Below are 102,738 nucleotides of genomic sequence, written 5' to 3'. Positions count from 1 at the left end.
TTCAGATAGTTGTGCCCTTTCCCGTGGGGACATCCGGTGCAAAAGTTCAGTCCTCGTCCCTGTTTCTTGTAGCCATGCCTCACCTTGCCGCTCGCGCTCACGAAAGCATGCTGGAGCTGTGCGCCTCGATCGCCAGTGCCCTCCCGGATGCCCACGTCGGCCGGTTGACGCCGGATCCGGCCATTCCAGCCAGCACCGTGCACGTCCGCCTGCCCAACCGCCTGGTGCTGTCGGTGAGCAACTCCCTGGACCAGCCGGAGACCCACTTCATCGTCATGCGCACCGGCGTGTCCATGGAGCTGAAGCTGCCCTTCGAGCAGGAGTACGAAGACGGTTACGGCGTGAGCGACATGCTCACGCGCGAACAGGCGCTGGAGCTGGTGCGCAGCTATGCGGCTTTCCGGCGCGACACGGCGCCCATGCTGCACTGAGTTCAGACGGGCTGGACCTGCTGCGCCAGGTGGAAGTCCCACCAGTCCCGCAGCATGCGGTAGTAGACGCGTGGCGTCAGCGCGTGGGCGTACAGGCCCAGGGCCCAGGCGTCATGGATCTCGACCAGTGCGGTCTCACCGCTGGCGAGCACTCCCATGTCCAGGCTGTATGGAGCGAGCGCGCCATAGGCTGCGATGGCGGCGTCGACTTGGGCCCGCTCCGGCGCCGGGGCATCGTCAGCGCCGTCGGGGTCGTAGCGGGCCTCTCCGATTACACGGCCGCCGCAGACGTAGTAGCGCCATTCGCTGGTGAAGCTCACGACGGGGCTCGTCCAGACCTCGGTTGCCGGGTCCAGCCTGCGCAGCAGCGCGAGTTGCTCCCGGTCGTGTTCGTCCAGTGCCGCGTCGTCGGCCGGGTCGAAAACGAACCCGTTAAAGACTTTGGTCGCAACGGGCTTCACGAAGGTGCGTGCGGTCAGGCTCGCCAGCTTGCCCACCGAGGTGCGCGCCACGGTGCGGTGCAACCACGACTGCAGGCTGGCTGGGAAGCCGGGCGGCTGCGGCGGCTCGATGCCGGCCACCGACATCGCCTCGCTCACGAATTCCACGCTGCCCACCGGCATCATCTCGCCGGATTCGAGCTGCGCGCGAAACGAGGGGATCTGCTCCATGTCCGCGCTGGCGATCGCCAGGTCGTCCAGCAGGCCCGCGGTGCGCACCGCACGGATCTCCGCGCTCTGGACCGACTGCAGAAGGACCGAGCGCTTCACGAGCGATCTCCCTTGCGCACGCACCCGGGCTGCGGGGCGAGCCACTCGGTGTGGCGCCACACCCACGGCGGCGTGGGGCTGCGGTCCTGCCAGAGCCCCACGTGCGCAGCGCGTGCGCGGTCCTCGAGCTCGTACACCGCGCGATCGCGCACGTAGCCGTTGCCGCCTCGATTGGCCCAGGCGAGGCCTTCCTGCACCAGGATCCGGTTGGCAGTGGTGCTGCCCATGACCACGTCGCAGACGGAGCGGCCGTACCGGTCGGTATCCATGCACCGCAGCTCGACCTGGCGCCCCTTGACCAGTTCCGCGAGGCGGCGGCCGGACTGGTCGGAGTGCGGCTGGCCAGGCCGGCAGTGGCCGTGGCCGGTCTCCGGGGCGTCGATGTTGGCCAGGCGGACCTTCAGCTGTTGGTGATCCGGCAGGAGCGCCACGAGGGTGTCGCCGTCGTCGACGTAGACGACCTTGGCCAGCACCGGCTGCGTCGGGGTTGCGGCCGCTCGCGTGCCGGCGGTTCGCGCTTGCGCCAGGCCGAACGCGGCCGCCGAAACGAAGACAGCGAGGGGGAGGACGGGGACGAGCTTCACGGCGATGGTTCCTGTTTGGTGTTGTTCTGCGTGGACTGTACTATTTTGCGAATGGACACCAGCGCAAACGATAAAGCCACGATGCCGACAATTCTCCCGCATTCCGCGCCGGCGGCCAAGCAGAGGGCTGCTGGCGCGCCCGACCAGACGGGCCTGGGCCCGGAGTTGGCGCAGGAGCGCATCGTCGAGGAAACGCCCCGTAGGCTTCGCCGGCTCTCTCGGCAGCAAGTCATGGAGGCTGCGCGCAACATGCCGCCCCCTCCGGCGGACCGCGTGCGAAGCGAGCCTCACACGATCGTGGGCAACGGCAGCGGCAAGGGCGAGGTGCAGCGTGGCTGATGTCTCGCCCCGCGTCGCCCATGCCAAGCTGCCAGCTGCAACCATCGGAAAGATGATCTCGCGCGCACTGCACGACGCGCTGGAGTCGGGCTGCATCGGCCGCATGAACAGTGTGCACGAGATCATGGAACGGGAAAGGACGCAGGGGTTCGAGGGCCTGTGCTCCATGGTGCTGCAGGACACCGCCGACTTCTTGCTTGTCGCCGCACCAGGATTCGACCGCCAGTTGAAGCTGGCCAGCGGCCGTGGCCGGGACGAATGGCTCAACCTGATGTCTTGAGGACGTGAAGAGAGAGCGACCATGGCTGACGCCATTCGAGGCCAGGCTGACGACCTGATGGACAAGCTGCTGGACGCCGCACGCAAGGATGGAATCCTGCGGCAGACCCGCCTGGTGCCATTGGCACGCGCCAGGCTGCTGCGGTTCATTCAGGGCGTGGCAGCCGGCTTCTCGATGTGCGAGAACTGCGACGGGGCCGGCACGACTGGCTGCGTGATTCCGGGCAGCGATTTCCAGCCCCCAGAGGGCGAGCGTTGCGGCTCCTGCGGCGGCTCAGGGCGTTGCGAGCTGCCGCCCGATGCGCCTGCGCTTGATGTCTGCCAGAGCTGCTCCGGGTCGGGCTCGAAAGGCCCTACCGGATGCACCGACCGTCTCGGAACCGGCCGGGTACGGGACGTGTACGGCCCGCCTGGCGGTGAAGCCCGTGAGCCGGATGGGTACCTGAACCTGCGTGCCGGTATGGCGATCTCGCCCATGCAGTACGCCACCGTAGCCAACAAGTCGGAGTGGCGCGCGTTCAACTTCGCCGATGGTGTGGCGCGCCAGGACCGTGAGACAAGATGATGAATTCTGCCCAACTCTCCCTCTTCGAGCCGGTGTTGAATGCCTACAAGGAAGCGGGCGAGCTGACCAACGAGCAGCTCTATGGAAGGCTGTCCGAGAAGCTGGGGCTGCCCAAGGAAGTCTGGGCCGCGCGGCAGCCTGTGGGACGCTCCGGCGAGCTGCACAACCTGCAGCGACGCAGCGTGCGTTGGGTGCAGCAGACGCTCAAGGCAATGGGCCTCCTGGAGCGCAGCGACGCGCGGGCGGTGTGGCGGACCACTCCGAAGGCCAAAGGCCTCACGCCAGCGCCGCCCCGTACCTTCCTGGTCGCGTTCAGCACCGACTTGGGCATCGCGCTTTGGGGGCGCTGCCAGGATGTGTTCCAGCGCATTGACGAGCCCCTGCATCTGGTGCTCACGAGCCCGCCCTATCCCTTGCAACGGCCGCGTGCCTACGGCAATCCGCCGGTGCAGGAGTACGTCGACTTCATCTGCAACGCGATGGAGCCGCTCGTTCGCCACCTCGTACCTGGGGGCAGCGTGTGCCTGAACCTCGGCAACGACGTGTTCGAGCCGGGCACGCCGGCCAGGTCGCTCTATTCGGAGATGGTCGTGGTGGCCATGCATACCAGGCTTGGACTGGCCCTGATGGACCGCCTGGTCTGGCAAAATTTTTCGAAGGCCCCGGGTCCCACGATGTGGGCGAGCCGCACTCGCCAGCAGCTCAATGTTGCCTGGGAGCCTGTGTTCTGGTTCACCAACGACCCAAAGGCATGCCGCTCGGACAACAGGCGCGTGCTGCAGCCGCACACCGAGCGGCACACAAAGCTGATGGCGCGCGGTGGGGAGAGGAGGAACGCGACCTTCGGTGATGGCGCAAACCGCATCCGGGAAGGCAGTTTCGGGGAGATGACCCCCGGGCGCATTCCGCGCAACGTGATCGCCGTCGGCCATCGCTGCCGCTCGCAGGACGAGATGCGCGCTCTTGCGCGCGCTGAAGGACTGCCGGTGCATTCCGCGAGCATGCCGCTGAAGCTTGCGCGCTTTCTCGTGGAATTCCTGTCCGAGCCGAACGACCTGGTCGTCGACAACTTTGCGGGATGGTTCACCACGGCTGCGGCTTGCGAAGAGACGGGCCGCCGCTGGATCGGCAGCGAGCTGATGGCGGAGCACGCGCGTGGCGGCAGCCTGCGATCGCAGTTCCGTCAGGCCTCTGGCTTCCAGTGCTCGATCTAAGGGTGAGGCGCGCGATGACCGATCCCAATGCCACTTGCACCTTGGCAACTACGCTGCCGGATCGCGCTCCGGGGCAGTCGTCAACGTCACAGGCGGGCGATGCGCGCCGCCTCGCGTACCTGGCTGGGCTCACGCCCGAGGCGATGCTTCACGAGCTGCTCGCCGTCATGCACGGCGACGGCGGCCACTATTGCGCCGCGCACGGCCTCGCCAAAGCCGTGGCCGATGCCGAGTCGAAGTGGCACGCGCTCGCGAGCGCGTCGACCCCGCTCGAGCCGGTGGTCGGCGATGTGCTGCCGCCGGTCAATTCGCGCGTGTGGGCCCACTACGCGCGGCCCAACGAGTGGCGCGAGCAGACCGTGGTCGGCTACTACGTGTGGCCGGACCTGTCCGGCAGCAGCCGTGTGCACCGCGTGTTTCTGCGCCTGCGCGACGACGAGGGATGGCCGAGCGCACGCATGCTCCTCGACGTGCAGCGCGTTCCCGGCAACAAGGAGGAACCCCATGCCTGAAACACAGAAGAGCCTGGCCTACTGGCCCTACTGCGCGAGCTGCCACCAGCCGTTCGAGTTCGACGCGCACGAGCCGTTTGCCCACTGCAGATGCGGCACCACGGAGTGGGGCGACCCCCGGCCGGCCGCCTGGATTCCAAAGCCCCGGGCACCGGCGGCCACGCCCATCCCGGCTGGGTGGGAGAAGATGCGGGCGGGCAAGAGCGCAGTCTTCTGGCGCGATGACGCCCTGGAGGCTGCCGCGAAGATCGCGGAGGCGTACCAGGCGAACGGCGGCGCGGCTGCCGACATCCGCGCCCTGAAGTCGGGCAAGCTCGCCGGCGGCGTGCAGCTGGAGTCCCTGTTGCCGGCCGACTTCCCGTGGGTGATCGCGTCCACCAGCCTGCACCACTACGTCAGGACGGCTCGCGGTCGGGAGGTCGCCGCGGTGATCCGACCTATCCACGACGCGGGCAAGAGCGGCGCCGAGCTGGAGGCCACCCAGGCCTACCAGGATGCCGCGCGCATCGTGCAGGCTGTGAACGCCGCCGCCGCGGCCCGGTTCCACACCGGGTTCGACCCGGAGATGGGCTTCGTCCTCGATGCGGCGAACGCGGGCGAGCTGGCCGCCTATGAAAGCGGATGCGCCGGGATGATGGAGGCGCTGCAGCGAATCCTCGACGGCGAGGACACCGGCGCAGGAGCTAGCACCGCGCCGTGGGAGGGCCTACGCAGGCGCGTGTTGAAGTTGGTCGGGGGCGATGCCGTGGCGCGTGGCGATCTCGCGCTCCTGAAGGAGGCCGTGCGCTTCGGGCAGTTCGCCGAGGACATGCTGCGGCAGTTTGGCCTGGCGCAGCCGCTGCGGGAGGCGATCTTCAGGCTGGTGGGCGAATCGACAGCGTCGGCGCCGACGGGCGATGCCGATCAGGAGGCGGAAGCACCGGCAGAGGATCCGCGGTCGCCGCTCGCCGAGGCGTTGGAGGAGTTCGAACGGCAGCTCGCACAGTGGGCCCGCGCCTACCCGGTCAGCGTCTTTCCGGAGGTGAAGGACTGGCAGGGCGTGGATCACGTGCTGGCCAGCGCCGGCATGAGCCTCACGCGGCTGTCGGCCGCGAACATGCGTCACGTCGTGACCACGCTGCACAGGGCGTTCCAGCAGGTGCGTGCGGCGCGCAGCTCCGAACTGCCAGAGCGCCCCACCGAGGCCATGCTCGAGGCGGTGCTCAAGGCGCATCCAGGCGCACTCAGCGGCTATGCCGTGCAGTTTCTCAACGACTGGGAGGTGGCTGCGTTGGCTCACCGCCGTGCCGGCGCACAAGGAGCTGCGTCGTGAGCGCGCCGAAGACGACGCCGGCGGCCCAGTGGCGCGCAGCCGGAGAACCGGATCCGCACGGCGACCGCTACGACTGCGAACGGGCGCAACTCACCATGGGCGAGCTCTCGGACGACGAGTTGGCCAACGAAGTGTTCCTGCACGGCAACGCAGGGCCCGACCCCATGGACTTGCTCACCGGCAAGGCGCTGCCCTCGATCGCGTACCTCACGGCGGGCAAGGACCGCATCCGCTGGTTGTCGCGGGCACTAGAACGCGAGCGGGCTCGGGCGCGGCAGGCGCCGGGAGCGAGGGCAGAGATGGGCAACAGGCACGACGACGTCACGCGCCACGCGGTAGACACCGTGATGAGGGTGGCACACAACCTGAGGCGCGACGGCTGCGGCCGCGCGCTCACGGCCCCGGAGTACGCACTCATCGCCGGCGACGATCGGCTGCGACGCGCCGGTTGGAACTGGGGTCCGGATGGACCTGTCCCGCCGGGCACCGCAGCCGCGCCTCAGAGCACGGACTTGCGCGAAGAGGCCCTGGACGCTGCCGACGAGGCCCTTGGAGTGCTGCTGCACGACGCCCCTGCCGGGGAGTTCTCGCTGCAGCGGGCCGCCTGGGGCCAGGTGCGGGCGGCGCTAGGGCTTCCCGTGTTGCGGGACCCGAACGCGGCAGGCGCCGCGGCGGCAGGCGACGTGCCGGACCCGGTGCGGGAGCTGGCCGGCCATATGCGCCAGCATGTGCCGGACCTGGACATCGAACAGTCGAAGCGCGCGGCCACGGTGGCGCTCACGCTCTTGGCCCAGGAGCCGCAGGACTCGCTGCCGCGTGCGCCGCATAGCGACGGGTACGCCACGAGCGGCCCGCTGCTGGAGCTCGATGCGCTCTTGAGCGCTCTGGTTTCCGCTGTGCTCCAGCACGCCCACTCCGGCGAAGCTGAGGATCTCGCGGGCGTGAAGCAGGTGAAGGCCATCCAGCGGCACGTGCGGGTCATGATCGCCGCCGGGCCGGCCGCCGGCCTGTGCTCCGCGTGCCAGGGCACAGGCCGCCAGGGGCAGGCGGATGGAATGTTCCATCCGCCGGAGGAAGGCACGTGCCCAGAATGCAATGGAACGGGGCGGGCATGATCAGGAACGAGATTGCACTGGCGGCCCACCGTCAGGTGTTCCCGCACAGCACGATCCCCGCCACGTTGGCAGAGGAGCGCGAGCGCCAGGCGCGTTACTACGTTGCGCTCAACACGGAGATGGAACGCTGCCGCGTCGAGCGGGTGACGATGCGGATCGGCGCCGGCATCGGCTACGGCGTGCCCGCCGCACCCCGCAGCCCCTTCGCCGGGGTTGCACGAAGCAGATGTCGACCGCGGCCCGAATCGACGGGCAAGGAACCCGGCAGCACCAGCAAGCAACGGCCCGAAGGTTGAAAACCCGCGAGGGTTCCAGGAGGGAGCACCGCGAAGCAGAGGCGCGCACCGGCAGGTTGGGAAGCCCGGTCGACATCCGATTCCGAGGGCGGGCGCCCGTTTGGCGTTCGCCAGAGCCACTGCTACCGTGTCCATGTACCGCGGCAGCGCGGAACACCAAAGTGCAGGAGAGGGCATGGACCTAGCTTCACCGAACGCGGCGAACGCGAGCGCCGGCCTCAAGGGCTGCACGCACATCTATGCGCCCGCCGGCCAAGCCGGGGAGTACGCGCCGCTTGCTACGAACCCGTACCGAGGTTGCGATCACCGGTGCGTGTACTGCTACGTCCCCGGGGTGCTGCGGATCTCGCGGGAGGAATTCCACGCCGCCGCGGTGCCGCGCGACGGCTTCCTGGCCGGCGTGACGAAGGACGCCCGGAAGTACCAGGCCGCGGCCTGCCGTGACCAAGTGCTCCTCTCGTTCACAACGGACCCGTACCACCTCGGCGACACGACACTCACGCGCCAGACGCTTCAGGTGCTGCGTGAGCACGGCCTGGGGTTCTGCACGCTTACAAAGGGCGGCACGCGCGCGCTGCGCGATCTGGATCTGTTCCGGCCCGATCGCGACGCGTTCGCGTCCACCCTGACCAGCCTGGACGACGAGTTCTCGCGCAAGTGGGAGCGAGGTGCGGCGTTGCCCGGCGATCGCATGGATGCGCTGCGCAGCTTCCACGACGCCGGCGTCTTCACCTGGGTGAGCCTGGAGCCCACCCTCAACGTGGAGAGCAGCCTGCGTATCGTGGAGACCACGTGCGGCTTCGTCGACCTGTTCAAGATCGGTCGGGTGAACTACCTGCCCATGACGAAGACGGAGGACTGGCAGGACTACACGCTGCGCATGATCGAGCTGTGCCAGCGCCTGGGCGTGCGTCACTACGTGAAGCGCGACCTCCAGCCTTATCTGCCTCCAGGCTATCCCAATCCGCTGCGAGTGCCGCAGCACAACGGCGACGGCAGCTCCGAACGCAGCAGCGTCTGCGTCGCGGGAACGCAGCGAGCCTGAAAGTCATGTCCGATACAGCCGCGGCGACTCCCTACTGGCTCTACCTTCTGGAATGCGAGGGCGGCCGCTACTACGCTGGCATCGCGATCGATGTGGAGCAGCGGTTCGTTCAACACGTGTTCGGTCTGGGGGCGAAGTTCACGCGGGCCTTTCCTCCGCTGCGTGTGCTGGCGGCCAGGCAGTTCCCTTCCAAGAGCGACGCGCTGCGCGCGGAGATCCAGCTCAAGGCGATGCCGCGATCGGCGAAGGTGCAGTTCTTCACGGACAACATGGATGCGATCGAAGTCCCGAGGAGCCCACTGAGGCGCGACGGAAGCCGCGTCGCCTAGAATTGCACAGCTACAGTGGCTGTCTGGCATTCGCATAGCGCGCCCCACATGGCGCTCGACGAAAAATGACATTGAGGGGATGTGAGGCTCCTGCTTTCTGGGAGCCTCGATTTGAAGCCGTGAGCGTTGTTCGCCTCCTAATTCTTTGCGCGGCGTTGTGGGCGGCATGCGCCTCTGCCGGGACCCTCACCTTGACGCAGAGGCAATCCGACACGCAGAGAACATCAGAGCGCGTCACTCGCGCAATTAGCCTCTCCGGCGACAAGTACGATTCGTACTACGACTTCTTCATCACCGATCGCAGCGGGCCTGTCCACATCAATATCCCTATCTCGGCAGATCAGCAGGCTCAGTTCATCACGGGCCCCGGAGGTCGCGCCGTGCCTGTTTCTTTCGATTGCGACTACTCCTCAGGCACGCAGAGTCGAGGATCCATCTCGATCAAGTACCGGCATCCTCGCAACCTGTACCGTCAAGTCTCCGTGCGAGTGGAGGCCGTGTGTGTGCCTCTGAGCTCCGACGAGACGGAGGCGCGAAACGACGAACGGGTCGGTAGCCTCCAGGCACCGGGAATCCGGGAACCGGAGCCCCCGAAGGCAGTTGATAGCCGCCCCGGTGCCGAGCGCGAGCGGGATCTTGCCGATCAAGCCAGGCTCGCCGACATGGACGCGCCGGCACCACCCGCTATTGCAGGCCCGACGAAGGCTGAAGTGAAGCAGCGATTGCAGCAGGAGTTCGAGGAGCTGCGGCGCAGCACGAAGCCCACCTGCACCGAGGTGCTTGTGACCGGCCTGATCGCCGCCAGTCCCAGCGATGTTGAGGCTCTCTATGCTCCCCACCTCGATGGGGGGCGCCTTGAGGATATCTTGGCAAGGAACCCCTATACCTGTCAGTTCAACTTCGTTGGCATCCCCTTTGGATGTCGAGGCGCAGCATTTGTCAAGCAGCACCGTGCACGAGTGAAGGATTGGACACCGACTCACTTCGTCCTCGAGATACCGCTTGATTTTCACGTGGGTCGAAGGGACGCGCCAGCGTGGGTGCGTCGGTCAGAGGCCAAGTGCCGGCGCCCCGGTTGACGTTCGGTCATTGCGATGAACACTCCCGCTTTCGAGCCGATCCTGGCTGCCGCTAGCGCATCTCTAGAGCTGCCCTGGGCCGCGACCGAACGCGCGGCCCAGAGGCAACGGAGCTACTGGGGGGCGGCCTCCAGGACGAAGTATTTGATCTTCACTTCGGCGTCGTCCACCGCGACAACGCATTCACCGGACTTGGGGAAGGTGAGCAGCGCGGACGCGCCCACCGCGGCGTCGCGTCCACCCGCGCCCGGCCTCTGTAACGCGAAGTCGATGACAGCGGTGAACGTGGGTTCACCGGCCGTCGTGTCGAAGTCCTGACCGCCAAAGTCAGTGTCCTGTGGGGACAGCTGGGTGCAGTTCCCTCCCGCCTCGATCTGCGCTCTTGCGAGTTGCGCGCTGTCGTCCTTGTCGACCAGCGGTAGCAGCTTCTCGTGCAAGTATTGCGCAAGGAAGTCGCCATCGGTTTGGTGCACGCGTTCGCGCCCGAAGGTGCGCTTGACCAGTTCCGCGCTGATTGCCCGCCGGACTTCAAAGTTTCGGTCGAAATCCTGTAGGTTCCGCGTCGCCTGGGGTGGCACTTCACTGAGGATCACGTGCCCGCCCGAGGCGTATTCAGCCTCCAGCGTCGGAGCGGCAGAACGGAATTCCGCGTAGTTCTTCGAGAGCAACTGAAGGCTGGCCAAGTCCCGCAGTTGTTCCTCGGGCACGTCCGGGAACCTCGGTGCCGCAGCGCGGGCTACTGCCGCGACGATGTCATCGCCGGAGGCCGTTGCCTCTTTCGCGGAAGCAATCGCCACATGGTGGTTTTTTGCTCCGAACACCTGCTGGGCGGCCAGCGTCAGGGAGCGGTTGGTCGACATGCGTTTGCCGGCCGCTGCTGCTTCGGCCTTGATCGCCTCAGCAGCCGCGAACAGCGCGTTGTGGGCGTTTTGGCCCTCGAAAAATGAAAACTTGGTCATGGGGTTCACTCCAATCCGATTAGGAAATGCGGGTTTGTTGAAGCGCCCGAAGCACGCTTCTGAGTGGCGACCGCAGGTCGCCTTCGAAGGAACCGAAGGTTCGTGGTCAGTTCCCTGCCCGGATGCACAAGAGCGTGTTCGCGTTGCGCCCGCCCCGGGGAGGTAACTCCACGAAAGAGGTCAGCAGATCAATGCAGAGGCGACCATACCCCCAAGGGGGGTGCGAACAGACTAGGGCTGAAGCCCCCGGGCTCTCGATCCCCTGGACCGCGCCCGCGCCTCAGGCAGTCGGTCAGGATGACCGAGCCTGACGCAACTATACCGAACGAGGGAGGCGTCCGGCAAGCCAATCCATCGGGCGTGGGAGTAGACCCAGGTCGGCCGCCTTGGAGAAGAAGCGCCGGTCGGAAAGTCGTGGTCGCGACCGACGCGGGCGATCAGGGCTGGTCGCTGTCGTTGTCGCCCTGCTGCTGCGCCTTCGACCGAGGCAGCGGCATATCGGGAAACGCGAAGCTCCACCAGTTCCAGCAGAACAGCATCATGATTGCGGACATGTGATCCTCCTAGAGTGGGCGCGCCTGTTTCGGCGCAGGTTGGAAACCGGTGGGGTCTTCCCGCGGCCTCAGCGCGGACGAGCCCTGGCCGGTGCAGACACGCTCGAACGCGTCGAGGTAGAGATTGAAATTCGCGGTGGCCGGGGCCTGCTGCGTCGACGCCAGCTCCAGGTGCGCCCTCACTGCACACGCCGGAGCCGTGGCCTCGATACCCTTGCCGGCTAGATCGGCGGCGTGCCGCAGCCCCGCGGCCGCGCCATACCCCGTCCAGTCTTTCTCGTCGGCGGCAGCGGCCAACGAGGCTGCGTTCACGGCGACGAGGGCCAGGGCGGCGGTCGCCAGTCGTTTCATCTTCGTCATGCTGTCGCTCTCGTGGTGGTTGGTATTCATGCTCATACGGGGATAGGCTCGGCCAGCCGGTAGCGCCCAGAGCCGGTGCGGCTGAAGCGCCGCGCGTTCTGCAGCACCTGGCGGACTTTCTCCTTCCAGGCCGGGTTGCCGGTGGGCCTGCGGCCCTCGATGGCGCGGTAGATCGCGGCGAGGTCCGCCTCGCCACCGAGTGCGGCCAGGCAACCGCGCACCAGCGGGTACCACACGCCTGTGCGGCTGCGCGTGGTGGCCAGCACGTGCCGCCAGGCCTTGTCGATGCGAGAGATCTCCGCCGCCTCGTGATACAGGAGGAAGCCGTGCAGCCGCCGGCGGCGGTCCTTCACGAACTTGACGAAGCACAGGGGCAGCTTCAGGCGGGGAAAGAGGTTGCGCGGCAACAGTTCCTGCTCCAGGCTGTAGTGCTGCGACAGGGCCTCCACCTTGGAGGAGGTCTGCAGGATGTAGGCCGGCAGGATGAAACCGGCCTCGCCGCCTTCCTTGAGCAGCTGCACCGAGCGATCCAGAAACGCGGCGACGAGCTCGCTGGAGAAGGGCGGATTGCCCACGATCGCATCCGCGGTCCCCAGCTCCGAGGCTGGGAGGGTGAGGAAGTCGCCGGCGATCACCCGCCGGCCGGCGGCTTCGCGCGCCATCGTCGCAAGCGCCGCGTCGATTTCGACGCCCAGCACTTCCACCTCCTGCGGCAGCGCGCACAGGAAGGCGCCATCGCCGCAGGAAGGCTCGATGACGCGGTGGCCAGCGCGCAGCCAGGAGAACTTCTGCTCCACGATGGCCTCCGCGGCCCAGGCCGGGGTGAACCACTGGTGCAACTCGTTCTGGCGAGGCAGTTGAGGCGAGGGCGCGGCCTGCTGGTGATCGACTTCGGGGAAGAGGTCCAGCACCATGTCAGCCCCCTCGCGGACGTTGGGAGCAGCCGCACCCGCCGTTGCACCCGCCGCCGCCGGCGCATCCGTGGGACGCACGCGCGGCTGCCGGGGTCGGTTCGACACCAACCAGTTCGCGCAGGCCGGCTTCCACCTTGTCGATCTGTTGCAAGGCGGCCTCCAGTTGCCGGAAGGCGGAGTTCGCGCGGCCGCGGTGAACCTCCACCCAGTCGCCGGCGTGATTGCGTTGGCACCCGGGGGAGATCGTCGCGTGGGTGTAGGCGATCGCGCTGCGGACGCTTTCCAGCAGATTCGCGATCTCCCTCAGGAGTTGGACGGGTTGTGGGCTGGTACTGGTCATGGCGGGGGAGGTTCAGAGGGAAAGGCGGGAGCGCAGGCGGGCTGGCACCGCGGCGAGAACGGCGGCCCGGGACGCGCCGGTGGCGCTGGCCAGCGCACGGCGGAAGGCGTCGGCGGCAAGACCGTCGTCCGAGCCGGTTTGGGCGTAGCCGGTGGCCAGCTGCACGAGGGCCTGGGACAGGCGGCCGGGGTTCTCCCGACCCAGCTTCGCCAGGGCCTGGGCGGCCGTGGGGGAGTCCCCGATGCAGCTGGCCAGCACGAAGGTGTTGATCAGCAGGTCCTCGTCGAGGATGCCCTGCCCCAGCGCCGTACGTGCCGCGGCAAGGGCGCGAACCTTGTCCCCGAGCTCCATCAGGAGGGCCACTTCCAGGGATCGGACACCAGGAGCATCCGGCGCCACGCGGCGGGCGCGCACCAGGTAGGCGGAGGCCTCCGCCGGTTCCTTGAGCGCCAGGTGGGCGCGCGCCACGTTCGTGTTGATGCCCACGATGAAAGGCCGCGAGGAGAGCGTTGCGGTCCAGATCTCGATGGCTTCGCGCATGTCGCCCCAGCGCGCCAGGTGATCCGCGATCGCGGGGGTAAGGCGGCGGTAGTGCGGATTGAGCGCGATGGCCTCGCGCGTGAGGCGAAGTACCTCCGCCTTCTGCGGCTGCAGCAGCTCGTCGCGCGGATCCGGATAGTCGGAGATGTACTGGGCCAGCTTGTACGCCCGCACCAGCTTCACTTCCACCTGCGCGGTGACGGAGGCGACGTACAGCGTGCCAGCCATGGCGCCGGCGCTGGCAAGTAGCGCGACGCCGCGCCATGCCGGGTCCCACTGGATGCTTCCCGGCGACAGTTCGCGGCCGCGGCCGTGCGGGTCGCTGCCAGCGAGGATCGACAGGCTCAGGGCAAACAGCAGCAGCGTGGCGGGCATGTGCCAGGGGAAGCCGAGCATGCTCACCGCCAGCATCGCCATCACGCTGGCGAGCGCCGTGGCGCGCCAGATGCCGTCGGAGGAAAGCGGCCCGGCGACCCACGCGTGACGCGTGGCCCTGAGCAGGTAGCGGGCAAGCAGCAGCAGGACCAGCACCCCCGCGAGCCCATATTCAGCCACCAGTTGCAGGATCTCGTTGTGGGCGTAGTAGTCCTTTTCGACCGACTCCCTCTGATCCTGGAAGCGGGGCAGTTGGTACTCCCAGGCGCCCGCACCTACCCCGGTGACCGGGTTGGCCACGATCATCTTGCGCGTGGCATCCCACATCACCTTGCGCATGCCGAGCGACGAATCGCTCATTGAAATGGAGCGCGAGCGGTTGAGGGTGCGCTCGATGGCCGTTGCGCCGCGATCCTCGTGGAGCACGCTGCGGTCGGCGCTCGGGATCGAGCCGAGCCCGCCTACGACGCCGGCAAACACCAGGATGGCCAGCACCCGCGTGCCGGGTCTCCATTGCGTCATTGGCAGGACGGAGCGCAGACGCCAAACGATCAGGGCGAAGGCGATCGCCTCCAGCCCGAGGGCGATGAGCGCCGATCGCGTGGCAGCCATCATCAGGGCCAGCACCACGAGGCCGATGGAGGCGGACAGGAGCGCCACGGCGTCGTCGCGGCGCGCGCGCGCCAGCAGCATGCCGCCGAAAGGCAGCGCGCACACGAGGTACTCCGCCATGAAATTGCGGTTAGCGAAGGTTGCGGCCGGATGGGCCTCCCCTTGGGCGAAGAACCCAAACGCGAAGAGAAACTGCAGCGCCGCGATGCCGGCGGCGCCGACCGCGCCCAGGTGTACTGACCAGGCGAGCCGGGCGGCGTTCTCGCCCGTGAAGGCGTTCACACCGACGGCCAGCACCGCTGCGAAGAGGGCCCACCGGATCGCCTCGCACGCGGCCAGGTAGCCGTGGGCCCACCCGATCGAGCCAAGAGCGTAGACCGCGAGCAGCAACGGGAGCACCACGATCGCGTGGGTGCGCAACGTCGCCGGCGACCGCAGCCTCCAGAACAGCGCCAGCAGGGCCAGCACCGCGGCTGCACTCGCCAGGAACGCCTTGAGCGTGTCCTGGTACACGATGGCCGAGGACATCCCTGTCACCGGGAGCATGATGACCGCGGCGGCCAGGACGACCGACGCCGCGCGCCAGGGCGCCGCGTCAGCGGTCGGGCCCACGGGTTGCGACGCGGCCGGCCGCGTCGCTGCCGCTTTCATCGGCGCGCTCTCGCGAAGACGCCGCGGTAGCGGGCCCACATCCCGTGAGGCGGGCCGGTAGGCCGCACGGGGCGAGTCAGGCGAGGGGCCTGCGGCACACCCAGCTCGAGAATGCTGCGCGGGCGGAACGCATAGATCAGACCGCCGAGGTTGCTGACGACCTGCATGGTGGTTGCCGCATCCAGGGCGAGCTGGATCTGCGGGAGCGTGCAGTCAGGCAGGTGCGCGCGCAGTTGGGTCGGCGTCTGCGGGCCGGCTTGACGCAACAGCGTCACAACTTCGCTCACCAGTGGAATCGCGTCTGTCATCAATCTGCGAGAATATATAGGCACGGAGCAGATACACGCATTGTCCGACATTCCCGCGCCGGGGCCAAACAAGAGTCCTCGGCCGCCGGGCACCGCCGGGCAGTCGTAGCCGATCGGCAACGACACGGAGGGAGCGATTCATGACAAGCCTGCTTGACGAAGAGAAATGGCCCTGGCCGGCGCAGCTGGGGATGACGCCCGCGCGGCTGCGGGTTGCCCACGAACATGGCTGGTACGACGCGGGAGTGGTGGCGTGGCTGCTGACCGACGCCGCGTTCGTGTCCGCGCAGCTGCACCGCAACCAGCGACGCAAGGATCGGCTGGCTTCACCCTACGTCAACCATCCGCTGGAGGTGGCCCACCTGCTCATGTCGGCCGGAGTGACCGATCCGACGGAGCTCGCCGCGGCGATGCTGCACGACACCGTGGAGGACACCGGGGCAACGGAGGGGCAGCTCGCCTGGCGGTACGGACCCGCGGTGACGGGCTTGGTGCTGGAAGTCTCGGACGACAAGTCGCTGCCCAAGGCGCGTCGCAAGGAACTGCAGATCGAGCACGCCGCCCACCTGTCGGCGGGGGGTAAGCGCCTAAAGCTCGCCGACAAGACCGTGAATGTGCGCGACGTCGTCTACAGCCCGCCTGTAGCGTGGAGTCTGCCGCAGCGGATCCAGTATCTCGAATGGTCCGCGGAAGTGGTGCACGGCCTGCGTGGTACACACGCGCGGAGGCACAGTTCGACGAGCTGGTGCGAAACGGGCGCGGATTGCTTCAACAGGATCCGAAGGAGCGGGAGACAGACCGCAGAGATCAAGGCAGGCAAATTGCCAGAGGAGACGACCCACCCCGCCCGCAAGAGCAATGACCAATCCTGCACTGGTGGTTGTAGAGATTCCGCTGCGACCCAAGTGGGCAAACGCACCACTCATTGCCAGCGTACGGGGGTATCGGAATGAGCGGCACGGCTTCCGCCGGCGGCGAGTCTGGCACCTGCGGCCGAGGAATGCAGGCGCACCTCTCCCAGGCAACAAATAGCGCGTAATCGCAATGGCAATCTGCAATTTCACGGCTCGCCGGGCACACGGCTGCGCACTGCGTTTGATTAAAGGTTCCACAGGTCTGCTCACACCGGTCCAGCGGCGTCGAGCAAACTGGTCCCTGACTGGCAGGCAGACCTCCGTTTGACTTTTCAGCGTACTCTGTGCTGTTGAGGAAGCCGTCTACTAGGTGCGCAAGTCCTCGTTGTTGATACGGACCGAGCCAACCCTTCACCTCGTCTTCGTTGCCATCTCGGCCAAGGAGTTGCAGATACAGCGTTCTAACAGTGTCGGAAGCTGCAACGCCGTGCACAAACTTGTTCGCCCATTCTTCCGAGAGCATGATTCCGCGCACGGTGACCTTTACAGCCTGGGGATTCAATTCGAGCCCGCGCACCCAATCGTCGACTTGCGGGCCGTGCGCTCGTAGCAGCAACCGCGAATAGAGGATCTCGACTGCCGCTGCAGGTGAACGGCACTCTTGCGCGGCGGCTGCGCCTGCGCATACAAACGCGACGAGCAGTGCGCACACCCGGACACCCCGCCCCATTAAGCTACCGGCTTCCATGTACACAAAGATGCTCGCTCGGTTCCTAGGCGAGTTTGCGCCCCATCAAGGTCTGAGCGAGTTCGGTGGGCTTGCATGCGAGAGCGGCCTTCCGCCTTGCCGCGAGGTAAAGGCGGACTATGCAGTCGAAGGAGTGCGAAACCTACGACTCTCGTCGATGAAGCTACCTCGCCCGCTCCATCCGCGGCCGATCGAGCCGCGACTCCGGCGGGAACGCAAGGGTCGGGATCGCAGAGGCGCTGAGATCGGCCTCGTCGCGTGCGGCGCGCGCACGAAGGACCAGCCTGATCACCAGTAGCGTGGCCGCGCCGGCCAATGCTGCCGCCAGGAGCCCGCGCGAGTGCGGTGCAAATCCGAACGCCATCGCACCAACCCCTGCCAGGCAGGCGAGGGCGGCGAACCCGGCCAAGGCGGCCAGCAACCGGGTAGCGGAAGCGCGGGGGGTACTGCTCATTTAGCGAGGATAGCGGCTTCCTGAAAGGCTGCAGAGCAGCGGAAGCGACGTGCTGGCACCGCCCGTCAGCTTCGGCATCCCGACGTTGCACCGATGGCACGAGTTCCTGTCCTCCAACGGTCAGCATGGCACCAATCGCGTAGATTCGACGTCGCCCGAGTGAACGAGGTTACTGGCCGCTCGGGCTGGCCAGTGGGAACATGACCTCCATGTTCAGCACCTCAAACGCCAGTGGCCTGCTCCACTGCGGACCGCCGGCGCCCAGCCTGCGGCAATCTCTTGCAGCGCAAGGGATCGTATTGCCTGGGGAAGCGAGGCGCCTGCGCGGCCTGGAGCGGGGCAGGGCGCGCCGCTCGCTGAGAACGGCGGAAGCAGTCACAGCGGCGCCGGCCGCGTCGACGATTCGAACCGGCTGACGCGACGTGCTTGGGGCCGCCTGCGCGGCTTGTGCGGTGGCCGCGGGCGGAAGAAGTCCACCAGCACCATGATCCCCAGCGCCATCGTGGCCACGTCCTTGGCGGCGAGCAGCGCCGGCACAATGTCGGCGTCGCCAGCGGCCGCGCCGATTGCCAGCCGCATCAGCTGGTCGATGCCGGCTACCGTGTAGCACATGCCAAGGAACTGCAGGGGCGAGGCTGTCTTGGCGGTGCAGTTCCAGGGAACCACCCAGCGACCCATTGCGCTGAACACGCAGACGAAGAACGCGATGTGCAGCGAGAAGCGCATGAACGAGTCGAGCGCTGCCAGGAGATCCACCCATGCGCCTTGCAGGTCTCCCTGCGGGGCCTGCGCAAGATAGCGCAGCGTCAGGCACGCAATCAGGATCGCGGCATACCAAGCAAGGGCACGCATGGTCGACGGGGCCGTGTCCCAGTCCGGCTGCATGGTGACGACCATCGCCTTTTGACGCAGGGGAGGCCAAGCGCCGCCGGCCAGGACAGACGGGTCGAACCCGAGCGGAAATTTCACGGTGACCCCTGCTCGGGCTTCCCTTGGGCCGAGGTCGACTCGGATGTTTCGTTGCGCACCCAACAGATCTTGCACTTCTCCCCGGGCCGCGGGTAGTCGGGACAATCCTCAAAGCGGCGTACACCCGGCTGGCGCACGTGGTGGCAGCTGACCACGGGCCGCTGAGATCGAGAAGCTGGGGCGGCGGACTTGGACCCGCCGCAGCTGCGGCAGATGAGAGTGTTCCCGTGGTACCGCCGATCCGGTCCTCCATCTACTCGCCCATAGCGCCAGCGAAAACCGGCGCGCTGCCCACAGTGGGGACAAGGTTCCAGCGGCGGCGCTTTGGCGCTGTGCATTAGCAGCCCGATGAGGGCGCCGCCACAGATCAAGAAAAGCAGCAAGGTCGCCATGTTCGGTTCCTCTGGGCGTCTGCGCGAGCGATCACCTCCAACGCCGAGAGTGGTAGGCGGGCTTCGGTCTGCGCACTCCCGCAGAAGGAGGGCGCGGTGTGCCCTTGCAATCGGCGCACACCCTCCCGTAGCCACCGCGCCCGTTCTTCAGTGCCGCATCGAAGAATCCCTGCAGCGGCTTGATGCTGCTGCAGCGGGTGCACTGGCGCATATCCTTGGACAAGATGCCCTCGGCCTGGTCGCGCAGGCGCTCCACGATCTTGGCGCGCTGCTCGCCTGTGGCCAGCTCCACCAGCTTGGCTAGGCGCTCGTCCAGCGTGCCAACCGGGTCGGCGCCCAGATTGAAGCGGTTGATCCGCAGGAAACGGTACCCATAGCTCTCGAGTGTGAGCTGTCGCTCGACGTCCTCGGGTCTAAGGTAGCGCTCATGGTTCCCCACGTGCACCTGGGCGCCGTTCTCGAAGTGGAATTCGAAGCCGTCGTACTCCACCACGATGTAGATCGGGCCCTTCTCGGAGCGGTAGGTAATGAGGAAATCGACGCGCCAGCTAGGGTGCGAATATGTGGGGTCCAACTGCTTCAGGTACTCCCCGATCGGAAACTGCGGCAGTATTTCCACGTCTTCAGGCTGCGCCTGCACGAACCTGGTGGATTGCAGCCAAGCAAGCACGCGCTGCTCCATGGGGCTGCTCGGATCCGTGTCCGCCGCGCTTCCGTGTTTTTGCTCGAGCACGCGTTCGTAGTGGTGCAGGGCCTGTCCGATGGAGCCGCGGAAGTCCTCCAGCGGCATCGAATGGACGACCCAGATCATTTCCTGGGCGCGACTGAAGCCCACGTTCAGGCGTTGGACCTTGAGCTTTTCTTCCACCGACTCCGTGGCAGCCCCGAGTGACACGGGGAACACGTAGTTCAGCGCGTCCTTGCCGGCTGTGGCCACCATCGAATAGAAGATGATCTGCCGCTCATCGCCCTGGCAGGAGTCGAAGGTCATCACCTTGAGGCGCAGGCGGTCCTCGAACTCGTTGCCGCGCGGGTGGTTGAACAGCACTTTCGTGATGAGGGTGTGCTGCTCGCGAAATGGTGTGATCACCCCCACTGTCGGCGGCGATTCTTCCTCCAGCAATTCCACAAGGCGCTCGGCGATGAAGTCGGCCTCCGCGACGTTTGATGTGCGGGTGGCCGCCTTGCCTTCGGTGGGTACCTGGTCGAAACGGACCACTTCGTCCATGGGCACGCCACGCACCTTGATCGCCTGCAACTGCCGGTCGTAGAAGGTGCTGGATGAGTAGCTGATCAGCTCTGGGTAGGAGCGAAAGTGCTTGCGCAGCATGATCGAAAATGACGCCGCGATCGAGCAGAACTCCAGCACGGAGCGCTTCACGTCGAACATCGCCAGGCGCTGCAGCGCCTCCGCATCGCGGCTCACGTTGCGCTCGAAGAATTGAACCAGATTCGATCTGTACTTTTCGTTGATCGCGATGCTCGCGTTGGACGACTTCACGTTGGAGAACTGCTTGCTGTCTCCCAGCACCACCACCTTTTTGGCGCGCAGCATCGCTGGGAGGGCCTGGGCCACGGAGACCTGCGATGCCTCGTCGATCACCACCACGTCGAACAGCTCTGGTGCGAGCGGCATGTATTCGCCGAACTCGCGGATGCTGGCAATGATGATCGGGAAGGACGTGCGCACCGCCTCAAACTTTTCTTCCGGAAACTTTTGCCGGTTGGAGATCAGCTGCGACAGCACCTTCGCATCGGTGCGGTGGTTGTCCATGAAGTTGACCAGGCGGTCGTCCACGTGAGCGTTCATCATGGACGTGTTCAGGCGCTCAAGCTTCGACTTGGTGCCCACGTAATCGAATTGCGGCGCTTTCGCAAACGCCTGCTGCACCTCCGCCCAGTCCTTCACGTACGAAAGGGTGAGCATCCAGGTGTCTGCGGTCGCCGCAAGCAGGGCTTGTGGAGCCCCGTCGATGCCACCGAGGACGTCCAGAGCATGCATTGCCGCCCCGGGGCCTGGGCCCACGAGACGGTCTCCCCGCGCCAGAAGGCGCCAAGCCCCGGCGAGCCGGTCCGTTAGACCGGCGGCCTCCAGCTTGCGTCGCAATGCCGATGCTGCCTCGACCGCCTTGTTGAGGGTGTCCCCCTCCTCCTTCAGGCGCAGGACCCTCGCCGCGGGCAGGCGATTGAGTTCCACTTCCAGGGCGCGTACGGCGCCCCCGCGGAACAAGTATCCAAAGAGCGGCATGCGCAGGTGCCGGTACCGCAGCAGCAAGTCGGATAGCTCTCGCGCATCTTCAGCCGAGAGCCGTTCAAACGCGGCCATCGCTTCGAGCACCCCGGCCGGCACGGAGTTGGAAAATTCGGCGAGTACCTGGTCGGTGAGGAATCGATCCTTCAGCACCGCAACACTGCCCGCGGGCTCCCTGAGCGCGCGCGCCAGGTAGGCGCCGAGCGCTTCAGCGTGCTCCAAGGGCTGCGCGAGGTCGGCAAGACGTCCGACGGCGGCGGCGCTTCGCGCCAGCAGTTCGACGAAGCCGGGCAGGTCCTTGCGCAGAGTCCCTTCGGCATCGTGCAGGCGCTTCACCTGCGCCAGCGGCAGCGAGCCGAGGGTGTCCACCGTGTTCTCGATCGCCGCCCTCAATTCGACCGTTGTGTCCTGCTTTTCCTCATGCAGGCGCTGCTGGTTGGCGCGCATGGATTTCACGTATGCGGTGACCTGTGCAACCGTCTGGTTGGCCACCAGCTTCTTGAAGTTGGCATCCTGCCGGCCCAGGCGCAGCAGCGGGTTGGGGAAGTCCTCGACGTGGCGCACCCGGCTCATGGCTTCCGATAGCTTGTCCTGGACGACCTGGAGTGCCTCGGCTTTGTCCGAAAGCACCAGGCAGGAGCGCTGATTGAAGGCGCAGTCGGCCGCGATCGCGGTGATCGTGTGCGACTTGCCCGTGCCAGGAGGCCCTTCCACGACCACGATGCGTCCCTCCGGATGTCGCACCGCGAGCAGGATCTTGCGCTGCTCCTCGTTCAGCGGAATGGGGCTGTCGAAGACCATGCGGTCGGCCAAGGACAAACCGTCCCAATGCTGGTCGACAGCGGCCGCGATGCTTTTCGGGTTCTCGGCCAGGATGCCTCGAACCATGTCCTCGAAGAGGCCCACGATGGCGCTTCCGCCCTGCTTGGCCAGCGAGATCAATTCTTCGTAGTCGTTGACCAGGGCTTCCTCGCCGCGGTCGAACACGCAAAGGTACAGGCTGGGACTGAGCGTGACGTCGGCGGTCGCGGCGTCTGGCGATCGCGAGCCGAGGTTCGCTTGGCCGGCCAGATCCATGGAGTTGGCCACGAGCCCAAAGAGTCCCCGTGCCACCTCGTAGATGCTCTGCTCGGGCTTGAGATAGTTGATGCGGTCCTGGATGGGGCTGACCCACTCGCGCATCTTGGCCTGGGCGAGCTCCTGGAGCACGAATTCGATTGCCGCGCGGTTCGCGAACAGCTGGTTCACGAGCGACAGCTGGTACCCCTCGCCCTCAGGCATCTTCTGCACGTCGATCGGGACAAAGAAGAGCGGGTACAGGGCATTGCGGAATTTGCAGGTGCCGATGTACAGGTACAGCTGCACCCCCTCGGAGATCGTTGCGTAGGTTTCTACGTCCCGGAACTCCAGGAATGCGTCAGCGGCTACGAAGCTCTCGAAGAAGGTGCTGAGCGCGGGGCGTGCAGAATCTAAAGTGATGGCGGTGGCAAGGACGTCGTCGACGCCGGCGTCGTCGCGCTTGGCCACATGCTTGGCCAGCACGTCCGACAGCTGCGCGCAAGCCACCGAGCTGACTGCCGCAATCATCTCCGTCTCGGCGGCGTAGAGCGAATCTATGACGCTGTAGGCTGTGCGCTGCAGGGGAGCGTCCAGCCTGGCAATCAAAGGCCGCACAACCTGCTCGCCCATCTGCTCGCGCAGGTGTGTGCAGGCGGCCTCTACCCACTGCTCGGGATCGGTGACCGTCTGGGCATAGGTCTTTGCGATCTGCTCCTTGCAAGAGATTCGCACCCGATCCAGGGCGGCGTCATCGATGGCGTCGATATGCTCGGAGATGATCTTGCGCAGCAGAGGGGAGAGCGAGCGGGTGTGCTTTCGCGGCTGCAGTTTCATGTGCATCGGATCCCCGCTCGGGCGGGAGATCAGCGCCCACAACTCCGATTCGAGCGTGGGGTAGGGCCTTACGCGCATGCCTGCGCGAAAGCCGCTCTCCGTTTGGAGTACAACCTTGCGCCGGGGCGCCTGTTGTCTCTTGAAATCGGATTCGAGGAAATCCCGGAAATAGTGGCAGACCTGCACCGCCACCTCTCTGATCGCGCCTGCCTCCACAACTGCTCCTTGACCTGTCTGCTCTACAGGATACAGGTCGCCTTCGCCCTGGCCACACTCACGCAACCGGAAACGCCGCCGCGCGACCGGCGGCCTCATCCATCTTGGTGAGGCGGCTTCGTTCAGCGGCTATGCACGAGCCACAAGTGACGGCCGCCTGCGAGAGCGGGGCCCACTGGTGGTGCCCCGGTGAGCACGCCGGGCGCGGAACCGACGTGGCGTTGCGGAAGGCGCTGCGACGCCTGCAGCAGGGCTTCCGCCGCGAAGGCGAACGTGAAGTAGACCAGCAGTCCTGCAGCAGTAGGGAGGGTCACCATTGCGATCGGCCCGCAGGGCGCCAGGCCAAGCGAGATCAGAGCAGTGGCGACCACGCAGAGTGCAGCTCCCGCCGCGCAGCAGATGGCGGCGAGCATGAAGCAGGACGATCGGGAATGGAGCACCATGGCGAGAATTGCACGTGTCCGCCATCGTGATGCCGATCGCTTCCCTTCGGAGTCGGTGAAATCACCGACCCCTGGGTTTCGGCTCAGCTAGAGCGCAGCAGCGGCACATCCGCGGTATTCACGCAGTTGGCGTTAAGTACGTGCACGGCCGCCGCAAGCTCCGGGTCCGCCGCGAGCCAGCCGAACAGCGCCGCCTCCGCATGCAACGCAAGGCCCGGCAGCTCCATGCTGCGATGGCGCGCCGTCGCATAGGTCCACAAGGCACGGCCCACCTCATCCTGCTGTTCGGTGCTCAGCGCCGCCCAGCGCTTCTTCTGCGACTGCAGAAAGCAGGCCCGCACGGCCGCCTCAAGCCACTCGGCCGGAATCTGTGGCGGCATCGGCGAGTCGACGGGGCTGGGGGGGAGCGGCGCGGCGTCGACCGCGGAGGAAGTCGGGGAGGCATCTTCGAACAGCGATTGCTGGGACATGATGCGAACCACGGTAGCACCAGGGCACCACTGCGCCAAGCAGACCGCCAGGGCCTGTCACTTCTGGTGAAGCAGATCCACACGTGCGTGCGGATGCTGGCTCGCTGTATCTGCCGGGTCCGTGGAGCCGTGCGGGCGAGATCGCTTTAGGGGAGGGCCACGCGATCCGCCTGCCCTGCCAGCTCCACCACGCGGGACGCGAATCGAACGCTGTCTTCGTCGGTGGGTTCCTTCACCGCGTCCATGTCACCCATCACGTCGGCCATCTGCTGGAGCACAGCCTCGCAGGAGGTCGGCGCCGCGCCGTCCGTGCGTTCGGCCCATGCCGCTGCGGTATCCGAGCGCTCGCAGCGCTCCATGATGGCGGCGTAGGCATCCTCAAGGCGGGAGCGCAGGCCGGCGAAGTCGAGGGCGGGTTCGGTGCCGTTCATCCCGATACGCTACCACCTTCCTCGCGGCCAGCGAGCGCGGGGCTCGGGCCTGCGAGACCTGATGGAGCCAGGCGCATGCGCATCGCGGGCCCGACTATCATTGCCTGATGCCTTGCGTCCCGCGCATCACAGTGACGGCTCCAGCGTCCCTGGCAAGAATCGAGCACGAAGGGATCTGTTGGTTGCTCGCGCGCAGGGCACGCGGTTCAGTCGCGTCCGTCCTTGTGCGTCGGCACTCCGAGGAACTTTTCGATTTCGACTTGGTGATCCCCAGCAGGGCACGACCACGCGCCGGCGAGCACTTTGCGATCGCAGCCAGCGTCGAACTCGCGAAAATGGGCTATCTTGCATGCAGCGAGGCGGTTGCGGATCGCGCGGTTCAGAGCATCCAGAGGAGGATCGCGCATGTCCAACGTCATCGCTGCTGAACTCGGGTTGCCGCAGCCGTTGGCAGGCTGCTTTCGACCGCTGGCCGGCGAAATCGCGCCCGTACACTGCTCCGATCCCGCTTCCCTGCAGGAAGCACTACGGAGCGTGCTGCTGCATAAGCCGGATGAAGATCCGGCAGGCGTCGTGTTCGTGTGGACTGTGCAGCATCCGTATCCTGTGAGTGCGTCTGCTAAATCCCGCATCTCCTACATCGAGAAGACCGACAAGACGATCTCGCAGCGCTGGCGACCCTACATTGCACTCCTCGCGAGCGACGGTGGGAGCGACCCGTTGCCGCCTGGCGAGCTCGACCTGGTGCGGTGGGCGCGCGAGAGCAGCAACTGGAGCTACTACTCGCAGCTGATCGTGCGGCACGGGCCCATGCAAGTGTGGTGGGCGTCTGCAGCAAAACTCAACGCAGCTGCGGGTGGCGTGCAATACAAGCCGGTCCAGTGGGAGGGGCATCTGCTGCGCTGCTTCCACAGGAGGCATGGGTGCTTGCCTGCGAAGAACCGCAGGCACAGCGGTCCCCTCCTTCAGTTTTGAGCGGCTGCTCGCTCAGGCCTGGCGCTTCCGGCTGGCAAGCCCCGCAGCCTTCGATTTCTTCATGTCGTCCGCGCGCTGGTAGTCCATGGCGGTCTGCGCGTTGCTGTGCCCGGAGTAGGCCATGGCTTCGTTGAGTGGCACGCCATCACGCGCTGCCTGCGTCATGAACCCCGAGCGCAGCGAGTGGGGCGAGAAGTCGCCTTCGTCGTCCAGGCCGGAAAGTGCGCACCGGGCCTTTACGATGTCCCACACCCCCGTGATCGCGAGCCCCTCGGGTGCGATGGTGCCGCCGCGGCGGATGCGCCGAAACAGCGGTCCCGTGTGGAAACCTGCCGCATCCAGCAGCCGCAGCCAGGCGCGCAGGGCCTCTGCGGCGTTGCCTACGATGGGCTTTGCATCGGTGGCCTTCTCCACCCCGGTCTGGTTCGTCTTGGAGTGCCGCATCGTGAAGATGTAGTCGCCTGCGTCGCGCTTCAGTTGTGACCGGTCGGCTGACACGATCTCTGAGCGCCGGCGGCCGCCCGAGTCGAAGGCGAACAGCAGCAGCGCTCGATCGCGAACGCCTCGGGGCGTGTCGTCGCAGGTGGCGAGCAGCCGCGCCAGACGATCCCAATGCAGTGCGTCCTTCTTCTTCGGTGCCCCGGCCGGGCTCTTGGCGTAGACCACCCGCACGGCGCGCATGAGCCGTCGCACTTTTGTCTCCTCGGTGGGCGGCTCCAGGCCGCGATCGCGGTGCAGGCGCGCCATGGCCGCCAGCCGGGCTTCCAGCGTGTTCAGCGCCATCGGCCCGAGCTTGGCTTTCACCCCGGAGCTCACCAGCTGCAGGTCGACCTGGTGGGGCAGTTCGTGCTGCAGCACCGTGTCGGTCTCGCTCAAACGCGGCGCGTGGTCTACGATGAACTGGATAACCACCTCGGCGGGCAGCGGGAAGTGCTCCGCCTCCACGAAGTCCACGTCGTAGCGCAGCTCGAACCAGGCGAGCCAGTAACGCGCGGCGGCCCGGTAGGCGGCGCGCGTGTTGGCGGACTCGCCCTGGTGCAGGATCTCGCGGACGGCCTTCTGCGTGGAGGCATCCAGGCGCTTCAGGTCCAGCGCGCCGGTGGCGGCCGCAGCAGGGGACAGAGCATGCGGTTCTCGGTCTTGCACGGTCATGCCTCCCTCGGCCGGGGACTGTTGGAGTCTGCAGCGTCGCCGGCGGGGCGCTCCCGCGCAACGGTGGCCAGCTGCTGCTGCAGCTCGTCTCGGTACCGCAGTAGTTCCTCACCGTCGATCGCATCGAGGACGCACAGTTTGTGCTCCTTCCACAGGCGCTGGCCCACGGAGCTTTTCCAGAGGCGAAAGACGCGCTGCACGCATGCGCCGGCGCGATCGGGCCGCCCCACGTCGCTGGCGATGCGGATGAGGGCTTCGCGGGCCACCGCGATCGCCCATCGGGCCTGTGTCACTACGTGCTCGCCCTTTTGGGCGGTGAGCCCAACGGCGTTGTGCGCCCTGGCTTCCAGCAAATCGAGGGGATGCATGATGCGAAGATCGATGCCGCCGGCCATCTTCACGGTGACTGCGTTGCGCTCCACTCGGCGCGTGAAGGCGTTGGATTTCTTCAGCCCGCTGGTGGTGTACAGCAGGTGCAGCACGTCGATGTTGCGGACCTTGCCCGTGCCGGCCACCGGGATGCGCAGCTGCGCCACCAGACTGGTGAGAGACGTCGGTTCCGGCAGCAGCAGCGCCGCACGCAGCTTCTCGGCCAGGTAGCGCGCCTGGCGTACGCTGCCCAGGGCGTCCCCGTCGTTGGAGATCGCGGCACCCTCGCTGTGGATCCCATAGCGCTGCATCCAGAACGCCAGCGCCTGGCCGCCCACAAGCACCATCTCGGTGGACATGTGGCGCAGGAAGGCGTCCAAGGTCGCCGCATCCAGCGGGGCCTCGTCGGCGGGGAGAACGGGCGCGGTGGTAGCCATGGGGGGGTTACAGCGGCTCGCCCACGATTTCTGCGCTGGCGGCCTGTTCCTCGGTGAACCAGCTCATGCCGGCGTTGCTGGCCCGACCTGCGCGGATCGCGTCGATGTCGCGCTTTTGGTTGTGGCGCTTGAATGCCCAGAGCTCGTCAGCGGCACGTAGCTCCGATGCGGCCGTGGCGCGCCCGCGGCGCCCGGGGAGCTGCTGGTCCTGCATCTGCCGGCCCAGCGGATCGGCCTGCGCCACGATGCCCAGATCCCCCGCCAGACCGAGCGCCTCCATCACGCGAGCGTATGCGCCCATGGCCACCGACGGCTTGCCCTGCTCGATGCGGAACACCGTCACGCGCGACAGGCCGGCGGCCGCAGCTAACTGGTCTACGCCCACCCTCCGCCGCATCCGAGCAAGCCGCAGACGCTCGCCCAGCTGGTGCAACTGGGCCTGCGTCTCGACATGCAGGGGTTCGATGGTGGCCTTCATGTTGCTTATTTTCGCTGTTAGCGCGCGTTATGTCCATTATTAGAAACATCGGCCCAAGCGCCAACCGGTGCTCATCAGTCACGCGGTTCCCTGCCCCCGGCCCCAACGTCCACTAAGGCCCCCACGGCCGGGGGGAGTCGCAGCGGCAGCGGATTGCGAGAACTATACGATGTGGATATTATGTGTGCTACGGTGTGATATGTAGTCCACACTACATATGCACCATAACGTAAGTTTATCGTGGGTAATGGCATGGCCGGGCTGAGGCGGTAGCCGCCCCGGAAATATGCCAGTTCTCCCGGCCACCCCCGGGGCGCCCCCACACAGGAACCAATGAAAGGACGGGGGGGAAAAAATGGCACCACCCGGAGGGATCACCAAGCAGGATGTGTTCGTCGCCGCCGATGAGTTGCTTCGCTCGGGCGAGGGCCCGACCGTGGACCGCGTGCGCCGGCAGATCGGCCGAGGTTCGCCCAACACGGTGGGGCCGCACCTGAAGGACTGGTGGAAGACTCTGGCCTCGCGCCTGAACAGCGAAGCGCCGGCGTTGCCGCCGCCGACGGCGGCCCTGGGCCTGCCCATGCCGGTGGTAAACGCCGCGAAGCTGATCTGGGAGACCGCCTCGCGCCAGGCGGCCGAGGACGCCCAAGCCGTCCTCGATGCGGAGCGCAACCTGATCGCCGAGGCCCGCGCGGCGATCACCGAGCGCGAAACGAAGCTGGAGGCGGCCCGCACCGCACTGGAGGAGAACGCCCGGCTGGCCAGCCAGCGCGCCGACGACCTGCACCGGCAGCTGGAAGACGCCCTGGTGCGCCTAGACCGCGCCGAGACGCGCAGTTCGGAGTTGCAGGCGCAGCTGCACACTGCGCAGACGGAAGTCGGCGAGGAACGCCGACGACTTCAGGAGCAGATCCAGCAGCATGCCCGTGAGCGCGACGCCGACGCCCAGCGCGCAGCCGGCAACGAACGCCGCTACCTGCAGGACATCGATCGCGCACGTGGTGAGACCACCCGTGTGCAGCAGCAACTGGGGGAGAGCCAGGCGGCGCTGCGCGCGGCACTCGAAAAGCTCGAGACGACCAGGGAGGCGGGGGAGCGCCGGCAGCGGGAGCTGACCGAGGCGGTGGCGGAGCGCGAGCGGCTGCTCGCGGCGAAGGATCAAGTCCTGGCGGAGCGCGATCGCCAGCTTGCCGAGCGAGAGCGCAATCTGGTGGAGCGTCGGGGCGAACTGGCGCAGGCGAGGGAATCCTCCGCGGCGTTGCAGCGCTTGTGCGCGACTCAGGAGACACAAGCTGCGGCGCTGCAGGAGGCCCTCGCCAGCGCAGGCCGAACCGAAACCGATCTGCGAGCACAGGTCGCGGCGCTCCAGCAGCAACTCGCGCCTAAAACCACATCACGTCGCCGCGTCAAGGCCTGAGAACGGTCAACCACCTTGGAAAACGAAGCCGGAGCTACCCAATGATCCGCATTGCCGATGGGAAGGAATTCAACCGCCTGGTGGAAGCGCTGGCTGACGACATCCAGCATGCGCACTTTCACTGGCGCCTATACCGGGATCTCCTGAACGCGCATGAGGAATTCCCAAATGTGCGCCATCAGTCGGTCGCCTTCTGGCATCTCACACACCGGGCACACGTGATGGAAGCGATGCAGTCCCTGGCCCGCGCATTCGACCAAGACGCCACGTCGCTCCACCTGCGCAGCTGGCTGAAAACGATCCAGGCGAACATGCACCTGTTCGCGACCCAGGAGTTCAAGAAGCGCCTCGCCGGCAATCCTTTCGTGGACAGCCTGTCGGAGATCGCACGCGAACCGGATCCTGTTCAGCTTGAGGCCGACATCGCGTTGTGCACACAATCCGATCCGACCGTGAAGGCGCTGCTGCTGCAACGGCACAACGTGACTGCCCATCGAAATGCGAGGATGGCGGCAAGAGGCCGCTCCGCGATCGAGGAGTTCGGCATTCCGGTGGCTGACTTCGAGGACTTGCTCCAACGGTCGAGGACCATCCATAGCCGATACTCGCAGCTGTTCGCTGCGGCGTCATACTCGCCGCAAATCTTGGGGCACGGCGATTACCGTTTCATCTTTCAGTGCGTCGAGGAAACAGTACGGCGTTCCCGCGAGGAGAGCACTGCGCGTGGGAGGGGCCCAATATGAAGCGAGCGACAGCACTGGTTATCGGGTTCGGTGTTTCGGTCCAGGTGGCCGCCGCCTCGACCACCGATGAGCAATTGAGCGCGTGCCTGCTCAAGGCCGCGGATAACTCAGCGTATACCTCACATGACGGGGGACGCTCTGCCCAGAAGATGCTCGAGGCCGACTGCCCATCGGTTTACCTAAAGTGGGTGAGTGAGTGTTCGGTCGCAGACGAACGAAAGTCCTGCGTCCTGAAAGCCGCGCTTAGCGCGCAGATGGCACTGAAGCTGAAGGGTAAGTAGCAGCACCCTGGGTGCGGCGGGATCGGTCGCCTTCACGTTCCGCCGGTGCGGGGCGCCGCGATGGAGGCCGAACCCTGGGCACAATTGCGGTTATGAATTTCCAATCAGCCTTACGACGAGCAACGCGGCATGCCTTCGGACTGCAAGCGCTGGCGTTGCTCACGCCCGGGGCGTTCGCGATGGGCCCGCAACCCTGTGGGGCAGGAAGCATGCCCTCCGGCCAGCACTTGAAAGTCACCGGGTCCGACATTCTGCTGCGCGCCTCTCCGGGACCCAAGGGCGAGCGCATGATCAATGAGAAGGCCACCGCAGCGCTGCACGAAAAGCAGTACCTCACCATCGACAATTCAGTGCGGGTTGTGCAGCAGTGCACGCAAGGTGCTTGGTCCCGCGTCCAGGTGGAGAGTCCCGAGTGGCTGCGCGACAGCCACATCGGTTGGGTGCCCACGAGCGTCCTCAGGAGTCAGAAAAACGACACCAGCGGCAAGGAGCTCTTCACGGAAGCGGACTTCGGGTGGGACCAGTTCACCCGCGACTACAAGGCGATCATCATCGCAGGCGTGAACAAGCTCGCAAGGGAGAACTCCGCGTGCAAAGCCATCGATCCGGCGACCGCATCGAGGTCGACGACCAAGGGATCCAAGGCCGACCCCGTCTTCTGGGTCACATGCGGCACAGGCAATGCCGCGCGCAACATCTTCTTCACCAAGTCGGACGTCGAGAACAACCGGGTTCTGTCGCACAGCCGCTACTGAACGTCTACGCTCGGCCGCGCTGTCGAGGGCGGCACGCCGAGGCGTCACACACTGGGGGCCCCCCACTGTCGCAGCAGGCGCATGGCCAGTAGAGTGTGCGACATGGCTACCCTCTACGTGCATGCTGATCCTGATGGACCAAGGCTGCCTGCGGCCTACTGCTTCCAGGCCGCGCGCGGCGCCGACGCGGGACACCTCGCAAGGCTGCTTCGGATCACCACAACGCACTCCATGCACCTCGCCGTGGTCCATGTCGCTGGCAGGGAATGTGTCCTGGTCGAATTGGCGTGTGCCGGGGGGCTGACCGAGGGGGCATTGCGCAACACCATGCGGATGCTGCCTGGCCACGAGGTAATGGAGAGCACCTTGCGCCCCGGCGCAATTCTCTCAAGGGACATGCGGGCAGCGCGTTGAGCTCGGGTTCGCCGCGCGCGACCGGCGCCGCGCCAGGCGGACGACGCCCCCAATCACCCAGCATGCTGCCTCGCCACAGGTCGGAGATGCCTTCTGAGGGAGGCACGACTTACGGTGGCTTCGCATGCCTGTTTGACGCAATACGATGCGTGCCTAAGACTGAATCCATGACGGAAGCACGTGGTGAGCGAATGGCGCGAGATGTCCAAGAATGGCTTGCCTGGGAAGATGCCCGCCTGTTGGATTGCGCGCTGGGGATGCAATTTCTCAGTGCGCACGATCTGGCCGACGAGTTCGGCCGCGACCCGCTCCTCATTCTTCGGCGCATCCTGGATTCCGAAATCCCCGACATGGTGGGATTCGAAGTGGCAAGAGGCTCCGAGGAGGAGTCTGAGTTCCTGGCCCTCGGCCTGGCAGGCGCCCCGCTGGAGATGGTTCTGCGCTGGTGTACCGCAACCGAGGTAGCGGTCGATCGCCCCGAGTGGGACGAACTGGCGATGTACATGACGGCCGATCTGCGACCGGCCACGGAACTGGCGCGCGAGGCCGGTCTGTGGCTCACCAGGTTCGACCAGGTCGAGGCGCTGCAGCAGTTGGTGGACGTTCCGACAAACGCACTCGCGCGAGCGGTTGCCGCGGTCCTTGGACGCCTCGACGCTCCCACGCCGTGCGAAGTTCTCGCGCAAATCCTGGGCTCACGTGCCCCGGAGGCGCCGATCGACTGGCATCACATCGATCGGGTGCCACTGGACGTGCAGCATTCGCGCACGTTCCGCTGGCGGGCCTCCAAGAAACGGCGCACAACCAGGAGGCGCCACCCGCGCGCCGTCGGCCGCCGGGCGTAGCCGGCGGTTCTTTGCTCCCGGGGCCAGCGAGGCAACCAGCGCCCCCTCCGCGCGTGAGGGGGCCCAGGCGCAAGGAGTGCGTTGTGGACGCCAGTTTCTCTGCACGCGCACCTGTTTGGCACTAAGCACCTGCTCCCGTATCTTGTTCTGCAGATATATCCTGAAGCAGACAGAAATGCGACTCCACAAGAACGGCGAGCACCTCGAGATCCAAGGCATCGTCCGGGCCAGCCGCATCGAGGTGCGCAATCCAATTCTGGCGTTGCCCGCGGCGGCCGCGCTGACCTCGCTGGGCACAAAGGACCGGAATGCCCTCGCCCAGTCCCTCGCAGACCTGAAGCGCGAATGCGCCGCGCGTGCACTACCCGCCTGGCACCAGCGCCGCACGCAGGCGGCCACGTTTTGGAAGGCCGCCTCGGTCTACTGCGGCCACATTGCGCGGGCTACGCGCGGTTGTACCTCAATGGCCTCCTGCAGCCTGCAGACCGCCCTGCCCTCGTACTCGCCCGGCGCCAGCGCGGCGCGCATCCATCGCCGCGGCTGCCTCAACCCACTGCTGGCCCTGCCCGCCGCTGCGGCCGTCGGTGCGCTCGACGAGGCGCCGCGCGGGGTGCTTGCCGCGGTACTTGCGGACTTGGCAACCATGTGCCGCGATCGCGCGGAGCGCGACTTTCGCCGCCATAAGGCGCCCATGGCAGCCTACTGGTGGGAGTGCTCGGTGTTCGCGCGGCACGTCCGCCGGGCAGTGCTTCAACCGGCGGGGTTCTTCGCATGAGCACGGTCGTCGACATCCTGGATCCTTCCGGCCTTCAGGTGCTGGCTGGCGATGAGCCCGAGTTCTTCGCACCCGCCACGGCCAACCTGGTGGACCGGCTGATCAGCGAATACCGGGCCGCACGCCGGGACGTGGAGGCGGTCGCTTCGATCATGTCCGCCCCCGATCATCGTGGCGCGCTCTCCTACTTCCTGGAAGGCAACGCCGACAAGACGGACCGCCGCTACGGCCTGCCCTCGGTGGAATCGCTGTTCAAGCTCGACGGCGCACTGGGAAAGCTCAATGCCACCTACTGGAGTCGCGCCCTGCAGCTCACTGACGTCTACGACTGCATGCCGCAAAAGAGACGCGACGAGTGGAACGAACAGATCCGCGAAATGAAGACGCCCGACTTCGAAGAGGAGACGGTTCGCTCCACGCTGGAGGCGCTGCTGGCTTTGAGGACGCAGTTCTTTGCCGAGCGCATCGACGGCGTCTTCCGCGGGCTCTCCGGTGAGCACGTGACCAACCGCCCCGAAGGCTTCTTCAAACGGATGATCCTCTCCTACGTGTTCGACCAGTTCGGCACGGTGAACTACAACATGGCGGGCCTGATCAACGACCTACGCGTTGTCGTGGCCAAGTTCATGGGCCGCGACGAGCCGCGGTATGCCACGGCCGGCACCCTGCTGACGCGAATCATGGCATCCGGAACCGGGGAGTGGAACTCGATCGATGGCGGCGCTTTGCGCGTGCGCGTCTACAAGAAGGGCACTGCCCACCTCGAGGTGCACCCGGACATGGCCTGGCGGCTCAACCAGGTGCTGGCCTATCTGTACCCGCTGGCCATCCCCGCGCAGCATCGCAAGCGGCCGGAGCGGCGTCAGAAGGACTTCCCGCTCATGCAGCGGCCCCTGCCCTTCCAGGTGCTGGACCTCTTCGCTTCCCAGCTCGATCGCCACGGGCGGGGCGGCAACAGCTTCACCTTCGGCTACGACGCCAAGGCCAACGCCCGCGCATACGACGAGGCCTCGCGGGTTCTGGAGCTTCTCGGGGGCACCCAGACGCGATCCGGCTCCTTCGTCTTCGACTACCCAGTGCACCCGGTGCTCTGGACCGTGGTCACTACCGGGTGCGTCCCGGACGAACGCGCCCACCAGTTCTATCCCACACCAGAGCGGCTCGGCGAGGAATGCCTGCGTCTGGCCGCGATCGGCCCGACGGACACCGTGCTGGAGCCGAGCGCGGGGCGCGCGGCCCTGGCGGAGCACCTGCCGGTGGAGCGCACGACGTGCGTGGAGATCTCGGCGCTGAACTGCGAGATCCTGAGGGCCCGTGGCTTCCACACCGTGCAGGCCGACTTCTTGGCCTGGAGCCGCGAGCAGCATGCCGCCGGCTGGCGGGCGCAGCGCGTGGTCATGAACCCGCCCTTCGCCAACGGGCGCGCGCAGCTGCACGTCGAAGCCGCGGCCAGCCTGCTGACCCCTGGCGGCAGGCTGGTGGCGATCCTGCCGGCCTCCATGCGAGACAAGGAGTTACTGGCCGGCTTCGAGCACACCTGGAGCGAGGTCTACGACAACGAGTTCGCGGGGACTTCGGTTTCGGTGGTGATCTTGGTGGCGCAGGCGGTGGCTGGCCCCGCCTGCGCCACCGCGGAAGGAAAGCAGCCGTGAGCCGCCGCGCAGAGCGCATCAACGTCCTGCCACTGGATGGCTGGATCCGCGAAACCTCCAGGAGCGCGCACATGCAGTGCGTGAGGGCCTTGCTGCGCTACGGCATCGTCGGCGCGTCGTTGCGTAAGCGCGAGGCAGCGTCGTGAGCCAGGACGAACGCGACTACTGGCGCGAGCGCGCGGCCCGCAACCCAGATCTGGACTACTGCTACAACCCGAAGCAGTTTCGTGGATCGCGGAACCGCTCGCCCCTGGCCAGTGCACCTCGGGGTCGGGTGTCTGTGGCGCGCCTTCTCGGCTGTGTCCTGCTGCTACTGCTGCCCTGGTGGTGGCTGACGCAACCGCACGCACAAATGTGGCTGCGCGAGCATCTCGCGCCGCACCCATCTTCCCGAAAAGCAGTGTCGGCCTCACCCGCGGTAGCATCACCGCGTGCTTTGCTCGTGGGGAGAGCGCCCCTCTGGTACCAGGAGCCTTATGGCCCCGTCGCCCCGTTCGAGATCGTGGCACCTGCGGGCCAGCGCTCCTTCGTTGTACTGGTGAGCCAGTGGGCCTCCAACGCGCGGGTCGTCCAGGTGCCGGTGGCGGCAGGCAGCCGCACTCTTGTGCAGCTTCCGCTCGGGGAATACCGACTCCTGATCGTCGAGGCCGCGCAGCCTGCGAATGCCGCAGCGCCGGTGGCCACCGGCACCAGGCGGAGCATCGCGCCCCTCAGGTTCTACGCGATGGGGGGCCAGGTCGTGGGCAACGTGCTGGACTTGGGCGCGAACCTGGATCCGCTGTTTCCGCTGGTACCTGACATTGGGAAGTCACCGTGAAAGCCGGCCTCGTCATCATCCACATCAACCAGCACGCGATTCGAAAAAATGCCAAGGAAGGCACGCGCGACCCCGTGATCACCGTAAAGTCTAAGGATTCGAACGTGTACGGCCACTCGGTGGAGATCGACGGGCCGAGCACCGTGGTCTATTCGCCGGACAAGCCGCTCTCGTGCGGGGCCCGCTGCTGGATAGAAACGACTGCGCCGGTGCGCGTCATCGGGGCGGCTGCACCACCACGTAGCGGGCGCAAATCGCTCCAGCGTTAAGCAACCCTGACGGGCTGGCCATGCGCAGTGTGTTCCGCATTGCTCCCCTCCAGACCCTTTGCTAGCCTCAACGAACAATGACCGACCACCCCATCGAATCGACGGTCGCGACGAGTCATCTGCGCGTGGAGCTTTCGCTCTTGGCCATCGCGATCGTGAGCTTCAGCGGCGGGATCAGCTGGTATCTCGTGTACCAGCTGCGATGGCGCGACACGGATGTCCTGGGACTGCTTCCTCCAACGGCGTCTGCGGTCCAGAACTTCGCCCTCTACGCGGTGCTGATCGGACTGGCCTTCGCGGCCGCAACGGCGCCGGTGCTGGTTCTCTCGCGGGTGTACAAGCGGCACGCAGGGCCCGCCGGGGACACTGGGCGCTCGCCTCTCTAGCTCAGTGCGGCCGGGTCGACTCGGGCCCAAACTTGTTATTCGGCCGCTTCGTCGCGCGCCTTCAGCTTCGCCGCCTCCTCCTGCAACGTCGAGAGCTGGTCCATCAGATCCTTCTCCATGGACTTCGCTTTGCGCTGGATGGCCTCCACGGCCTTCATCGCAGTGTTCGCCGAGGTGTTCATCTCGTCGAAACCGTTGAGCTGTTTACGGATGCGCTCGATGGCTCCATCGATCGTTGCAAAGCTCTTTGCGTCCTTCTTCCCATGGCTGGCGGCCCGCACAGAGATGGCGGTGGCCACCATGTGGGCGGCACGCAGCCACACGTCGCTGGAGGCGTCCTCTGCGTCCCAGCGCAACATGACATCGTTGCCGAAACGCTGGAACTGGGGGATGCTCGGCTGCGCGGTCCTCGCCGAATGCACGAACACGCACACCGCCGCATCGCGGTTGCGGCGTGCCGTGTCGGCCTCCTCCAGCGAGCGGGCCAGGTCGTAGCTGGCGTGCTGCTTGGCCTCGAAGACGATGCGGGCGCCTGCGGCGATCTTCTCGGGCCCGATGGTGACCACGTGGTCGCCGACCTTGCAGTGGGGGATGACGCCCGTGGTGGCGCCCGTCTGCTCCACCACGTCGCCACCGGCAGCCACGAGCTCACGCAAGGCCGCTGCCAGCGAGTCCTCGAATTCCAGTCCATGCTGCGTCCCGCGGGCAGCCTCCTGGCGGCGCACCTGCATGGCCTGCACCGCTGCGTTGAGTGTGTCGACCAGTTTGGTGGAGGTCTCCACGTTCACGCGCTGGTGCTCCTGCAGCATCACGGAGATGCGCTTGAGCGCCGAACCCTCGTTGTCCAGGGAGAGCTCGTTCGTCAGCTTGCTCTGCGTCTCCTCGACACGCCCCACCAGCCGGCTGAGAGCGGAGTCAGGCTTGTCCAGGCTGAATTCGGCCACGACCGCGGCCATGTCCTTGGAGAAGGCTTCGGTGAGGTCGCCATGCTTCGCTCGCAGCTCCGACAGGAAACGAACAAGGGCCCCTTCCTTGTTGTCCAGGGAGAACTGGGTGAGGATGGCTGCGTTCTGCGCCTGCACCACTCCATCGAGCGTCCTCTGGAGGGTGGCGACCAGTTGGTTGTCGCCGGAGGGGTCCAGCGCCTTGAGCAGATCGCTGTTCTCGCCGATGAACTGCTCGAACACCTTGCCCAGGGTTTGCTGCGCCTCTCGCACCTGCAGTTGCACCACCGTGGCCAGTTCACCATCGGCCTTCGTGAGGCGGTTCACACGATCGGTGAACAGCCCTTCCGAAGGATCGAAATACTTCGAGAGCGAGTTCGTGACCCGGTCCTCCAACTTGCCGCGCCATGTGTTCAGACGCTCACCCAGCTGCGTCATGAGGTGTTCCCCTTCGCGGCGCACCGTGTCGCTGTCCAAGGTGCCCTTTGCGGCCTTCAGGCTCAGGACGCCGATCTTCAGCGCGGTGACCAGAAAGTTGGTGCGCTGCTGGCCCTCTGGATATTCGCCCATGGCCAGCAAAACCTCGGGGTCGCTCACGGCGAACGTCACGATCGCCGGCTCGCTCGTGGTCGAGGGCTTCGTCAGGATGGGAGAGATTTCAGCGTTGCTCGTCATGTGGGGCATTATCGGCGGGCGGTGTACAAAAAAACAGCCCCGGCCGGAATGCCTGTGTGGGTGCGCCCAGGGGTTGGCCAGTGGAGACCGGTGCTTCGAGATTCGCGCAGCTAGGCCGGCTCACCGGCACGACAAGGCGTCGCCGGAACGTACGCAGAATGCTCCGTCCTGCCGCGTGAAGTTCCCTCCAGCGCTGTCGGTGTAGCGCGAGCCGTCCCATCCCCAGCAGCCCCCGCCGTCGCAGCTTGAGAAGACCGGACCCGCCGCCCCCTGCGTCGGCGCGGCCGGCGCAGGCGCCCGCGACGCGCGGCGTTGCGCGCGCAGTTCCTCTTTGCGCATCTGCATCTCAGCCGCCGTCATCAGCGGCCGGCAACTCCTTGCACGCCTGACCTGCTCGCCGTGCACTTCTCGGTCCAGCGCATCCAAAAGGATGCTGCTGGCGGCGGCTTCCACGTTGCGCACTTCACGATCGTCAAGGCAAGACGGACGCTGCTCCTGAACGGATCCTCGATCTGGCGTGGGCTCGTTCTCTGCCGCCTGGCCGCGGCGAGCCCGTTCCACCTCTCTGCGCTGGGTCAGCTCCCCGGGCGGTACCGCACTGGGCTTGCGCGCGTCGAGAAGCTGCCCTGCGCCGGCGCACGGCGCCTGGGAGTACGTGATTTTGCCGTCCGGACCAGCGCACTTGAAAACCTGCGCGTGTGCGGTGTGCGCAGCCACGAGGATCCCAAGGGCCAAGCTCGTTACTACAGAAGGCTTCATCGCGGGAAATTCTCCTGGTTGAGGCCACATTGGAGCACCTTCAAGCGGGCCCACGCCTCGCGTACGGGCCCTTCCGTGATCGTGTCCAGCACCGCCCTGCAGCCCGCCGCTTGGTCCAGGTACAGGTGCGTGCGTTGGTAGTGCCGCGTCGACGCCTCAAGCTGCTGCCAGGGCGGCAGGCAAAGCGCCTCCAGCCGCGGGCCCGCCGCCGCCATCGCGAGCCCAGCAGGGTCGAAGTCGTAGAAGCCGAGAACCGGCTTGGCGACGGCTGCGACGAACGACGCCGCAGCACCCGTCGGGAACGATCCCGGCATCCCGCGAAACACCGCCAGGGTGCGCCGGCGCCGGATGAAGTCGCGCTCCAGCCATCCGAAGGAGTGCAGCTCCGTGAGCGGCTCGAGGTTCTCGCACACGAGCATCACGTCGAAAGAGTTGGCGTCCAGCTCCCGCCAGTCGGCGGCGATGAACCGGCCGCCGGCAGGCAACTGCACGTCCATGTGCAACGGCACGACCGCCAACAGGCTCTCCATCACGGGGGCGGCGCCGGCCTTCTCGGACCCGCCCGGGCCCGCAGCGCCGCGGCGGCCGCCCGGGGCCGGCGCAGCGACCTCGAATCCACGGCTGCGCAGGGCGTTGGCCGCCGCCAGGTAGTCGCGCTCCTCATAGTCCACACGCGACCGATTCGGCCGCCCGATGTGGTGCGCTGCGGCCATCGCAAGCGCCATCTTCCCAACTCGCTGTGCTGGCCTCTCGGCGACGAGCCTGCGAAGGAACGCCGCTTCCGACGGGCTGAAGCTCACTGTTTGGCCACCTGCACCATGGCGTCGCGGAAGGTGGTGGCCAGCCGGCGCCCCGGCTGCGGCGGGTTCATCAGCAGGTCGACTTGGAAGCGTATCTCCGCGCCGCGCAGCCGGTGGGGCCGGTCTTCCAGTGCGCAGATGGCCAGCATCAACCACGAGGCGGGCCGCAGGCCGGTCGACGCCGGCGGCCGCAGGGCTGCAGCGGCCGCATCCTGCGCGTGCCACTGCACCAGAGAGATCGGAGTTGCGGCGTCGAGTACCTGCAGCTTCAGGCGGTGCAGCGCCTCTGCATAGGCGTCGAGCACTGGCTCGCCCTGCTCCTCACGCACCACCGCCATGCGTTTCGGTGGCTCGGGCTCGCGCGCCACTTTGCGAGGGGGCAGGCTCTGGACGATCAGCTCCACGTCCTTCCGCACCTCGGCGAAGTCGTCCTGGGGATCCACATGGGCCCGCAGACGGTGAGCAAGCGCGGTGGCCAGCAGGACGTCTGGGATCTGCTCCGGCAGGTCCGCCTCCGGGCCGCGCCACGAAGGCTGTTGCGCCATGAATGCATCGGCGCGCGCGAGGTTGCGCAGGTTGGCCTCTACCTGACGCAGCAGGAACACCTCGGCGCGCAGCCGGGTGAGCACCTCCGACAACTCGCCCGTCCAGCCGGCCATGCGCGTCAGGATCACGCGTCGGATGACCGTGCCAATGTCCCAGTGCTTGGCCTCCGCGTGCCGCGCCAGGTCCTCGGCACGCACGACCAGCCGGCCCAGGTCCGTCTCCAGGGCGCGCGCCTGGCGCTCGTACCACCTGTTTTCGGACAGCTTCGCTGCCAGCGTCTTGGCCGTTCCATAGCGCAAACTGACCATGCCGGTGAGAAAGGCCACGTTGCTCTCGGTGGCGTCCGCGATGTCGTAGACCGTGTTTCGGGTGCTTGCCTCCAGCGAATCGAAGGCCACCTGGTCGCGCTCGCGCGCCGCCGCGTCCATCTCGTCACGCAGCCACGCCAGCGACGCGATCGCCTGCCCGATCTCCTTCAACGACTGGAAGGGGGTGACCAGCTGCAGGTGGTCCTGTAGGTACTCCCGCAGGCGTGGATGGAGCCGCCAGCTGTCCTCGCCGGCGGGGCGCAGCGCGCTCGCGCCGCGCAACGCCGTCGTCACGCTCCTGGGGATGGCGTCCTGCAGGACGGTGCCGCCCTCCACCAGGCTCTCGATGTGGGACGCATGTGTGCGCAGTGCCCCCAGCGCGTCGCGGATCTCGCTCACGGGCTATCTCCCGCGCCTCCGTCGCCCGAGGTCGAGGCGCCGGGGACCGGCCCCCCATCGTCACCCTCCTGCGCCAGGTCCATCTGTTCCTCCTGGTGTGCCTCGTCCTCGGTGTCGGACATGGACGGTGTGTATTCCGCCATCAATGCGAGCGTCTGGTACAACCATCTGACCTTCCCAGTCACCAGGTAGACCATGTGCGACGGGTTGGCCAGGTGCAAGAAGCCTTCCTTCTCAAGCAGCTCCAGGATCCGCGCAAGCCGGTCGGCACTCGATTCCGTAGTGCGTGAGCCGTGCACATCGCGCATCTGCTGCAGCCGCCGGTCCAAAGATGTTGAGCCGCGCACCGCCTCCATGAGGGCGGACTGCACCACTTCCTGTCCAGGCTGGAGCTGTTCGCCGCGGCCCTGCGCTTGGCGCACCGTCTCCAGGAAGCGCACGGCCGGCTGCAGCAGGTCGCGGAGATTGCGGAACTGCTCGCGCACCTGCGCCTTCTGATCGTGGTCCAGGCTGTTGAAGGCCATGAAGAACGCGCCACCGTCTTCGAGCTGGCACAGGCGGTAGCCGATCTCGCCCAGCCAGCGCTCGGCGCGCTCCCGGCCTTCGGGTGCGTCGAGCGCCTCAAATTCGTCCGGGAAGCGGACCGGGCAGACGAATTCCCCCGCGGTGAGGAGCTTGAGGGCAGCGCTAAACCACATGAAGGGCCTCGCAGTCGGCGGTCACGATGTTGCCGTTTGGATAGAAGCGTGCGAGGCGATCGAACATCTCCGCGGCCCCTCCCGAAGCCTCGGGGGCTGCGCTGATCACGTCGATGTGGTTTTCGTCGAGAGTGTCGAGGAACGCCTTCAAGTTGAAGGAGTCAATTCTGCCGACCTCGTCGCAGATCCAGGTCACGCGCACGTTGCCCCCCGCGTCCTTGCGCACCATGCTCGCGAATCCCATGAGGAACAGGGCGACGATCAGCATGGTTTGACCATTGCTCGCATAGCGTTTGAACTCGTCTTCCCGGCCGATCGTGCGCTCGCGTCCGTTCACCTGCAAAGAGCACTCCAGGCGTACGAGCTCGTTCAGGCTGGTGCGGATGCCGCCCTCGCGCGAGAGCAGGTCGCGCAGCTTGCGCATCAAAAGCACCTCCTCGGCACCCGGCAGCTCCAGGTCCCGCGCCATCGGCGCGCTGCTGGCGCGCGAGAGCGACTGGCGGCTGTCCGCAAGGTCCTTCATGCGTTGCAGATCGCCGATGTACTCCAGCGACTTGACGGTGGAGCGCACACCGATCTTCAAATTGCCGAAGCTCGGGAAGCGCGTCACGCGCGACATCTGGTCCTGAAGCTCGCGGTTGAAGCGGCCGATCTCGCGATCGAAGTCATCCAGGTCCTTCACGAACTGGCGGGCCTGTCCCAGCACGCCGGTCAGCTCGTTGCGCAGCGACACCACAGCTGAGGTGTAATCCGTGTCGTACCACTCGCACAGCATGCGTCCGCGGCGCAGCGCGTCCAGATGACTCGCCAGGTCTTGAAGCTCGGGGAGCTCGGTCTCCTTGCGAGCAAGCCACTCCGTAGCCGGCCCTTCGATCACCTGCATGGCCTGGCGTATCGCGCGAATGTGCCCATTCGCCGCCCCTACATTCGTGGCCAGCTCCGAATTCCTCCTGCCCACTTCGCGCAGCAAATCCTCGGTGAGCCACGTGCTCACCGGAAAGCTTCCGGACGGCGGGATGATCACGAGCAGCTCGCGTGACAGCAGGCTTTGCAAGCTCGCGACCTCGTCGCCGGCGGACCGGTGCTCGTGGTCGACCCGATCCAGCTCGTCGCGCACTTGGCTGGCATGCTCACTGACGGCCTCCTGCGCCTGGCTCCAGCGTGCCTGGGCGGCGCCGCGGGCGTCCCTTGCCTGAGCCAGCCGCACCTGTTCACCCGGCAGGCGCACCATCTCCCGGTCACGGAAGACCCGCCAGGCCGTCACTTCGTGACGGTTCTGGGAAATGGCGAGCAGCCGCAACCCCAGCTCGCCGATCGTGCGGGAGACTGCCTGCACTCGGGTCGCGTCGACGCCGGCGGCGGTCAGTTCCTGCTGCGCCTGCAGGTCGATGCGCTGCACGCCCTGGGCGGCGCGCTCGTTCGCATCCGTCAGCTCCTTGTCGAGCCGCTGCCCGGCGGCCGTATTCTCCTGGCGCGCCGACGTACGCTGCGCATCGAATTCCGCGGATAGCTTGCGGCGCTGTTCGGCCAGCTCGCGCGTGAGGAGCCGTTGCTCCTCTGTAAGCGCACCGATGGCGGTCCGTACCGCTGCAAGCTCCTGCGTGAGCGCATCCTTGCGCTCCACCAGTTCAGCCTCAGCCTGGTCCTGTAGGTCGGAATCCTGCTGCTCCAGGCGCACCACGGCGTCATGTGCGGCGGCGGCGCGTGCCCGTGCCCGCGCCTCGCCCTCGGATGCTTCCGAGGCGGTCGCGCCAGCGCGCCGGGCCAGCTTGAGGGCTTCCTGTTCTTCCGCCGCTGCGCGCTGCAGGGCCTCCCGGGCCCGCTCGATCTGCCGGCGAAGCTCGGGCTCGTCCAGCCAGTCGGGAACCTCCACCCCCTGGACGGCCACCGTGATCGTCCCCACCGCCACCGTGCCGGCCTCACCACCGGCGGCATCGGGGTCGTGCCGCGGGGCGAGGTCAGTGCGATGCAGCAGCTTCGGGTCGATCACCCTGGCAAGCGAGCGCAGATCGTCCGGAGCGGTGGCGCGCAGGAACTCCAGCAGCGACCCCGCCTTGGGCTGCTGCCGGCCCTCCAGGTCCTCGACCTGCCCTCTGCGGGCCGTGAGTGTGGCCTGCGCGGCCTCGTGCTCGCGCAGCTTGCGATCGCGGTCCCGTTCGGCCTCTTGCAGTGCGCGCTGCGCCGAGGCGAGCCCGGTCCTAGCCTCCAGATCGGCGCCGCGGGCCACTCGCAGATCCCTGCGCACCGCGGCCAGCGCCTGCTGCATTTCCTGCGAAGCGGAAGGGTTCTTGATGGCCTGCTGCAGCTCGCCCTGCTGGCGGGCGAGGTCCTGGAGCAGCCCCGGGAGCTCGCCCAGCCGCGCCGGCGTCGAGGTAGTCTCCTGAGCCTGGATCTCGTCCAGGCGCAACTCCTCCAGCCGGCGGGTCAAGGCGGAGGCAAGCTCCGCCTGCCGCTGCGCGACGCGCTGCTGCACCGCGGAACGTGCCGCCTCGATCTCGCGCTTGCGTTCGTCGGCGCTCGCCAGGATCCCCTGCGCCTGGCTGTCCAGGCTGGCCTTCTCGGTTTCGGCCTCGGTCTTCTGTTCCAGCAGCGCCGCCTCGCGATCGTGTTCCGCCTCGAGGTCTGTGATGCCGATGACGCGGTAGTGCTCCTGCTGCTGCTCGATGGAGCGCACCGAGTGCTGGAGTGCGTCGACGGCGCTCACCTGTTCGTCATAGGCCGCCTTGGCCGCGGCGGCCGTGCTGGCCAGCCCGGTCGCCTCCTGCTCGCCCTGCTCCACCACCCGGCCGCGCCGCACCCGGTTCGCAGCCATCGCGGCTTGCTTTTGCTCGATGAGCGCCTCGGCGGCCGCGCGCATCTGCGACAGCTCCAGGTTCAGCCCCTGGATGGCCTGGCAAGCCTTTGCCAGCTCCACCGCCAGCGGCCGCTTCGCCTCCACCTTGGACAGGTGGTCCTGGGAAACGAGCCACGAGGACACGTCCTTGGCGGGCTTCTTCAACTCGCGCATGCTCTTGCCTTCGGCCCCCAAGCGCGCTGCGATGCGCCCCGTCACGATCTCCTGCAGTGTGTTGAACGACAGCGCCTCCGGACCCATGGCCGCGGCGATCTGATCCAGTCCTCGCAGCATGCCCGGGGCGAGCGAGTGCTCGGCTGCCAGGCGGCGAAAGCGCACCATGTCCCTCGTCTCGGCCTTGTCGCCCAGGATCACACAGCGGTACTGCGACAGTGAGAGGGCTGGCGACACTTCAAAGCCGAGACCCTCCGTCTGCGACTTGAATTCGTCTCGCTTCAGGAACACCCAGCCCGAGCCGTCTTCCCTGGTAAAGAATCGCTCGTCGAAGCCGGCTTTGATGATGTGGAACTGGGGAGCATCCTCGTCGGGGGCGCAGTGCACGACCGTGCACCGCAGATCGACCTCGGAGTCGCGCTCATATTCGAACACCACGCAGCTGCTCGGCTCCGGCAGCATGTGGCGCATCATGCTTTCGTGGCCACTACCTCGCAGGATGCGACTGGGCTGCGCGCCGTAGAAAAGCGGCAGCAGGCGAAGGAAGCTGGTCTTCCCGACGCCGTTGGCGCCCAGCGCCATCACCGCCCCGCGCGTGTCCAAGTCCACGATGCGGCACGACGTGCCTTGGTCCCGAGGCGTCCTCAGGTTGATGCCGATGATTCGGCGCAGTCGGTGCGGCATGCACCCCTCCTCTGATCTTCTTGGTGTCGCTCTCGCAACCCCGATTGTCCGTCACGTTCCCCTCGAAATCTCGGGCGCGGTCAACGCCTGAAGCCGGTCGTGACCTGGATATCGCAGTTGCCCCGTCGCTGGGGCGACACGCGATCGTGACACTGTGCGGCCTTCCCTCGAACTCGAAGTGGTCCAGCCGCAGATGCACGTCGCCCTGGTGCACATAGCTGTGGTTCTTCTTCGGAACACAGGCCGTAAGCCGGGCGTGAGCGCGTGCACGGCCTCGCGCCGCTGCACTCCCTACTCCGGGGGCGTCAACCACGCGCAGTGCGTCCAGCACGAAACTGGTCCCTCCGGTGCGGCTCGCTCACTTCGCCGTCGGAGGGAAGATCAGCGTGGCCGACTCCGGCCCGCGGCGCAGGTAGCCCTGGTCACGGCGCGCCAGGGTCAGCGCGATCCAGACGGACCCTCCCACGAAGCCGATGGCCACGATGCCGAACAGCATCTCCTTGTCGCGCGGCATGCCCGCCAGGAAGGCGGTGACCACGAGTGCGAACAGGGCGGCGGCCACCAGCAGCAGCGCTGCGGCAGCACGGACATTGATGGATCTGGATTCCACGGACCTCTCCTTGATGTTGGTCAGGCTGTCAGATCCAGGATACGGATGACCAGCGCAGCGTCAAACGGGCACGCGGGCACGCGGGAAGGCGCGTCACTTCACCGTCGGAAGGGGCTGCAGCGGCCCGCTCAGTACCCCCATGCGCGTGAGTTCGTTGGCCAGAAGTAGCTGGTACCGCACGTTGCGAGCTGGGGTGCGGCTGTGATAGGCCGCGTATCCAGCCCAGGTATTGCCATAGCGCAGTAGATTCTTGCGCACCAGCCAGGCGGCCACGTAGGTGTTGGTACACCCATCCATCAGCCGCGCGGGCGCCACGCCCCAGCGGCCGAGTTCGGCGAAGTGAATGGAGTTGATAGCCGCGCGACCCACGTCCTGCGTGCCGTTGGAGTTGACGGTCACCTGGCGCTCGCGCATCCCTTCGACTCGAAGGATGGCTGCCAGCATCGTCGGGTTCACCTCATGGAAGGCGGCCGCGCCTGCGATGCACGCCTCCGCGGAGCTCGACCCGTGAGCAGCGGAGCCGTGTGCCACTGAGGCCATCACGCCCAGCAAAGCAACGGCCGCGACCCGCTCGCACCAGACTCCCACGATGCTCACGCCGGCTCGGGTGCGGCCGCTGCCGGCGCCGCGGGCCTGGCCGCCCCGCGCACCTGCTCCACGAAAGGGCGCCACTGCTGCGGCAGGGAGCAGTTCGGCGGCGCGCTCGCAAACAGCGGCCCCATGACGTTGTCGCTGTAGCCAGCGAGCCCCGTTCCGACAGCGGTCACGAAGAAGTCCTTCTTCGGGTTGGCCCGCGCGTATTCGAGGAATTCGCGCACCCCGCTGCGCACCTGCTCAATCGACAGCACGTTGAGCGAGCCGTCCTTCGTGGGGATAGCGTAGGCCTGGCCCGTGGGCCCGGCACCCACGCCGTACTGGGCGCGGAAGTTCACGTGCGCAATCTTGGCGGCGCCTTTGCCGTGGCGGCCGCGGAGATTCGAGCCAAATACGAACACCCACTCTCCGGAGGGGATCACGTTATCAGGATGGAACTTGTACGTCGTTTCGATCATGGGCGGAGGGCGCGCGGCTGCGCGCGAGGTTGGGACGGTGTTCTGCGCTGAGCAGGAAATGAGGAGGACGGAACGGCCACGATCAGCAGCCTCGCTGCCTCTCGCGGGCAATCGTGTCACGTTGCACGTGCTCGAGCCCGGCGGCCAGCGCCACGCGGCCGCGCGGGCCGCGCTGGATGTAGCCTTGCTGCATCAGGTAGGGCTCCACCACGTCCTCGATGGTGTCGGCCTCCTCGCCGATGCTCATGGCGATGTTGTCCAGGCCCACCGGCCCGCCGTCGAACCGGACTACCAGCGCCTCGAGGTAGCGCCGGTCGCTGTCGTCCAGGCCCTGTTCGTCGACCGCCAGCATCGAGAGCGCGCGGTCCGCAACGACAGACGTGATCCGGCCGTCGGCAGTCATGTCGGCCACGTCCCGAACGCGGCGCAGCAGCCGGTTCGCGATGCGCGGCGTACCGCGCGAGCGCCGCGCGATCTGGCCGGCGCCGGCGGCGTCGATCTCCACGCCCAGAAGCTCTGCGCTGCGCCGCACGATGGCCGTGAGATCCAGGGCGTTGTAGAACTCCAGCCGCCCCAGCACGCCGAAGCGGTCCCGCAGCGGCTTGGTGAGCATGCCCATGCGGGTGGTCGCGCCCACCAGCGTGAAGGGGGCCAGGTCCAGCTTGATGCTTCGGGCCGCCGGTCCCTCGCCGATCATGATGTCGATCTGGAAGTCTTCGAGCGCCGGATAGAGGATTTCCTCGATCACCGGTGACATGCGATGGATTTCGTCGATAAAGAGCACGTCGCGAGGTTGCAGGTTGGTGAGCAGCGCCGCCAGGTCCTTGGGCTTTTCCAGTACGGGCCCCGACGTCTGGCGTAGCCCGACTCCCAGCTCCGCGGCGATCACATGCGCCATGGTGGTCTTGCCCAGCCCGGGCGGCCCGGACAGCAGCACATGGTCGAGAGCTTCACCGCGGCCGCGCGCCGCGCGGATGAACACTTCCAACTGTTCGCGGAGCGCGGGTTGCCCCACATAGTCGGCCATGCAGCGCGGGCGCAGAGCCCGGTCGATGCTGGGTGCCGGAGCGGCGGCGGCTTGTTCACCAACGCGGCCGGGATCAGGTTGTTGCGCGCCCAGGACCTGAGCGACCTGGCCTGCGAAATCTTCCGTGGTGATCATTCTTTTAAGGTTTGTACCATTATCCATCCGCGGCGTCCATTGTTCAGACGGCCAGCGGCCGTGCTTAGTAGTGGACGGTGGACCGATGCCAGTGCCTGCCGCGCTCACGCGCGCTTGCCTCCCTGGCGTTTGCGATCGCGGCCGCCCCGAGGTCGTCGAGGTTCGCTCGTTCCTGTCCGGCACTCAACGGGCTCACCCACCAGCCGCCCGGATTGGCATGGTGTTCGTCCAGGTGCTTCTCGGCTGCCGCCTGGTCGGGGAAGGGGCCGTGGGCCGTTGCATATTCGCGCCAGTCCCAGCTGCCGGCGAATCCCCGTCCTGCAGCAGATAGAACCACTCTTGCGGCGCCACCTGCAGGATCTGGCAGTTCAGACCCGTGCTCATTCGCTTCTCCTGTTTGTCTCCTGCCATCGTAGGCAGAACTCAACAGCAAATCCAACGTCCCCGGCCTGCAGCCCAGACCTGCGCTTGCGGCCTCACGGAAAGCTGCTAGGCGCTCCGTTTCCGCTGTGGTAGCCTCTGCATCGGTATACGCCTGCGGAGTGCGTTTTGTGATTTCGCTGCGGTGCCTTGTCGGAGCAGCAGCGCGGTGCGCCGCAGCTCCATCCACTCACGTTGAAGGAGCTCTCATGCGTCTGTCCTTGTTCGCCGCCGCCATCCTGGCGACCGCCGCCGCCGCGCCCGCTTTCGCTCAATCGTCGAAGCCCTGGCCGCTGAACAACCCCACCCATCGCGCCTACTTCTGCGCCAATCACGGGGACGAGAGCGACCAGACCATGCCGCCCGGCTACGGTGCGGCGATCAACAAGGTGCTCGGCGAGGCCCAGCGCGCCGGGGCGACCGCCTGGGACGCGCTGAGGTCCATCAAGTCGGTTGCCGGCTGCGAGGACGCGCTCGCCCAACGCACGGCCGCGCGGCCCGACAAAGTCGCGACCAAGTCGCTGGTGCCGGAGAAGAAGTGATGGTCACCCGTCGACAAGCTCTGGTGGCCGTGGGCGCGTCCGCGGGCATCGTGGCGTCCTACCGGCCAGCGCGCGCCGCGGCCTCCCGGCCCACGGTGGCGCTCACGCTGCCTTTGACCGGTGTCCAGGCGACCGTCGCCAAGGAACTGCAGCTGGGATACGCTGCGGCGTTGTCCGATTCGGCCGACCTGCTGGTGCTGGACGACGAATCGAAGGCGGAGAAGACCGCGGCGAACATGACGGCTTTCGGCGCCGATTCCCGCGTCATCGCCTCCACCGGCATCGTAGGGACGCCGCACGCCAAGGCAGCCCTTCCCATCGCGATCGCTGCGCAGCTGCCCCTGGTGGGCATCCGCTCCGGCGCCGGCGAACTGCGCGACGCCAATCCCTGGGTTTTCCATCTCCGCGCGAGCTACGAGCAGGAAATCGAGAAGGTGCTGGAGACGGCCGCCGTCTTCGGCAACCTGGGCGTGATGTACTCCGAGGACGACTTTGGTCGCGGCGCGCTCGCCCACGCCGAGAAGGTTGCAGCGGCCAAGGGCGTGAAGATCGCCGCCAAGTTCGGCGTCGAGCGCAACGGCTCCAACGTCAAGGCCCAGGCGGATGCTCTCGCAAGGGCCGCACTGGGTGGCTCCGTGGGGGCGACGCTGCTGTGCCTGATCCAGACGCCCGCGCTGGCCGCAACGAAGGAGTTGCGCGGCACCCACCGGCTGGTCATCCCCATCTTCGGCATGTCCTTCATCGCCACCTCCACCCTTGCCACTTCCCGCGATCCGGCCTTCGAAGGCCTTGCCCTGGTGTCGCCGTTTCTGCTGGCGCGGATCTCGGTTGCGGAAATGGCCCGGTCCTTCCGCGACCGAATGGTGGCCGCCAAGACGGAGCACCTGATCGCCAGCCCGACGGCGTTCGAGGGCTACTTCTACGGCAGCGTGCTGGCCGACGCCATCGAGCGTGGCGGCCCGAGCCGCAAGGCCGTGCAGTCCTACCTGCTGCAGCAGCGCGCAATCGAGGTGAAGCAGATCCCGATCCGCTTCGACGAGCGCCGCGTGGGCTACCACTACCTGGCCCTGCTGCGCAAGACGGGCAGCATGCTACGCGCCTGACTGCTGGGACGCGCGCCACCCGAGCGCAATTGGTCCCCAACGGCCGCGGCGCCGCGCGTCAAGCGGGCGCCGGTGGCCACAGTCCATGCCCCAAGAACAACGTAGTCCCCAGGGAGCCCCATGAACGACATCATCAACGGCCTGTATCTCGTCTCCGGAGCGGTTCTTCCGCTCTTCTACCTGCCGCAGATCCTGCGCTTTCGCCGCGACCAGACGCTCTTGGCCAGCTACAGCCTGTCCAAGGCGGCCTGCCAGCTCCTGCTGCGGATGCCGGCGCTGCTGTTCGCGCTGTTCATCGTCCACAACATGTTCATGAACGTGGTGCTGTCGCTGGACCTGGCAGGCCGCTGCCTGGAGCTGGTCGCCGCGGTGACCAGCCTGCGAGTGCAGGGGCTGCCATGGAACCGCGTCGTCCTGCGCCTGATTCCCAAATTCGCCGCACGCAAGCACCAGGAGGCCGGGGCGGCCGCTGACCACTCGGTGATTGCGCCGCTCGCGTAAGGCCGGCTACATCTGGCAGCCGCAAGCCGGCGCCGCTGCTCCGGCTGAGCCTTGACGTGCGTCTGCGCGGCGTGCTACCCTGCGCTTTCATTCGTAGCCGTTTGCTTATCGATTATCGATTACCGGCTAGCGCGGAGCCTGAACATGCCAAAATGGACCACCCTGCACGACTTCATCACGCTGTTCCTCGCACGACAGGAACTCACCGACTGCAGCATCGTGTTCGAACCGTACTACCGAAAGGGTCGTGCGAAGCGCTCGACCGCGGAACTGACGGAGTTCACGGATCCATCGTCCGTCAAGCGGCTCCCGAGGACGCGGACGGTCGGCGACTTGCTGGACTTGTTGGTCTCACTCTCCCCTCAAGTGCAGGCCTGGACCACGGAAGCGGGGAAGATGTACATGCCCCGCCTGTACGACGATCAGGGCGCCGAGGTGCGGCGGCACATCGTCTTGAAGGATCTGGTCACGCGACCGGCCCTGCGCAACGAGCAGGGTGAGGCACGGGTGCGACGGATCTTGGACCAGGCGCTGCGACGATGCGATCGTGCGCTTCTGGACAAGCGCAAGGTCCACGAAATCGTGACCCAGTTGCTCGCCGAGCGGATGGCAGCCTGACAATGCCGAGGAGCTTCAAACGCAAGGGGCTTATCACTCGCCAGCACGTGGAGTATCGGGGGTCTCTGCACCTCTCCGGGCATGTGCGCATCGGCGGCAACCTCACCGTACATGGCGACCTGCGCTCTGACCAGGCCCTGTTCTGCCTCGGACGGGTAACGGTGCACGGGAGGATGACCGCGAACGACGTCTTCGCCGGATGCGGCCTCGAGGTCAAAGGCGACCTGGAGGCAAAGCGCGTCGTGGTCCACGGCAACTCCGCAGCGGTTCAGAATTTTGACGAGATCGCCGAGGAGATGATCTCGCTACTGCCCGCGAGACCGCGAGAGCTCGACTCGCCGGACTTTTGCACCGACCTCGAGGTGCTGGTGGATGACGGCACTCTCTTGGACCTCGAATCGGACACGCAGGAGTACGCACTCCAGGTGGGTGGCGACTGCTCCTGCCACGGGCTGAAATCCTCGGGACCTATCGATGTGCGGGGCACTTGGCGTGCCAGCGACGTAGACGCGCTTGGCTTGCCTGCCCACGCCAATGAGATCCGCGTCACGGGCTCCCTCACGTGCGGCAGCTTGCAATCGCCAAACGACATCCAGGTGTACGACAACCTCTACTGCGTGGAGGTGGAGTGCCGGCGCCTCGAGGTGTACGGTTTGGCGGAGGCCGAGCACACCATCCTCACTTCGGGACCAGACGGACTGTCGACGGGCGCCGTTCAGGACACTTATGGGCAGATCTTCGACACGGAGAGCGGGCGGGATCCTCTTGCGAAGACGCGCGCGGAGCAGGTAACCCCCTCGCTGGCGTGCGGTTCCATCAAGGCTGGGAGTGTGTCCTCCTTCGGATCAATCCGAGCGGACACCACCATCGAGTGCAAGAACTACCTGAAGGCCCACCGCAGCATCACCGCTGGGGTTTCGATCATCACCGGGCGGGAGCACGGCATCCTGGCAGGCATAGGGGTGCCGCGCGGTCAGTGGCTCACCGCCGGCTTCGTGTGCGCCCCGGAGCGGCCTCCGAGGATTCTCACCGGCACCTACCGGAAGCTCGGGCGCCGGCGCGCAAGCGGAGTGCTGCAGCCGATGACGCTACCTCGCTCTCCCCGCGGGTAATTCTTCGGCTCCTCCCCGTTTGACGCTGCGGTCGCTTGTCCGTAACTTAGAACGAACTGGAGGACACGGTGAGAACACACAGGGATTTCCAACGCGAGAAGGTCTATGCCTGGGAAGGCAAAGCCTCCCAGGCTCAGCACAAGGGACAGAACTTCCGCACGATCGAGGAGTGCCAGGCCTACCTGAATCCGATCTGGCTGACGGAACGCGGCAGGTACGGGCGCGCACGCGTGCCCGCGCCTGCCATCGAGCGGCCGCACTGGGGCCAGCGGCGCGCCTTCGCGCACGCCGACCACCGCATCACCCTGCCAACCTGGTGCCGAAACGAATGGATGATCCTGCACGAAGCAGCCCACCGGCTCGCCGTGCGTTGGAAGGACGTCGCCCATGGGCCCCGGTTCGTCGGCATCCTGATCGGCCTCGTGTGTCGCCACCTGGACTACGACGCATCGGAGCAGATGCGCATCGCCGACGAAATGGGCGTGCGCTACGACGTGCGCAGCATCGGCTCTGTGCCGGTCCACGGCCCGACCTGGCACGTCGAGCGCGTGCTGCGCGCCCACGGCGCGATGACGCCAATGGAGATCGCCTGCGAGTTATCGATCGTGCACGGACACGACCTGGGCCAACCCCAGATCCGCGGGGCCGCCCTGCAGCTGATTCGGGGTAGCCGCGCACGTTGGTGGCGCGGCAAGCTGGTGCTGGTGTCCCAGGATGGCGACGCTGGGCAGGAACTGCTGGCCGCCTAAGTGCCGCCGGCCTCACTTGGCGCAGGTGTAGGGTCGAGCGCTTCCAGCGGACAGCATGGCTGCCGCGAGGCCGGGCAGCGCGCCGCGATGGCGCACCCCTCGGAGAGGACGACACGCTCGCAGTTGTCCGAGCCGATGCCGGAAGCCAGCTCATAGAACGTCAACACGGGCACGACACGACGCACCACGGGGCACGAAAGCATGAAAGTCGAGTGGGGCACGAGATCTTCTCCTGAAAGCCTCGATGCTCCTATCACGACCTGCTGCAGCGGAACTCCTGCCGCCGATCGCTGCGCCGTGGCGAGTCCCTTCTTCTTACACCCGCACTCGCATCGGCAGGTGTCCGCCGTCCTCACGAGCCGGCACGTAGCCGGCGTCCGCGAGAGCGTCGTAGGCGGCCATGTCCGCCATGTCGCTCGAGTCGGCCAGGCACTCGTGCCCGAAGTGGGCTAGCTTCAGCGTGATCAGCTCCGCCTGCTCCAGTGCCCGCCACGCGGCATCCCGGTAGCCGTGCTCCGGCAGCAGTTCATCGGCATACCAGTCCGCCACGGCCTGGTGGACCACGGCCTCTGCGGTCGCGGGCTCGTCCCCGCCGAAGGTGAGTTGCTCCTGCTGCGGCACCGGCGCGTAGAGGTCCGGGACGATCGTCGACTGGTCAGCCTGCCAGCCCAACATCGCGTCGACCCGCATCTGTTGGGTGCGGCCGGTGCGCTGCACGGCGCGAACGCCGTAGTCGTAAGCCTGGCTGTCGATCGAGGCGAATCGGGGGTGAGCGCCCAGCCGCTGGACGGCCCCTCCTTTCACGCCGAACAGGTGGTAGCGCACGCGCGCCGGCAGGATGGCATCGAGCGCCTCGATCACCGTGGCGAGCCCGTTGGGGCCGAACAGATTGCGCCGGCACACCGAGCCGATCCCCACGAGATCTGGCCACTCGTCGTCGCGCAGCGCGAACATCTCCACGCACTTCACATAGTCCTCCGGGGTCCACCCCTGGATGACAGGCATCGGGTTCTTCACGCCCCACTTCTGCGCCAAGCGCACGCCGCGGTGGTAGCCTTGCACGGTGGCATGCAGGCGCATCTCCTTCGTCACGGAGGCGCTGGCCACCGGCGGCTCGACGCAGTAGTCCTGCGCGGCCCACCAAGTCCAATCGCGCGAACTGACGAGCTGCATGTACTCCTCCGCGGTCCAGCGATAGTCACCGTAGCGGGCCATCGCTACAAACCCGGCGGAGTCCAGGGCGGCGTCCAGGTGCGCGGGCATCTTCTTCAGCGCCGACAGCCGAAAGCCCGAGAACTCCTTCGTCTCCTTGTCCGTGATGGCGAATGCGTTGGCGGAGAACAGAACCGGGATACGGGCGGCGGCGGCCGCCTCAACCAGCGCCCCGTAGATCTGCGGGACACCGGCGCGCACCACCAAGCCGTTGGTGCCGCGTACAGCCGCCGCAAGGGTTTCCGGCTCGAAGCCGGCGGTGATGCGCTGGAAATCTTCGTCGAACGACACGTCGGAGCCTCTCTGTGCCGTTTGCGCGCATATACCTGCGCAGACACAGCTCTGACCGTATCAGGACATCTCGACTGTTTCAAATGCCCACCCCGCCCCGCGGGGCTCAGCCAGCCTCGGGTGGCTCCGCCCAGGGCTTGAGCAACTGGCGGAGATCCCGCTTGCCCTTCGCGTTGGCCCGCCGCCACGCGCGCCGCGCAAGCCGAATGAATGCCTCCTCCGCCCCATCGGGCAACTCGAACTCCGGGTGCTCCTCGTCAAGCCAGCCAGCGGGCCTGCGCTGATGCTGCTCGATCTGCCGTGCGAGCTTGTCCCCGATCGCCCGAGCGCTCTTGATCATCGACCAGGTGCTGGGGGAAACCTCGATGGCCTTTGCAAATGCCTGCTCCAGACCCTGGCCACTCGGATCTGCAGCGAGACGAGCGCGCGCGAATTCCTGATACAGGGCCAGGAGGTTCCTCCTGCGCAGGAGGGTGATGTTCTTCTGCACCGGTGGTGGTGGTGGCGGCGGCGTCACGACGTGTTCAGATTTAGCAACGATGCAATGCTGAGTATTGTGAAGGGTCTTGACTTCCTTGTGAAGCCTCTTCACAATCCGCACATCGCCTCAAGTGGGGCACGCATTCAACTGACTCTAGGACGCACTGTGAAATCCGCACGCATCGCAACAAGGACCATGGCCCGCATCGCGGGACACGGGTCGTTTGCGCGCGTCGGTTTCGTCGGCGTGCAGCTGCTCGCCTGTGGTTCCTTCGCCTCGCAGCGACCCGGGAATGCGCCGTGGACGACGAGCTATGAGGATCGGAACACCAGTCCGGGAGTGGGGATCGTGTAAGCACACCCCACAGCACCTCTCAACCAGAGGCCCGGACTCCGCAAGGATCCGGGCCTCTTTCTTTTTCCGCCTACGGGTTGGCACCCGAGAAGGCACCTACCGCGCAGCCTGATGGCCGCGCACCACAGGCCGCATCGTCGGAAGTGGATCGCTCTTTAACAACTTGCCGCGGTGGCGCTTCCAGATCTGGCTGGAAGAGCACCGCACATGCGGATGTAGCTCAGCTGGTAGAGCGCGACCTTGCCAAGGTCGAGGCCGTGGATTCGACCTCCACCATCCGCTCCACTTCGGGTGTGCCGTGCGGCACCACCTGGCGCGCGGCCGCGGGAACGGCACGGGCGGGATGTGCACCGGGGTAGCGCCCTGATGTGCAGCGAGAGCACCTGGCCGGCTTGCTGGCCACTCGCGACACGACACAGCCGAAGTGGATCTTGCCCTCGTAGCTCAGATTGGTAGAGCGGCTCTTTCGTAAAGAGCGGGTCGTCCGTTCGATTCGGACCGTGGGCTCCACAACCAGAACACGTCCAGTTCGTCTAGAGGCCAAGGATCGCGGACCTTCACTCCGTGGACGCGGGTTCGATTCCCGCACTGGACGCCAATATGACGCGGGGAGGCTGCTGGTCTCGCCGGCTCGGTTTCATACGCCGACGCTACAGGGGTTCGATTCCCCTCCCCGCTACCACTTAGCCGAGCCTGGCGGCTCCACACGCCAGGCGGAAACCGGCTGCAAAGATAGGGCAGCGCCGGAACTCGTAACCGGACTTGATTCAAGAGGGATGCCGGGGGAGCGGTCTAACCCAGGTGCTAAGCGTCGGTCGCCAGGAAGGCGGCCCGCCGGTCCGAATCCGGCACATCCCGCCACACGTTGCTTCGTGCGCCGCGCCGCGCCGCGCAGATCCTAGATCATGGGGGATTAGCTCAGCCTGGTAGAGCACCTGCCCTGCACGCAGGCCGTCGTCGGTTCGATTCCGACATCCTCCACAACCATCCACGTTTCCAGTGGTCCGTTAACTCAGTGGCCAGAGTGCTGCCCTGTCGAGGCAGAAGCCGCGGGTTCGACTCCCGCACGGACCGCCACTCCTCCCACCACCAATCGAACTCGCCGCGGTAGCTCAGACGGTAGAGCGCCGGACCGAAAATTCGGGCGTCGTTGGTTCAATTCCAACCCGCGGCACCAGCATCATCCCCCAGGGCAGTTGGCAGAGAGGCCTATCGCACCCGCTTTGAACCCGGGAGGCCGCATCAGCGGTCCGAGCGTTCGAATCGCTCACTGCCCGCCATACCTGGCGCCATGGACTCCGCGCCTACAGGTCGTCATCACATCCGCATAGCTCAATCGGCAGAGTGTCAGTCTCCAAAACTGAAGGTTCGAGGTTCGAGACCTCGTGCGGATGCCACTTCGTTGGAACAGTGCCCGAGAGGCTTAAGGGCGCGCATTGGAAGTGCGATGGTCGCGTGCTCCACACGCGGCGCGAGGGTTCGACTCCCTCCTGTTCCGCCAGCTCACGGAGGGTTGCCGGAGTGTTCGAACGGCGCCGCCTCGAAAGTGGACGACTGCGCGATGAGCGCGGTACCAGGGTTCGAATCCCTGACCCTCCTCCATCGTTGGTCATCTCCACCAAATTGATTCTTTGCCCCGCTAGCTCAGTTGGATTAGAGCACTGGCCTACGAAGCCAGGGGCCGCACGTTCGAGTCGTGCGCGGGGTGCCAGTTCACGGATGGTTGGCAGAGCGGCTTAATGCGGCGGACTGTAAATCCGTTGCCCTCCGGGGCGTCCCTCGTTCGAATCGAGGACCATCCACCAGCATCAATGCGGGCCTGGCCGATCGGTTAGGCAGCGGCCTTCCAAGCCGTCCAGGCGGGTCCAACTCCCGCGGTCCGCTCCATCTCCAGCGGCGCAGTAGCCAAGAGGCCGAAGGCACCGGGTTGCAACCCCGGCGTGCGTCAGCACCGCCCCCGTTCGAATCGGGGCTGCGTCTCCACGATTCCCGCACTCGTCCGCGCGCACGTGCATCGCGCGCCGCGATCGCCCGCTGCATCCCAGGTGACGCCGTGCGCCACCAGCTCACATCACCAACCGAACCGGAGGCGCACATGCAAAGGAACACCAGCCCGCTGTGCGCCCCCGCGCCCCGGAAGGCCGTGATGCTCGGCATCATGTGGCGCATCGTCATCGCGGCTACCAGCGGCCTCCGCCCAAGGACCCGCAGCACGCGGCAGCAAGCCGAGAAGGATCTCGCCCAGCGCGTGCGCGAAGTCGGCGAGTGGTGATCGCCAGGCCGGCGCATGTCGCCGGCGGCACCAGTTCCGTTCCCCTTGGCCGCGTAGCTCAGTTGGTAGAGCACCGTCTCGATAAGGCGGATGTCGCTGGATCGTTCCCAGCCGCGGCTACCACTCAACCATCCAGATTTCGGCGTGTGGGAAAGCTTGGTAATCCGCATCGTTCGGGACGATGAGATCGCGAGTCCAAATCTCGCCACGCCGACCAGATTCTCGTATGCTTATGCCCCATGGAGTCCACGGCAGCAACGGCACCGACCAGCAAGGTCGTCACGGCAGAAGAGGCCTTCACGAACTTCCGCGCCAACGGGATCACGATCTCCGAGTGGGCCCGCGATAACGCGTTCAATCCGCGGCTGGTGTACCAGGTCCTCAAGGGCGGCCGTAAGTGCCTGCGCGGCGAGAGCCACCGCATCGCCGTGGCTCTCGGGATGAAGCGCGATTTCAACTGACCGAAGACATCCCCGCGCACGAACCTTCCGAGCTTCCAACTCTTCTTCTCGGCGTAGCGCAGCTGGTAGCGCGCGCGCATTGGGAGCGCGAGGCCGCCCGTTCGACTCGGGCCGCCGAGACCAGTTGTGAGCGCCGCTACTCCGACAGGAGCCCCAGCGCATCCATTCCCACGGCCTCCACTTCGCGAAACCAGTCGTTGTGCCTTCGCAGGTACACGGCCCGTTTTGACGTGGGGCGGATCTGGAGGCCCCGCGAGATTCCGAGCATCGCACGCTGCTCGTCCGAAACGAGACGAGAGACGTGCAGATCGCCCTGCTCGTCGAACGTGATCAGCGCTCGGTCGAACAGGGCATCGAGATTGGCGGACAGCAGCAGCCCGTTGCTTGGGTCGAGGCGCTCTTCATCGGTCGAGCGGCGCCAAGGCACAACATGCGAGGCGCGAAGCACGGGAAGCACCGTGAGGGCCGTGGCGGCGCAGCAGCGACCAAATTCGGCGATCAGGTCGCGGCGGAACTTTCCTTGGCCCACGCGAGCCTGGATCAGTGATTCACGGGTTGTCGGGTCCAGGGTTCCGTCGCCGCGTACGCGCTCGACGTCCTCCAGGACCTCGCTGGCACGGGCTTCCGCCTGGCGCTCCTGTGTCGCACTGACTGCCAAGCCACGCAGCCGCTGGAGGATCCACTCCCTGCCCTGCATCACCTCTTGGCAGGACTGCCGCGGCTGGACGCCGGCGAACTTGGGCAGTTCGCTGTACGGCAGCGGCGAACCACGCAAGTCGATCAACCAGCGGACCGGTCTGTGGAACTCGACCCGCTCCTTCGGGTTGACCATCGCAGCGGGGTCGCGGACCTCCACGACCGCGCCCGGCGTCGCTTCGCCGACTGCAAGCACGCCTTCGAGGTTGACGTACATCAGAACGCCGTCGCCAGAAGAGATTTTCGTCAGGAGGTCCCGGTTGCGCTCGGTGTCTGTCGTGACGGCAATGCCGAGGCGGATCCAGTCGTCAGGCGGCTGCCTGGCCTTATCGGTGTTGACGAAATAATGCTTCATCGCGGGGTTGCTGCTGATACGTCGGCTGCGATGGTAGCAACCCGGAATCCGGGATGTAGTGCAGCCAGGTAGCGCGTCGGTCTGGGGGACCGAAGGCCGCGGGGTCGTAGCCCGCCATCCCGACCAATCACCCCCCTTTTATGGTGCGTTTGGCGCAGTTGGTAGCGCTCTGGGTTGTGATCCCAGCGGTCGCCGGTTCGAGCCCGGCAACGCACCCCAACACGCGCTTAGCTCAGTCGGCAGAGCAGTCGCCTCTTAAGCGACAGTCCCAAGGTTCGATGCCTTGAGCGCGTACCAGTCAGTCGGGGTGTAGCCAAGAGGCCCAAGGCACGCGGCTTTGACCCGCGCATCTCGCTGGTTCGAATCCAGCCACCCCTACCCCCAGAACAGCCCGTTAGCTCAGTCGGTAGAGCGACGCCCCTACAAGGCGAGTGTCCGCGGTTCGATCCCGTGACGGGCCACCACATCTCGCTAGCCTCCGAGGAGAAATCAGTGCGCTCGATCGCGCATCTGGCGATGCAGATCGGCAAGCGCCTGCTCGCGCTCTTCCTCCGTGTCGCCGCCGAGCACAACGTCCTCGAATGTGCCGTCTGCGTTGTAGACGCGCAGCGCCGCAACCCGAATCTCACCGCGCTCGAAACGCGCCTTCAGGTCTTCGAGCGCCGCGATCATCTCGCCCTGCAACCCCACCGTCCTGAATTCCAGATCTTTCGGGGAATCACCCATTCAACACCTCATCGTTTCTCGCGCCCGCCTGGCGGAGTTGGTAGACGCGCAGCGTTGAGTGCGCTGTGCCGCAAGGCGTCCCGGTTCGAACCCGGGGGCGGGCACCACTTGGCAGCAGCTGCGACACCTCTCTCGCTCGATCAATCACACGCGCCCGTAACTCAGATGGATAGAGTGCTCGCCTCCGACGCGGGATGCCCCAGGTTCAACTCCTGGCGGGCGCGCCATCATTCCTTGCGGCCGTAGCTCAGTGAAGAGCGCGCCCCTCCTAAGGGCGAGGTCGATGCTTCGCCGCATCCGGCCGCACCTTTCGATTTTGCATCAACGAAGAAGGGAGATCTCCGATGCATTCCACCGTCCTGCAACTGGACATCCAGGGCACCCCGCAGGCGTGGATCAGCCTCGAGGAGGCCGCCCTGCACTACGCCACGTGCAGCGTTGCCTGGGAAGACGGCGCCGGCCCGCTGGCCACCCTGCGCGGTGGTTGGAACGTGGCCGCCGGCCGGCAGTCCCTGATCGAGGTCGCGCCGATCATCGGGGTACGCGGCCAGGCCAAGCTGAACCTCTTCGAGGTCGTCGCCGGCGTCACGAAGTCCAAGCTGCTGCGCCGCGACCGCTTCACGTGCGCCTACTGTGGCCTGGAACATCCGGAGCGCCTGCTGCAAGTCGAGCACATCGTGCCCGACTCTCGTGGCGGCACCTACACGTGGATGAACCTGGTCACTGCCTGCGCCGACTGCAACCTGCGCAAGGGCGCGCGCACGCCCGAGGAGGCCAACATGCCGCTCGTGTACCTGCCGTACGTGCCCACCCGCTTCGAGGCCTTCCTACTGGAGGGCCGGCGCATCCGGGAGGACGTGCACAGCTGGCTAGCTGCTCGGCTGCCGAAGCATTCCAGGCTGCATTGAACGGGGCGCTCCGAGAGGGGTGCCCCGTTTCCGTTTGAGCTGCTGTCCATTGAACTCGTTTTCATGCATGCGCAATCCGGTCTCCTCGCAGCTATGCGTCAACAGAGCGCGTCAAGACAGTTTTCTAGGGGGGATGGGCTTCTTGGAGGGATTGCCCCATAATCCGTTTTGCACCGCGTGGTGCACGAACCCCGGCAGCCCGAAAGGCCGCTGGATACCGAGGCCGAAAGCCTCGCATCTCGAAAGGATGCCCCATGGCGTATTCGCCATTCTTCCAAGTTCTCCATGACGAACGTGCCCCCGTCGGCAACCTCGGGCGCGGCACGCATTACTCCGTCGTTCGCACCGCCCTGCCAGTCCTCGAAAGCGCCGATCCTGAGTCGGTGGAGGAGCAGATCTTCGAGGACGCACGCCGTCGCCAGCTCCAGTTCTTCGACCTCGCCATCATCTGGGACGAGGATCATGACGAGCGAATCTGGGGCGTGATCGAGCGCCTGTATGTCGGCGGGCTTCTCGCACCGGTGCGCTTCATCGGCGAGCGCAAAGGGAGCGTCACCCTGATCTGCGACGACCGCTCGAACTATGGCACCGGCGGCTTCGATCGGTACAGCGTGCTGGCCGCTCAGGCCGCCCGAGATGATCGAGGAGACGAGTGGGACGTCCACGTCCACCTCGGCGTGTGCGGGGACTGCAGCCACATCATCAATGCCGACGACGATCGCGTGATCGCCTACCTGCGCGGCATTCAAGCCACTTGGAACCTCGGGCCGAGCCCCTGGCGATTCCAATGGGGGGCGCTGGAGCTCGTGTAGGGTCAGCAGGGGTTGGGGCCGGTCAGGCTCCCGGCGCCTGCCCAGTTGTCCCGGAAATGCGCGACGCATGGTGCAGGGTTTGGGGATTCTTCGGCCTTCACCGAAACGTCCCTGCCCTGCCCCCTGATCAGCGCTTCAGCGCACGGCGCTGGCCGCCACCGGCGCGATCGGCAGAAGAACCTGCTTGGCCGGGTCCGCAGCGCCGTGCGCGTAGAGATCGGCTGCGGGCAGCTGGATGCAAGCCGCGGCATCCGCCGGCGAACCTTCCAGCCACGCCTGCCAGGCGCTGCGCTCCAGCGGCACCACGGTTCGCTTGTCCTGCTGTTCGTCAGGCAACGGCACCCCCGCCGCATCCACATCGGGGCGGTGCATCAGCCGCAGCACCGGGTGGGCGTTGCAGTTGATCGTCAACATCGTGAAGCTAGGAAGCAGCTCGCCGGTCTCCGGGTCCGTCCACTCGTTCCAGAGGCCTGCCAGCATGAGCGGTTGGCCGTCGGCGCGGCGGAAGCGCCACCAGATGTTCTTCCTGGTACCCCAGTACGGCTCGTCGAAGTCCTCCACGGGCACCAGACAGCGCTGGCCGCGGCGCCAAGAGGGCTTGAAGCTCCAGGCCTCCGGTTCATCCTTGCCCCAGCGCGCATTGTTCGTGCTCATGGGCCGGCGGGTTCGCTTGTTCATCGGCTTCAGAGTGGCACTGCCGTCAGGCGTCAGGCCCCACTGGCCCACCATCAGCCCGCCGCCCTTGCGGATGAATGGCCCAGCCTGCAGCGGCCCGATGCCGCTGGTGCGGTACCGCTCCTCAAGCGGCGGGCCGGATTCAATGTAGGTGAAGCCGAAAACGTCGCGGACACGAGCGACGCTGGCGGGCCGATAGCGATTGCACATCCCGCAATTGTCAGACGGAAACCTCGGATGCGCCCCCGCGGGGACTATGCAGCCTTTCGAGCGCTGGGTTTCTTCGCAGCGCGCGGGGCCGCCTGCTTGCGCGGTGCCTTTCGTGCCTTGGGCTTGTCCGCGCCCACGGGATCCGCCTTCCGCATCTGCTGCAGCCGTGCCTGAACTTCCCGAGTGCCCAGGCCTCGCACGGCAGCGATCGCCTCGAGCTGCGCGCGGCGCGGCCGGGCTTCGCCGGCCTCCCACTTGTAGATGGACTGGCCCGACACGCCGATCAACTGCCCCATGTCGGCTGCGGACAACTGCAGGCGCTGCCGGTGCTTTGCGAATCGCTCGGCACTCCATCGGCGCGGCGGGTGATCCCCCGCCTCGTCGGCCGCCGGCTTGGCCGCCGGTGCCGCGGCCCCGTGTTGGACCCGCCGCAGAGCATGAAGGACCGCATCCAGTGTCTTGCGCATGGATGCGATCTGGCTGCGCTGTTGCGCCGATGATTTCTTGAGCGCGTCGATTTCGCTGCGGACTTCCTTGCGGGCGAGCCGCGAAATTTCCGCTTTGAGTGCAGACTGAATGTTCGGCATGACGGCGGATTATGAAGCAAGAACAACTTTGGAATTACTCAATGCCTGCTGAATTACCGTCCCGTCAGCAAGTCGTGACTCACCGTCCTGGCGCGGAATAACCAGATGTCACAATTGGCAAAGAGGAGAGAGTCTATGAAGGGAATTGCTTTGGCGCTGCTCGCCGCTGGTGCTGCCTTTTGCGCACCGGCTAACGCCATCAACAAGTGCACAGGTCCGGAGGGAAAGGTCACGTTCCAAGACGCGCCTTGCGCTGCAGGTAAGGCTGAAACCATCGACGTGCATCCTTCCTCGGGCGTCGCGCCGAGAACGCCCTCGGCACCCGCGGCGGCCGGCAGCGCCCCCCGGTCGGAGGCGGCACGGCTCGAAGGCATCATCGCTGCCAGTCAACGCAGCAGGCGATCACAGGACCTGCGAGAGCGAGTCCTCCCGGACGCAGAGCGCACCCTCCAGCAACACCGCCACTCCTGCGAGGCCAAGCAGAAGGACCTCCAGTCGCAGCAATACGCCTACACGCAGAACCTGTACGGCAAGACACACGCCGCGCAGATCGCCAGCGAAATGGCCGCTGCCGCTGCCCTGTGCGACACCAAGGATCGGGAATTGAAGGAGGCGGTCGACACGCTTACGAAGGAATGCGCAACGCTGCGCTGCCGCGGCTAAAGATGCGCCGCCGCCCCTGGGCAGTCACACCTATTGCCGCCGCGGCCGTCCGCCAAAGCGCTGCCGCACGCGTGACAAGAAGCTCTTGGTCTTGATCTTGCGCCACCAGTCGCTGCGTTCACCCGAGCGGTAGGTGGACGCCACGTGCTTGGCCATGAAGCCCTCGATCGCCAAGGGCTCGGCCACCTGGGAGAGTAGTTCAGCCCGGGCAGGCAGCTCGCCTTGGTACAGCACGGATGTCTTGCTCGCGCCCGCCAGCGCCTCGCGCAGCAGGGCCTTGCGCTCCAGCAACGGCAGTTCCATGACGCTGCGGCCCTCCGCGACCATCAGGTCGAACACCATGAAGGTCACCTGGGCACCAGGCACCCAGCGACGGCGCATCGCGCGGGCCTGCATGCGCTCGAAGTCAGCACGGCCGGCTTCATCTAGGACGCACAGCTCCCCGTCGACGGCCCAGTAACCGCCTGGCAGGGCCGACAGGATCTCTACTACCTCGGGGAACCAGGCTGCGCATGGCGTGCCGCTCTTGGTAAACATCTCCACCGGCACGCCACCGCCAAAGCCGGCCCTGCACCTCCACCCGTCCCATTTCACCTCGTAGACCCAGTCGTCTGCCGTGAAGGGCTTGAACAGGCGTTGCGGCGCCTGCATGGGCAGGATCCCGGAGACCCGAAGCGGCGGAAGTGGCGCTGACATCGCACCAATGTAGCGGCGAGATGGCCCCACCAGGTGGACCGAAGTAGCTGGGCTACTCAGGAGGCCGCAAACCGCTTCACCTGCAGAACCCGCAAGCGATCCTCCAGTTCGCGCTTGCGTCGCTCCTCCCTTTCGGTGAGGAATAACTCGCCGTCGAAATCGGCCAGCCTGGCACGCACCGCTTGCTCGTTCATCTTTCCCGCCGGGAACGTCCCGCCGCGGACCCGATCTGCTTCACCCATGCTGCTGCTCTCGGCCCCCGGCGGGTGGTGCCGCCGTTGACGTAGACCCGCCTGCCGCAGGCGGCGGCCACTGCATCCATGCGATCAACTCCTCCCTGGCCACCAACGCCATGGCTGCGTCGTTCATGCCCTCATCGTCCGGCTCGCCGAAGTAGCTGCGAACGATCTCGCGGGCCTTCATGCGCGGCGTCATCCGGATGGTGGCGAGCACGTCCTGCGCACCGTCGGGTCGCACGCCCACCAGGGTCGCTGCGTCCGGATGCTCCGGCGGGAATGGCCTCAGGTCGATCGGCACGGGACGCCTCCCATCGTGATGAGCTTCAGCTCGCTCGGGTGAACGTTCAGCACCAGGCCCTTATAGCGGCTGTCCCTGTCGAACAGAACGTCGAAGTTCGCGCTGTCGTTATGTCCGACGATCACGCCGGTATCGCGCCCAACCAGGACGCGGTCGCCGCAGCGCACATTCGGCAGGCCTCGGTAGCGCGCGGTGCGCAGGAACGCCTCGCTCGAGCGCGGGGGCCCGACCTTCCGCGCCCGCAGGTCGGTGAAGGGGTAGTCGCCATCCAGCGAGTGAAAGAATTCCCCGAGCGCCTTGCCGCGGCTGGTGCTGTTGATGATCGTGCCGCCATCGAACCCCACCACGCGGCACTCGAAGGCGAACAGTTCGTCTGGCACCGGCGCCGGCGGCGCTGCTGGTCTCAGCTCGTTCATGCTCTGGTCCTTGCTCAAGTCGGGCCTGCAGATTCGCCGAACGCGCCGGGCGGCAGCTCCCAGTTGTCCATGAATACCGGATGGTCGAAAGTCGTACTGTTGGCGATCGCCACCCACTTGGGATCCACGTCGTACGGGCGGCCGGCGTCGGCCTGCTGCACCACGCTCAGCTTGCGATGGATAGTTACCCCGAACTCTTGTTCGTAGGCGGAAATCTGCTCGAACTTCCCACGGGCAATCATCCGTACCGTGGCCCATTGGTTCTTGCTAGAAAACACGCAGCCGAGGCAGCTCGCCCGGCCGAAGCCTAGCCAATAGGCCACATGCGGCACCAGGCGCCACCGCTTGATGATGGCCCACACACGCTTCTCGCTCCATCCGTGCACCGCGCGCCAGACGTCCACATGGCGGCGAAGCTTCGCGCTGCTGCGACGGTCAGCCCGATGGGGCTCCAACACCTTGTACTTCGCACGCGCCGGGCTCTCTTCCGCGCGCTCGCCCGTGAGCACCAGGGTGCGTGCTCCGACGAATCGCGGGTCATTGCACACCCAGCGATCAAACAGGTCGATCTTGGCGCTCGCGCTGCACCACCTACAGCTCAGCGACGCCGACTGCTGCGGAAACTTGCGGCGCGTGCCGGCCGGCCCGTTGCCCCCGATCCTCACAACGGACCCGTTCGGCCCGGGAATGCACGACGGCGCCGTCGGTGTGCCATTCCGTAGCATCTCCCTCTCGATGCCGCCTTCCCGCCAGCTCACGGAAAGCTCGACACCCAGCGCGCGGCACACCTTCACGCAGTAGTCCTCGGTCACGGGATAGTCGAGGAGCGTGGAACCTTCCCGGCCGTCTACCAGGTGGTGGTGGCAGTGGATCCGATTCGGATCGACACCCAGCTCCAGCAGGTGCAGCAGCATGGCCAAGCTGTCCTTCCCACCGGAAAATAGGAGCACGATGAGGTCGTAGGAGTCCAATTGCGGACTGAATTCGGCGCTCGCCTTTTCGCAGTGCTCCTGCTCCCCCTGCAGCACCTGCAGCTCGAAATCCTCACGCGCCATGACCGCACCTCCTGACAAACAAGATACGGACCGGGGTCACAGCGTCAAACAGGGCTGTGCAGGGCGGCCCGTCGGCCGCCGGCAAGCCCCTGCTCTCCATCATGCCGCCATGCGCCCGTAGATCAGCCGTTCGTGGGCGAAGTTGGAGCGCACCAAGGCGGCGGACATGACCGGCGCCACGCTGTTGCCGCACATGCGCACCTGCGCGGTGGCGGTCAGGGGGATGCGGGGCACGGACAGCGGGTCCGCGGCCTGCACGCCGTCCTTGAACAGGATGGCGGGGTCCGGGATCTCTTCGATCACATAGTGCTCGGGGAATGACTGAGCCCGGAACAGCTCGCGCGGCTTGAGCATGCGCAGGGTGATGTCCAGCAGCACATACTCGCCGGCGATGATCAGATCCACGGGCACAGGAAACTGCTCGGGCAGATACTGGTGCAGCAGGTCGGCGCATTGCTTGGCGCGCGCGAGCTGCTCCGGCGCGAAGGCGGCGGCCGGCACGGTCACCATGGTGACGTCGGCCTCAAGTCGCTTGCCGCGCCGCTTGGTCTGCACAGTGGCGGTGGGAGCGACCCCGGGCACGCGCACGCAGTAGGCGGAGATCAGACGCTGGTTGGCGCCCTTGGAAAGCACAGTGGACAGCGGCACATCCACCGAACGACCGTCGCCCTCGTAGAAGCCGCCGTTCGCCTGTTCCAGGCACGCTGCCACCACCCCCATCGGTACGCTGCCGCCCGGGCGCTTCACGAAGCTGTTTGCGGTCACCGTGTGCATCGGCTCGCGCAGGCTGTGCCCGACGCTTCCCGCCCGGAATTTCGTCATGTACGCCGCCGACAGCCCTCTCGCCGCTTCCCTCGCCGTCACCGTGTTGAGCGGCTCCTCGAGGCAGCGCACCCCGTTGCTCCAGGGCCTCGCGCCAGTGGCACAGCTCTCACCGTGGCCCATGTCAGCCAGGTGAGCCGCCACCACCGCTTGCTTCACGCCGCCGGCCACGACCGTCCCCACCGGCTTGTCGATCTCCTGGGTGCGGGCCTCCTGCCCCTTGCGTTCACCATACCCGATGGTCGCCAGGTTTGCGCTGAGCAGCGCGTGGTGCGTCCCGCCGGCGGAGACCGTCGACAGTGGCGCGGCCAGGTCGTGGGTGCTAGTGTGCGACCGGCTGGTACCGCGCAGGGGCGCAAGCGCCGCCGCGGTGACGGCGTGGTGGCCGCCCGTGGTGATGGTGGGCAGTGGACTGTTCATTCCTGCGCCGGAATGGCCCGTGGTGTTCGTGGTGATCACGGGCGCCAGGCGCGGCGTGACCACCGAGAAATGGCCGCCCTTCACCTCGCTGCAGATCGTGCGCATCGGCTCGTCGGCCGGCATGTTGCGTTGGGTGCTGCCGTTTGCGTGTTCGCTCAGGAACGGGGTTAGAACGGCCTGCGAGTCGTTTGCGGCCTCGACGATGTAGGGCGAGGCGCTGGTGAGCACGTGCCGCCACAGGCCCTTGGCCACACGGCGCATGGTGTTCACCGCCAAGGGCTTCGGACGGTCGAACACGCTGCGCGCGGCGATACCGAAGTCGATGCATTCGGCGGCCGTGCGGTAAGGAAGCAGCTTGCCCGCCAGCACCGCGCGACTGGTCGGCTCTGCATGCGTGGCTTCCGGCCACACGATCGGCAACCCGTCGCGGCGTGCGACCAGGAACAGGCGCTTGCGGATCGTGGGTGCCCCTTGATCGCAAGCCCGCAGCTCCCTCCAGTCGACGTTGTAGCCGTGCGCGCGCAATTGCCGCACAAACGACTGGAACGTCACGCCCTTCCTCCGCGGGTCCGGATAGGACTTTCCGTCCGGACCCACGATCACAGGACCCCACGAGGTGAACGGTTCGACATTCTCGAGGGCAAGCACCCGCGGCTTCGTCAGGGCCACCCAACGCAGTCCAATCCAGGCAAGTCCTCGGATGTTCCTGTCCACTGGCGTTCCACCCTTGGCGCGCGAAAAGTGCTTGCAGTCCGGGCTGAGCCATACCAATGCCACAGGGCGATTGCGGGTGACTTCGAGCGGCTTGACGTCCCACACCGACTCGCACAGATGCAGCGTGTGCGGGTGGTTCAGTGCGTGCATCGCAAGAGCCTCGGGATCGTGGTTGATCGCGATGTCCACCGGTCGCCCAAACCCCTGTTCCAGGCCTTCGCTGGTGCCGCCACCGCCGGCAAAGTTGTCGATGATCAGTTCGTGGCCGAGGTCGAGTGGCAGCGTCCGGTGGAAGGCATCGAGAAAGGCGTCACGCTTCATTGCTGGTGTGCTGTCGGAGTTGTGAAACCAGTATGCGGAGCGGACCCTCAGCGTCAAACAACTATGTTTGCGCCAGTGTATAGACGCGGGTAGATTGAACGCAAACGAGTAAAGAGGTCTCCCCGATGCGTCGCGTGATCCCGCACCCGTCCCTGGCTTCGACAGCCCGCTGCAGTGGAGCGCTTTCCCTGCCGTTCGACGACAGCATCAGCGTGCTGGCCCGGCCGGCGATCTGGATCGCGGGAGCCTTCTCGCTGGCCATCAGGTCGCTGATTGCCTTGGCGTTCCTGTGACTCGCGCCGATCACGCCTCGGCTTTTGCAGACCGCGCGCCAGAGAACGAGCGCCCGCGCCTGCACTTCAAGCTGCTGGAGGTCCTGGGCTCGCAACCGGGGCTGCAGGTCGGCTCCGACGAGGCGCGGTGTCTCCTGCATTCGTTTCGCCCGTGGATCTACGACCGCACCACGGCCCTCATCCTGGAAGTGAGCCACGCCCACCCGGTCGTTGCCGGGATGCTGTATTGCTTGCACCGCGGCAAGGACTGGGACGCTGACGCCGGTGAGCGCTTCGTGGCCGAGCACATGGGCTTCTGGATGTCCAGCGTCTCGCTGGCGACGCGCAGCATCCACGTGGACGCAGCGTTCCGGCCCACCGCCCGGGAACGCATGGCGTTTCGCGCGTTCAACTTCATCCGCACGTAGCCGCGCGCCAGAGAGCCCGCGCGCCGCCCCCTGCCCTACACTGCACCCATGCCGGATACCCCCCGCAGGCCGCCCGAGTTCGAGATTCGCCCTGGAGAGGACGTTTGGACGGCCCTGGCGCGCGAGGTTGTCACGCGCCCGGACAGCCCCACGTCCCTGCGCCTGATGTCCAACGTCAACCGGGCGACGAGACCGCAAAGGGAGGCGACTGACCGGTTGATTGACGCCCTGGCAGGACAGATCGAATCGCCGCAGGATCCCGCAACCGCAGCCGAGCTCGCTGCCGCGTCGGAACACTGGACCACGGTGACGGGAGAGCGCCTGGACGCCGATATGCTGGGACAACTGCGCGATGACGCGCAGCAGCTCCTACAGCGGCGCCGGCGCGGCCCGCCCGCCATCGAGTCCATCGTGCTGGGCGCGGCAGAACGTAGCGACGTGGGCTACGACCTGGGCCTGCACCTTGAAGGACTACGCGGCACCTGGCACCGGCTATGGGCGCTGATCAGCCTGTCCAGCACCATGGGCGGCGACACCGACGATGCGGTCCAGGTAATTCGGGGACAGCTCGAGCAGCAGCTGGGCCGGCCCCTGACCGAATCGGAGTGGGCCCAGCTCACCGAGCACGCCTTGCGCCACGCGGCACAGGGCAAGCTGTAGCCGGCCGCCGAAGCCGGGCTAGTTCCCGGTCGAGCCGAACAGATTGAACAGCCCCGGCCCGTTCTGGGCCAGGATGCTCTTGACCGTCGCGGGGGCCAGCTGCCGCAGATCCTGCAACTGCTCGTAGGTGAAGCCGGTGAACCACACGAGCACCACGCGCCCGTTGACGCGAACCCACGCCCTCGCGTCAACACCGTCCCCGCCGTTGAGCGCCTCCCGAAAGAGCAAGAGCGCCGCCTCGTCGTTTCGCACGACGTCGACCTTCATCCTGCCGGTGGCGCGCGTCTTCTCCACGGCCTCCACCAGCGACTTGCGCATGTCCGCGAAGATGCCGGGGGTGACGTTGATGTCCTCCTCGATGTGGCGACCGACCTCCACTGAACGCAGGCTGCCGTTGAGGCCCAACTTGAAGCGGTCCATGTCCTCCCGGTTGGTGAGAACCAGCAGGTTGGGCCTGAGCTCCGGGTTGTTCGGCCCCGCACGCTGGAAGTTCTCGACGAACTCCCAGTTGTTGAAATAGCCCTGCGGCGCGGGGATGCTGATCGCCACGTTGTCGAGCGTGATCCGATCCCCGCGCGCCAGGTCCGGCAGCGGCGCCTCGCGCACTCGCAGCCCCGCCTCGGCGCGAAATCCCGCGGCACGCTTCGTCTGCCGCTCGATCTCCGGCTGGCTGATCTCCTGGGCAAGGCGCGCACGCCGCTCGCGTGCGATGCCGGAGGCCGACTCCTTGCCGCTGGCGGCCACGGTAAGCCAGGAGTACGCCTGGCCGGGCAAGCGCGGCATGCCCGTGCCCGAGCGGAACATCTCCGCCAGGCGCAGCTGCGCCCACGCGTCACCCTGACGCGCCGCACCGTCGCACCAGCGCGAGGCCGCGCGCACATCTCGCGCGACGCCGCGGCCGTCCAACAGCGCCATGCACGTCATGTACTGCGCGAAGGGGTCCCCCTGCCGCGCGACCCCCAGGTACAAGGCGTACGCCGCGGCCAGGTCCTTGGCCAGGCCGCCCGTGCCCTCGCTCAGGACACGCGCCAATTCCAGCTGCGCCTCCACGAACCCCTTGTCCGCCATCTTCTGTAGCAGCTGGTACCCGGCCGGCGGATCGGCTGGCACACCCACGCCCTGAATCAACGACGTCGCGTAGAGCGTCGAGCCGAGATCGCTCCCTTCGTCCGAGGCCTTCTTCAGTAGCACAGCCGAACGGGGCCAGTCCTGCGGCACCTTCCACCACGCGAACCGGTACACGCGCCCGAGGAGGACGGTGGCATCGATGTTGCCTTCCGCGTCGGCCTGTTCCAGCATCCCGACTGCCGCCTCCGGGTCAGCGGTGGTTCCCGCGCCCAGGGCGGTGAGCCACGCCACCTCGAATTTCGCGCGCGCGTGGCCCATCGCGGCGGCGCGCTGCAGCAGGCCGAAGCGCCGCACCGGATTTGCGGGTTCGCCGTATCCGTGCCAGGCCATCCGAGACAGGTGGTAGATCGCCTGCGCATCGTTCGGCAGGGCCTCGAACTCCGCGCGCGCGCGGGCGAAGTCCTTCACCGCCAGCGCATTGAGCCCTTCGTCAACGCCCGCCAATGCGGGTGCACAAGCCGCCACGGCCAACACAGCTGCAACGCCTACCAGCACGCGCCTAACGCTCCTCGTACCTCTGACCATCGTCATCACTGCCTCCGCTATTTTCCGTTGATCGTCTCATAAGGCCGCAGCAGTTCCGGTGCATCAGATCACCAGTTTGGTCGCCACAAAGCCCTTCGCAGCTATTGCAAGAGAGTGGGGATCCACTGGGGGACCTGGCTCTTGAGCTTCCGGTTCACCAGAATCAGCTGCCGCGGCTTGATCGCTTCGATGTACTTTTGGTCCAGACCGAGCTTGCTGGCAGCCAGGCGGTGGTACATCGGGTCTAAGCCTAAGATAACTTTGGTCCCCACGCCGGCGAGGATCTGCTCGGGGAACTGCGTGGGACTTTGCGAGATCAGGAAAAGCGCGATGCCGAACTTGCGGGCCTCCTGGACCAATCGGCAGATGATGTGGTCCGAATCGTCGACCACGTAACGCACGGCCTCGTCGATCACAACGATGTCGGTGACGCCCTTGACCTCGCCGCGTGCCATCGCGCGCTCTAGAAGTCGGTTCAAAAAGGTCTCGACGAAGATGGTTCTCTCAGCGTCACCGTACGCGCGGATCTCGTACCGCCACACAAGTTCGTCCGGATCGAAGGGCGGTGGCACCGAGCGGCACACGCCGGTGGCCTTGAGGTTCTCAAGCCGATCGAGGAGGCTCTTGAGGGTCTGTGCGCTTTCGTAGCGAATCAGGTCGTCAATTTCGTCACCGGTGACGCACCGCTCGAGGAACCCTTCGAATGCTTCCCGCGCACGGTCAGCCGCGCGCTCCCTTTCCTCTTTGAGAATGACCGGGTCGTCCTGCCCCGCGCGGCCAGTGGACTTCTGCAGCGCCCGTGTGAGCTGGCCTGTGGCCTTGCAGAAATTCTCCAGTGCGAACATCCCGCGCGTGTCGACGCCCACCCACAGCTGCTTGAGCTTCAACTGCGTGAGTGAGATGACGTCGTGTATCGTGGGCGCCGTCTTGCCCCAGCGCTTCTCGGGCCAGCGGCGCAGTCCTTCAGAGTGGCGCGTGGTCCACCAGCAACGGCGCTCGCGGTCGAAGGTCAGCGAGCCGCCCTCGCGGCGCGCAACGTCCTTGGCGAGTTCCTTCTCCTCGAACGGGACGTCCAGGTAAATGCGCCCCTCGGGCAAGTCCGCGGGAGAACATGCACCGTCGTCGTGGTATCCCCACGTCGCGGGGTTGTCTGCGTTGAATCCGCGGAGGGCGTAGACATCGAACAGGATGTTGCGCAGAACCGCTTCCTGCGTAGTGCCGAGCTTGCGCGCGCGCTGAATCATGGCGAGAAAATTGGCCACCGCGCGTCGAACTCCACCGAAATGCGGATCAGGGGAGACTTCCAGCGGGTTGAACGCATACGGCGTGGACTGGCTGAATTGCACCTTAGAGCCGCCCACATCGATGTCGCCATGGGTGTCGAAGATGTGCACCCGCTGCAACGAAGGTCCGGCCGTGGCCGCCACTTGGCGCAGGAACGACCTCAGGTTGTGGGTCTTCCCGCTGCCGGAGTCTCCCACCATGATCAGATGCCCGTTGATCAGGGCTTCGGGGTCCCAGGCAACCTCCGGAGATGCCCCGCCGTCGCCACGCGGCGCTGCGTACTGGCGGCCGATGCGGATCCGCATGCGACTGTCGTCACCATTTAACGTTTGCGCCTGTGTCACTCTGCAGATTGTATGTGAGCGTCCCGACTTTTCTCAAGTGGGGGCTGCTGATCGCCTCTGCGTGGTCCGTGTGAGATCTCAGCGGCCTATCGAGTGGTCTCATCGCAGACGGCTACCCCTCCGAGCCTACTTCCGTCGTCGCAGTTTTTGCCGCATTCGTAGTCGCCAATGACGGATGGTCCGGTCTGTTGGGAAAACTCGGCGAGCCGGGAGTGTGCCGCTCTCCGACATGCGTCCAGCGATTCAAACGGACCCAGATGGGCGCTGAAGGTAAGGCGCGTCTTGTCCGGATAGACGTATGCGTCCCACTTCTCCCCGCATCCGACCAGAACAGTACCTACCAAGCCAGCCACGACGCACCGGACTCCAACGCTGAGGCGCTTCATCCTGAGGCCTAACGAAGGAATTACCACATGGCGTGGCAAGCGTATAGCTGCGCGCGCCTCACAGCGCAAGCTGTCCGTTTTGAGCGCCCTGGCAGGCCGCATCAGCGACGTTTCCCCAAGGTTGGCAACCCTCCCGGCACGAGACTGACCCATTTCCCAGCCTCCCCCGCGTGTTGCTTGTTCCGCTCCCAGGCCCCGAGCGCCTTCGCAGGCTTGCCCTTCATGCCCCGTGACTCGGCCTCCAACTTCAGGTATGCGTCGCGCTCGGCCGCGAACTCTCGGAGAATTGGCTCGACCTGTGGATGCGCAACAGCGATGCGATGCAGTTCCGCTTGTGCCGCGGGATCGCGCCTGCGAGCGGTCTTCCAAAGCCGATGCAACTGAGCCCGGTTCATCCCCGGTGGAAGCGTGCCTCGGGGCGCCCGCGCCGCTTCCTCCGGCGGCTGTCCTTGAGGGCTCCTACCACTCGACCGGGACACCCTGGCTCCTTCGCTGTACCGTCGGAGGTCGCCCGGCGCGCAGCCGCATTGCGCCGCAAGGCGCATGGTCACGCACACAGCTTGCAGCCCAATACCAACGCGTGTCCGTGTCGAACGACCTGTCAGATCTCATCACGACCACCAAGATACTCCCTCGCAGGGTCAAGCACGTATGCCTCATAGTCGGCCCAAGCTTTCCCCGATGAGAAATACTGCGCCAATGCCGGCAAGGCTGCTTGGCAGTATGCACTCCACGCCGAGTTTCCTCTCGTGTCGTTGGCGACACCGAACATGAGGGACACGGACCGGCAATCGATGCATCGGTACGCGGCCTTCACGCCATCGTTGTAGCCTGCGATGGCCAAGGGTGCGTACGAAGCCAGGTCTTCCAATTGGCGCCCGCGCAGAAAGGGTAGGAGCACTGGAACTCTCGCCACGACTGGCCTCGGAGGCGCGGGTTCACCGTGATCGCGGTGGATGCCAGAGAGGAGCGCTGCCAGCCCATCGAGCCAATAGAACTCTTCCAGAGCGTACAGGGCCTCGCTTATCGCATTCATGTTCTGCATGGACATCAACTCGTGGAGCCTACGGGCGGTGGACACGCAAGGGCGTTGCGCCACGAGCCGTACCTCGCCTGCGAAACCAGGTGCGTGAGCGCTGCACTATAGCGAGCGAACGGGAAGGATCGGGTACCAAGCGCCCAGATCCTTCACCAGGCCAGCCCCAGTCCCTTCGAGCTCATGCGATGAATCGCTCGCGCGGCCGTTCGCGGGCAATCACCGGCTCGGCGGGGTGGTGTCCGCCTGCCGGGTGCACATTGCCGGTGACCGAGATCCCCGGCAGCCAGATCTTGCCCACCGGCCGGTCGGTGATCCTGTCGCGGAACTCCAGGTGCATGCCGCTCAGATCCCGGGCCACCTGGAACACGCAGTCGTGGTCCAGGCAGAGATCCTTGAACCGGCCCGCCGCCGGCGCATCGAAGCGCACGCGCATCGTCAGTTCCGCGGCCCCTTGCATCCACCGAAGCGGAAAGGTCACCGCGCGGCCGTCTCGAGGGCGCACGTACCCGATGTAGTGAACGGCCTGCGCTGCATGATCATGCGGCGGCAAGTCCCGTTCCTGGTAGTCCACGTGCCCCGCCGCGTTCGGTCGCAGCTGGTAGGCCACGCCAGGCGTGATCCACACACCCTCTACCCTCACCAGCCGTCTTCCTTCGGTCATCCGGTCATCCTTTCGCGCCGGCGCGCCACCTGGCTGCCGCCCATGTCCAGCTCCACTGCGCTGTCTGCGGCCTTCAGGAGCGCCTCGCCAAGCCGTTGCGCCGCGGCGCGGAAGGGCTCATAGACGATCGCCTGCCCGAGCAGCTCGATCGCCTGGGTGCGCGATAGCCCTTCGATGAGCAAGGCGTCTACCCCCTTCACGCGGGCCACCTCTTCGTGGGTGAGCAGCCGCGACAACTCCGGATCGCTCGGGTGGCGCAGGCGCGGGTCGGTGGAGCCGCCCTTCCAGTAGGACTTGCGGATCGTCGGAACTTCCGGATCGCTCGGCTCCACGAACTGCATGAGGAAACGCGAACCCTTTGCGGCGTCGCGCTCGCGTTTGGCCTTGAGGTACTCCACCGCGCGCCACATCGGATGGTCCGGGCCGATGCTGGGGTCGAGGATGTCCGAAAGTGTCTTCACCTCGCGCACCGCCGGCTCCAGCTGCTCGAAGTCGAACTCGACGCCCTGCGTCACGGCCACGCAGCACCAGCGAATTCGGTTCTCCAGCGAGCCGAAGTCACGCCCCTGCAGGATCCGCTCGTGCGAAACGTACCCCATGTCAAGCAACTGGGTGCGCAGTATGGCCGCACTCGCGCTTAACGCATATTCCGGAACGCACTCGATCAGCACCGCCGCCGGCTGCGTCTTGGCGATGATCACCAGGGTGCTGAACACCAGGTGACCCACCTCGGGGTGCGACTCGGTGAGGCCGGCGCCACGCTTGGCCTTGCCTGCCTTGCTGGCCCCGCTACAGGGCTGGCCGACTTCCAGCACCTCCAGCTTGCCAAGCTGCCCGAGCAGCCACTCGTCGCCGCCTGCAATCTCCTGCATCGGCACGTTGATGGCCGCGGTCTTTTCGCCCCAGGCGTCGTTGTGCTCGATCGCATGCAACAACAGGTCCTCGCGGATCTCGTTGGCAAAGGCGAGGTCGGCTTCGATGCCGGCGTCCTGCAGGCCCTGGTGAACGGCGTGCGTCAGGATGCCGCCGCCGTGCGCGAGGCTGCCGATCTTCAGCGGCTCGCCCGCCTGCAGCTTGCCCACGAGTCGCGTGATGCGCTCGCGCTTCTTGATCTCGGAGGCCAGGGGCAGCAGCACCACTTTGTCGTCGCCCACGACGACCCGGACCGCATCCATGCCGTCGAACAGGGCGAGCAACTCGCGCGAGTTGATGTCGATCACAGGGTAGGTCTTGCCGTGCCGCTCCTTGGCCGATACCGTGCGGCTGCCGTCGCGATTCTTTTGCAGCATGACCCGCTTGCCGGCATGGTCGACCACGACGTCGAACTTCTCCCCTGGCGCGAAGTTCGCGCGGAGTGCCTGGGTGCCATCGAGGTAGATCCGCGGGCGGCCCTTGTTCTCGCCCAGCTTCTTGATCCAGACGTCCTTCAAGCCCACGGCGTCACCCTCCCCTCGGCCGCTCGGGCTGCATCACTTCGGCGTCGCCGGCAGGCGCGTGGGCAGCGGCTTGCCGCAGCGCCGCGCGGAGATCCTGCTCGGAATGCAGCAGCGCGTGCAAGGCCATGCGAACCTCCGCGATGTCGGGGATCTCGCCGCGCGAAGCCACCTCCAGCGGAATGGCCAGGCGGTGCTTCTGCAGGGTCTGAGGCGGCTGCAGCATCCGTACCAGCACACGAGCGCGCTCCAGGTGCTCTTGCGTCACCCAGTCGGCGTCGTCCGCTGCGCCGCCGAGCGCATCCGCAAGCGCCGCGTCATCGCCAGCGCAGATCGCCATCAGGGCGAAGGCCGGCGCCGCGTCGAAACTGACTCTGAACGGGCCGTAATGGATGCCCGCAGCCGGCACGGTCTCGGCCAGCACGTCCCAGTGGCCCTGCGCGTGCTCGCGCGCGAGATCCTCGGCCGTCATGCTTCGCTCGCCGTCCGTGAGCTCCAGCATCGCCGCCAGGCCGTCGAAGGTCACCGCCCCGTCATCCAGGTCCTGCGCATGCTTGTCCACCCACGCCTGCGGGTGATAGGTGGCACGGAGCGTCGGGCGCATCAGCCAGGCCAGGACTTCGCCGCCCACCTTGCGCCGCAGCGCGAGCCAGGCGCCCACGGTGGTCTGCGTCTGCACGCTCTCCTGCACCCTTCCGTCCTGATTGATGGACAGACGCACCCACACGGGGCGATCCCAATCAGTACGAGCCCACTCCTCCGGGTCGACGGCCTCGCTCCGGATCACTGCGTCGCGCATGGAGCCGGATTCCAGCTTTTCGCGGCCACGCGGTCCGGTCGTCCAAACCTCGCCCTCCGCGGTGATGGGTGCTGTGGTCTTCGTGTCGTTCATGATTACTCCCTCACATGCGCCTGCCGCTCACCGCCAGCCGCCGCGTCGTCTTCGTGGTCCACTCCGAACAGGTCGCCCTGGGCGGCGGCGCCGGCTGCGTCCGGGGCGACCCCGGGATGCGGCATGTCCGGGACGTGCCCGGTCGCCGCTTGGCGCCGCTGGATGTCCTCGCGCCAGGTCGACTTCGTTGCTTCGCCCAACTGATCCCAGTCCGGTGCAATGGGGCAGTTGCGCTCGTACAGGGCGCGCGCCGCCGCCTCGAGCTCCATGGGTTGATCGCCTTGCATCTATCTCTCCCGCGGCCGCAGTGGCTCGGTGGCCCGCAGGCGTTCCATGTCCGCGCGCGTGTGAGCGACGCCGCCGAAATTCAGGCGCTCGTACAGCCTGCGCAACAAGTGCTCGTCGTCCGTGTAGGGCAGCTCGATGCAGGGGAACACCACGTTCATGAAGCGCCGCCGGCGGGTCGCCTCGTCCAGGTCGGCAAACCGCACCCCTTCGAAGATCGCGAGGTCCCCCACCACGAAGTCGCGCAATGCGGTTAGCCGCTGCTGCCCATCGATCAGCCAGCCGGCCATGGGCTTGGCGCCTGCACCTTCCCATTCCATGCCGTTGGCCACGTAGTAGCCCGTGCCCAAGCCGAGGAAGATGCCTTCGATGAAGGCCCGCTTTCGGTGCGGCTCCCATACCTCGTCGCGCTGCCATGGCGGGAGGACGTGGCGCAAAAGCTCCCGCTCACCCGGAGCGGTCGCCTCCACGCCGGAGGAGAACAGCACCGCGATCGGATAGTCGCGCGTGGCGCCGCGCAGAATCAGCTCGGGCAGGATGGGGACCGGCACGTCAGGACCTCTGCCGATCGGCGCGCGTGGGGGCCGTGTGCTCGTCCGCCGACCGGGGCGCGGCCTCGCCGTCGCGCTCGAACAGGGCCGGTGTTCCGACGTCGCTGGCCAGCGAGGCCTCGATGACGACTGGCTCGTCGACGGGCAAAGTGCCCGAGAGCCTCTCGCCGTCCGAGCATTCCAGCTGCGCGCGGGCCACTGCCTCGTTGGACGCCTCCACGCGGATCGCGCCGCGCACCACGATGTCGAATGCGAAATCCATGTGCGCCTGCGCTCAGGCCCGCATGCGCGGGCGCTCCTGCGTCTCTTCCTCAGCTTCCGGCTTGAAGCGCGTGACTTGGGAGAGCAGGCATTCGCTCGGATCCATGTCGCCGCGCTTGAAGCACCACACCGGCTGCTCGAAGGCGCCGCCGGGGTTGTAGTAGAGGTAGGCCACCTCCACGACGTCACCCGCCTGCGGCACCGGCACGTTCGGCGGCACCGTCACGTTGCCCACCGGCACCGTCGTCCCGGCCGAATCGACCAGCCCGATCGCCACCGAGCGCTTCTGGTTGACGGTCAGCACCTGGCAGGCGCTGGACTCGCAGAACTTGAACTTGAGGCTGGCGTCGCTGTAGCCGTCGCAGTGCGGCTGGTCAGCCAGCTTGAAGACCACTCCCTCGCGGTTGCCCGCACGCAGCTCCTCGAATCGACGAGCCTTGGCCGCAGGATCGAAATCCGTCTGCAGCAGCACCAGGTGCGGGACATTCCACGTCGCCAGCACCTGCACCATGAGGTGGTAGCGCTCCCTGAACGGCAGGTGGCGGATGTCCCTGCCGGCGAGCTGCAGGGCGTCGAACACGTAGAGCTTCTCTCCCACGTGCTCGCCGCACAGGATGAACGGGTCAGTGGCCGCCGCGTGCAGCCGCTGCACCCACTCCTGCGGTATGTCGACCCACAGGCCCTTCTTGTTCGCGCCGCGGATCTCGCCCTGCTCGTTGCGCTGCAGCATCCGGTTCTCGCCGTTGGCCTTCTCCGCCAGGCCCCACCTCGGGTCGGCCAGCAGCTGCGGCAGCAGTTCCTCGGTGGCCACCTTGGGCAGCTGCGGACGCAAGCCGCTGACTCGGCCGGTGAATTCGGAGTTGGTGTAGGCCTGCCCGCCTTCGTCCTCGGTGTAGCCGTCCTCCGTCTTGGCCTTCAGCACGCTGTCGAACGCCGCACGCGCCTCGCCCAGGCTCACCCCCAGCAGGCTCTTGCTGGTCGTCTTGAGCGGCTGGCCGCGGCGCGCGTTCTTGAAGAGGGCATCGTAGGTGCCCGCGTCCTTGCCTGCGCCGATTGACAGCTGGTACACCTTGTCGGCGCTGCCTTCGCGCTTGTAGAGCGTGACGAAGGGCAGGCCGGTGTCCGTGGTGGGGTTGGTGGCCATGGAAATCCTCTTTCCCGTGGAGTTCAGGACCGCTCGCGCTCGGCGCGCGGGCTGGCGAATTGGGAGAGCGTGTCGCGGGTGCGCTGCATCGCCCCGGCGGCCGCACCGCGGCACACGCGGAACTGGCTCGCGGCCTGCGCGTCCCCGTGGGGGAACAGTGCCGCCACCTCGCTCTTGAGCGCCTGCGTGCGCCGGGTCTGCCGGAACACGCCTGCGCAGTCATCCCAGCGTTCCAGGACGCACCGGACCAGGCTCTGGAACGGAACCCCGGAGGCCGGGCCTCCGTTGGCACGCACCTGCTCGAGCCCCTCGTCCAGGTAGGCCTGCGCGTTCACCCGCAGGGCCAATCGGTCGCGGTCGCCCGCATCGGGACAGCATTGCCAGAGCGCGTAGTCCACCGCGGCCTGCACCAGCACTTCGGAAAGCGCGCGGTCGACTCGGACGGTGCCCACCGCCTTCTGGTCGACCATGCCGGAGAGCGCCTTCCATACGGCGCCGGGCAGCGGCCCGTCCATCCAGGCTGCGCTCAGCACCCGGCGCTCGCAGTGCACCCCGAACTGCACTCCGGGGTAGCGCTCCTCCAGCAGGCCCTTGACCGCCTGGCGCACCGCGCGTGCGGAGGACACCGCAGAGGCGATCGGCTGGTCGGAGATACGGGCTGATGCGCCGGCAGTGCTGGGTTCCGATGGCAGGGTGCTGGGTGCGGCGGCGGTGCAGCGCTGCAAGGCCCCGCGCTCGCCGCGCTGCTTGCACAGCGCCATGAGGTAGTCGTACCAGCGGTTCTGGCACTCGACGCGGCTGCGAGTGGCCTCCGGAAGGAAGCGCCAGTTTTCCTCCAGGATCGCCTTGGCCACCCGGCGGCTGACAGAGCCGTCGTCCCACAGGATGTCATAGGTCTCGTCGGTACGCGGCCAGCGCCCCGACGAGGCGTTCTCGTTGATCACGGTGCCGCCCATGCCGGGCTTGAGGTCCCCCTCGACGCGACGCCCCAGGTGGCTCATGGCTGCTCCCCTGGTTGGCCCGCGGGATAGCCCGCCGCGCCGGCGCAGCGTGGTGGGAAGGAGGTAGCCGGCGCGTCCATTTGATTGTGGGTGTATACCGTCGCAGAATCGAGCTGCTGGACAGTTTGCCCGCCGCCTGGCGGGAATGCAAATCCGGAGATCAAGCATGGAAACCCTCACCGGCAGCCGCCGATCCGCAGACGAAATGGCCCGCGTCCTTGCCGACTACCTGGCGGGCCGCTGCATGCCGATGCTGCTGCAGGACGTCCTGGCGGAAATCGGCATCGATGCCCACCAGACGACCGTGTACCGCTGGATGCAGCGCGCTCGGGAGCACGGATGGGTGGAGATGAACGGGCAGGGCCGCACCGCGCGCTGGACGGCCTCCCTCGAGTTGCGCAACGAGGCTGCGCGCAGGCACTTCCTGAAGCCCGTGGAAAAGCGCCAGATGGTGGGCTACAACGAGGCATTCCTCGACGAATACGTACCGAACCAGTCGTTCTACCTCACGGCGGTCCAGCGCGAGCGCCTGCACCAGCAGTGCCGCCCCGGCACCGCGAACTTCGTGGAGCTGTCCGAGCACGACCAGTCGCTCTTCATGTGCGGGCTCTCGTATGCATCCTCCAGCCTGGAGGGCAACCAGTACGACTTCGCCTCCACCGAAAAGCTGCTGATCGAGGGCATGGCCAAGGAGGGCGCCAGCGAGCAGGAGACGATCATGGTGCTCAACCACCGCGAGGCAGTGCGCTACCTGATCGAGAACATCCACTATCCGCAGCGTCGCATGGACCTGCACACGCGTGCTACCGACCTGAAGAACGTGCACGCGCTGCTGTCCCAACACCTCCTGCGCGACCCGGCCATGTGCGGCACCCTGCGCAAGGGCCCTGTGCGCATCAAGCACAGCGCGTACTCGCCGCCTTCGCTGCACGAGCTCATCGAGCGCGAATTCCTCACGATCGCGGATAAGGCCCAGGACATCCAGGACCCCTACGAGCAGGCGATGTTCCTGCTGGTGCACCTGCCCTACCTGCAGCCTTTCGAGGACTGCAACAAGCGCACGGCGCGTGTGGCCTGCAGCATTCCGCTGCTCAAGCGCGGCGTTGTTCCCATGTCATGGATGGACGTGACGCACAAGGACTACATCGACGGAATCCTGGGCGTCTACGAGCGAAACAACGTATCGCTGCTGTCCGAGGTGTTCGTGGAGGGCTTCATCCGTTCTAGCGAACGCTTCAACGTCATGCGCGCCGCGCTGGACCCCAACGTGGCGGTGGTCAAGTACCGCACCGCCTTGCGCCGCACGGTACGCGCCGTCGTCCTGGGCGGCGACGTCGACTTCGAGGAAGACGTCGACCCGGCTGACCACAAAGAGTTCTGCCTCTTCGTGGAAAAGGAACTGGACTTGCTGCGGCACCAGAACGCGGCCGCGCTGCTGCGTTATCGCCTCATGGAAGGCGACGTGGACGCCTGGCAGAACCGGGACGCGGACGTGGAGACGGTGCTAGCGCGCGAGCGCGAGCCGGCCTGATCTAGGAGCGGATCAACTCACGTAGCGATCGGTTGCGCGAGCTGGATCCTTACCGCCTGCGCGTCCTCTTCAGAACACAACAGGCGGAAACCCTTTGGTCCGTAGAACGGTGCGGCGATCCAGAGTCCCGAGCCGAATTCAGACCTGACCACCCTCGCCACTGAGTCTCGGGAGGGCCCGGACACCAGGTCGATCCACACCGTTGGTCCCATGTGCTCGACCGTCTGGACGCACACGCTGGAGATCGCTGATCGGGCAAACTCCACAGAAACCATGTCGGCGCGCGGGTAGGCGACGTTCACAACGGTCGGTCCAATGCGGACCACGGCAGTTTCCCAAGAGCGGGCTTGCCCAAGCCACCTCGAAAAAGCGACCCAGACAAGCAGCAGGACGAGAACAAACAGGGAGCCCTTCGAGCCGGCGAATAGTCGCAGCAGGTGAAGCCAATCGCTTCGCAGATACGCGAATGCGACGTTCCCGATCCCGCCGACCAGCAGAGCGCCAACGAGCATCCGCCTTGTGCGCGCGATCTTGGGCGTCTGCCCTGGACTTGCCCGGAGTTCCCGAGCCCAAATAGGACCAGTCGACTGGCCCTCTGCTGTCTCTTCCACCAACGCAGACATCCGTCGCGCCTAGACGATCACCTGCGTGCCGGCCATGAACCGCAGCACTGGGTTCACGATGCGGTCCTTGTCGTAGCGCATCGTGGCGACCCAGAGCGTCTCCTGCGGCGCTCGCGCAGGATGTACAGGATGCACGACCACCTGGTACCTGGGTGAGCGCTTCTTGGTGATCATGCGCGCGACGTAACGCGGATGCTCCAGCGCGATCTGCACGAGCCCCATCTCCGACAGCCGCTTGTGCTCGCGGGTGTTGGCGAAATCCGCCTCGATCCACTCGAGCCAATCCGCGCGGATCTCGTCGCGCATCTCCGCCATCACTCGGTCGAAGTGCAGGAAGCCCGTTGCCTCCACCGAGGTGCGGGTGGCCAGGCCCTTATTGAATTCCTGGAAGTTGTCGACGCGGTAGAAGGCGTCGATCAGGAGCGCTCGCTGGCGTCCAGTCTGCTTGTTCTCGTTGAGCCGGTTCCACTCGGATGCCATCTGGAGCACCACCTGCTTGGAGTGCGCGCCATAGGCGGCCGTGATCAGCGACTGTCCGAAGTGCTCGGCCTCCAGGAACTCCATGGAGTGGTCACCCAGCTTCAGCTGCGACGGGATGGACGCGCCATCGACGATCGCCAGGAAGGTGATCGAAATCTGGTCCGGCTGCTTTAACTGCTTGAGCTTGGGCGTAGGCTCCATTGAGTCCTCGTGGTTCTGGGCTTAGGCCGGTTCGGCCACGGCCTTTTTGCGCCTGGCACGGTCACCCCCCGCCTTGTGGGCAGCGGGCGCCGCGGAAACTTTGCGCGTCGCGGGGGCGGCCGCCTTCTTGGCCGCAGGCGACTTCCTGGGTGCGGCGGTGCGCCGTGCCTTGGGTGCCTTCTCCTCGGTGGACTTGCGCCGGCCGGTCTTCTTGCGCACCGGCGGGCTCGCCAATGTCGGGATAGGGAACAGTGAGTCGAGGTCGCGCCCGCGCAGTGCGAGTACCTTGCGCGCGGTCGATTCCAGCACCGCCTTGGGATCGGGCACCGTCTTGAGCTTGCACAGCAGCGCGTCGATGTAGGGGCCGGCCTTGGGCTGCTTGTCGGTGCGCGTGAACAGCCATTCGTACTGGCGGTTCTTGGTCTTGTCGAACAGCGCCGTGAAGCGCGCCCCGATGTCGTTGCGCGCGAGCAGGTAGTAGGTGGTCCCCTCGAACTGCTTCAGGTCCGCGCCGTACATCAACTCGAACAGCTCCGGCAGCCCGTACGGCTGCCACTCGGGAGGGTTCGGGTACATCATGTAGATGCGCAGCAGGATCTCCGTCTCCAGCCTCAGCGCACCCGACTTGCACTCGTCGTTGTAGTGGTTCGTGTTGCGAAAGCCAAGGGCGAATCGCGCCCGGTCCTTCGTGAGGCCCATGCTGCCTCGCCACTCCTCGATGTCCAGGCCGACCAGTGGCCGCCGGTCCCGCGGCAGGGTCAAATCGACTTCGATCTCGTCCTTCGGCTTGGCCTTGGGCATCTTCTCACCTCTGACTGACTATCGTTCTCGGGGGTGTCGCGGCTCGTCGTTCAGATCGTCCGCAGCGCCTGCAGGTTCGTTCGGGAACAGCTCCGATCCGCCGGCAGGAGCGTAAAACGCTCGCCGACCCACCTTCGCTGGCGCCGCAGGAGCCACACTCGGCATCTGCGAGATGACTTTAGAAATCTCCCCCGCATCCGTTTTAGGGGAGTTTAAGGTACTTTCGATCGCGTGCACAGTATTCGAATCGCTAGATTGATCATGTACGGACGCAGTTTCGACGGCTTCTTCGAGGGAGGAATCCCCTAGCGCAGTCAATTTAGCGTTTGCAATTGCACTCAATTCGCCGTCCGGATCCAGTTGCCGGGCCGCCACGCAGTGGTCCACGAAGCTCGAACGCAGCTTGAGGAGACGCTGCTTGATTTCCTCCAGGGCGCGGACCTGCGAGGCCAGCGCGTTCAACTCCGGGTCGGTGGAACTGGGCACCAGCGCCTTCGCCTGATCTGCGCCATCAGCCAGCATCTGCCGAAGCGACTCCGCCCGAACACCCAGGCGCGCAGACACTCCGGCCAGGCCCTCGGCCAAGTCGCCTTCCTTCTGATCGATCGAGGAGCGGGCGACCTTCATCTCGCTGGCGAGCCGATCCAGCCATAGCGCCAGAAAGGCGTCTGCACCACCGCCCTTGAGCACCTGTGCAACGCGCCGCCCGGCAGCCTTGTCGCCGTCGTTGAGGACCTGGTCCACGAAATCGGAGACTTCTTCGACCGCCTGGGCCGCGGCGGCGGCCGGTCGGTCAGGGAAATCGGGGTCACCCGTGAATCCGGCGTCCACCGGGCCCTGGTCAGTCTCCAGGCCCTGGTGCTCCAGCCGCACGTCGAACACGCGAGCCACACGCTGCAACACCAGCAGCACGATGCGCTTGATCAGCGCGAAGAGGCGCGAGCCGTAGCCGGTGAACTTCTGCAGTCGGCCCAGCAAAGGTTCCAGCGGAACCGGCGCGCGAGAACGGCGCAGCCGGCGCGTCGCATCCACGAGGCTGGGGTCCAGCGAAATGGCAGCACTGTTCATGGTCAGTTCCCTCCTAGATCTACTTGCGGACAGCATAGGGAGGGGCACACCACTATGCAAACGCCGGACCAGCTATGCCTGAGGGCGCGGAGGCCGGGACGTCAGCGGCCACCGCGCGCTGGCTCCAGGGTCTCTCGCATGGTTTCGAAGAACGCCGTCACGTCCGAGGCGTCGTGCAGCGTGTCCTGCGGCAGCGTGTTCGGCGTGACCTTCACGGCCACGACGCGCTCCACGGACTTCGCCGCCGCCTTGGGCTCGGGGCTATCCAGCAATTCCTCCACCTTCTCCAGCTTGGTCAGCGTGGGCTGCGTGAGGCCCACGACCGTGCGGTCGCTCGAGCGCGGCTCCGCCAGCACACCCTCGAACTCCTCGAAGGCGTCGGAGATCCAGTCTGCCTTGGGCACGAGCGACAAGCCCGTGCCGGGGTCATGCGCCTCCGGCGCGCCCACCAGCTTGCTGAGGAATTTCCCCCGCAGCCGGGGGTCATGCGTGGTGTACAGCCGGGCGGTGCGCATGACTTCGCCCAGGCGCTCGCGCATCGGTTGCGGCGGGCTCGGTAGCGGCAGCGCAGCCGCCTCGCCTTCGAGCCCGAGGATCTCTTCGGCGGGCTTGCGCACGAACGGGCTGAGGAAGGCGAGCGGGTTCGGTCCGGGCGCGAAGTCCGGATCCTCGCCAGACTGATCCTCCTGGGGCTCCGTCTGGCTGTTCGACAAGATGCGCGAGGCCTTGGGCGGCTCCGCCGGCTCCTGCGCCACCGGCTGGGTGCTGCCCTCGAAGCCGTCCTCCTCCCCCTGCCGCGGTGCTTGCTTGTGCGCCAGGTGCTGCCCGCGTCGACTCGCCCCTGCGGCCGCCGGGTCTTGTCCAACAGCGCGCAAGGCGTTGCGCGCCGCCACGTACAGAGCGATGGCGCGGCTCTCCGCACCCAGGTGCGGGTTCAGCCGCGCGGCGCAATCGGCCACGGCCTGCACCACCGGATCGTGGGGAACGCGCAGGCTCACCGTCACCTGCTGGCTGAGCATGCGCAGCAGCTCCTGGCCCTTGCGGAACGGGTCGTTCATCTCGTCGACGGCGATGGAGTTGGCCGCGACGTCCTCCTCCGACGGGGGTGCCACCTGCAGGAACCGGTTCACCCAGTAGCGGTCCACCTGATGCTTCTCGATGTCCTTGCCCATGTAGAACCATCGCATGTAGTGCGTGCGGCCCTGCACATCGATGATCCCCTCGCCCTGCTTGAAGCGTTTGAGACGCTGGGCGGAAATCCGGTCCTGCTCCACGACGTCGATGTCGGCAGTCTTGTGGTACCCGAAAGCCCCGTACTTGAAGTGCCGTCGCACCGCCACCGTGGCCTTGCCGACGACCTTCTGGATCATGTCGGCGGTCTTACCGGTGTCGTCGATGCGCATGAAGAACTTCGTGACCTGGTTGGCCAGCATCGCACCGGCCTCCGCGCTACGAGACCCTTCGGTGAGCTTCTCCAGGTCCTGTGCTGCGGCGATCATGCCGGTTCCCAGTGATCTTGCCTGGGCGAACATCACCGCGATGCCGTCGCTGAAATAGTAAGCAAGCTCATCGAGTGCGACGATGTACGGGTACGGCGAGTTCGTCGCCTTCGACCCGAGCAGTTCTTCGTGGTCACCTTCGACTTCTGCGCCCAGGTTCTTGGACATCATCACGCGCAGGCACGCGATCGCCAGCTTGCCGAGGTTCTCCGCCTCGGCGGCGCTCTTTTCCAGCGACGGGATGAGCATGACGAGGATGCGGTTGCGCAGCGTCACATCCGTCATGTCGATCTCCGGGTACTTGTCCCGGAAGATGAAGCCGTACGTCTTGTCCAGCAGGTTCAGCACCGGGATCAGCTGGTTGGTGCGGTACGCGTGCTGCTCGTAGGCCATGGAGTCCTGTTCGGTCTCCTTGCCCGACTTTCCCGGTCGCGCGCTGCCACGGAAACCGGGCGGGGTCTGTTCCACCTGCTCTTCGCCGTACCCATGCTTCTTCAGCAACTTGCTGACCTGGTAGGACGGGCAGCCGGATTCGAGGTACCCCTTCAAACCGGCAAAGCCGTAGCTCCACTCGCCGTGATTGGCCTGGGCCTCCTCGTACCCCTCGATGTACAGCTCCTCCGCCTTCGTGAGGGACATGTACTCCAGGAAGGTGGCCACCGACAGTTCGAAGCCCTGCGTGTCCCGCTTGTACGCGAGCGCCTGCACCACCGAGCGCCAGTAGTTCAGGGCCTTTTCCTGCCAGTTCTTGGCATCACCTTCCACCTTGGGCAGCAGGTTGGCGCCCATCTGGATGATGGTGTCCGCGTCGGCGGAGGAAAAGGGGTTGAGCTTGTTCGTGCGGCGCCGGCGCGACCTGCGCACCTGCTCCGGCGTGTTGCCCGCCAACAGGAAATTCAGCACCAGCATGTCCGGATCACGGCCCATGCTGCGCACCATCGTGTAGACGTCGGTGGGCAGCTTGTTGTCCGCCTTTCCATCGGCGATGAAGAAGCCGCTGGACCACAGAAGTGCGTTGTAGAAGATCGACTTGAGTGCCTCGCTCTTGCCCGAGCCCGTGGAGCCCAGGATCAGCGCGTGCATGCGAAGGTCGCTATCGCCCAGCCAGATTTCCTTGAAGTTCTCGAAGAGAGAGCTGGATGCGATTTCCCCGACCAGCATGATCCCCACTCCGGGCTTGCCCTTGTCGTCCTTCGTCCCAACGGGGTACCGCACCGGCAGCACCGGCTTGGTCACGATGTGGGCCAGCGTGATGCCGGCCAGGAACGGCACCGTCACAAGCCCCAGGGGCGGATAGATCGCTGTAGCCAACGCGGTGGGAAGCGCCGCCTGCACCAGGTTCAGCGGCTCGGACAACCACTCGGCGAAGCGCTCCGTCGCGGGCCGCGGATCGATGATGGTTTGGCCGATTGCGAGCTCGTGACGCAGCTCGATGTCCTGCGTTCGTGTCATTGCAGACCTCCCAGTTGCGCGCCAGCAAGCTGCGCCTTGACGACCACCAGGCACACGCCCAGCGCGCTCACGAGCGGCGCGATGAGCGCCAGACGTGCACCCGCCTGCCCGACGAGCGCCCCGCTCCGCCCGAGGTCGCCGCCTGGCGCGCCTTCTCCGGTGGTCACCCAATGCCTCAGCGCGGCCACCCCGCTCTCCAGCCGCTGCAGCGCCGCGGCTGGGGACCGCTCGGCCTGTACCTGCGGCAGCTCCGACCACGCCATCTGCAGGACCAGGGCGCCGACGCGAGAGGCCTTCTGGGCGTCCAGGCCGAGAGACACCGCCGGGCCGGCGAGCGCCGCGCCCGCCATGTCGGTAACGTACGCGGTCCACTGCGCAGGGGTGCCCGTATACAGCAGGTCCAACAGCTGCGCGCCCCGCTCCTGGCGGGCACGAGCAAACATGGCAGTGCCGTGCCAGGCGCGCTGCGCCGCGTTGAGCGCCGCGTCGAAGAGGACTGCGTGCTCGCTCATTGCTGCAGGACGGTTCGAAGCTCGTCGGGGCTGGCCGCACCCGACACCAAGACGCCCTTGGGCGTGATCATGGTGGGGGTGCTCGTCAAACGCAGCTGCTCGAACGCCTTCATGTTCGAGTCGACCTGTTGCAGACCCTTGTCGCAGGGTTTTGCCACGCTCGCGCCGGCGATGGCCTTGGCCCACTCCTTGGCCGGGTCTGCGGAGCACAGCACGCCGGCGGAGATCTCGCGCGAACCGGGCTTGTACCCCAGAGGCAGGATCACCGGCTGGAAGCCGGGCACCATGGTGATCGCCTTCTCCAGCTCGCGGCAGTAGGGGCAGTTCGGATCGGAGAAAACGTAGTAGATCGGACCCGTGCCGGCGAGCTTCACGCCGGGCAGCCCTCCCACTAGCTTCGCTTCATCGGCGGTGATCTGCACCGACGCCGGCATGGTGGTTGCCGCTGATGCGGCCGGCCCCGCGTTCCCCACGGGCGCCTGGGTGCTCACTGTGGGCGCCACGGGAACTGCCGGCGCGCGCGGCGCGGCGATCACCAGCATCGCCACGGCCGCCGCTACCCCCACCAGGATCGGCTTGAGACCGAAGGCGCGGCTGCCGCCATGCAACGCTTTCTGGATGTCCCGGTACAGGCGTTCGGCATGGCGTCGGTCCGGCGCCTCGTGGGTCCAGCTTGCAACCGCGGGGCCGGCGCCGCCAAGCTGCTGTGGACCGGCACTCGTCACGCCATCGGGCCAGATCGTCACGTTCTGGCCGTTGAGCCCCACGGACGCCTTGGTCGGATCGAAGTTGAAGATCATGCGCGGCCCGGAGCCAGGCTCCGAGACCTCGACGGCGAGCCCCATCGAGCGCACCACGCGAACTGTGCGCGTCAGCGGGGGGGAAAGGTAGTTGCGCAGCTTCTCGGTCAGGAACTCGCGAATGGTCATCATGTTGCGTGCGTTCAGGAAAGGTGGGTGGTGCCGCCAGCGCCGAAGGCCGCGGCCAGCTCGTCGTTGCCGCCGTGACGGGCAATCTCGTTGAGCAACTGCTGCTGCTCTGCCAGCGCCGCAGCCTCGGCCTGCGCAGAGGACGCCCGGTCGAAGTCCGTCGCCTGGTCCTCCGCGGTTCCCGGCATCGGCGCCGTGGGAACGGCAGCGGCGGCCTGGCGAGCGAGTTCCATCACGGCGGTATTGCTGCGACTCCAGACGTCGGACTTGAGCCACCAGTCGTCGTCGCCGTCGCTGCCTTCCGCCCAGCGCACGTATTCCAGCTCGAGTCCGTCGACGGCCTTTTCCACATAGATCACATGCATCAGGCCGCCCTCCGGGTGTCGCTGCAGCGGCAGGCGCCCATTGCGTGCACATGCCTCCTCGAAGCCGAACTGCGAGAAGGTCGCTGCGGCCTCCGTGTGCGGCGTGTAGCTGCCGCGGCTGTTGAGCGCGAAGAACATCACACGGTTGGTCGGGCGCAGCCACAACACTTCGGCCGTCGTGAAGCGGCCCTTCTTCTGCGCCTGCGCGAGCAGGAAGAACAGGGCCGTGTGCTCCCAGTGGTGGATGGCGAAGATCTTCCCAAGCTTCGGGTGCTTCCGATACTTGTCGTACAGGGGTTGGACGAGCGAGAGGTTCGCCATGCCATCGCGCGTTCCGAATGACGAGTGATTGAGCATGTCGCGGTACTTGCAGAATTCCTCGCGCCCTTCCTTGCCTCCGAACGCCACCGCGGTCCACAACGCCAGCAGCGCCTTGCCCTCGTTGGACAACCGGTCAGCGAACACCACCGAGGCTGCGAACTTGCTGTCCTCCACGAGATTCACGATCTGCCGCCCCAGCATCACCGAGCGCTGTCGGCCGTTCTGGGGGGCACTGCTGATGCCGGTGAAGTAGGTGCGTGCCACCTCGCGGTCGAATGTTCCGTCGCGGATCATCGGCGTGCCCGCCGGCGCCAAGCCGATGGCGTCCTTGGGCACGCGGTAGTTCAGGAACACCTCGTCCGGCGGCACCTGGCGGCGCCACTTCGGATGCTTGTTCTTCGCGATCTGCTCTCGAATGGCAACCACTGGCGCGATCCCAGTGAAGGTCTTCACGGTGAGGTGCATCAGCTGCACGGCGTCGAACCTTCGCTTGAAATGCTTGCGGCTTCCGGCCACGAACAGCAGCGCCACCAGGTAGCAAACCATCACCACGGCTGCCAGCGGGCGGAAAGCCAGCGCGACCAACCCCATCCAGGACACGAAGCTCACTTTCCAAGGCGCCTGGGCGAATTCCTGCACCAGGCGAACCACCTCGTTCCAGCAGGCCAGGGCAAAGGGCGCGTCGACGAGCTTGTACATCGCCGCCACGTACAGCGCGGGCCGCAACGTCCCGAAGACGATGCGGTTTCCGGCAGTGATCCAGATGAGAAATCCGAAGGTAAACAGGATCGCGAGCGCCGCGCCGAGCGGCGCAAGCATCGTTTCGCGTTCGTCATCGTGGTGTCGTGCCATGGGGGATCACTTCCACAAGGTGGCCAAGGTGGCCAGGAGATAGCGCCAGGGGCTTGAGAGCCAATGAAGGTCCAGGATGAAGGAAGCCGTCGCGAGGCCTCCGGCCGTGACTCCCATCAGCAGCACGCGCTCGCCGAGGCCATGCCGCTGCTCGTTCAACGCGGGCTCCTCAAGGACGTCAGGCGCGAGAGCAGATCAGGCCTGCTCACGAAGGCCCGCAAAGGCACCAAGGTGCGCGACTGGAGCTGGAACTCCCACCAGGCGAAGCGGACCGCCTGCAGCACTCCTCCGGTCGCAAGAACGATCGCCACCGCAGCGAGCACCAGGACCACCCAGCCCTGCAGCACCAGCATCAGTCCGAGCAGGCCCAAGAAGCCCAGCCCCCCCGTGAGCAGTGCGGCGATCCGGGTGCGGCGCGCCGCCACCTGCTGGCTCTCGAGCGCCTCCTCGGTCCACCCCCAGGCCTCGACGGTCTGCTCGAACTTCTCGGCCGGTGACATCTCCGCAAGCAGCTCCGTCACTTCCTTGGCCGCGGCCTCTCGCTGTTTGCGTCCTTGCCGATTGGCTTTCGCCTGCTCTCGCAGCGATTCGGCGCTGCGCCGTATGTCGCGGGTCGGACGCAGCACCGGGTAGGCGAGCACCTTCAGCCACGAAGTCAAGCCGCCCTTGACCTTGCCCATCTACGCCCCCTTGCGGTGCTTGGCGTCGGCCTGCAGCGCCGCGATCATCAGTTCCAGGGCCTGCGGCGAAAGGATCTTGGCGAACTCCGCGCTGCGGCGCAGGTGCTCGCGCTGCCGCCGCAGGTTCGGCATGTTCTCAATGGCCGCCGGAGAGCGCGTCTCGATCAGCTTGGCCACCGCGAGCCTGTTGCGCCCGGAGAGGTGCGGCACCAGCATCGCATCGACGTAGGGCGCGATCTTGAAGATCTGCAGCGAGGTGGCCGAGGCGACCTCGTCGACGAACCGCTGGACCAGCTCCACCTCCTGGCGTTCCCTCGTGGGGTCAGCCGCGGAGCCGAACAGCACATTGGCCAGCTCGGACTGGAACGAAACCTGAATCGGGCCCTCCGCGCTCATCGGCGGGAGCCCCGCTGGCGGGGGTTGATCGTTGGCATTTGCTTGCTGCAGTCGCAGTTTGTACTATTGTAATGTCGCGGAACGCAATATAGGAGGTTCTCCATGTCCTCGCCAGTCAACCTTTCCAGCCTGTGTCGCCTCGCCGACGAAGGGTTCAACGCCGGCGTGCTCGCTCTGATCGAGCACCGGGTGCTCTCCCAGGCGATCGCGCTGCGGGAGATGAAGGGGTTCACCGCCCACCCTGCCATCGAGGTCAGGCAGCTGGCCGAGTCCCTGCTCCCGGTGGGCGAGCAGCTGTACCTGCTGTACACGCAGACGAAGGCGGGCATGGCGCGCGGGCCGGTGCAGGACCTCGAGGCGGTGTCGCGCAACCTGGCGCTGTGTGCCGAGCGCCTGGAGGCGACGGCCGTGCGTTCCATCGTGGCCACGCAGGGCCGGCCGCTGGCGGATCGCGCGCGCGCCGAGCAGGCGCTGGGCGAGCGCTATGCCCGGCTGCTGGAAGCCGCTCGCGAGCTCGAAAGCTCCGGCGTGATCCCGGTCACCCTGGAATTCGACCTGGCCAACCTCGGCCGGCAGCCCACCGGGCCGCTGTCTCCCTTCTACGACAAGGCCGTGGCCATCCTCGCCGAGCGTCAGTCCAAGGCGCCCAGGATGCGGGCGGCCGCCTGATCTCTGCATCGCGCTGCGATACGCTCGAACAGGTACTCACCATGTCCAGTGTCGTCAGCATCGAGCGCGCCGCCTCGCGGCGCGGCGTCACCCTCAACTTCCTAGGCAACCTCATGGTCACCCCCCCTGTCGAACTGGTCCAGATGCAACTCCCGATCGGAGCTGCCTCGGCGCCCACCTCCGTCCTGGTGCTGGTGATGGATCGCCAGCCAACCGGATGCCGCCTGCTGCTATCCGACGCGGGCGGCGCCCCCGCCGCGGATTTCCACTTGGTCAGTCCGGAAGGCCAGATCCCGTCCGAGTTCTCCCCACTTTCCATGGGCCAGCTGGCGGCGTTCCTGGCACGGCACGTCGAGGTGACGGACGCGGTGATCCACGCCGGCGGCGTGCAGCACGGGGACCTCACCATCGCGCGCGCCGTGCAGAGGGTGCTGCAGTCCCGCGATCTGGACCCTGCAGAGGCGCTGCAGGAGGCGCTCGATGTGTCGCGTAGCTGCGAGGCCTGGCAGTCCCGGATCGCGCAGGCCGCCCGCGACGTCGCCGCGGCCAGCTAACCCGCTTCCATGCTGCATCGCCCATCCGAACGGCCTCAGCGGCCGTCGATGGAGCTTCTCCCCCAGAGCTTCATCGACGACGTCCTCTCGCGTGTCGACATCGCCGATGTAGTCGGCAAGGTCGTGCAGCTGAAAAAATCCGGCGGCAACTTCTTCGGGCTGTGCCCCTTCCACGGTGAAAAGAGTCCCTCGTTCTCGGTCACTCCGGCCAAGCAGTTCTTCCACTGCTTCGGGTGCGGCAAGAACGGCAACGCCATCATGTTCCTGCAGGAGCACGCCGGCCTGAGCTTTCGGGAGGCGGTAGAGGAACTCGCCCACTCTGTGGGGATGGTCCTTCCCACGCAATCGCCCCTTGCCGCACAGCAGGCCGCGGAGCGCGAAGCTGCCCTGCAGCGGCTGGTCACGGCCAACCAGACCGCCTGGGCGTTCTTCCGGCACTGCCTGATCCACACCGCCAAGCCCAAGGACTACCTCAAGAGCCGCAGCGTCCCGGCGGAAGCCACCAACCAGTTCATGATCGGCTACGCCCCTCCGGAATGGCAAGGCCTCGAAGAGGCATTTCCCGACTACCGCACCAACAAGGCGCTGGAGGACACAGGGCTCGTGGTGGTCACCAAGGAAGGCCGGCGTTACGACCGTTTCCGCGATCGCCTGATGTTCGGCATCCGGGACCCGCGCGGGCGCCTCATCGGATTTGGCGGCCGCGAGCTGGATGGCTCGGAGGCGAAGTACCTGAACTCGCCCGAATCCCTCGCCTTCGACAAGGGCTCGGTGCTGTTCGGGGTCTACGAGGCCCGCGACGCGATCCGCACCACCGGCCGCGTGATCGTGACCGAGGGCTACCTGGACACCGTGGCACACGCCATGAATGGCCTGGCCGAGACGGTTTGTTCCATGGGGACCGCCTGCACAGGCAAGCATGTCGAGCGCCTGATGGCGCTGGCCAAGGAGACCATCTACGCATTCGACGGCGACGCCGCAGGGCGCAAGGCGGCTTGGCGCGCCCTGGAAGCATCGCTGCCGCAGGCCGACGACGTGCACACGTTCCGCTTCCTCATGCTGCCGGATGGCTTCGATCCCGACGAGCTGATCCTCAAGGAGGGCGCGGAGGCCTACCGGGCCCGCGTGAACGCAGCCCTCCCCCTCTCCACCTTCCTCATGCTGGAGCTCGCGCAGCGCCACAACCAGCTAGCGACGCCCGAAAACCGCGCGGGGTTCGTGCGCGAGGGCATGGCAATGATCAGCCGCCTACCGTACGGCACCAGGCTGTATCGCTTCCTGAAGCAAGAGGTCGAGCGCGGCAGCCAGCTCACGCACGCGGAGTTCGAGCACCTCGCGCGCCGGCCAGTGCAGGCCGCCGCTGCGGCGGCGCCCGCAGGCGCATGGGAGGCGTTGGCCGCCGCAGCCAAGGCGCAGCCTGCGACCGCAATGCAGCACGCCGAGCCAGTGCTTGACCTGCTGGAGCCGCGGCAGCAGGACGCCTTCTTCGCCCTGCAGTTCGACGCCTTCGGCCCGGCAGAGCGACCGTTCTGGATGGCGCTGTCGCAGGCCGTATGCGATCCACAAGCCCAGGACACCGAGAGCGACGTAGCAGCCGCGCAGCGAAGCCTCTTGGCGCGGTGCACGGAGGTCATCCCCGCTGAACGCGCGCGATCGCAGCAGCAGCAACTCCTGGAACGCTTCCGCCGGGGAGAGGTGGGCGGCGAAGAACTTCTGAGGTCAACCCTGCCGGGCGAGCGCGCCTGACGCCATCGCCGTCACCTACGCTGGTTCATCTCGGGCCGCCCAGGCGGGTGGCCAATCAAGTACGACTCGAGCGCCGGGATCAGGTACTGGCGCTCTGATGCGATCGCCAGTGTGTAGACGCCGGTGACCCCCGCGGCCTGCCACTTCTCGCGCAGCGTGTAAGGTCCGCCGCGGCGGACCGCCCGGATGACGTGCGCGGCGAGGCGTATGCCGAGTCCGGCCGGGATCTCGCGCTCACCCTTGCCGATGTAGACCACGGTTTCGTCTCTCGCCATCGCGTACACACCGGGCAGCTGGGGCTGCGGGATTGCCGTCTGCATTGACCACCTGTCGCTCCACCGTGGAGCGCAGCCCCATGCCTGCGGCCAATGCAGCGTGAAAAAGGCGTCGGTCGCAGATCGAAGTTCGTCCAGGGTCATCGCGTAAACAAAAAAGGAAGCGGCCCGAGGGCCGCGCAAGTCTTGGAGATCCCGAATTCTGCCGCTTCCGTCTGAGCCCGCCTATTTCTTTCCGTGCACGTCCAGCTTCGCTTTCAAGTCCTGCAAGGCGGCATCGTAGTTCAGGCCAGCCATCGCTTCCATCGCCGCGTCGTACGAAAGCCTGTCGGCGACGTCCACACCGGCCTCGGCGTTCGTGATCGTCTCGGTCCCGTAATACCGCCCCTCTGCGAGTCCCGTGGCAAGATCCTTCACCACGACCACCGCCCACCCGATGGAGCGGCTCTGCAGCACGGTGCTGGTCGAATAGATCACCACACCGGCATTGGCCGCCTTCAACTTCGCGCAGGCGCGCTCGAAGCCCGCAAATTGGAAGCCGTTTTCCACCAGTCGCGTGTTCAGGCGGCTATTCGTCGCGAACGTGATGTTGCAGTCACCAGCCTGCGCTCCTGAGGAGATCGCCAGACCAACGCCGAAGCACAGCACGATGATGTCCTTTTTCATTTAGAACGTTCCCTTCGATGTAATTCGGTTCACGCAGCAAGTTGCTGCTGCGACTGCGACGTTCGGGCCAGCGCGCGTTGCGCAACTTGCTTGTGCAAGTCCTGAGGATTCGAGCGGCCCAGTACCTTGCTGGCCTCGGCGAGCGGGTTCGGCGCGTCGACCAGCAGCACTCCGTCCACCATGGTCGCAACGTCGACGCGGGCGCGCCCCGTCTCGCGCTCCAGCGGCTGCATGAGGCGCCCCAACTGCACGTACAGCTCGGTGTCCTTGTGGCCATGTCGTTCCAGGCGCTGCCCCAGGATCGCCGCAGCGTCGCGGGTTGCCACCATGAGTTCCTCCAGGGGCAGTCGCGCGAGGTCGCGCAGGTCACTTTGACGCCGGGCCTTGGCCGCCCGCTCCATGAGCAACGCGAGCAGCCCGCCGCAGGCGAGCACCGCCATCAGCACTCCGCAGATCCAGGCTGCGCGCTCCCAGTTCGCCGCATGAACCGCGGCAACCTGATTCGCGTTCACCTGCGACATCCCCTTGGTCAGGCCGTCCAGCTTGCGATCGAGCGACTCCTGAAGGCCTTGCAGCTGCTGCGCCATGGCGGCCACGGCCGCCACTGCGCCGGGGTCGATGTCGGAGCCGTCCGCCGGCGAGGCAGGAAGGGGCGGGGCCCCCACGGTGCCGGCGGCGGGCTGCGGCCGCTGCAGCCCCTCGCGGATGTCCGCACGCAGCTTCTCCACCCGCTGCGGCGTGGAGGCGAACCGCAAGGTCGGGTCGGCGCGCTCGGCACGCGCCAGGGCATCCGCGGCACGGGCCACGTCGTTGGTGCGCGCCGCAGCAATCGCCATCCGGTACCAATTCAGAGCCGCATTCGGCTCGGTGCGGGCAATGTCGGTGGTGAGTTGAACCACACGGTCGTACTGCGCGTTGCGCAGCGCCAGGCGCGCGGCTTCGTGCTGCGCGGGGTCTGCGGCATGCGCAGCCAACATGGCGGCAGCGAGCGCTGCGCCCGCCGCCAGGCGCACCAGCAGGATCCTGGTCATCCCTGCATCCTTACTGCGATCCGGCGTAGCCGGTCATCGGGACCACGGTGCCGCCGTGGCTTTCCACCGGCGCCTCGCTGGGCATGTCGCGCGGCGAGATGCTACCCGCGATGACGACCCCGTGCTCGGCCTTGAGGTTCCCGTAGCGGGCGTCGCAGAACACCTTGGCGCCCTTGGCCAGCACCAGGACCTCGGCCACGTCCAGCACGTCGTCCTTGGCCCCACGCTTCACCGTTCCGGCCACTTGCACGCTGCGCGCGCGGATGCTGCCGACGATCTCCGCTCCCGCGTTGACGATCACGGCGCCGTCCGATTCGATCGTGCCCTTGAAGGCCCCGCTGATGAGCACGGACTTGTTGTCCCTCACCGTCAGCTTGCCCTCGAACAGCACGCCGCTGTCGACGATGGTCGTGATGGAGTCGCTACCCACCTCCAACAGCGTGTCCAGGTTCAGGTCGGTGCCGGACGGGGCGGCGATTTGGGATTGGTTCACTGAGTTTGCTCCTTGGCAGAAAGTAGTAGCGCAAATGCGGTTTGCGGCTATATCATCGCGCAAACGCCGTAAAGCAGCAACCTGCCCCAGATCAAACAACCGTCCCGCCGTTTTTTCCACGCGACGCACTCCGATGCCCTCACCCGATGTTCAGCCTGGATCTGAATACGTCCCCGCAAGGCGACCGGCCTGTCGCGGAGACCGGTGTCAGCCGCCATGGTGCTGCTCGGGCTCCGAGGTCGGCGAACACCTGCTCACCCGCTGGGCGCCGGCGGTGGCGACTCCTTCCTCCCCCAGCCGGAGGTGCCCGGCGACAGCCGCCGGCCGCCATGCGCGCATCGCAGGGCTCACCAGGCGGGCTCCCGTGCGCGGCAGCATCCACGACGCTTTGCAGGGCGCACTCCTCTTCGGCACTGAGGCCGCGGCCGCCGAAGCGATGCGTGTCCGCCACTCACTGGCCATGCCTTGAGGTAGACGTGGTCACCTGGACGTCACTGCTTCCTAAAATGCGGATCGACCGCAAAAAGGAATCCGGCCCCGCAAGGCGTGCCGGAGCAGGCAGTTTGCTACCCCTGTACCGCACCACATCCTCCGCAGCCCTCGTCGACGACGACGTGGACTTTCTCCACTCCATGGAGATGAGCTTGCCCATGGCATGGAACATCACCTGCCATTCGCACCCCTCTACCCTGGAAAAGCTGATGGAGCGTTCCAGCGCTCTGCGTCGCAAGGAGCAACAGGCCCTCTTCAGTTGCGTGGACGCCCAGGTGAGCACCGACGGGCACCCGATCGCCTGGCTGCTTCGCTTCCTTGCCACCCCCACCCGGTTCGAGCTGGTCGGACTCGTGGTGTCGGATTTCAAGATGCCGGCAGTCGACGGGGTGACGCTTCTGTCCCGCTACGGCTTCCCGGGCGTCCAGCGACTGCTGCTTACCGGCATCGCCGACAACGTCATCGCGGTGGACGCATTCAACGGCGAGAAGATCGAGGGCTTCATCCCCAAGATGAGCGCAGACCTTCCGCAGCGCGTGGAGGCAATGATGCGGCGGCACATGGCCAAGAGCGCGGAGATCCGCGGGCAGATGCTGGCCCGCGCGCTCACCCAGCAGGTGACGAACGTGCTCGACGACGCCGGTGCAGTGACGGCGATCACTGCGCTGTTGGCCCGCCTGCAGGTGGACGAGCACGTGATCCTCGGACACCCCGCGGGCATCCTCGCGCTCACCCTCGACAAGCGCGTGCTGTGGATCCAGCTGGATGACCAGGCGTCGCTGACGGAGCAGGCTTCGGAGCTGGCCGCCATGACCGACGCGCTTGATGCCTCCATGGTGAAGGCGATCGGCGCAATCACCGCCCACCAGGCCACTTCCAACCACCGCCTGCTCACGGAGGTCCCCAGCCTGAAGCTGGTCGCCGCTCCCACAGAAATCGTGTGCAAGGCGCCATGGACCACCGCTGCCGTGTTCGAAATCGACGGGCTTCCCCCAGACCTGAAGCCCAGGTTCCACGCAGACTGGCTCGCCACGCAACAGGGGAGCCTGTAACGGATGGCACGCGCCGTGCGACGCGCTTCGGATCGGCTGGACCCTGTGTCTGCGGCCGTGCAGGTGGAAGGCGAGGTCTTCCACATCTGCGGCCGCGTGGACGGCGCGGGCTACGCGTTCTGGATCGAAAAGCCCAGGGGCGAGCTGCTGCAGCACATCAACCTGCCGCTGCAGCTGGCCGCCGGCCAGTGGCCGCAGGGCGACGTACTCGCGGTCGTCGGGGACGATCCGCTGCTGCGCACCGTGGCCCTGGGCTCCGGCTGGTTCGGCGACACAGGGCGCAAGCAGCGCCACGGCTCCTATGCCGAGCCGCTCGAGGTGTGGAGCATCACCGCCAGGTGCCTGGAGCTGTTCGGGCCCACCGGAGAGGTCCGGGAGGCCGAGCAACCCGCGGACGATGCGCTCGCGCTTTTCAGCGACGAGCTGTCGATCTACCTGACCCGCTGGGCGAACAACCATATCCGCTTCGGCGTCAGGGCAGCGATCGTGATGGGGCCTGTGCCCCAGTCGCATGACGCCAAGCAGCGCGCGCTCCTGGGATCCTCGGACCCGGCGTTGAAACGCAGGGCGGCAGCATTCATCCGCCCCGCCGTAGACCCCAACGATGCGGACTCGCTGGTGACACCGCTCGATCTGGTGCAGGCGAAGGATGGCTGGATGCGCGCGGCGGCAGAGGCGGGCTACCTGGCCGGCGTGCAGGTGTCGGTGCCAGCCGTGGCGGGCCGGACGTTCGAGGTGGTGCCCCTGTGGCGAGAAAGTTTCCCCAAGGGGGGCCACACCGTCGCGGTGTCCGCGTTCGCCGCGTGGCCGAAGATGCGCGAGAGCCTGGCGCGCGACGGTCCCTTAGCCGAGAGCACTCGCGAGGTACTGATCCTCACGGCGGCCGGCAACACCGCGGCGCAGGTGGCAGAGATCATGAATATGAGCGAGTCGGGCGTGCGCCACCATCTGAAGATGGCCAACGCTGGGCTCGACGCCCGCAACGGCTACGGAGCAGTGCAGCGCGCACAGCTGCGGGGGATCCTGCCCTGATCAGAGCGGGCGGCCGGTGACGGCGGCCATGCGAATGAGGGATTTCAGGCTGTTGTAGGCCAGGCCTTTGGCGAAGGCGTTGGGGGCTGCCGCCAGCAGCGCGCGCAGCACCTCGACGTCGGCTGCATCGCAGGCACACTCGAATTCGTCCATCCACAGCTGCGCAGCCTGCTCCATTTCTGCGAGTTCGGGCAGCACCAGGCGGCCGATGTCGGCCTCCAGGTGCATGCACTCCAACCAGCTCCCATCGTTGGCCTGCGACTGCATCGGCGGCGCCACCGGGGCGACCGAAGCGGCAACCGGACGCACGAAGCCCTCGGTAGGCGCCGGCGCCATGGCCATCGTCGGGCGCCCGGCCGACTGGGGCTCCATCACTGCGAGTGCGTTCATCTGCGATTCCCTCTTTGTTGTGCGAGCCGCGCTTGTGATCGCGACTTGTTGCTCTTTGCAACACGGAGATGACTGTCGCACCGTTTCAGCGCCTGTGGAATGTCCTCGGGCCGCAGGGAAGCGCCCTCACTATCGGTTCCGATAGCGTTTCCTCAAATAAAGCTGTGCGCGCCCTAGCATTTGCGTTAGATCAAATGAGAGATCGGGTGCCAAGGACGCTGCTCCGCTGTCTACAAAGTGCCGAATCCTTGCGCTCTCCGGTGCGCGCTCGCGATCGATCAGCGCCAGCGGCTTGCAGCCTCGTGCTGGCGAGTGACTGGACGGGGGAAAGGCGGCGCGATGCAGCAGAAACCCACAGGAACTGTGGATAACTTCGGCGGCAACGGCTGCTTCAGGCCGCGAGGGCCGCCTGCTCTTCGGAGACGCGGCTCCAGGTCATGGCCGACGTGTTGTCGGCATCGATCAGATCCAGCGCCTGGTCGTACGCAAGCTCCAGTGCTTCGTGGGCGGTGAGCTGGGGGTCAGCCTCCATGTAGAGGATGGCGCGCGCCAACAGCGTGGGGGAATGCTCGCCCTGGCTTTCCTGCAGCACGGCGCGCGTGGCTTGCAGCCGCGTCTGCGCGAACTCGCGGAAGGTGCCCAGCAGGGTCAGGCGCTTGCACGCCGACACCGGCACCAGCATCGGGTGCTCGAGGTTGATGCCGTCGATCCACAGCAGCATCTCGCCGTCCACATCGATCGCCTGGCATACCAGCGAGACAGCTGGGTGAGCCGGTCCCGGACGGTAGGTGACGGAGAAGAGAGAGTTCATCTGGGTTCAGCGTTCGCGCGGACGTTGCGATTGCGCCGTCTCCACGGTCGCCTTCGCTTCGATCTGCGCGCTCACATGCTCCATGGCCGGATCGTTGGGAAAGAGAAAGCGCACATCGTCGGCGAGCCCCATCTGCAGGCCCACCAGCGCCTCGTTCGCCTGTTGCGGCGTGACCTCGAAGCCGCCGGCCAGCGGCGCCAGGTGGGGGGCGAACGCAACGACTTCGCGGCGCGCCGCGGCTTCGCCGACCAGGTGCGGCGACAGTTCCTGCGACAGCGTGCGTCGGGCGATCGCGCCATGGAAGGACTCGCTGGTGTGGGCGGCAGACAACATGGCTCTCACTCTTGGTAGTCGATTCGGTCAACTCATGTTGGCAGGAATTTACCGCAGTTGCAAATGCTCGCGTATGATCATGCCTAATCAGCCTGTCGCATGGTACACCTACAAACCGCGTTTCGCCATTTCAAGGGGACCGAGAAGCAGCCCGAGACGCCCGCCGGCGGCGCTCACAAGCTGCCTTCGAGGCTCATCGACCGCAGCAGCGAGTCGATTGCGGCCTCCGTCGGTGAGAGCGACCCCTATGCCGAGGGCTATGAAGCCGGCGAGGACCTCGACAACCCGAAGCCCTGCCGGTTTCGGGACGGCTTGAGTGCCCGCCTCTGGCGCAACGGGTTCAACGCGCGCATCCAGGAGCACATCGCCAGGCGCATGAGCGCCGGCGGCCTGCACGCCAGCCTCTGCGACTGAACAAGTCTCAAGCTTCGGTTGGCTGGGCCAAGCG

At 66.5% G+C, this 102,738-nt stretch carries 113 protein-coding genes, 26 tRNA genes and 1 pseudogene (1 of these 140 cut by a window edge); 71 read left to right on the top strand and 69 right to left on the bottom strand.

Going from position 1 to position 102,738, the window contains the following annotated elements; genetic code table 11:
• The first annotated feature begins 107 nt into the window (after nucleotides 1–107).
• A complete protein-coding gene (locus WG923_RS15505) occupies nucleotides 108–431 on the top strand; it encodes a hypothetical protein (protein ID WP_340351870.1) in 324 nt (107 codons plus the stop codon).
• 2 nt (nucleotides 432–433) lie between these two features.
• On the opposite strand, the gene WG923_RS15500 is transcribed toward WG923_RS15505, so the two are convergent.
• On the bottom strand, nucleotides 434–1,201 hold the full coding sequence (locus WG923_RS15500; RefSeq protein ID WP_340351869.1) for an ATP-grasp domain-containing protein: 768 nt from the start codon (nucleotides 1,199–1,201) through the stop codon (nucleotides 434–436).
• Complete coding sequence (locus WG923_RS15495) at nucleotides 1,198–1,785, bottom strand: thermonuclease family protein (protein WP_340351868.1); 588 nt, start codon at nucleotides 1,783–1,785, stop codon at nucleotides 1,198–1,200. Before WG923_RS15495 ends, WG923_RS15500 begins: the two co-directional genes overlap by 4 nt.
• Before the next feature lie 81 nt (nucleotides 1,786–1,866).
• On the opposite strand from WG923_RS15495, the gene WG923_RS15490 reads away from it, so the two are divergent.
• The 11 genes from WG923_RS15490 (at nucleotide 1,867) to WG923_RS15440 (ending at nucleotide 9,870) form a co-directional block, all read left to right on the top strand.
• On the top strand, nucleotides 1,867–2,124 hold the full coding sequence (locus WG923_RS15490) for a hypothetical protein (RefSeq protein ID WP_340351867.1): 258 nt from the start codon (nucleotides 1,867–1,869) through the stop codon (nucleotides 2,122–2,124).
• Nucleotides 2,117–2,404, top strand: coding sequence for a hypothetical protein (locus WG923_RS15485; protein ID WP_340351866.1), 288 nt, complete (start codon nucleotides 2,117–2,119; stop codon nucleotides 2,402–2,404). The genes WG923_RS15490 and WG923_RS15485 overlap by 8 nt, the downstream gene beginning before the upstream one ends.
• 21 nt (nucleotides 2,405–2,425) lie before the next feature.
• Nucleotides 2,426–2,968 carry a hypothetical protein gene (locus tag WG923_RS15480; protein WP_340351865.1) on the top strand — a complete coding sequence of 181 codons (543 nt, stop codon included), beginning with the start codon at nucleotides 2,426–2,428 and terminating at the stop codon, nucleotides 2,966–2,968.
• Nucleotides 2,965–4,182 carry a site-specific DNA-methyltransferase gene (locus tag WG923_RS15475; protein WP_340351864.1) on the top strand — a complete coding sequence of 406 codons (1,218 nt, stop codon included), beginning with the start codon at nucleotides 2,965–2,967 and terminating at the stop codon, nucleotides 4,180–4,182. Before WG923_RS15480 ends, WG923_RS15475 begins: the two co-directional genes overlap by 4 nt.
• A gap of 14 nt (nucleotides 4,183–4,196) precedes the next feature.
• Nucleotides 4,197–4,694 carry a hypothetical protein gene (locus WG923_RS15470; RefSeq protein WP_340351863.1) on the top strand — a complete coding sequence of 166 codons (498 nt, stop codon included), beginning with the start codon at nucleotides 4,197–4,199 and terminating at the stop codon, nucleotides 4,692–4,694.
• The gene (locus WG923_RS15465; RefSeq protein WP_340351862.1) at nucleotides 4,687–6,006 is read left to right on the top strand and encodes a hypothetical protein; all 1,320 of its coding nucleotides are present in this window, start codon (nucleotides 4,687–4,689) and stop codon (nucleotides 6,004–6,006) included. Before WG923_RS15470 ends, WG923_RS15465 begins: the two co-directional genes overlap by 8 nt.
• Nucleotides 6,003–7,121: a hypothetical protein gene (locus WG923_RS15460; protein WP_340351861.1), complete on the top strand. Its 1,119-nt coding sequence runs from the start codon at nucleotides 6,003–6,005 to the stop codon at nucleotides 7,119–7,121. Before WG923_RS15465 ends, WG923_RS15460 begins: the two co-directional genes overlap by 4 nt.
• A complete protein-coding gene (locus WG923_RS15455; RefSeq protein ID WP_340351860.1) occupies nucleotides 7,118–7,417 on the top strand; it encodes a hypothetical protein in 300 nt (99 codons plus the stop codon). Before WG923_RS15460 ends, WG923_RS15455 begins: the two co-directional genes overlap by 4 nt.
• Before the next feature lie 175 nt (nucleotides 7,418–7,592).
• Nucleotides 7,593–8,462 (top strand): radical SAM protein, encoded by an 870-nt coding sequence (locus WG923_RS15450; RefSeq protein WP_340351859.1) that lies wholly within the window; start codon nucleotides 7,593–7,595, stop codon nucleotides 8,460–8,462.
• 5 nt (nucleotides 8,463–8,467) lie between these two features.
• Nucleotides 8,468–8,791, top strand: coding sequence for a GIY-YIG nuclease family protein (locus WG923_RS15445; RefSeq protein WP_340351858.1), 324 nt, complete (start codon nucleotides 8,468–8,470; stop codon nucleotides 8,789–8,791).
• Between the two features lie 191 nt (nucleotides 8,792–8,982).
• Nucleotides 8,983–9,870, top strand: a complete 888-nt coding sequence (locus tag WG923_RS15440; RefSeq protein ID WP_340351857.1) for a hypothetical protein — start codon at nucleotides 8,983–8,985, stop codon at nucleotides 9,868–9,870.
• 113 nt (nucleotides 9,871–9,983) lie between these two features.
• Here WG923_RS15440 and WG923_RS15435 read toward each other — a convergent pair whose 3' ends face one another.
• The 6 genes from WG923_RS15435 to WG923_RS15410 all read right to left on the bottom strand — a co-directional run bounded on the left by WG923_RS15435 (nucleotide 9,984) and on the right by WG923_RS15410 (nucleotide 15,609).
• The gene (locus tag WG923_RS15435) at nucleotides 9,984–10,829 is read right to left on the bottom strand and encodes a hypothetical protein (RefSeq protein WP_340351856.1); all 846 of its coding nucleotides are present in this window, start codon (nucleotides 10,827–10,829) and stop codon (nucleotides 9,984–9,986) included.
• 563 nt (nucleotides 10,830–11,392) lie between these two features.
• The gene (locus tag WG923_RS15430; RefSeq protein ID WP_340351855.1) at nucleotides 11,393–11,743 is read right to left on the bottom strand and encodes a hypothetical protein; all 351 of its coding nucleotides are present in this window, start codon (nucleotides 11,741–11,743) and stop codon (nucleotides 11,393–11,395) included.
• 32 nt (nucleotides 11,744–11,775) lie between these two features.
• Nucleotides 11,776–12,657, bottom strand: coding sequence for a class I SAM-dependent methyltransferase (locus tag WG923_RS15425; RefSeq protein ID WP_340351854.1), 882 nt, complete (start codon nucleotides 12,655–12,657; stop codon nucleotides 11,776–11,778).
• 1 nt (nucleotide 12,658) lies between these two features.
• Nucleotides 12,659–12,997 carry a hypothetical protein gene (locus WG923_RS15420; RefSeq protein ID WP_340351853.1) on the bottom strand — a complete coding sequence of 113 codons (339 nt, stop codon included), beginning with the start codon at nucleotides 12,995–12,997 and terminating at the stop codon, nucleotides 12,659–12,661.
• Between the two features lie 12 nt (nucleotides 12,998–13,009).
• Nucleotides 13,010–15,175, bottom strand: a complete 2,166-nt coding sequence (locus WG923_RS15415) for an O-antigen ligase family protein (RefSeq protein ID WP_340351852.1) — start codon at nucleotides 15,173–15,175, stop codon at nucleotides 13,010–13,012.
• Nucleotides 15,172–15,609 (bottom strand): hypothetical protein, encoded by a 438-nt coding sequence (locus tag WG923_RS15410; RefSeq protein ID WP_340351851.1) that lies wholly within the window; start codon nucleotides 15,607–15,609, stop codon nucleotides 15,172–15,174. The genes WG923_RS15415 and WG923_RS15410 overlap by 4 nt, the downstream gene beginning before the upstream one ends.
• Before the next feature lie 14 nt (nucleotides 15,610–15,623).
• Between WG923_RS15410 and WG923_RS15405 the strand changes: the two genes are divergently transcribed.
• Nucleotides 15,624–16,436, top strand: a complete 813-nt coding sequence (locus WG923_RS15405; protein ID WP_340351850.1) for an HD domain-containing protein — start codon at nucleotides 15,624–15,626, stop codon at nucleotides 16,434–16,436.
• A 241-nt stretch (nucleotides 16,437–16,677) separates the two neighbouring features.
• Here the strand turns inward: WG923_RS15405 and WG923_RS30430 are convergent.
• The 6 genes and pseudogenes from WG923_RS30430 to WG923_RS15380 all read right to left on the bottom strand — a co-directional run.
• Nucleotides 16,678–17,067 (bottom strand): annotated as a pseudogene (locus tag WG923_RS30430) (phycobilisome rod-core linker polypeptide); the annotation flags it as partial.
• A gap of 847 nt (nucleotides 17,068–17,914) precedes the next feature.
• Nucleotides 17,915–18,508 (bottom strand): hypothetical protein, encoded by a 594-nt coding sequence (locus WG923_RS15400; RefSeq protein ID WP_340351849.1) that lies wholly within the window; start codon nucleotides 18,506–18,508, stop codon nucleotides 17,915–17,917.
• A 423-nt stretch (nucleotides 18,509–18,931) separates the two neighbouring features.
• A complete protein-coding gene (locus WG923_RS15395) occupies nucleotides 18,932–23,236 on the bottom strand; it encodes an ATP-binding protein (RefSeq protein WP_340351848.1) in 4,305 nt (1,434 codons plus the stop codon).
• 550 nt (nucleotides 23,237–23,786) lie between these two features.
• Nucleotides 23,787–24,173: a hypothetical protein gene (locus WG923_RS15390; RefSeq protein WP_340351847.1), complete on the bottom strand. Its 387-nt coding sequence runs from the start codon at nucleotides 24,171–24,173 to the stop codon at nucleotides 23,787–23,789.
• Nucleotides 24,174–24,319: 146 nt separating this feature from the next.
• On the bottom strand, nucleotides 24,320–24,604 hold the full coding sequence (locus WG923_RS15385; protein WP_340351846.1) for a hypothetical protein: 285 nt from the start codon (nucleotides 24,602–24,604) through the stop codon (nucleotides 24,320–24,322).
• Between the two features lie 206 nt (nucleotides 24,605–24,810).
• Entirely contained in the window at nucleotides 24,811–25,017 is a 207-nt protein-coding gene (locus tag WG923_RS15380) for a hypothetical protein (RefSeq protein ID WP_340351845.1), read from the bottom strand.
• On the opposite strand from WG923_RS15380, the gene WG923_RS15375 reads away from it, so the two are divergent.
• The gene (locus WG923_RS15375; RefSeq protein WP_340351844.1) at nucleotides 25,010–25,579 is read left to right on the top strand and encodes a hypothetical protein; all 570 of its coding nucleotides are present in this window, start codon (nucleotides 25,010–25,012) and stop codon (nucleotides 25,577–25,579) included. The two genes, WG923_RS15380 and WG923_RS15375, sit on opposite strands and share 8 nt — an antisense overlap.
• A 12-nt stretch (nucleotides 25,580–25,591) precedes the next feature.
• Here WG923_RS15375 and WG923_RS15370 read toward each other — a convergent pair whose 3' ends face one another.
• Genes WG923_RS15370 through WG923_RS15360 form a run of 3 tightly spaced genes read right to left on the bottom strand, consistent with a single transcriptional unit; the run spans nucleotide 25,592 to nucleotide 28,015 of the window.
• Nucleotides 25,592–26,731, bottom strand: a complete 1,140-nt coding sequence (locus tag WG923_RS15370) for a site-specific integrase (RefSeq protein WP_340351843.1) — start codon at nucleotides 26,729–26,731, stop codon at nucleotides 25,592–25,594.
• Complete coding sequence (locus tag WG923_RS15365) at nucleotides 26,728–27,537, bottom strand: hypothetical protein (protein ID WP_340351842.1); 810 nt, start codon at nucleotides 27,535–27,537, stop codon at nucleotides 26,728–26,730. The genes WG923_RS15370 and WG923_RS15365 overlap by 4 nt, the downstream gene beginning before the upstream one ends.
• A 7-nt stretch (nucleotides 27,538–27,544) precedes the next feature.
• Nucleotides 27,545–28,015 (bottom strand): helix-turn-helix domain-containing protein, encoded by a 471-nt coding sequence (locus WG923_RS15360; protein ID WP_340351841.1) that lies wholly within the window; start codon nucleotides 28,013–28,015, stop codon nucleotides 27,545–27,547.
• Between the two features lie 355 nt (nucleotides 28,016–28,370).
• On the opposite strand from WG923_RS15360, the gene WG923_RS15355 reads away from it, so the two are divergent.
• The 10 genes from WG923_RS15355 (at nucleotide 28,371) to WG923_RS15310 (ending at nucleotide 36,369) form a co-directional block, all read left to right on the top strand.
• On the top strand, nucleotides 28,371–29,432 hold the full coding sequence (locus WG923_RS15355; RefSeq protein WP_340351840.1) for a DNA-binding protein: 1,062 nt from the start codon (nucleotides 28,371–28,373) through the stop codon (nucleotides 29,430–29,432).
• A gap of 41 nt (nucleotides 29,433–29,473) precedes the next feature.
• Entirely contained in the window at nucleotides 29,474–30,175 is a 702-nt protein-coding gene (locus WG923_RS15350) for an AbiU2 domain-containing protein (protein WP_340351839.1), read from the top strand.
• A gap of 373 nt (nucleotides 30,176–30,548) precedes the next feature.
• The gene (locus WG923_RS15345; protein ID WP_340351838.1) at nucleotides 30,549–31,211 is read left to right on the top strand and encodes a hypothetical protein; all 663 of its coding nucleotides are present in this window, start codon (nucleotides 30,549–30,551) and stop codon (nucleotides 31,209–31,211) included.
• Nucleotides 31,212–31,792: 581 nt separating this feature from the next.
• Entirely contained in the window at nucleotides 31,793–32,470 is a 678-nt protein-coding gene (locus WG923_RS15340) for a hypothetical protein (protein WP_340351837.1), read from the top strand.
• A 175-nt stretch (nucleotides 32,471–32,645) separates the two neighbouring features.
• Complete coding sequence (locus tag WG923_RS15335) at nucleotides 32,646–33,245, top strand: hypothetical protein (protein ID WP_340351836.1); 600 nt, start codon at nucleotides 32,646–32,648, stop codon at nucleotides 33,243–33,245.
• Nucleotides 33,242–34,897, top strand: coding sequence for a DUF4942 domain-containing protein (locus tag WG923_RS15330; RefSeq protein WP_340351835.1), 1,656 nt, complete (start codon nucleotides 33,242–33,244; stop codon nucleotides 34,895–34,897). The genes WG923_RS15335 and WG923_RS15330 overlap by 4 nt, the downstream gene beginning before the upstream one ends.
• The gene (locus WG923_RS15325) at nucleotides 34,894–35,043 is read left to right on the top strand and encodes a hypothetical protein (RefSeq protein ID WP_340351834.1); all 150 of its coding nucleotides are present in this window, start codon (nucleotides 34,894–34,896) and stop codon (nucleotides 35,041–35,043) included. Before WG923_RS15330 ends, WG923_RS15325 begins: the two co-directional genes overlap by 4 nt.
• Nucleotides 35,040–35,714 carry a hypothetical protein gene (locus WG923_RS15320; RefSeq protein ID WP_340351833.1) on the top strand — a complete coding sequence of 225 codons (675 nt, stop codon included), beginning with the start codon at nucleotides 35,040–35,042 and terminating at the stop codon, nucleotides 35,712–35,714. Before WG923_RS15325 ends, WG923_RS15320 begins: the two co-directional genes overlap by 4 nt.
• On the top strand, nucleotides 35,711–35,983 hold the full coding sequence (locus WG923_RS15315) for a hypothetical protein (protein WP_340351832.1): 273 nt from the start codon (nucleotides 35,711–35,713) through the stop codon (nucleotides 35,981–35,983). The genes WG923_RS15320 and WG923_RS15315 overlap by 4 nt, the downstream gene beginning before the upstream one ends.
• Before the next feature lie 77 nt (nucleotides 35,984–36,060).
• Nucleotides 36,061–36,369, top strand: coding sequence for a hypothetical protein (locus WG923_RS15310; RefSeq protein ID WP_340351831.1), 309 nt, complete (start codon nucleotides 36,061–36,063; stop codon nucleotides 36,367–36,369).
• Nucleotides 36,370–36,404: 35 nt separating this feature from the next.
• Here WG923_RS15310 and WG923_RS15305 read toward each other — a convergent pair whose 3' ends face one another.
• The 10 genes from WG923_RS15305 to ruvB form a co-directional block, all read right to left on the bottom strand.
• Nucleotides 36,405–37,988: a hypothetical protein gene (locus WG923_RS15305; protein WP_340351830.1), complete on the bottom strand. Its 1,584-nt coding sequence runs from the start codon at nucleotides 37,986–37,988 to the stop codon at nucleotides 36,405–36,407.
• A gap of 120 nt (nucleotides 37,989–38,108) precedes the next feature.
• Complete coding sequence (locus WG923_RS15300; protein ID WP_340351829.1) at nucleotides 38,109–38,747, bottom strand: DUF4124 domain-containing protein; 639 nt, start codon at nucleotides 38,745–38,747, stop codon at nucleotides 38,109–38,111.
• Complete coding sequence (locus tag WG923_RS15295; RefSeq protein ID WP_340351828.1) at nucleotides 38,744–39,460, bottom strand: DUF7281 domain-containing protein; 717 nt, start codon at nucleotides 39,458–39,460, stop codon at nucleotides 38,744–38,746. Before WG923_RS15295 ends, WG923_RS15300 begins: the two co-directional genes overlap by 4 nt.
• Before the next feature lie 83 nt (nucleotides 39,461–39,543).
• A complete protein-coding gene (locus WG923_RS15290) occupies nucleotides 39,544–40,800 on the bottom strand; it encodes a hypothetical protein (protein WP_340351827.1) in 1,257 nt (418 codons plus the stop codon).
• On the bottom strand, nucleotides 40,797–41,498 hold the full coding sequence (locus tag WG923_RS15285) for a hypothetical protein (RefSeq protein WP_340351826.1): 702 nt from the start codon (nucleotides 41,496–41,498) through the stop codon (nucleotides 40,797–40,799). The genes WG923_RS15290 and WG923_RS15285 overlap by 4 nt, the downstream gene beginning before the upstream one ends.
• Nucleotides 41,488–45,189, bottom strand: a complete 3,702-nt coding sequence (locus WG923_RS15280; protein ID WP_340351825.1) for an ATP-binding protein — start codon at nucleotides 45,187–45,189, stop codon at nucleotides 41,488–41,490. Before WG923_RS15280 ends, WG923_RS15285 begins: the two co-directional genes overlap by 11 nt.
• A 358-nt stretch (nucleotides 45,190–45,547) precedes the next feature.
• Nucleotides 45,548–45,799, bottom strand: a complete 252-nt coding sequence (locus tag WG923_RS15275; protein ID WP_340351824.1) for a hypothetical protein — start codon at nucleotides 45,797–45,799, stop codon at nucleotides 45,548–45,550.
• A 93-nt stretch (nucleotides 45,800–45,892) separates the two neighbouring features.
• The gene (locus tag WG923_RS15270; protein ID WP_340351823.1) at nucleotides 45,893–46,396 is read right to left on the bottom strand and encodes a lytic transglycosylase domain-containing protein; all 504 of its coding nucleotides are present in this window, start codon (nucleotides 46,394–46,396) and stop codon (nucleotides 45,893–45,895) included.
• Nucleotides 46,393–46,851: an A1S_2505 family phage non-structural protein gene (locus WG923_RS15265; RefSeq protein ID WP_445322934.1), complete on the bottom strand. Its 459-nt coding sequence runs from the start codon at nucleotides 46,849–46,851 to the stop codon at nucleotides 46,393–46,395. Before WG923_RS15265 ends, WG923_RS15270 begins: the two co-directional genes overlap by 4 nt.
• Before the next feature lie 82 nt (nucleotides 46,852–46,933).
• Nucleotides 46,934–48,013 (bottom strand): Holliday junction branch migration DNA helicase RuvB, encoded by a 1,080-nt coding sequence (gene ruvB / locus WG923_RS15260; RefSeq protein ID WP_340351821.1) that lies wholly within the window; start codon nucleotides 48,011–48,013, stop codon nucleotides 46,934–46,936.
• A 629-nt stretch (nucleotides 48,014–48,642) separates the two neighbouring features.
• Here ruvB and WG923_RS15255 point away from each other — a divergent pair.
• The 6 genes from WG923_RS15255 to WG923_RS15230 all read left to right on the top strand — a co-directional run bounded on the left by WG923_RS15255 (nucleotide 48,643) and on the right by WG923_RS15230 (nucleotide 53,058).
• Entirely contained in the window at nucleotides 48,643–48,975 is a 333-nt protein-coding gene (locus WG923_RS15255; protein WP_340351820.1) for a hypothetical protein, read from the top strand.
• The gene (locus WG923_RS15250; RefSeq protein WP_340351819.1) at nucleotides 48,975–50,078 is read left to right on the top strand and encodes an ABC transporter substrate-binding protein; all 1,104 of its coding nucleotides are present in this window, start codon (nucleotides 48,975–48,977) and stop codon (nucleotides 50,076–50,078) included. Before WG923_RS15255 ends, WG923_RS15250 begins: the two co-directional genes overlap by 1 nt.
• A 120-nt stretch (nucleotides 50,079–50,198) precedes the next feature.
• Complete coding sequence (locus tag WG923_RS15245) at nucleotides 50,199–50,579, top strand: hypothetical protein (RefSeq protein ID WP_340351818.1); 381 nt, start codon at nucleotides 50,199–50,201, stop codon at nucleotides 50,577–50,579.
• Between the two features lie 144 nt (nucleotides 50,580–50,723).
• Nucleotides 50,724–51,197, top strand: coding sequence for a hypothetical protein (locus tag WG923_RS15240; protein WP_340351817.1), 474 nt, complete (start codon nucleotides 50,724–50,726; stop codon nucleotides 51,195–51,197).
• A 2-nt stretch (nucleotides 51,198–51,199) separates the two neighbouring features.
• Complete coding sequence (locus WG923_RS15235) at nucleotides 51,200–52,309, top strand: hypothetical protein (protein WP_340351816.1); 1,110 nt, start codon at nucleotides 51,200–51,202, stop codon at nucleotides 52,307–52,309.
• 68 nt (nucleotides 52,310–52,377) lie between these two features.
• Nucleotides 52,378–53,058, top strand: a complete 681-nt coding sequence (locus tag WG923_RS15230; protein ID WP_340351815.1) for a hypothetical protein — start codon at nucleotides 52,378–52,380, stop codon at nucleotides 53,056–53,058.
• 315 nt (nucleotides 53,059–53,373) lie between these two features.
• Here WG923_RS15230 and WG923_RS15225 read toward each other — a convergent pair whose 3' ends face one another.
• Both WG923_RS15225 and WG923_RS15220 read right to left on the bottom strand, forming a co-directional pair.
• Complete coding sequence (locus WG923_RS15225; protein WP_340351814.1) at nucleotides 53,374–54,561, bottom strand: deazapurine DNA modification protein DpdA family protein; 1,188 nt, start codon at nucleotides 54,559–54,561, stop codon at nucleotides 53,374–53,376.
• A gap of 106 nt (nucleotides 54,562–54,667) precedes the next feature.
• On the bottom strand, nucleotides 54,668–55,153 hold the full coding sequence (locus WG923_RS15220; RefSeq protein WP_340351813.1) for a hypothetical protein: 486 nt from the start codon (nucleotides 55,151–55,153) through the stop codon (nucleotides 54,668–54,670).
• A 452-nt stretch (nucleotides 55,154–55,605) separates the two neighbouring features.
• Between WG923_RS15220 and WG923_RS15215 the strand changes: the two genes are divergently transcribed.
• From WG923_RS15215 to WG923_RS15115, 21 genes are all read left to right on the top strand, one after another.
• Nucleotides 55,606–55,681: transfer RNA gene (locus tag WG923_RS15215), tRNA-Gly, on the top strand.
• Nucleotides 55,682–55,829: 148 nt separating this feature from the next.
• Nucleotides 55,830–55,906: transfer RNA gene (locus WG923_RS15210), tRNA-Thr, on the top strand.
• 12 nt (nucleotides 55,907–55,918) lie between these two features.
• Nucleotides 55,919–55,994: transfer RNA gene (locus WG923_RS15205), tRNA-Glu, on the top strand.
• 6 nt (nucleotides 55,995–56,000) lie between these two features.
• Nucleotides 56,001–56,078: transfer RNA gene (locus WG923_RS15200), tRNA-Met, on the top strand.
• Nucleotides 56,079–56,169: 91 nt separating this feature from the next.
• Nucleotides 56,170–56,257, top strand: a tRNA-OTHER gene (locus tag WG923_RS15195).
• A 46-nt stretch (nucleotides 56,258–56,303) separates the two neighbouring features.
• Nucleotides 56,304–56,377: transfer RNA gene (locus WG923_RS15190), tRNA-Ala, on the top strand.
• A gap of 20 nt (nucleotides 56,378–56,397) precedes the next feature.
• Nucleotides 56,398–56,473, top strand: a tRNA-Asp gene (locus WG923_RS15185).
• Between the two features lie 24 nt (nucleotides 56,474–56,497).
• Nucleotides 56,498–56,573: transfer RNA gene (locus tag WG923_RS15180), tRNA-Phe, on the top strand.
• 13 nt (nucleotides 56,574–56,586) lie between these two features.
• A tRNA-Ser gene (locus WG923_RS15175) sits at nucleotides 56,587–56,676 on the top strand.
• A 41-nt stretch (nucleotides 56,677–56,717) separates the two neighbouring features.
• A tRNA-Trp gene (locus WG923_RS15170) sits at nucleotides 56,718–56,793 on the top strand.
• 7 nt (nucleotides 56,794–56,800) lie between these two features.
• Nucleotides 56,801–56,897: transfer RNA gene (locus tag WG923_RS15165), tRNA-Ser, on the top strand.
• A 6-nt stretch (nucleotides 56,898–56,903) separates the two neighbouring features.
• Nucleotides 56,904–56,998: transfer RNA gene (locus tag WG923_RS15160), tRNA-Ser, on the top strand.
• 31 nt (nucleotides 56,999–57,029) lie between these two features.
• Nucleotides 57,030–57,107 (top strand) — tRNA-Arg (locus WG923_RS15155).
• Between the two features lie 6 nt (nucleotides 57,108–57,113).
• Nucleotides 57,114–57,201 (top strand) — tRNA-Tyr (locus WG923_RS15150).
• 8 nt (nucleotides 57,202–57,209) lie between these two features.
• Nucleotides 57,210–57,283: transfer RNA gene (locus tag WG923_RS15145), tRNA-Gly, on the top strand.
• 8 nt (nucleotides 57,284–57,291) lie between these two features.
• Nucleotides 57,292–57,379: transfer RNA gene (locus WG923_RS15140), tRNA-Cys, on the top strand.
• A 112-nt stretch (nucleotides 57,380–57,491) separates the two neighbouring features.
• Nucleotides 57,492–57,668: a hypothetical protein gene (locus WG923_RS15135; RefSeq protein WP_340351812.1), complete on the top strand. Its 177-nt coding sequence runs from the start codon at nucleotides 57,492–57,494 to the stop codon at nucleotides 57,666–57,668.
• A 47-nt stretch (nucleotides 57,669–57,715) separates the two neighbouring features.
• A tRNA-Ile gene (locus WG923_RS15130) sits at nucleotides 57,716–57,791 on the top strand.
• A 17-nt stretch (nucleotides 57,792–57,808) separates the two neighbouring features.
• A tRNA-Pro gene (locus WG923_RS15125) sits at nucleotides 57,809–57,885 on the top strand.
• Nucleotides 57,886–57,907: 22 nt separating this feature from the next.
• Nucleotides 57,908–58,129 (top strand): DNA-binding protein, encoded by a 222-nt coding sequence (locus WG923_RS15120; RefSeq protein WP_340351811.1) that lies wholly within the window; start codon nucleotides 57,908–57,910, stop codon nucleotides 58,127–58,129.
• Between the two features lie 47 nt (nucleotides 58,130–58,176).
• Nucleotides 58,177–58,252, top strand: a tRNA-Pro gene (locus WG923_RS15115).
• A gap of 13 nt (nucleotides 58,253–58,265) precedes the next feature.
• Here the strand turns inward: WG923_RS15115 and WG923_RS15110 are convergent.
• The gene (locus WG923_RS15110; RefSeq protein WP_340351810.1) at nucleotides 58,266–59,180 is read right to left on the bottom strand and encodes an HNH endonuclease; all 915 of its coding nucleotides are present in this window, start codon (nucleotides 59,178–59,180) and stop codon (nucleotides 58,266–58,268) included.
• Nucleotides 59,181–59,229: 49 nt separating this feature from the next.
• Between WG923_RS15110 and WG923_RS15105 the strand changes: the two genes are divergently transcribed.
• The 4 genes from WG923_RS15105 to WG923_RS15090 all read left to right on the top strand — a co-directional run bounded on the left by WG923_RS15105 (nucleotide 59,230) and on the right by WG923_RS15090 (nucleotide 59,558).
• Nucleotides 59,230–59,306 (top strand) — tRNA-Pro (locus tag WG923_RS15105).
• Nucleotides 59,307–59,323: 17 nt separating this feature from the next.
• A tRNA-His gene (locus WG923_RS15100) sits at nucleotides 59,324–59,399 on the top strand.
• 2 nt (nucleotides 59,400–59,401) lie between these two features.
• A tRNA-Lys gene (locus tag WG923_RS15095) sits at nucleotides 59,402–59,477 on the top strand.
• Between the two features lie 6 nt (nucleotides 59,478–59,483).
• Nucleotides 59,484–59,558, top strand: a tRNA-Gln gene (locus WG923_RS15090).
• Between the two features lie 111 nt (nucleotides 59,559–59,669).
• On the opposite strand, the gene WG923_RS15085 is transcribed toward WG923_RS15090, so the two are convergent.
• A complete protein-coding gene (locus WG923_RS15085; protein ID WP_340351809.1) occupies nucleotides 59,670–59,906 on the bottom strand; it encodes a hypothetical protein in 237 nt (78 codons plus the stop codon).
• A gap of 22 nt (nucleotides 59,907–59,928) precedes the next feature.
• Between WG923_RS15085 and WG923_RS15080 the strand changes: the two genes are divergently transcribed.
• From WG923_RS15080 to WG923_RS15060, 5 genes are all read left to right on the top strand, one after another.
• Nucleotides 59,929–60,013: transfer RNA gene (locus WG923_RS15080), tRNA-Leu, on the top strand.
• Nucleotides 60,014–60,056: 43 nt separating this feature from the next.
• Nucleotides 60,057–60,133 (top strand) — tRNA-Arg (locus WG923_RS15075).
• 9 nt (nucleotides 60,134–60,142) lie between these two features.
• Nucleotides 60,143–60,212: transfer RNA gene (locus tag WG923_RS15070), tRNA-Arg, on the top strand.
• Between the two features lie 38 nt (nucleotides 60,213–60,250).
• Complete coding sequence (locus WG923_RS15065) at nucleotides 60,251–60,814, top strand: HNH endonuclease (protein WP_340351808.1); 564 nt, start codon at nucleotides 60,251–60,253, stop codon at nucleotides 60,812–60,814.
• A 254-nt stretch (nucleotides 60,815–61,068) separates the two neighbouring features.
• Entirely contained in the window at nucleotides 61,069–61,626 is a 558-nt protein-coding gene (locus tag WG923_RS15060; protein WP_340351807.1) for a hypothetical protein, read from the top strand.
• A 135-nt stretch (nucleotides 61,627–61,761) separates the two neighbouring features.
• On the opposite strand, the gene WG923_RS15055 is transcribed toward WG923_RS15060, so the two are convergent.
• Together WG923_RS15055 and WG923_RS15050 are read right to left on the bottom strand one after the other, a co-directional pair.
• Entirely contained in the window at nucleotides 61,762–62,511 is a 750-nt protein-coding gene (locus WG923_RS15055) for an SOS response-associated peptidase (RefSeq protein WP_340351806.1), read from the bottom strand.
• A 44-nt stretch (nucleotides 62,512–62,555) separates the two neighbouring features.
• Complete coding sequence (locus WG923_RS15050; protein WP_340351805.1) at nucleotides 62,556–63,098, bottom strand: helix-turn-helix domain-containing protein; 543 nt, start codon at nucleotides 63,096–63,098, stop codon at nucleotides 62,556–62,558.
• Between the two features lie 135 nt (nucleotides 63,099–63,233).
• On the opposite strand from WG923_RS15050, the gene WG923_RS15045 reads away from it, so the two are divergent.
• Nucleotides 63,234–63,761, top strand: a complete 528-nt coding sequence (locus WG923_RS15045) for a DUF4124 domain-containing protein (RefSeq protein ID WP_340351804.1) — start codon at nucleotides 63,234–63,236, stop codon at nucleotides 63,759–63,761.
• A 30-nt stretch (nucleotides 63,762–63,791) separates the two neighbouring features.
• Here the strand turns inward: WG923_RS15045 and WG923_RS15040 are convergent, their stop codons facing one another.
• The 6 genes from WG923_RS15040 to WG923_RS15015 form a co-directional block, all read right to left on the bottom strand.
• Complete coding sequence (locus WG923_RS15040; RefSeq protein ID WP_340351803.1) at nucleotides 63,792–64,412, bottom strand: ATP-dependent DNA ligase; 621 nt, start codon at nucleotides 64,410–64,412, stop codon at nucleotides 63,792–63,794.
• 101 nt (nucleotides 64,413–64,513) lie between these two features.
• Nucleotides 64,514–64,699, bottom strand: a complete 186-nt coding sequence (locus WG923_RS15035) for a hypothetical protein (RefSeq protein WP_340351802.1) — start codon at nucleotides 64,697–64,699, stop codon at nucleotides 64,514–64,516.
• Nucleotides 64,692–64,994 (bottom strand): hypothetical protein, encoded by a 303-nt coding sequence (locus WG923_RS15030; RefSeq protein ID WP_340351801.1) that lies wholly within the window; start codon nucleotides 64,992–64,994, stop codon nucleotides 64,692–64,694. The genes WG923_RS15035 and WG923_RS15030 overlap by 8 nt, the downstream gene beginning before the upstream one ends.
• Nucleotides 64,979–65,410 (bottom strand): hypothetical protein, encoded by a 432-nt coding sequence (locus tag WG923_RS15025; protein ID WP_340351800.1) that lies wholly within the window; start codon nucleotides 65,408–65,410, stop codon nucleotides 64,979–64,981. Before WG923_RS15025 ends, WG923_RS15030 begins: the two co-directional genes overlap by 16 nt.
• Before the next feature lie 14 nt (nucleotides 65,411–65,424).
• Nucleotides 65,425–66,465, bottom strand: a complete 1,041-nt coding sequence (locus WG923_RS15020) for a phosphoadenosine phosphosulfate reductase (RefSeq protein WP_340351799.1) — start codon at nucleotides 66,463–66,465, stop codon at nucleotides 65,425–65,427.
• Nucleotides 66,466–66,564: 99 nt separating this feature from the next.
• Nucleotides 66,565–68,742, bottom strand: a complete 2,178-nt coding sequence (locus WG923_RS15015; protein WP_340351798.1) for a DNA cytosine methyltransferase — start codon at nucleotides 68,740–68,742, stop codon at nucleotides 66,565–66,567.
• Between the two features lie 125 nt (nucleotides 68,743–68,867).
• Here WG923_RS15015 and WG923_RS15010 point away from each other — a divergent pair, with 125 nt between their 5' ends.
• From WG923_RS15010 to WG923_RS15000, 3 genes are all read left to right on the top strand, one after another.
• Nucleotides 68,868–69,035 carry a hypothetical protein gene (locus WG923_RS15010; RefSeq protein ID WP_340351797.1) on the top strand — a complete coding sequence of 56 codons (168 nt, stop codon included), beginning with the start codon at nucleotides 68,868–68,870 and terminating at the stop codon, nucleotides 69,033–69,035.
• Complete coding sequence (locus WG923_RS15005; protein WP_340351796.1) at nucleotides 69,032–69,442, top strand: hypothetical protein; 411 nt, start codon at nucleotides 69,032–69,034, stop codon at nucleotides 69,440–69,442. The genes WG923_RS15010 and WG923_RS15005 overlap by 4 nt, the downstream gene beginning before the upstream one ends.
• A gap of 165 nt (nucleotides 69,443–69,607) precedes the next feature.
• The gene (locus WG923_RS15000; RefSeq protein WP_340351795.1) at nucleotides 69,608–70,102 is read left to right on the top strand and encodes a hypothetical protein; all 495 of its coding nucleotides are present in this window, start codon (nucleotides 69,608–69,610) and stop codon (nucleotides 70,100–70,102) included.
• Between the two features lie 18 nt (nucleotides 70,103–70,120).
• Here the strand turns inward: WG923_RS15000 and WG923_RS14995 are convergent, their stop codons facing one another.
• From WG923_RS14995 to WG923_RS14945, 11 genes are all read right to left on the bottom strand, one after another.
• On the bottom strand, nucleotides 70,121–71,725 hold the full coding sequence (locus tag WG923_RS14995) for a tetratricopeptide repeat protein (RefSeq protein ID WP_340351794.1): 1,605 nt from the start codon (nucleotides 71,723–71,725) through the stop codon (nucleotides 70,121–70,123).
• A 131-nt stretch (nucleotides 71,726–71,856) separates the two neighbouring features.
• Nucleotides 71,857–73,344, bottom strand: a complete 1,488-nt coding sequence (locus WG923_RS14990; protein WP_340351793.1) for a DUF5710 domain-containing protein — start codon at nucleotides 73,342–73,344, stop codon at nucleotides 71,857–71,859.
• Nucleotides 73,345–74,370: 1,026 nt separating this feature from the next.
• Entirely contained in the window at nucleotides 74,371–74,814 is a 444-nt protein-coding gene (locus WG923_RS14985) for a hypothetical protein (RefSeq protein WP_340351792.1), read from the bottom strand.
• 172 nt (nucleotides 74,815–74,986) lie between these two features.
• Nucleotides 74,987–75,469: a hypothetical protein gene (locus tag WG923_RS14980; RefSeq protein ID WP_340351791.1), complete on the bottom strand. Its 483-nt coding sequence runs from the start codon at nucleotides 75,467–75,469 to the stop codon at nucleotides 74,987–74,989.
• Nucleotides 75,466–76,785: a DNA cytosine methyltransferase gene (locus WG923_RS14975; RefSeq protein WP_340351790.1), complete on the bottom strand. Its 1,320-nt coding sequence runs from the start codon at nucleotides 76,783–76,785 to the stop codon at nucleotides 75,466–75,468. The genes WG923_RS14980 and WG923_RS14975 overlap by 4 nt, the downstream gene beginning before the upstream one ends.
• A gap of 124 nt (nucleotides 76,786–76,909) precedes the next feature.
• Nucleotides 76,910–77,794: a hypothetical protein gene (locus WG923_RS14970; protein WP_340351789.1), complete on the bottom strand. Its 885-nt coding sequence runs from the start codon at nucleotides 77,792–77,794 to the stop codon at nucleotides 76,910–76,912.
• A 2-nt stretch (nucleotides 77,795–77,796) separates the two neighbouring features.
• Nucleotides 77,797–78,081, bottom strand: coding sequence for a hypothetical protein (locus WG923_RS14965; protein WP_340351788.1), 285 nt, complete (start codon nucleotides 78,079–78,081; stop codon nucleotides 77,797–77,799).
• Entirely contained in the window at nucleotides 78,082–78,630 is a 549-nt protein-coding gene (locus tag WG923_RS14960) for a DUF262 domain-containing protein (protein ID WP_340351787.1), read from the bottom strand. It lies immediately after the preceding gene.
• A gap of 1 nt (nucleotide 78,631) precedes the next feature.
• Complete coding sequence (locus WG923_RS14955) at nucleotides 78,632–78,892, bottom strand: hypothetical protein (protein WP_340351786.1); 261 nt, start codon at nucleotides 78,890–78,892, stop codon at nucleotides 78,632–78,634.
• Nucleotides 78,893–78,904: 12 nt separating this feature from the next.
• Nucleotides 78,905–80,035, bottom strand: coding sequence for an RNA ligase family protein (locus WG923_RS14950; protein ID WP_340351785.1), 1,131 nt, complete (start codon nucleotides 80,033–80,035; stop codon nucleotides 78,905–78,907).
• Nucleotides 80,036–80,058: 23 nt separating this feature from the next.
• Nucleotides 80,059–81,036, bottom strand: a complete 978-nt coding sequence (locus WG923_RS14945) for a hypothetical protein (protein WP_340351784.1) — start codon at nucleotides 81,034–81,036, stop codon at nucleotides 80,059–80,061.
• A 205-nt stretch (nucleotides 81,037–81,241) separates the two neighbouring features.
• Between WG923_RS14945 and WG923_RS14940 the strand changes: the two genes are divergently transcribed.
• Nucleotides 81,242–82,567: a Fic family protein gene (locus WG923_RS14940; protein ID WP_340351783.1), complete on the top strand. Its 1,326-nt coding sequence runs from the start codon at nucleotides 81,242–81,244 to the stop codon at nucleotides 82,565–82,567.
• Between the two features lie 17 nt (nucleotides 82,568–82,584).
• On the opposite strand, the gene WG923_RS14935 is transcribed toward WG923_RS14940, so the two are convergent.
• The 11 genes from WG923_RS14935 to WG923_RS14885 all read right to left on the bottom strand — a co-directional run bounded on the left by WG923_RS14935 (nucleotide 82,585) and on the right by WG923_RS14885 (nucleotide 92,746).
• Complete coding sequence (locus WG923_RS14935; RefSeq protein ID WP_340351782.1) at nucleotides 82,585–83,079, bottom strand: hypothetical protein; 495 nt, start codon at nucleotides 83,077–83,079, stop codon at nucleotides 82,585–82,587.
• A 120-nt stretch (nucleotides 83,080–83,199) separates the two neighbouring features.
• Entirely contained in the window at nucleotides 83,200–83,871 is a 672-nt protein-coding gene (locus WG923_RS14930) for a hypothetical protein (RefSeq protein ID WP_340351781.1), read from the bottom strand.
• A gap of 21 nt (nucleotides 83,872–83,892) precedes the next feature.
• Nucleotides 83,893–84,672, bottom strand: a complete 780-nt coding sequence (locus WG923_RS14925) for a hypothetical protein (RefSeq protein ID WP_340351780.1) — start codon at nucleotides 84,670–84,672, stop codon at nucleotides 83,893–83,895.
• A gap of 18 nt (nucleotides 84,673–84,690) precedes the next feature.
• Nucleotides 84,691–85,740, bottom strand: a complete 1,050-nt coding sequence (locus tag WG923_RS14920) for a hypothetical protein (RefSeq protein ID WP_340351779.1) — start codon at nucleotides 85,738–85,740, stop codon at nucleotides 84,691–84,693.
• 101 nt (nucleotides 85,741–85,841) lie between these two features.
• The gene (locus WG923_RS14915; RefSeq protein WP_340351778.1) at nucleotides 85,842–88,691 is read right to left on the bottom strand and encodes a type IV secretion system DNA-binding domain-containing protein; all 2,850 of its coding nucleotides are present in this window, start codon (nucleotides 88,689–88,691) and stop codon (nucleotides 85,842–85,844) included.
• A complete protein-coding gene (locus tag WG923_RS14910; protein WP_340351777.1) occupies nucleotides 88,688–89,203 on the bottom strand; it encodes a hypothetical protein in 516 nt (171 codons plus the stop codon). The genes WG923_RS14915 and WG923_RS14910 overlap by 4 nt, the downstream gene beginning before the upstream one ends.
• A complete protein-coding gene (locus WG923_RS14905; RefSeq protein WP_340351776.1) occupies nucleotides 89,200–90,135 on the bottom strand; it encodes a thioredoxin fold domain-containing protein in 936 nt (311 codons plus the stop codon). The genes WG923_RS14910 and WG923_RS14905 overlap by 4 nt, the downstream gene beginning before the upstream one ends.
• An 11-nt stretch (nucleotides 90,136–90,146) precedes the next feature.
• Entirely contained in the window at nucleotides 90,147–91,637 is a 1,491-nt protein-coding gene (locus tag WG923_RS14900) for a secretion/conjugation apparatus DotM-related subunit (RefSeq protein ID WP_340351775.1), read from the bottom strand.
• Nucleotides 91,638–91,676: 39 nt separating this feature from the next.
• Nucleotides 91,677–91,829: a hypothetical protein gene (locus tag WG923_RS14895; RefSeq protein WP_340351774.1), complete on the bottom strand. Its 153-nt coding sequence runs from the start codon at nucleotides 91,827–91,829 to the stop codon at nucleotides 91,677–91,679.
• On the bottom strand, nucleotides 91,826–92,350 hold the full coding sequence (locus WG923_RS14890) for a hypothetical protein (RefSeq protein WP_340351773.1): 525 nt from the start codon (nucleotides 92,348–92,350) through the stop codon (nucleotides 91,826–91,828). The genes WG923_RS14895 and WG923_RS14890 overlap by 4 nt, the downstream gene beginning before the upstream one ends.
• Nucleotides 92,351–92,746 (bottom strand): hypothetical protein, encoded by a 396-nt coding sequence (locus tag WG923_RS14885; protein WP_340351772.1) that lies wholly within the window; start codon nucleotides 92,744–92,746, stop codon nucleotides 92,351–92,353.
• 102 nt (nucleotides 92,747–92,848) lie between these two features.
• On the opposite strand from WG923_RS14885, the gene WG923_RS14880 reads away from it, so the two are divergent.
• From WG923_RS14880 to dnaG, 3 genes are read left to right on the top strand one after another with little or no spacing between them, the layout of a single operon-like run.
• Nucleotides 92,849–93,415: a hypothetical protein gene (locus WG923_RS14880; RefSeq protein ID WP_340351771.1), complete on the top strand. Its 567-nt coding sequence runs from the start codon at nucleotides 92,849–92,851 to the stop codon at nucleotides 93,413–93,415.
• 41 nt (nucleotides 93,416–93,456) lie between these two features.
• Nucleotides 93,457–93,969: a hypothetical protein gene (locus WG923_RS14875; protein ID WP_340351770.1), complete on the top strand. Its 513-nt coding sequence runs from the start codon at nucleotides 93,457–93,459 to the stop codon at nucleotides 93,967–93,969.
• 48 nt (nucleotides 93,970–94,017) lie between these two features.
• A complete protein-coding gene (gene dnaG, locus WG923_RS14870) occupies nucleotides 94,018–95,715 on the top strand; it encodes a DNA primase (RefSeq protein ID WP_340351769.1) in 1,698 nt (565 codons plus the stop codon).
• Between the two features lie 11 nt (nucleotides 95,716–95,726).
• On the opposite strand, the gene WG923_RS14865 is transcribed toward dnaG, so the two are convergent.
• From WG923_RS14865 to WG923_RS14850, 4 genes are all read right to left on the bottom strand, one after another.
• On the bottom strand, nucleotides 95,727–96,134 hold the full coding sequence (locus WG923_RS14865) for a hypothetical protein (RefSeq protein WP_340351768.1): 408 nt from the start codon (nucleotides 96,132–96,134) through the stop codon (nucleotides 95,727–95,729).
• Between the two features lie 81 nt (nucleotides 96,135–96,215).
• Nucleotides 96,216–96,656 (bottom strand): hypothetical protein, encoded by a 441-nt coding sequence (locus WG923_RS14860; RefSeq protein ID WP_340351767.1) that lies wholly within the window; start codon nucleotides 96,654–96,656, stop codon nucleotides 96,216–96,218.
• A 29-nt stretch (nucleotides 96,657–96,685) separates the two neighbouring features.
• A complete protein-coding gene (locus tag WG923_RS14855; protein ID WP_340351766.1) occupies nucleotides 96,686–97,687 on the bottom strand; it encodes a hypothetical protein in 1,002 nt (333 codons plus the stop codon).
• Nucleotides 97,688–97,697: 10 nt separating this feature from the next.
• The gene (locus tag WG923_RS14850; RefSeq protein ID WP_340351765.1) at nucleotides 97,698–98,180 is read right to left on the bottom strand and encodes a bactofilin family protein; all 483 of its coding nucleotides are present in this window, start codon (nucleotides 98,178–98,180) and stop codon (nucleotides 97,698–97,700) included.
• Between the two features lie 476 nt (nucleotides 98,181–98,656).
• On the opposite strand from WG923_RS14850, the gene WG923_RS14845 reads away from it, so the two are divergent.
• A complete protein-coding gene (locus WG923_RS14845) occupies nucleotides 98,657–99,724 on the top strand; it encodes a hypothetical protein (protein ID WP_340351764.1) in 1,068 nt (355 codons plus the stop codon).
• A gap of 3 nt (nucleotides 99,725–99,727) precedes the next feature.
• A complete protein-coding gene (locus WG923_RS14840) occupies nucleotides 99,728–100,756 on the top strand; it encodes a helix-turn-helix transcriptional regulator (RefSeq protein ID WP_340351763.1) in 1,029 nt (342 codons plus the stop codon).
• Here WG923_RS14840 and WG923_RS14835 read toward each other — a convergent pair whose 3' ends face one another.
• From WG923_RS14835 to WG923_RS14825, 3 genes are all read right to left on the bottom strand, one after another.
• The gene (locus WG923_RS14835) at nucleotides 100,757–101,146 is read right to left on the bottom strand and encodes a hypothetical protein (RefSeq protein WP_340351762.1); all 390 of its coding nucleotides are present in this window, start codon (nucleotides 101,144–101,146) and stop codon (nucleotides 100,757–100,759) included. It abuts the gene before it with no gap.
• Nucleotides 101,147–101,537: 391 nt separating this feature from the next.
• On the bottom strand, nucleotides 101,538–101,957 hold the full coding sequence (locus WG923_RS14830; protein WP_340351761.1) for a hypothetical protein: 420 nt from the start codon (nucleotides 101,955–101,957) through the stop codon (nucleotides 101,538–101,540).
• 6 nt (nucleotides 101,958–101,963) lie between these two features.
• Nucleotides 101,964–102,290 carry a hypothetical protein gene (locus WG923_RS14825; protein ID WP_340351760.1) on the bottom strand — a complete coding sequence of 109 codons (327 nt, stop codon included), beginning with the start codon at nucleotides 102,288–102,290 and terminating at the stop codon, nucleotides 101,964–101,966.
• A gap of 99 nt (nucleotides 102,291–102,389) precedes the next feature.
• Between WG923_RS14825 and WG923_RS14820 the strand changes: the two genes are divergently transcribed.
• A complete protein-coding gene (locus tag WG923_RS14820; RefSeq protein ID WP_340351759.1) occupies nucleotides 102,390–102,704 on the top strand; it encodes a hypothetical protein in 315 nt (104 codons plus the stop codon).
• A gap of 7 nt (nucleotides 102,705–102,711) precedes the next feature.
• Here WG923_RS14820 and WG923_RS14815 read toward each other — a convergent pair whose 3' ends face one another.
• A protein-coding gene (locus WG923_RS14815) for a hypothetical protein (RefSeq protein ID WP_340351758.1) crosses the window boundary here: on the bottom strand, nucleotides 102,712–102,738 show its 3' end. The gene runs 939 nt beyond the window's last position; 27 of the gene's 966 nt are visible here — the last part of the coding sequence; the start codon falls outside the window, past its right edge; it ends in the stop codon at nucleotides 102,712–102,714.

Origin of the sequence: Ramlibacter sp. AN1133 (assembly GCF_037890035.1) — a bacterium.
Taxonomy (GTDB): Bacteria; Pseudomonadota; Gammaproteobacteria; order Burkholderiales; family Burkholderiaceae_C; genus Ramlibacter.
Note: the sequence above shows the minus strand (reverse complement) of the source record. Positions and strands in the feature narration are given on the sequence as shown.

Excerpts from the sequence above, each read along its gene's own strand:
- WG923_RS15265 (WP_445322934.1), bottom strand. The coding sequence starts at position 46,851 with ATGATCGAAACGACGTACAAGTTCCATCCTGATAACGTGATCCCCTCC.
- WG923_RS14830 (WP_340351761.1), bottom strand. The coding sequence starts at position 101,957 with ATGAACTCTCTCTTCTCCGTCACCTACCGTCCGGGACCGGCTCACCCA.
- WG923_RS15355 (WP_340351840.1), top strand. The coding sequence starts at position 28,371 with ATGGCACCACCCGGAGGGATCACCAAGCAGGATGTGTTCGTCGCCGCC.
- WG923_RS15025 (WP_340351800.1), bottom strand. The coding sequence starts at position 65,410 with ATGAACGAGCTGAGACCAGCAGCGCCGCCGGCGCCGGTGCCAGACGAA.
- WG923_RS14905 (WP_340351776.1), bottom strand. The coding sequence starts at position 90,135 with ATGATGACCATTCGCGAGTTCCTGACCGAGAAGCTGCGCAACTACCTT.
- WG923_RS15435 (WP_340351856.1), bottom strand. The coding sequence starts at position 10,829 with ATGACCAAGTTTTCATTTTTCGAGGGCCAAAACGCCCACAACGCGCTG.
- WG923_RS14930 (WP_340351781.1), bottom strand. The coding sequence starts at position 83,871 with ATGGAGCCTACGCCCAAGCTCAAGCAGTTAAAGCAGCCGGACCAGATT.
- WG923_RS15065 (WP_340351808.1), top strand. The coding sequence starts at position 60,251 with ATGCATTCCACCGTCCTGCAACTGGACATCCAGGGCACCCCGCAGGCG.
- WG923_RS15425 (WP_340351854.1), bottom strand. The coding sequence starts at position 12,657 with ATGGTGCTGGACCTCTTCCCCGAAGTCGATCACCAGCAGGCCGCGCCC.
- WG923_RS14925 (WP_340351780.1), bottom strand. The coding sequence starts at position 84,672 with ATGCCCAAGGCCAAGCCGAAGGACGAGATCGAAGTCGATTTGACCCTG.
- WG923_RS14890 (WP_340351773.1), bottom strand. The coding sequence starts at position 92,350 with ATGGGCAAGGTCAAGGGCGGCTTGACTTCGTGGCTGAAGGTGCTCGCC.
- WG923_RS15445 (WP_340351858.1), top strand. The coding sequence starts at position 8,468 with ATGTCCGATACAGCCGCGGCGACTCCCTACTGGCTCTACCTTCTGGAA.
- WG923_RS15085 (WP_340351809.1), bottom strand. The coding sequence starts at position 59,906 with ATGGGTGATTCCCCGAAAGATCTGGAATTCAGGACGGTGGGGTTGCAG.
- WG923_RS15300 (WP_340351829.1), bottom strand. The coding sequence starts at position 38,747 with ATGAAGCCTTCTGTAGTAACGAGCTTGGCCCTTGGGATCCTCGTGGCT.
- WG923_RS15040 (WP_340351803.1), bottom strand. The coding sequence starts at position 64,412 with ATGCAGGCGCCGCAACGCCTGTTCAAGCCCTTCACGGCAGACGACTGG.
- WG923_RS14955 (WP_340351786.1), bottom strand. The coding sequence starts at position 78,892 with ATGGATTTCGCATTCGACATCGTGGTGCGCGGCGCGATCCGCGTGGAG.
- WG923_RS15110 (WP_340351810.1), bottom strand. The coding sequence starts at position 59,180 with ATGAAGCATTATTTCGTCAACACCGATAAGGCCAGGCAGCCGCCTGAC.
- WG923_RS14840 (WP_340351763.1), top strand. The coding sequence starts at position 99,728 with ATGGCACGCGCCGTGCGACGCGCTTCGGATCGGCTGGACCCTGTGTCT.
- WG923_RS15045 (WP_340351804.1), top strand. The coding sequence starts at position 63,234 with ATGAAGGGAATTGCTTTGGCGCTGCTCGCCGCTGGTGCTGCCTTTTGC.
- WG923_RS14970 (WP_340351789.1), bottom strand. The coding sequence starts at position 77,794 with ATGAACGACACGAAGACCACAGCACCCATCACCGCGGAGGGCGAGGTT.
- WG923_RS14965 (WP_340351788.1), bottom strand. The coding sequence starts at position 78,081 with ATGCAAGGCGATCAACCCATGGAGCTCGAGGCGGCGGCGCGCGCCCTG.
- WG923_RS15365 (WP_340351842.1), bottom strand. The coding sequence starts at position 27,537 with ATGGCTACCACCGCGCCCGTTCTCCCCGCCGACGAGGCCCCGCTGGAT.
- WG923_RS14910 (WP_340351777.1), bottom strand. The coding sequence starts at position 89,203 with ATGAGCGAGCACGCAGTCCTCTTCGACGCGGCGCTCAACGCGGCGCAG.
- WG923_RS15055 (WP_340351806.1), bottom strand. The coding sequence starts at position 62,511 with ATGTGCAATCGCTATCGGCCCGCCAGCGTCGCTCGTGTCCGCGACGTT.
- WG923_RS15470 (WP_340351863.1), top strand. The coding sequence starts at position 4,197 with ATGACCGATCCCAATGCCACTTGCACCTTGGCAACTACGCTGCCGGAT.
- WG923_RS15240 (WP_340351817.1), top strand. The coding sequence starts at position 50,724 with ATGCCAAAATGGACCACCCTGCACGACTTCATCACGCTGTTCCTCGCA.
- WG923_RS14980 (WP_340351791.1), bottom strand. The coding sequence starts at position 75,469 with ATGACCGAAGGAAGACGGCTGGTGAGGGTAGAGGGTGTGTGGATCACG.
- WG923_RS15450 (WP_340351859.1), top strand. The coding sequence starts at position 7,593 with ATGGACCTAGCTTCACCGAACGCGGCGAACGCGAGCGCCGGCCTCAAG.
- WG923_RS14875 (WP_340351770.1), top strand. The coding sequence starts at position 93,457 with ATGTCCAGTGTCGTCAGCATCGAGCGCGCCGCCTCGCGGCGCGGCGTC.
- WG923_RS15000 (WP_340351795.1), top strand. The coding sequence starts at position 69,608 with ATGTCCAACGTCAACCGGGCGACGAGACCGCAAAGGGAGGCGACTGAC.
- WG923_RS15375 (WP_340351844.1), top strand. The coding sequence starts at position 25,010 with ATGTCCAACGTCATCGCTGCTGAACTCGGGTTGCCGCAGCCGTTGGCA.
- WG923_RS14855 (WP_340351766.1), bottom strand. The coding sequence starts at position 97,687 with ATGACCAGGATCCTGCTGGTGCGCCTGGCGGCGGGCGCAGCGCTCGCT.
- WG923_RS14885 (WP_340351772.1), bottom strand. The coding sequence starts at position 92,746 with ATGAGCGCGGAGGGCCCGATTCAGGTTTCGTTCCAGTCCGAGCTGGCC.
- WG923_RS15050 (WP_340351805.1), bottom strand. The coding sequence starts at position 63,098 with ATGCCGAACATTCAGTCTGCACTCAAAGCGGAAATTTCGCGGCTCGCC.
- WG923_RS14915 (WP_340351778.1), bottom strand. The coding sequence starts at position 88,691 with ATGACACGAACGCAGGACATCGAGCTGCGTCACGAGCTCGCAATCGGC.
- WG923_RS15020 (WP_340351799.1), bottom strand. The coding sequence starts at position 66,465 with ATGGCGCGTGAGGATTTCGAGCTGCAGGTGCTGCAGGGGGAGCAGGAG.
- WG923_RS15305 (WP_340351830.1), bottom strand. The coding sequence starts at position 37,988 with ATGACGAGCAACGCTGAAATCTCTCCCATCCTGACGAAGCCCTCGACC.
- ruvB (WP_340351821.1), bottom strand. The coding sequence starts at position 48,013 with ATGATCACCACGGAAGATTTCGCAGGCCAGGTCGCTCAGGTCCTGGGC.
- WG923_RS15280 (WP_340351825.1), bottom strand. The coding sequence starts at position 45,189 with ATGCCGCACCGACTGCGCCGAATCATCGGCATCAACCTGAGGACGCCT.
- WG923_RS15255 (WP_340351820.1), top strand. The coding sequence starts at position 48,643 with ATGCGTCTGTCCTTGTTCGCCGCCGCCATCCTGGCGACCGCCGCCGCC.
- WG923_RS14935 (WP_340351782.1), bottom strand. The coding sequence starts at position 83,079 with ATGCTCGTTGGCGCTCTGCTGGTCGGCGGGATCGGGAACGTCGCATTC.
- WG923_RS15015 (WP_340351798.1), bottom strand. The coding sequence starts at position 68,742 with ATGAAGCGTGACGCCTTTCTCGATGCCTTCCACCGGACGCTGCCACTC.
- WG923_RS15060 (WP_340351807.1), top strand. The coding sequence starts at position 61,069 with ATGGCGTATTCGCCATTCTTCCAAGTTCTCCATGACGAACGTGCCCCC.
- WG923_RS15405 (WP_340351850.1), top strand. The coding sequence starts at position 15,624 with ATGACAAGCCTGCTTGACGAAGAGAAATGGCCCTGGCCGGCGCAGCTG.
- WG923_RS15455 (WP_340351860.1), top strand. The coding sequence starts at position 7,118 with ATGATCAGGAACGAGATTGCACTGGCGGCCCACCGTCAGGTGTTCCCG.
- WG923_RS15250 (WP_340351819.1), top strand. The coding sequence starts at position 48,975 with ATGGTCACCCGTCGACAAGCTCTGGTGGCCGTGGGCGCGTCCGCGGGC.
- WG923_RS15420 (WP_340351853.1), bottom strand. The coding sequence starts at position 12,997 with ATGACCAGTACCAGCCCACAACCCGTCCAACTCCTGAGGGAGATCGCG.
- dnaG (WP_340351769.1), top strand. The coding sequence starts at position 94,018 with ATGGAGCTTCTCCCCCAGAGCTTCATCGACGACGTCCTCTCGCGTGTC.
- WG923_RS15330 (WP_340351835.1), top strand. The coding sequence starts at position 33,242 with ATGAGCACGGTCGTCGACATCCTGGATCCTTCCGGCCTTCAGGTGCTG.
- WG923_RS15350 (WP_340351839.1), top strand. The coding sequence starts at position 29,474 with ATGATCCGCATTGCCGATGGGAAGGAATTCAACCGCCTGGTGGAAGCG.
- WG923_RS15345 (WP_340351838.1), top strand. The coding sequence starts at position 30,549 with ATGAATTTCCAATCAGCCTTACGACGAGCAACGCGGCATGCCTTCGGA.
- WG923_RS14820 (WP_340351759.1), top strand. The coding sequence starts at position 102,390 with ATGGTACACCTACAAACCGCGTTTCGCCATTTCAAGGGGACCGAGAAG.
- WG923_RS15035 (WP_340351802.1), bottom strand. The coding sequence starts at position 64,699 with ATGGGTGAAGCAGATCGGGTCCGCGGCGGGACGTTCCCGGCGGGAAAG.
- WG923_RS15235 (WP_340351816.1), top strand. The coding sequence starts at position 51,200 with ATGCCGAGGAGCTTCAAACGCAAGGGGCTTATCACTCGCCAGCACGTG.
- WG923_RS14900 (WP_340351775.1), bottom strand. The coding sequence starts at position 91,637 with ATGCTTGCGCCGCTCGGCGCGGCGCTCGCGATCCTGTTTACCTTCGGA.
- WG923_RS15385 (WP_340351846.1), bottom strand. The coding sequence starts at position 24,604 with ATGAACGGCACCGAACCCGCCCTCGACTTCGCCGGCCTGCGCTCCCGC.
- WG923_RS14860 (WP_340351767.1), bottom strand. The coding sequence starts at position 96,656 with ATGAAAAAGGACATCATCGTGCTGTGCTTCGGCGTTGGTCTGGCGATC.
- WG923_RS15505 (WP_340351870.1), top strand. The coding sequence starts at position 108 with ATGCTGGAGCTGTGCGCCTCGATCGCCAGTGCCCTCCCGGATGCCCAC.
- WG923_RS15135 (WP_340351812.1), top strand. The coding sequence starts at position 57,492 with ATGCAAAGGAACACCAGCCCGCTGTGCGCCCCCGCGCCCCGGAAGGCC.
- WG923_RS15480 (WP_340351865.1), top strand. The coding sequence starts at position 2,426 with ATGGCTGACGCCATTCGAGGCCAGGCTGACGACCTGATGGACAAGCTG.
- WG923_RS14880 (WP_340351771.1), top strand. The coding sequence starts at position 92,849 with ATGTCCTCGCCAGTCAACCTTTCCAGCCTGTGTCGCCTCGCCGACGAA.
- WG923_RS14985 (WP_340351792.1), bottom strand. The coding sequence starts at position 74,814 with ATGCAGAACATGAATGCGATAAGCGAGGCCCTGTACGCTCTGGAAGAG.
- WG923_RS14990 (WP_340351793.1), bottom strand. The coding sequence starts at position 73,344 with ATGCGGATCCGCATCGGCCGCCAGTACGCAGCGCCGCGTGGCGACGGC.
- WG923_RS15370 (WP_340351843.1), bottom strand. The coding sequence starts at position 26,731 with ATGACCGTGCAAGACCGAGAACCGCATGCTCTGTCCCCTGCTGCGGCC.
- WG923_RS15310 (WP_340351831.1), top strand. The coding sequence starts at position 36,061 with ATGACCGACCACCCCATCGAATCGACGGTCGCGACGAGTCATCTGCGC.
- WG923_RS15465 (WP_340351862.1), top strand. The coding sequence starts at position 4,687 with ATGCCTGAAACACAGAAGAGCCTGGCCTACTGGCCCTACTGCGCGAGC.
- WG923_RS15335 (WP_340351836.1), top strand. The coding sequence starts at position 32,646 with ATGCGACTCCACAAGAACGGCGAGCACCTCGAGATCCAAGGCATCGTC.
- WG923_RS14945 (WP_340351784.1), bottom strand. The coding sequence starts at position 81,036 with ATGAGCCACCTGGGGCGTCGCGTCGAGGGGGACCTCAAGCCCGGCATG.
- WG923_RS14835 (WP_340351762.1), bottom strand. The coding sequence starts at position 101,146 with ATGAACGCACTCGCAGTGATGGAGCCCCAGTCGGCCGGGCGCCCGACG.
- WG923_RS15490 (WP_340351867.1), top strand. The coding sequence starts at position 1,867 with ATGCCGACAATTCTCCCGCATTCCGCGCCGGCGGCCAAGCAGAGGGCT.
- WG923_RS14920 (WP_340351779.1), bottom strand. The coding sequence starts at position 85,740 with ATGAACAGTGCTGCCATTTCGCTGGACCCCAGCCTCGTGGATGCGACG.
- WG923_RS14865 (WP_340351768.1), bottom strand. The coding sequence starts at position 96,134 with ATGACCCTGGACGAACTTCGATCTGCGACCGACGCCTTTTTCACGCTG.
- WG923_RS15295 (WP_340351828.1), bottom strand. The coding sequence starts at position 39,460 with ATGGCCGCAGCGCACCACATCGGGCGGCCGAATCGGTCGCGTGTGGAC.
- WG923_RS15390 (WP_340351847.1), bottom strand. The coding sequence starts at position 24,173 with ATGTCCCAGCAATCGCTGTTCGAAGATGCCTCCCCGACTTCCTCCGCG.
- WG923_RS15285 (WP_340351826.1), bottom strand. The coding sequence starts at position 41,498 with ATGTGGTTTAGCGCTGCCCTCAAGCTCCTCACCGCGGGGGAATTCGTC.
- WG923_RS15475 (WP_340351864.1), top strand. The coding sequence starts at position 2,965 with ATGATGAATTCTGCCCAACTCTCCCTCTTCGAGCCGGTGTTGAATGCC.
- WG923_RS15010 (WP_340351797.1), top strand. The coding sequence starts at position 68,868 with ATGCGTCGCGTGATCCCGCACCCGTCCCTGGCTTCGACAGCCCGCTGC.
- WG923_RS15120 (WP_340351811.1), top strand. The coding sequence starts at position 57,908 with ATGGAGTCCACGGCAGCAACGGCACCGACCAGCAAGGTCGTCACGGCA.
- WG923_RS15430 (WP_340351855.1), bottom strand. The coding sequence starts at position 11,743 with ATGACGAAGATGAAACGACTGGCGACCGCCGCCCTGGCCCTCGTCGCC.
- WG923_RS14950 (WP_340351785.1), bottom strand. The coding sequence starts at position 80,035 with ATGGCCACCAACCCCACCACGGACACCGGCCTGCCCTTCGTCACGCTC.
- WG923_RS15340 (WP_340351837.1), top strand. The coding sequence starts at position 31,793 with ATGACGGAAGCACGTGGTGAGCGAATGGCGCGAGATGTCCAAGAATGG.
- WG923_RS15360 (WP_340351841.1), bottom strand. The coding sequence starts at position 28,015 with ATGAAGGCCACCATCGAACCCCTGCATGTCGAGACGCAGGCCCAGTTG.
- WG923_RS15245 (WP_340351818.1), top strand. The coding sequence starts at position 50,199 with ATGAACGACATCATCAACGGCCTGTATCTCGTCTCCGGAGCGGTTCTT.
- WG923_RS15415 (WP_340351852.1), bottom strand. The coding sequence starts at position 15,175 with ATGAAAGCGGCAGCGACGCGGCCGGCCGCGTCGCAACCCGTGGGCCCG.
- WG923_RS14940 (WP_340351783.1), top strand. The coding sequence starts at position 81,242 with ATGGCCCGCGTCCTTGCCGACTACCTGGCGGGCCGCTGCATGCCGATG.
- WG923_RS14825 (WP_340351760.1), bottom strand. The coding sequence starts at position 102,290 with ATGTTGTCTGCCGCCCACACCAGCGAGTCCTTCCATGGCGCGATCGCC.